The following is a 114,763-nucleotide window of genomic DNA, read 5'->3' on the forward strand; positions in this document are numbered from 1 at the left end:
GGAAGAGACTGCGCTGCATGCCATTCGACGGGTTCGGCCCGATATCGCGTACTCGTGCCAGCAGGGGTTCTGCGGTACCTGTCGGGTGCGAGTACTCAACGGAACACCGCAACACCGAGAGAATCGCCTCACGTCCGAGGAGCAGAAGAACGAGATGTTGATCTGTGTGTCGCGTTCGGACGGACAGCGGATCGTTCTCGATCTGTAGCCGAATCGCCGGTTTTACCCTTCATCTTTGCCGTCCGGTATCGAAAAAATGCGTCTGTGAAGCAATCAGGGGCCTTTTAGGGGTGTCATCGTGCCCATGCTGTCGCAGCCAACCAGTACTATGGACCGGTACGACATCAAGCCCGGAACAAACGCATGGAACGCGCACGGTCGAAAGACCGTGCCGACCCTCTGCGGTAGCACCTGGTACAGGTGTGAGCGGGGTAGTGGACGCGTAGAAGGAGAACCAGCTAACCGTGGCTGCCCAGAAGTCAGGTAACAGTGAGAACAGCAAGGATTACGGCGCGTCTTCCATCACGGTCCTCGAGGGCCTGGAAGCAGTTCGTAAGAGGCCCGGCATGTACATCGGTTCCACCGGTGAACGAGGCCTGCACCACCTGATCTGGGAGGTCGTCGACAACTCCGTCGACGAGGCCATGGCCGGTTATGCCTCCACCGTCGACGTCACCATCCACGAAGACGGCAGCGTCGAGGTCAAGGACGACGGCCGCGGTATCCCCGTCGCCATGCACTCCTCCGGTGTTCCCACCGTCGAGGTCGTCATGACCCAGCTCCACGCAGGCGGCAAGTTCGACTCCGACTCCTACGCCGTCTCCGGCGGACTGCACGGCGTCGGTATCTCCGTCGTCAACGCCTTGTCCACCAAGGTCGAATTGCAGATCGCGCGTGACGGGCACCGCTACAAGCAAACCTACGACTACGCAAAGCCCGGCCCTCTCGAGACTGTCGGAGACACCAGCGAGACCGGCACCACGGTTCGCTTCTGGGCCGATGGCAAGATCTTCGAGACCCTGGACTACAGCTTCGAGACCGTGCACCGTCGCCTGCAGGAGATGGCGTTCCTGAACAAGGGACTGACCATCAACTTCACCGACGAGCGTGTCGCAGCGACCGACGCGACCGAGGAAGAGCTCGGTGAGACCGCCGAGGCGCCCAAGACCGCAGAGGAAGAGCAGGCCGACGCGGCCAACGCGAAGCCGGCCAAGGTGCGCAAGCGGACGTACCACTACCCGGACGGCCTGGTCGACTTCGTCAAACACATCAACCGCACCAAGACTGCGATCCACAATTCTGTCGTCGGCTTCACCGGCAAGGGTGAGGGCCACGAGGTCGAGATCGCGATGCAGTGGAACGCCGGTTACTCCGAATCGGTGCACACCTTCGCCAACACGATCAACACGCACGAGGGCGGTACCCACGAAGAGGGCTTCCGCACCGCTCTGACGTCGACGGTGAACAAGTACGCGATCGAGAAGAAGCTGGTCAAGGAGAAGGACGTCAAGCTCACCGGTGACGACATCCGTGAGGGCTTGGCTGCCGTCATCTCGGTGCGGGTCGGCGAGCCGCAGTTCGAGGGACAGACCAAGACCAAGCTCGGTAACACCGAGATTCGCTCGTTCGTGCAGAAGGCCTGCAACGAGCATCTCTCGCACTGGTTCGAGTCCAACCCCGCCGACGCCAAGACCATCATCAACAAGGCCGTCTCGTCCGCACAGGCGCGGATGGCTGCCCGCAAGGCACGAGAGTTGGTGCGGCGCAAGAGCGCAACCGACATCGGCGGCCTGCCGGGCAAGCTGGCCGACTGCCGTTCCAACGATCCGAGCAAGTCCGAGATCTACATCGTGGAGGGCGACTCCGCAGGCGGCTCGGCAAAATCGGGCCGCGACTCGATGTTCCAGGCGATCCTGCCGTTGCGCGGAAAGATCATCAACGTCGAGAAGGCTCGCATCGACCGCGTCCTCAAGAACAACGAAGTCCAGTCGATCATCACCGCGTTCGGCACCGGCATCCACGACGAGTTCGACATCACCAAGCTGCGCTATCACAAGATCGTGCTGATGGCCGACGCCGACGTCGACGGCCAGCACATCTCGACGCTGTTGATGACCCTGCTGTTCCGGTTCATGCGTCCGCTGATCGAAAACGGTCACGTGTATCTCGCAATGCCGCCGCTGTACAAGCTCAAGTGGAGCCGCGGAGAGCCCGATTTCGCGTACTCCGATCGTGAGCGCGACGGACTGCTCGAAGCCGGTATCGCCAACAAGCGCAAGATCAACGTCGAAGACGGCGTCCAGCGGTACAAAGGCCTCGGCGAGATGAACGCCAAGGAACTGTGGGAAACCACCATGGACCCGGCAGTGCGAGTGCTGCGTCTGGTCACCCTCGACGACGCCGCTGCTGCAGACGAACTGTTCAGCGTGCTGATGGGCGAGGACGTGTCCGCACGCCGAAGCTTCATCGCCCGCAACGCGAAAGATGTTCGCTTTCTTGACGTTTAGTCCTTCCCTTCACGCGCCGACGAGTGCTCTCGGCGCGTGAAGGTGACCGTTTCTCGAGGAGATTTGCATGTCTGACATCACCGAACCGCCGGTAGGACCCCCGCCGGGTTCGACCACCAATGCCGAGGGTGGAGACCGGATCGATCCGGTCGACATCCAGCAGGAAATGCAGCGCAGTTACATCGATTACGCGATGAGCGTCATCGTCGGCCGTGCATTGCCCGAGGTCCGCGATGGTCTCAAGCCGGTGCACCGACGCGTGCTGTACGCGATGTACGACTCGGGCTTCCGTCCCGACCGCAGTTACGTGAAATCCGCACGCCCCGTTGCCGAAACGATGGGTAACTACCACCCCCACGGCGACACCTCGATCTACGACGCGCTCGTGCGTCTGGCTCAGCCGTGGTCGATGCGCTACCCGTTGGTCGACGGCCAGGGCAACTTCGGTTCGCGCGGCAACGACGGCGCCGCCGCCATGCGATACACCGAGGCGCGCCTGACCCCGCTCGCAATGGAGATGCTGCGCGACATCGACGAGGAAACCGTCGATTTCATCCCCAACTACGACGGCAAAACCCAAGAGCCGACGGTACTTCCGTCGCGTGTCCCCAACCTGTTGATGAACGGCTCCAACGGCATCGCCGTCGGTATGGCCACCAACATCCCCCCGCACAACCTGCGTGAACTCGGCGACGCGGTGTTCTGGGCCCTCGACAACTTCGAGGCCGACGAGGAAGCGACCCTCGCGGCCTGCATGGAGCGCGTCAAGGGTCCCGACTTCCCCACCCACGGCCTCATCGTCGGCGGTCAGGGTATTCAGGATGCGTACTCGACCGGACGCGGTTCGATCCGCATGCGCGGTGTCGTCGAGATCGAGGAAGACTCCAACGGTCGCACCACGATCGTCATCACCGAGCTGCCGTATCAGGTCAATCCGGACAACCTGATCACCTCGATCGCCGAGCAGGTCCGCGACGGCAAGCTGTCCGGTATCTCGAAGATCGACGACGAGTCGTCCGATCGCGTCGGTATGCGCATCGTGGTCACGATCAAGCGCGACGCCGTCGCGAAGGTCGTGCTCAACAACCTCTACAAGCACTCGCAGCTGCAGACCAGCTTCGGTGCCAACATGCTCTCGATCGTCGACGGCGTTCCGCGCACTCTGCGTCTGGACCAGATGATCCGCTTCTACGTCACTCATCAACTCGATGTGATCGTGCGGCGCACCCGGTACCGGCTGCGCAGAGCCGAGGAACGCGCCCACATTCTGCGCGGACTCGTCAAGGCGCTCGACGCGCTCGACGAGGTCATTGCCTTGATCCGCGCGTCGCAGACGGTGGATCTCGCCAAGCAGGGCTTGATCGATCTGCTCGATATCGACGAGATCCAGGCCCAGGCCATTCTCGACATGCAGTTGCGCCGCCTGGCGGCTCTCGAGCGCCAGAAGATCATCGACGAGTTGGCCGAACTCGAGCGGACCATCGCCGACTTGCAGGACATCCTGGCCAAGCCGGAGCGTCAGCGCCAGATCGTGCGCGACGAACTTGCCGAGATCGTCGAGAAGTTCGGTGACGACCGTCGAACGCGCATCATCGCCGCCGACGGCGACGTCAACGACGAGGATCTGATCGCCCGGGAGAACGTGGTCGTCACGATCACCGAGACCGGATACGCCAAGCGCACCCGAACCGATCTGTACCGCTCGCAGAAGCGCGGCGGCAAGGGCGTGCAGGGTGCCGGCCTCAAGCAGGACGACATCGTCAGCAAGTTCTTCGTCTGCTCGACGCACGACTGGATCCTGTTCTTCACCACCAAGGGCCGCGTCTACCGGGCCAAGGCGTACGAACTGCCCGAGGCGAACCGAACGGCTCGCGGACAGCACGTTGCCAACTTGCTCGCGTTCCAGCCCGACGAGCGCATCGCGCAGGTCATCCAGATCAAGACGTACGAGGATGCTCCCTACCTGGTGCTCGCCACCAAGGGCGGTCTGGTCAAGAAGTCACGGCTGACCGACTTCGACTCCAACCGCAGCGGCGGCATCGTGGCGGTCAACCTGCGCGGCGAGGACGAATTGGTCGGCGCAGTCCTGGCCTCTTCCGACGACGATCTGCTGCTCGTCTCGGCCCAGGGTCAGTCCATCCGGTTCTCCGCCACCGACGAGGTGCTGCGACCCATGGGCCGCGCGACGTCCGGTGTGCAGGGCATGCGATTCAACGGTGAGGACGAGCTGCTCTCGCTCAACGTCGTCAGCGAGAACAAGTTCCTGCTGGTCGCGACGTCGGGTGGCTACTCCAAGCGCACTGCGATGGAGGATTACCCGCAGCAGGGCCGCGGCGGAAAGGGAGTACTGACAATCCAGTACGACCCCAAGCGTGGCACGCTGGTGGGAGCTCTCATCGTCGACGACGAGGACGAGCTGTATGCCATCACGTCCAGTGGTGGCGTCATTCGGACTGCTGCCAAGCAGGTCCGGAAAGCCGGCCGACAGACCAAGGGCGTGCGGTTGATGAATCTCGGTGAAGGCGACACACTGCTCGCGATCGCGCGCAACGCCGACGAGATCGAACCGGATGCCGTGGGCACCGAAGACGATGCAGCGAAGGAGTCGTAAGTGAGCACTCCCAACCGGCCTGGTAGCAGGCCCGGCCCCAGCGGCGCACCGGACGGCCGCGAGGTGCCGCGGGCCGAACAGCCCGCGCGGCCTGCGCCGCCCGAGGGAGCTCGTCCGGGTAGCCGCCCGCAGCCTGCCGCTCGTCCGGCACCCGCTGCCGGCCGCGGACCGGCTCCCCAGGGGAACTCCCGGCCGCCGGTGCGTCCGGCACAGGGTGCTCCCAACGGCCCGGCACGACCGACACAGGGCCCGCCCCCGCAGCGGCCGCCTGCACCTCAGGGACCTGCTCCTCAAGGACCCCCTGCACCTCAGGGACCGCCGCCGCAGACTTCGCCGGGAGCGGCACAGCAGGGCCCCCCGTCGGCTCGGCCGGTTCAGCCCGGTTCCGGCCAGCCCACTGCGGATCGACCAGCAAACGGTCAGCCCCCACAGCGACAGGCGCCGCCGGCAGGACCGCCGTCTCGTCCGGCTCCGCCGCGGGGCCCGGCACCCACCGAGGTGTCGCGCGCACCGGAGGGGTCGGCCGAGGGCGGCGGTGACGCGACTCGCGCCAATCGATCGGTTCCCCCGGCTGCTCGCGAGCAAGACCACTCCGCACCGGCCGCCACCCAGGCAATGCCTGCTCAGCCGGTCGAGGGTCCGCAGGGCGGGTCGGGAACGCCGCCGTGGCAGCGTGGTGCCGGTCAGCGTCCGCCGCAGCAGGGCACGGAGGACCGTCAGCAGCCGCAGAACCAGCCGCAGACCAATCTCTCCGGTCGAGGCGCAGCCCTTCCACCGAATGCTGAATTCGACCGGTCTGCCCGCACGACGGCCGAGCCCGTTCAGCGTGAGTCCACCGAGGACAAGACCGAACGGCGCGAGGCCGCTCGGTCGAAGGCAGCGGTGATCGACGGGCCGACCCGTCATATCGAACGCAAGGATCTGGCAAAGGACATGCCCGATCTGTCCGCCGTCCGGCATCCCGAGCAGAGCCAGGCCGACCGCGCCGCGCCCGCCGCCATCACGGCAGTGCCCAGCGCGGACGGCAATCCTTTGCGCGCAACCATTCAGATCCGCAAGATCGATCCGTGGTCGACGCTCAAGATTGCGCTCGTCATCGCGGTGTCACTGTTCTTCGTCTGGATGGTGGCCGTCGGCCTGCTGTACGCCGTGCTGGACGGTATGGGCGTATGGGACCGGCTCAACAGTGCGTTCACCGAGATCGTCAACGAATCCGGTGACGGTGGACTCGTCAGCGCCGGACAGGTGTTCGGCTACGCAGCGGTGATCGGTGTGATCAATGTCGTACTCTTCACCGCTCTCACCACAATCGGCGCATTCATCTACAACCTGTCGTCGGACCTGGTCGGTGGCGTCGAGGTGACGCTGGCAGACCGCGACTGACCTGCACAACGAGTAGCCGTATCGGGCCGTTTTGGAAGACAGCGGCCCGATACGGTAATCTCATCCCTCGGTTCGAGGAGAGGAATTCTTCGGCCGAAAGCAGTGATGAGGGCCTATAGCTCAGGCGGTTAGAGCGCTTCCCTGATAAGGAAGAGGTCGGAGGTTCAAGTCCTCCTAGGCCCACACCGAACGAACGAAAAGAGGCAGGACGTGAAAATCCTTCTTCTCGTCGCATCGGTGGTGATCGCAGTGCTGACAGTATCGAAGGTGCGCTCGACGCGCAGCTCGGACGGTGTCTGGCACAGTATCTCCACCGGGTGACAATCGCTCGGATCGAACGTGTAATGTTCGTGCACGTTCAACCGCAACACCCGGGGCCTTAGCTCAGTTGGTAGAGCGCTGCCTTTGCAAGGCAGATGTCAGGAGTTCGAATCTCCTAGGCTCCACAACAAAAGGACGTCCACTTCGTGGGCGTCCTTTTTCGTGTTCGCACCCGCACTGGCGGCCCAAGTCCACTCGATGTGCCATTGACCCCCGAAAAGGCCACCACATGTGACATCGAGTGCCGAGGAAGCCCGGGGATCCGAGGCGGGCCGATCGCGAGGGTTGTGACCGCACCCAAGGGTGCTCGTCGCCGGCGCCCACATGTCCAGACCCTCGACTGTTTTGTTTCGCATTCGGAGCGTGGTCCTTAGCGTTGTCGGTGTGCAAGAACGTCGGTCGCACGACCGGCGTGAACGGTCGCGACGGCACACCGCAGGGGGGTGTGCCGTCGCTGCTGTCCTGGCGGACATTGTTCGCCCCTGTCTCGAATCGATTGTCGGTTCGGGCACCTCGATGTTCGAAGGAGCCCCGCAGATGACACGTGTTCTCGATCATGAAGAGCTGTTGACCGAACTCGACGGCACCCTGGAAGCCAACTTGAACCGCCATCTGTCGATGGCGAAAGAATGGCATCCGCATGACTACGTTCCGTGGGATCTGGGCCGGAATTTCGCGGCGATGGGTGGGGAGGACTGGTCTCTCGAGCAGTCGTCGTTGTCGGAACTGGCCCGCACGGCGATGATCACAAATCTGCTCACCGAGGACAATCTGCCGTCGTATCACCGGGGATTGGCAGACAATTTTTCGTTGGACGGTGCCTGGGGTACGTGGGTGGGGCGTTGGACCGCAGAAGAAAATCGCCACGGGATCGTGATGCGCGATTATTTGGTGGTGACGCGTGCAGTCGACCCGGTGGAGTTGGAGCGGGCTCGGATGCACCACATGACTGTTGGCGTGGATGCGCCGATGGACGGGGCAAACTTCCTGCATTCGGTTGCATATGTGACGTTCCAGGAGTTGGCGACTCGGGTGTCGCATCGTAATACGGGGTTGGCGTGTGGTGATCCGGTGGCGGATCGAATGTTGGCTCGAGTTGCTGCGGACGAGAATCTGCACATGATCTTCTATCGGAACCTCGGTGAGGCGTCGTTGGATCTTGTGCCCGATCAGATGGTTCGCGCCATCGCCGATGTCGCAATGGACTTCCAGATGCCCGGCCTGAACATGCCGAATTTCCGCAAGAACGCCATGATTCTGGCCAAGAATGGAATCTATGATCTCCGGCAGCATCTGGACGAAGTCCTGATGCCGGTGCTGCGCAAGTGGAAGATCTTCGAGCGCAACGATTTCACCGGTGAGGGCGAGCGGGATCGTGATCGGCTGGCTGCATTCGTCGAGGACTTGGAGTCCAAGGCGACCAAGTTCGAGGAGTCGAGGGATCGACTGCTCGCCAGGGAGGCTGCGCGCGCCGAGAAGGCGTCCTGACCTGCTGCGTCTTCCCCGCGCAGAGTCGTGGTCGCGCCTCGAAGGTGTTAGAGTCCGGGCATCGTTTGGGTCATGTGAGGCGATGGCCGTAGTGCGTGGGGAGGGCCGATGGTGCCTGGGGGGTATCAGGTGAGTGGTGTGGTCCGGTTCGGTGTGCGTTGCCGCGAGCACGAGCAGGCATTGCCCGACGCAACCGGCACCGACTGGTGAGCAGGCCGAGGTTCGACGAGTCCGGCCGCATGCTCGCGGTTTTCGCGGCTGTGACCACCGTCCTGTACGCCGCGAGCGCCGTCGCCTCGTGGTCCAATCTGTCCGGTCCCCAGCAGGTTCTGGCGGCGCTGGCCATGCTGATGGGCCCATTGGCGATCGTGGTTCTGGTGCGGGCGGGTGTGCCGAGCCCCAAACGAGCGGTGGGTTGTGCGACAGCGCTGTCGGTGGTGGGACTCGCGTGTGCGCTGGGTAGCAGCGACACCATGCCTGCCTTCTTGATCTGTGTGCAGGCCGCGATGTTCCTCGGAATGCACATCGGCGCCTTCTGGTCCGAGCGAAACGCCGGCATCTGGGTTGCGGTACTTGCTGTTTCAGCAGTGATCGGTGCCGCGATCGCGCCGTACGGAACACCGTTCATCTCCTACATTCTCGTCGCTCTCGGAATTGTCGGTGCCACCGAGGTGTTCGGTGTCTTCGCACGCCGGATGCGGTATTTCTCGACCCACGACGCATTGACCGGACTTCTCAACCGCTTCGGTTTCGAGTCCAAGATCGAGAAGATGCTTCCGGCCTGCGCTGCCCGCGGACTCTCGGTCAGCCTGGCGGTGCTCGATCTCGACAATTTCAAGGAGATCAACGACGAGTACGGCCACATCGCGGGTGACGTGCTCCTGACTCGGGTCTCGAAAGCGTGGAAGGGGCAGCTGACCAAACGAGATGTTCTCGGTCGCCTCGGTGGAGACGAGTTCGTGTTGTTCATGCCCGGGGTTCTCGAGAAAGAAGCCTTGCAGATCATCGATCGGTTGCGCCGTGCCCATCGGGCCGAATGGAGCGTCGGCCTGGCGTGCATGCCCGCCGGTCGTCGTTGGGGTGAGATCTATCGGGCAGCCGACGCAGATCTTTACCGGGCCAAGCGAAGCAGGCCGCCTCGGACCAGTCGCCCGACCGACCCGGGAGACGGCTTCAGCGGACCGGTTCACAGAATCGCGCGGTGACGTGCACAGGACTCCTCAGCTCGCGTTGATCCCCAGATTTCATCCACAGGCTGGGGATAGATTTCACGGCCGGGCTCGTCTGTCGCGTTGACTCGTCGGATACGACGACGCTGCGGGGGATTCACGATGGTCACACTCGACGAGTTCAGATCGTGGAACAGCCGTGAGTTGATCACGGCCTCCGACGGTCTGATGCGGCAGTGGCGCGAACTTGTCGTCGTACATGGTTCGTTCGTGGACGCCGTGTTCGGCGACGACTGGGTCGGTGCGGCCGCCGATGCTGCCCGAGAGGCGATGAGAGGCGTCCGATCCGATGTACGCGGTTCCTCCGACGAGCTGCTCCGGATCGCGAGCTGCGTCGCCGACGCCTCGATCGACATGGCGAGCCTGATCGCAGCTCTGCGCACGGTGGAGCAGGAGGCCGGCGAATCTCGGTTCGGAATCCACTCCGACGGTTCGGTGACCGACACGGTCGGGTCGTACTCGGTTGCGCTCTCGGACCTATGGTCGACGACGCGGGATCGTCGGCGTCTCCGTGAGGAGTTGGCGGCGCGCGTCTCTCAGTTGATCCGCACGGCAACGGCTTTCGACGAGACCCTTGCTCGACGCCTCGCCGGGGGAACCCCGGAGATACAGGTCGCGACCGCAGTTGCGGCCTCGGTGACCCCGGGCGCAACTCCGACTGCCAATTCTGCGTTCTGGAGCGCGCTCTCGCCTGCTGCGCGAACCAGGTTGATGGTGGAGCAGCCCGCGCTGATCGGCAGTCTCGACGGTCTGCCGGGGCGGGTGCGAGACAGTGCCAATCGGCGGGTTCTGGCCGCTGAGCGTGTTCGCCTCCTCGCTGTCGAGGCCGAGTTACGGAAGGAGTTGGACGACAACATGTTCGGAGGAATCTTCAGCGACGCAGATGCGGGGCTGGAACAGACGCGCAAGCGACTTCGGTCGCTCGATGCGATCGAATCTGTCCTTGCGCAGGGAGATCGGCAGCTTCTGGTGTTGGACAACTCCTCGTACGAGGAGACCACAGCGGCTGTTGCGGTGGGTGATGTCGACACAGCCACGCATGTGGCCGTGTTCGTACCCGGTCTCGGATCGACCGTGCACGGAGACCTCGAGAGCTACGACGGCGATATGGAAGGATTGCAATCGACTGTGCAGCAACTATTTACAGGAGATCAGGCTGAGAGTGCGGCGGTCGTGACGTGGATGGACTACCAGGCCCCCCAACTCGGCTGGGGACTGCTCGATCCTGACCGAACCGTGATGTCCCCGCTGGCAGCGGAAGCGGGGGCAGATCGGCTCGGTCCATTTCTGGACGGACTCGACGCAGCTCGTGCGAGCGATCCGCACCTGTCGGTGCTGGCCCACTCGTACGGATCGCTCACCGCGGCGTCGGCGCTTCGAGCCGACACCGGGGTCGACGACTTCGTGGCGCTCGGGTCCCCAGGACTGGGCACGCACACGGTCTCGGATCTTCGGCTACCCGACGGACACGTGTTCTCCGCCGAAGCCGGTGGCGATATCGTCGCCGACCTCGGTGCCTTCGGCCCAGACCCAGGCGCGATGGACGGGGTCACGCTGCTCTCGACCGATCACTCCGACGGCCGCAGCGGATCGATCGGTCACAGCGACTACTTTGCCGAGGGATCGACCAGTCGTCACAACGCCGCGCTTGTCGTGGCCGACCGCAGCGAGGACGCCGTGGTCAGAACCAGGCCGGCATTGTTCGACCTGCTGCAAAAGATTCTGTATCTATGACGAGCCCTCGTCGTAGTCGGCCAGGCTCGGCGGAACGTCGGCGGGCGGAGGTACCTCGTTTCGGCGACGGCCGAGGTAGAACACGACACCACCGATCACGGCAGCGGCAACCCCGAACACCAGAACGCGGCGCTTGTTTCCCGACTTCGGGTCGACCGTCAGAGCCGTCCTGGTGAGGTTGGCTTCGGCGATCCGTTCCGCAGTCGCGACGCGACGCTGTGCAGCCTGTTTGCGTGCCAGACCGTAGCCGCGCTTGGCGAACAGCAGACCCACTCCGGCAGGGCCCTTGCTCACGGCGGAAGCGGCGCCGAGCAGCGCCGATGCCGCCGTGCCGGTGGAGGAGTGAACCTGCTCGGTTTTCGTAGTGCTCGTCATACCCTCACTGTTCCACAACAGCACCCCGATCGACCCTCCCGATACACCACCTGTGAACTACCCGAACGCCCGAGATGGCACGATGGTGGGCGTGACTTCACCAAACAAGACCCAAACGGCAACGCTGCACACCAACCGCGGCGACATCGTCATCGAACTGTTCGGCAATCACGCCCCCAAGACCGTCGCGAACTTCGTCGGTCTCGCGGACGGGTCGAAGGAATACACGACGCAGAACGCGTCGGGTGCCAAGACCGGACCGTTCTACGACGGCGCAGTCTTCCACCGCGTCATCGACGGTTTCATGATCCAGGGCGGCGACCCGACCGGCACCGGCTCCGGTGGACCGGGCTACAAGTTCGAGGACGAGTTCCACCCCGAGCTCTCGTTCGATCGCCCGTACCTGCTGGCCATGGCGAACGCAGGCCCCGGCACCAACGGCTCGCAGTTCTTCATCACCACCGGCAAGACCCCGCACCTCAACCGCAAGCACTCCATCTTCGGTGAGGTCACCGACGAAACGTCCAAGAAGGTCGTCGACGCGATCTCGAGCACCCAGGTCGGCCGCGGCGATCGTCCGGTCGACGAGGTCGTCATCAACAGCGTCACGATTGCCTGATCTAGTTCCACAGAAAGATTCACGATGACGAACCCCGGCTGGGGTGGCCCGTACGGCGACCAACCCAACCCACCCCAGTCGGTGTGCGTCCGACATCCCGACCGCCCCACGGGCCTGGCATGCTCGCGCTGCGGTCGCCCGGCGTGCCCGCAGTGCTTGCAGGCCGCCGCTGTAGGTCAGCATTGCGTGGATTGCGTGCGGGAGGGCAACAAGAACGTCCGCACTGCGCAGACGGTCGCCGGAGCGCCGGTCACGCGATCTGCCAAGACCCCGTTGACCTACGCGTTGATCGCGATCAACGTCGTGGTCTTCGGCATCACTGCCGCTCAGTCCGGCAATGTCACCAGCAACTTCACCGGCTCTGCTCTGGCTCAGGCGTGGTCTCTTAACAGTTTGCTCGTGGCGAACGGTGATGTATTTCGCCTCATCGGCAGTGGATTCGTGCACATCGGGCCGATTCATCTGCTGGTCAACATGTTCGCGCTGTATCTCATCGGTCGCGACGTCGAACTGGTCCTGGGCCGCAGCAGGTATCTCGCCGTCTATTTCCTGTCGCTGCTCGGCGGTAGCGCGTCGGTCATGGTGTTCGAGAACCCGCTGTCTCTCACCGCCGGCGCTTCCGGTGCGGTGTTCGGGCTCCTGGGTGCCCAGGCCGTCATCCTGCTCAGGCTCAAGCGAAGCCCGGCGCCGGTTCTGATCGTCATCGCACTCAACATCTTCATCAGCATCTCGATCCCCAGCATCTCGCTGTGGGGTCATATGGGCGGACTCGTCGCCGGTGCCGCCGCCACCGCCGGTTTGGTGTTTCTCCCCAACCGACGCCGCGGACCGGAGAGTGGACGTACATCGGCCGGTGTGTCCATGGCCTGGATCTCGGTGATCGCTGTCGCTCTGGTGACCCTCGGCATCATCGCGGTACGAATGCTCGACCTCCGCGCGCAGATGGGCATCTGACCGCCCGCCCTGTGCCGACCCGAGTCCACTCGATGTGCCATTGACCCCCGAAAAGGCCACTGAACGTCACATCGAGTACCCCCGGGCCGCTCGGCGATCAGGAGTTGGGTGGCACCAAGCCGCGTGTGTTCAGGGCGTCGAACACATCCCGTGGGTCGGTGCCGAGGTCCCATCTGCCGAAGATGATCAGTCGGTCGTCGTCCTCGCCGGGTGGGCGGATGTCGAGTTCGAGCATCGGGACGCGTCGGCCGAGTCGTGGGTAGCGCACTATTTTGACGCGCACGATGTCGGCGCGGGAGAACGTGCGTATGCCGCCGAGGCGTTTCATCGTCAATGACCCGTCGCGCGTGATGGCCAGACGGGGACGCTGTGCGGCGGCGAGTGCCGCGATCACCCACATTCCGACGGCTGCCAGTCCGACGAGGAACGTTCCCGCGGCGTCGGTGGAGGACAACACGGCACCGATTCCGAGGGCAAAACCGCCCACGACCAGTGCTGCGATGGCGACGACGGGTGTTGCCCAGCGCTCTTCGTACACACCCTGTGGATCGTTCGAGAAGTTATCCACAGGGTTTATCCACATTGGGGATGAATGACATCGGTGTAACTCGCTCGCCTGTCAGCGCCACCGCATGGTCATGACGAGCCCGACGACCATGAAGCCGAAGCCGATCAGGAAGTTGTAGGCGCCGAGGTTTCCGATGAATGCGATGTCGTCCGCAGCGAGGTAGTAGACGATCAGCCACAGCAGGCCGACCAGCATGAATCCCAGCATCAGGACCACGTACCAGACCGGAGACGGTCCGGCGTTGACCTTCACCGGCGTGCGGTTCGCCGGGTTGATCGTGTAGTCGTTCTTCTTCCGTACCTTCGACTTCGGCATTGCTTCCTCTTCGCGTTCTTGACGGCTGTCGGTCCTGCGACCGACCTGTGGACAACTGACGACGGGAACCTGTGGATCGACGGGTGTCGCGCATCCCCAGGCTATTGTCTCCTCGAGGACCGTGACAGTGATCGACCCGGTTGCTGTACACGCTAACCCAGGTGAGCCCAGCACCGACCCACCGGACAAATTGCGAGCACCCGTGACACGACGATCGACCCGCGCCGACACCCGCTGGTGGGTTCTCGCCGTCGCGGTGTGTGCAGTCGTCGGCCTGCTGCTCGGTACCACCAGACATATCTCGGACGGCACCGAACTGCGCAGCGGGGACACCACCCGTCTGGCCGATCTCGTCGACGCGGCTCGTGGCAGCAGCGAGGATGCCCAACGCAGCAGGGACGCGCTCGAGCAACAGGTCGACACGATCCAGCAGCGCACCGCCTCCGGCGACACCGACGTCGCCGACGCGTTGGCCCGCATCGATTCCCTCGCCGACGCGGCGGGACGCGAGGCCGCGTCCGGTGCCGGACTGACCGTGACGATGGCCGACGCGTCCCGGGGCCCCGACGGCGCGTATGCATCCGACGCCTCGCCCAACGATCTGGTGGTCCATCAGGTCGACGTGCAGAGCGTGCTCAACGCGTTGTGGGCCGGCGGTGCCTCGGCGATCGCGATGCAGGATCAGCGGCTGGTGGCCTCGTCCGCTCCGCGCTGCATCGGCAACACCTTGTTGCTCGGCGGCCGGACGTACAGTCCGCCGTACGTGATGACCGCGATCGGCGACCAGGACCGGCTGCGCGCAGCGTTGAAGAACGAGCCCGGCGTGCGGTTGTACGAGCAGTACGCGCTGCGCTACGGCCTGCGCTACGACGTCGAGACCTCCGCGGACGTCTCGGTGCCCGCATACACCGAATCGGTGCGCATGCGGTATGCGCAGCCACGCTGAGTACGCTGTCGACATGCGCATTCTCGTCGTCGACAACTACGACAGCTTCGTCTTCAACCTCGTCCAGTACCTGGGCCAGCTGAACGTCGATGTCGAGGTCTGGCGCAACGACGACGAACGGCTCACCGATCGCGATGCGGTCGCGGCCCAGTTCGACGGAATTCTGCTCAGCCCCGGGCCGGGTACGCCGCAGCGCGCCGGTGCCACGATGGATCTGGTGTCGGCCGCCGCCCGCGCGAAGACGCCGCTGCTGGGAGTCTGTCTCGGACACCAGGCCATCGGAGCCGTGTTCGGTGCGACCGTCGAGAAGGCCCCGGAACTCCTGCACGGAAAAACGAGTCTCGTGCATCATTCGGGCGTCGGGGTGCTCGAAGGGATGAACGATCCCTTCACCGCCACTCGGTACCACTCACTGACCGTCCGTGCAGACACCATTCCGGCGGAACTCGAGGTCATCGGTCGCACCGAGTCGGGTCTCGTGATGGCCATGCGGCACACCGAGCTGCCGATTCACGGGGTTCAGTTCCACCCGGAATCCATCCTCACCGAGGGCGGGCACCGTATGCTGGCGAACTGGCTCGCCGTCTGCGGCATGCCCACCGACTCCGGCCTCGTCGCCAAGCTCGAAGCTCAGGTATCCGAAGCCTTCGCGTGAGTTAGCGATCAGCCGGTGGGAATCCCCAGCGCGCCGATGCTCACGGAGAGAGTGTCGGTCTTGCTGATCTCCGAGCCTGCGGGCTGAGTCTGGTTGACGATTCGCCCGACCATCAGCGGGTCGAGCGTCGACTGCCTCGACGTCGACAGGTTGGACGCGGTCCCGGTCCATCCCGCCGATTCCAGTGCCGTCAGGGCCTGAGCTTCGGTGAGTCCGGACAGGTCCGGCATCGGGATCTTGTCACCGTTCGAGACCCGCAGCGTGACGACGGTGTTCTCGGCGATGTTGGTTCCTCCGGCGGGATCGGTCGACACGACCTGACCCACCGGCTGCGAGGAATCGATGTTCTGGACCTGCACGCGGAGGCCGGCGCCCTCGACGTTCGGCTGTGCGACGTCGACGAGCTGGCCGACGACGTTGGGCATGCGTACCTGCGCCGGTCCGGATCCCAGGGTGATGCGCACCTGTGAGTTGGCGTTCATGCTCACGCCCGACGACGGATTCTGCTCGACGACCTTGTCCAGGTTCTCCGGCGTCGACGGTGCACGGGCGATCGTGGGATCGAGTTCGAGTCCCACCTCGTTCAACGCGTCGGACGCCTGCTGTTGCGTTCGACCGGTCAGTCGCGGAACCTGCACTTGCTGAGGTCCGGAGGACACGTCGAGCGAGATGGCTCCGGGTGACTCGGTCTGCGACCCGGCCGCCGGATTGGTACCGATCGCAGATCCTTCCGGCACCGACGCATCGGGCTTCTCCTGGATCGTGACCCGGAGTCCGACGTCTTCGAGCTGGCGTTGGGCTTCGTCCGCGGCCAGTCCGACGACGGTCGGCACCGTGACGGTCTTGGGGTCCGCACCGGGTCCGAGCGACCACAGGAAGGCACCGACGATGGCGACGACGATCACGGCCGCGACCGAGACGAGCCCGATCTTCAGGCCGCGTCGGCTCTGGCGCTCGTCGTCGGGTCCGGCGTGCCGCGAGGGGCGCGATGCTTCGGCGGCCGCAGCGGGCTTGTCCCGTCCGGAGAAGTCGGCCTGACGGGAGTCGACCGAACCCAGAATCGTGGTGCGGTCCTCGTCGTTCATGACCATCGGCGCGCTCGGCCGTTGACCACCGAGAACGCGAACCAGATCGGTACGCATCTCGGCAGCGCTCTGGTAGCGGTTGGCCGGATTCTTGGCCATCGCCTTGAGAATGATCGAGTCGAGTTCGCGCGGCACAGTGTCGTTGACGAGCGAAGGTAGCTGGGGATCCTCGCGCACGTGCTGGTAGGCGACGGCGACCGGTGAGTCTCCTTTGAACGGCGGTTCTCCGGTGAGGATCTCGAAGAGTACACAGCCGAGCGAGTAGACGTCCGATCGAGCGTCGACCTGTTCGCCGCGCGCCTGTTCGGGAGAGAGGTACTGCGCGGTTCCGATCACGGCGGCGGTCTGGGTCATCGGCGACGAGGAATCGGCGATGGCGCGCGCGATGCCGAAGTCCATCACCTTCACAGCGCCGGCGTTGTTGATCATGATGTTCGCGGGCTTGACGTCGCGGTGCACGATGCCGTTGCGGTGGCTGAAATCGAGCGCGGCACAGACGTCGGCGATGACCTCCATGGCCCGGCGCGGCGGCATGGGTCCTTCGGCGCGGACGATATCGCGCAGGGTGTCGCCGTCGACGTATTCCATGACGATGAACGGGAGCGGACCGGCTTCGGTCTCGGCTTCACCGGTGTCGTACACGGCGACGATGGCGGGGTGATTCAAGGCAGCAGCGTTCTGGGCCTCGCGTCGGAACCTCAGGTAGAACGTGGGGTCGCGGGCGAGATCGGCGCGCAGGACCTTGATGGCGACGTCACGGTCGAGTCGGGTGTCCCTGGCCAGATGGACCTCGGACATACCGCCGAAACCGAGTATCTCGCCCAGCTCGTAGCGAGAGGAGAGCGTACGGGGAGTCGTCATCGTTGTCCTTGTGGCTCTTGCTGAAACGGATTCTCGAATAGCGGCCGGGGGGTAGTGGTCGTCGTCTGCGTCGGCTCCTCCGACGTCGTGGTGGGGCTCGTCGTCGTGGTGGTGGGTTCGGTGGTCGTGGTGGTTGTTGTTGTGGTCGTCTCTTCGGTGGTCGTCTCTTCGGTGGTGGTCGTCGTGGGCTCGGTGGTCGTCCGAGTGGTCGTGACCGGCTGCGTCGTGGTGGTCGGCGGCACGAACGGCGTCTGCGTGTCGTCTCGGCCCCCGGTCAGCAGTACGTAACCGCCGATGAGGATGGCGAGCAACAGCAGGGCGCCGCCACCCCAGGCGAGTGCCTTCTGCGCCGAGGACATTCCGGTGGGCTCGGGCACAGCTGCAGCAGCCGTTCCGGTGGCCGGTCCGCGGTACTCGCGTTGGGACGTCGGCATCATCTGGGTGCTCGACGGCGGAGGCGGCTGCGGACTCGGCACGACGCCGGGCATCATCACCCGGCCGGTGCCCGAGCCGCGGGAGTTCCCGGGTGCAGGGGGTCGGCGACCCGCGCGGACCGCGGCGACCGCGTCGGCGAATTCGCCGCCGTTGGCATAGCGCGTGGCCGGGTCCTTGACCATCGTGATCTCGATGAGTTCGCGAACGGCAGGCGGCAGGTCGACCGGCATCGGTGCCGGCTGTTCACGGACGTGCTTCATCGCGACGGTGAGGGCACCGTCTCCGACGAACGGCCTCGTGCCTGCGAGCACTTCGTATCCGACGACGCCGAGCGAGTAGACGTCGGAGGCCGAGGTGGCCTCCTCGCCGAGTGCCTGCTCGGGCGCGATGTACTGCGCGGTGCCCATCACCATTCCGGTCTTGGTCACCGGGGACGCGTCGACGGCCTTGGCGATGCCGAAGTCGGTGATCTTGACCTGCCCGGTGGGGGTGATCAGGATGTTGCCGGGCTTGACGTCACGGTGCACGACGCCTGCCGTGTGTGCGATCTGCAGAGCGCGGCCGGTCTGCTCGAGCATGTCCAGGGCATGGCCGAGTGGCAACCTGGACATACGGCCCAGCACTGCGTTCAGCGGTTCACCGTTGACCAGTTCCATCACGAGGTAGGCCAGTGATTCGCCTGCGCCGTCGCGAGTCTCGCCGTAGTCGTAGACACCGGCGATCCCCGGGTAGTTCAGCTGCGCTGTGGTGCGAGCCTCGAACCTGAAGCGCTGCAAGAACTCCGGGTCTTCGGAGAACTCGGCCTTGAGTACCTTGACCGCCACTCGGCGATCGAGACGATTGTCCATCGCCTCCCACACCTGCCCCATACCGCCGGTGGCGATGAGGCGCAGCAGTCGATAGCGCTGGGCGATTACGGCTCCGTTGCTCAATGGCACCTTATGTCACCTCCCCTGCAATGCGGCTGCGATGACGGCGCGCCCGATGGGTGCGGCCACGGATCCACCGGTTGCAGCCAGGGCTCGGTCTCCGCCGTCTTCCACGATGACTGCGATGGCGACCTTGGGATCGTTCGCGGGCGCGAATCCGATGTACCAGGCATGGGGTGGGGTGTTGCGTGGATCGGAACCATGTTCTGCGGTACCGGTTTTCGAGGCGATCTGGACTCCGGGGATCTTTCCCTCGCCGCTGGTGTTGTTCTCGGAGCCGATCATCAGATCGGTCAGGGTCGCAGCGGTATCGGAGCTGATGGCCTCTCCCATGGACTTCGGCTGGTAGCTCGACAGGTCGGACAGGTCGGGAGATTGCAGCTGCTGCACCAGGTTCGGGGCCATCCGCACGCCGCCGTTGGCGACCGTGGCTGCGATGACGGCGTCCTGCAAGGGGGTCAGTGCAACGTCGCGCTGGCCGATGCTGGACTGGCCGAGGGCCGCGTCGTCGTCGATCGGGCCGATGGTGCTGTCGGCCACGGGGAGCGGAATGGAGGTGTCCTCTCCGATACCGAAAGCGGCCGCGGCGTCGCGCATCTTGTCCACTCCGGTGTCGATGCCGAGCTCGACGAAGGCGGTGTTGCACGACCGTGCGAACGCTTCGCGCAGGCTTGCCGTCTGGCCGCCGCCACACGTCGAACCGTTGTAGTTCTCGAGGGTCGTCGAGGTTCCCGGCAACGTGATGTTCGACGCGGCCGTGAGCTGAGTATCAGGCGTCGCGCCCGCCTCGAGTGCGGCGGCGGTGGTGATCACCTTGAAGGTGGATCCGGGGGGATAGGTCTGCGAGATCGCCCGGTTCACCATCGGCTTGTTCGGGTCGTTGCTCAGGTTCTCCCACGCCGTGGTCGTCGTGCTGCCGTCGTGGCTGGCCAACAGGTTGGGGTCGTAGCTGGGGGTGCTGGCCATGGCGAGGATGTTGCCGGTGGCGGGATCGAGTGCCACCACCGAACCGGTGTACCCCTTGGCCGTGAGCTGGTCGTATGCGACCTGTTGGACGACGGGGTCGATGGTGGTGACGACGTTGCCGCCCCGCGGATCTCGGCCGGAGATGAGGTCGAACAAACGCCCGCCGAAGAGGCGGTCGTCGGATCCGTTGAGCACGGGATCCTCGGCCCGCTCGAGGCCGTTGCTCGAGTACAGCATCGAGTAGTAGCCGGTGATCGGCGCGTTGGCCTGGGGGCTGGCCGGAGAGATCGAGTTCTGCGGGTAGGTCCGCAGGTACTTGTAGCGGTCGTCGGTCGCGACGGAGGACGCGAGAACCTGGCCGCCGGCCGAGATCTGACCGCGCTGGCGTGAGTACTCGTCGAGCAACACACGTGAGTTGCGTGGGTCGGTTCGCAGATCGTCGGCCTTGATGACCTGGAGGTAGGTGGCATTGGCGAGCAACGCGACCACCATGACCATCACGGCGATGGACACGCGGCGTAGGGGAGTGTTCATGGGCGCTTCACCATTTCGGTCGGAGCGTCCGCGATAGGTGCTGCAGGAGCGGGCTTCTTCTTGGGGGTTGCCGGCTCACGGGCCGCATCGGAGATCTTGATCAGCAATGCGAGCAGCAGGTAGTTGGCGAGAAGCGAAGATCCTCCGTAGGACAGATACGGCGTGGTGAGACCGGTGAGCGGAATGAGCTTGGTGACGCCGCCGACGACGACGAACAGTTGGATTGCAATGGTGAACGACAAGCCGGCGGCCAGCAGTTTGCCGAAACTGTCCCGGACGGCCAGCGCGGTGCGCATGCCGCGAATGATGAACAGTAGGTACAGGATCAGCACCGCGGTCAGGCCGATGAGGCCGAGCTCTTCGCCGACGGTCGCGATGATGAAGTCCGTCTTGGCGAACGGCACCTGGGACGGGCGTCCGCTTCCGAGGCCGGTGCCCGCCAATCCGCCCGTGGCGAAGCTGAACATCGACTGGACGATCTGATATCCGGTGTCGTTGTAGTCGTCGAACGGGTGCAGCCAGGTGTCGGTTCGGATCTTGACGTGGCCGAATACCTGATACGCGAACAGGAATCCGACGATCAGCAGGCCGAACCCGATGATCAACCAGCCGACGCGCTCGGTCGCGATGTAGATCATCACCAGCACGGTTCCGAAGATCAGCAGCGACGTGCCGAGGTCCTTCTCGAACACCAGGACTGCGACCGAGACGACCCAGACGACCAGGATCGGACCCAGATCGCGGGCTCGCGGGAAGTCCATGCCCAGTACGTGCTTGCCCGCGACGGTGAACAACTCGCGCTTGGCGACCAGCAGCGAAGCGAAGAAGATGAGCAGCAGAATTTTCGCGAACTCACCGGGCTGAATGCTGAAGCCGGGCAGCCGGATCCAGATCTTCGACCCGTTGACCTCCGAGAATGCGGACGGCAGCATCGCCGGGATTGCGAGAAGAATCAGGCCGGCGAGACCGACGGTGTAGCCGTAGCGGGCCAGGGTGCGGTAGTCGCGGAGCAGCACCAGCAACGCCACGAAACCGGCGATCGCCAGTGTCGTCCACAGCACCTGCTGGTTGGCGTCGGGTGAGGGGATCGGGTTACCGAGATACTGCGCCTGCTGCTGATCGGCGAGGTCGAGTCGATGAATGAGCACCAGACCGAGGCCGTTGAGGAGTGCCACGATCGGGAGCAGTAGCGGATCGGCATGAGGCGCGAAGCGTCGGACGGCCAAGTGCGCCACCGTCATCAGCGCGAGATACGCGAGCGCGTACTTCGCCAGATCCCAGGTGATGGTCTGCTCCTGGCTGGCCTCGACCAACACCAACGAGATCGTGGTGATCAGAACCGCCGCTCCGAGCAGAAGCAACTCGACACCGCGCCGGTTCGATTGGATCGGTGCAGGAGCGAAACCCCCGGGCGGACTCGGAAAGGACCCTCCGGCAGAGGTAGGGGAACTCATCGAGTACCGGTCCTGCAGTTCTGGCCGGGAACCTGCGGCACCGTCGGTGTCGGCACCGCGGTGGTCGTCGGCGCGGCCTCGGGAACGGGATCCGCAGTCGGCGGCAACGGCACCCCGGGCGGCGGGATGATCGTCGTCGTGGGGGTCGGTTCGGGGGTGGTGGTGGTGACCGCGGGCTCGGTCTCGCAGACCGGCAACAGGTCGCCCGAGGCCAGACGCTGCACCTGGCCACGCGCATCGTCGAGGGATCCCGACGGCAATCCGGCCGTGACCTGCTCGCGGGCGGCGGGCAGAAGGTCGTCGATCTCGAAAGGAACGCAGTCGGCAGGCTCGGCATCGGGAGCGGTCAGTGTGACGGCTCCGTCGCCATCGAGGCATCCGGTCAGTTCCACGCTCTGCAGCGAGTACCCCAGCACTGAGCCGGGCAGGCCCCGCAGCACCGTGACCTTGCTGTTGTCGGCACCCACGTAGTAGTTGCCTCTGATGATCGAATTGGCAACGAGCGCACCGATTGCGGCGAGGACCACCAGGGTGAGGGCAATCAGCGTCCAGCGCAGCTTGTGCGACTTCTTCTCCGGGGTGACCACCGGGGTGGTGACGCGCTTGGGTGTCGAGCGAGGTGGCCGCATCGCCGCGGCGCGTCCTGCTGCGGTGTTGGGGGGAGGAGCGTCCTCCTCGTCCTCGGTGCTGGCGGCGCCACCGAGGATGGGATGGCTCTGTCCGTAGTCGAGGTCGATGACATCGGCGACGACGACGGTCACGTTGTCGGGTCCACCGCTGCGCAGTGCGAGTTCGATGAGACGATCGGCGCAGGGACCGGTTTCGCCCTCGTTCATCGTGTTCTCGATGGTCTCGTCGCTGACGACATCGGACAGGCCGTCGGAGCACAGCAGGTAGCGGTCGCCTGCGCGCACCTCTCGGACGGTGAGCGTCGGCTCGATCTCGTTACCGGTGAGGGCACGCATGATCAGCGATCGCTGCGGGTGCGTGTGCGCCTGCTCGGCGGTGATGCGGCCCTCGTCGACGAGTGATTGGACGAAGGTGTCGTCGCGGGTGATCTGGGTGAGCGATCCGTCGCGCAGCATGTACGCACGTGAGTCGCCGATGTGAACGAGCCCGATTCGCTTGCCCGCGAACAGGATTGCTGTCAACGTGGTGCCCATACCGTCGAGCTCGGGCTCGTCCTCGACCTGATCGGCGATGGACGCGTTGCCTTCACGGGTGGCCGCTTCGAGCTTGCCCAGCAAATCCTCACCCGGCTCGTCGTCGTCGAGGTGGGCCAATGCGGCGATCATCAACTGGGAGGCCACTTCACCGGCAGCGTGACCGCCCATACCGTCTGCCAGTGCCAACAGTCGAGCTCCCGCGTACACGGAGTCCTCGTTGTTGGAGCGGACCAGACCGCGGTCGCTGCGGGCGGCGTAGCGGAGAACGAGGGTCACGGGCGCAACTCGATCACGGTCTTGCCGACACGAACCGGGGTTCCCAGGGGTACGCGCACTGCGGTGGTCACCTTGGCTCGGTCGAGGTAAGTCCCGTTGGTCGAGCCGAGGTCTTCGACGTACCAATCTCCGCCACGAGGTGAGAGACGGGCATGCCTGGTGGACGAATAGTCGTCTGTCAGAACGAGAGTCGAATCGTCTGCACGTCCGATGAGGACGGGCTGCGTACCGAGTGAGATGCGCGTTCCGGCGAGACCGCCCTGGGTCACCACGAGGTACTTGGCCACCTTCTGCTTGTTGAACGACGGAAGAACTTTGGAGCCACCGGTGTAGCGCGCTGGTACTCGCATGCCTGCGGCCGCGTAGATGTCACTGCGCAGGGTGCGAAGGACGGCCCAGACGAAGAACCACAGCAGAAGCAGGAAGCCCGCCCTGGTCAATTGCAGAATCAATCCCTGCACGACGATTCACCTCCTCCTTCGCGATCGGACCTGCTCCCCACACGCCTGAACGTTGCGGCGCGGCAGACATGGTTGTCTCGCAGCATCATAGGGTGAAGCCGCTCGGGTGGACGACATTCGGGTGGACGAGCACGAGAGTCGACCATCGCTCGTGCCTGGCAGCCCTTGTGTCAGACGATCCGGACCAGAATCTCGGAATGTCCGGCCCTGATGACGTCACCGTCGGCCAGCTGCCAGTCCTGAACCGGGGCGCCGTTGACGGTGGTGCCGTTGGTGGAGCCGAGGTCGGAGAGCATGGCCACTCGGCCGTCCCAGCGAATCTCGATGTGCCGCCGCGAGACACCGGTATCGGGCAGTCGGAACTGCGCGTCCTGGCCGCGGCCGATGATGTTCTGACCGTCACGGAGCTGGAAGTAACGGCCGCTGCCGTCCTCGAGCTGCAGTGTCGCTGCGAGCGCCTGAGCCTGACCGGCGTACGCGGCGGGCTGGTCGTAGCCGTACCCGTCGTTACGATCGCCCCCGCCTTGCGGGTAGCCGCGACCGTAGGCAGCCGGGGCAGGTGGGTAGTCGTATGCAGGCTGCTGGTAGCCGGGCTGCTGATATCCGGCGGCCTGGGGCTCGGCGTACTGCCCGGCCGGGTCGCTGTAGGCCTGCTCCTGGTACGGGGACTCGGAGTAGGCGCTGCCGTCGGCACCGTTGTACTGGTAGCCCTGGGCGTCGTACCCCTGCGCGTTGTACCCCTGTGCGTCATAGCCTTGCGAGTTGTAGCCCTGGGCGTCGTAGCCCTGGTCCTGACCGTTGGCATTGCCGTAGGCGTGCGGGTCGTAACCCTGGTCCTGGCCGCCTGCCGCGCTGTATGCCTGACCCTGCTCGGCGTACTGCTGCTCGTCGTAGCCCTGACCGTTGTACGGCTGCTGCTGGTCGTAGCGCGGATCGTAATCGGCAGGCGCGTAGGCCTGGGCGTCGTAGCCGTTCTGCTCACGCGCGGCGTAGCGGGGATCTTGGCCACCGGCGTAACCGTTGCGAGCGCGCGGATCGGGACGATGACCGTCCGCGGGGTCGCGCTGCGGGTCGTAGCCTGGGTTCTGCGTCATGTGGCCGGCTCCTGGTATCGACATCGGTGGGGCAGACGGTCGCTGCGTAGCTGAAGGGACGGGACTTCGTGCCGGCTTGGCCGATACGTTCTGCTGGGCCGATACGTTCTGCTCGGCCGACGCGCCGTGCTGCGCAGACGGGTTTCGGGCAGCAGTCGCCGATCGTCCCACATCGGGGTCGACCGAGCCACTGGCCCGAAACTGACCGGTGTGCAGAGTGGGCGACGGTTCGAAGCGAACCACCACGTCACCGTAGGTCTGCCACCCCTGATCGCGAATGTAATCGTCGAGGTGGCGGGAAAATGCTTTGACCGTGAGTTCTCGATCGCCTGCGAGCTCGTCGTGGTCCGAGCTGTTGATGGTGATCACGTAGCTGTTGGGTGCCAGGTAATGGCCGCCGTCGAGGGGCCGAACCAGATCCGACGCTTCTTGTTGGAGCGCCGCTTCCACCTCGGCCGGTACGACGCCACCGCCGAACACGCGGGCGAAGACGTCGCCGACAGCGCCCTGGAGCTTGCGCTCGAAACGTTGAACGATGCCCATCGTGACCCCTCCTCTCACTGTGTTCTTCCACCGTGTGGTGCCTGCAGGTGCGCAGGGTGCGACAGCCGCGTGTCATCACGAGGTCGCGCTTCAAGCATGATATACGGTGCCGCCGACGCAGACCGCCTGCCGCCGTTCGCTCCGAACGACGCGAGGCCGCGATTTTCGAGCGCGGCAGGGTGCGTGTTAGTGTTCTCGCCGTCACCCGGGCGGGTGGCGGAATGGCAGACGCGCTGGCTTCAGGTGCCAGTGTCCTTCGGGACGTGGGGGTTCAAGTCCCCCTCCGCCCACCACACTGGCCGCAGCTGATCTCGATCGCTGCGGCCAGTTTTTTTCGATGCTGTTGCGGCCCGATCGTCTTACACGCGTGTACTTTTCGGCCGTCGCGTCCCCGCCGTCTCGGGAAGGGGTCGATACGTCGACCGATGTCGGGAAATTCGCAGGTGAGAGCCCACAATAGGCTTACCTTATTTGCGGGGGTACCCAGGTGCTGACTTATCGTTCGTAGTTGGATCGGCCTCACCACGGCCGGATCCGTCGAGACCCTCACTTTTCTACCATGAGCTCACCCGCTCGTGCAGAGGAAAAGCGTCGACGATCGACAGGTGCTGCTTCAACGGCGAGGACGCACCGCAGGCCGTTCGAGCAGCCGGTTACACCACACCGTCGCCGACGAGTTTCAAGGCTGGACTTATCCGAAGGCTAGGTATGAAGCACACTCCGGGCCCGCAAGGCCTCTACGATCCCGTCAACGAGCACGACTCCTGTGGTGTCGCGTTCGTGGTGGACATGCACGGTCGCCGCAGTCGCGACATCGTCGAGAAGGCGATCACCGCACTGGTCAACCTCGAGCACCGCGGTGCCGCCGGCTCCGAACCGAACACCGGTGACGGTGCAGGCATTCTGATCCAGGTTCCGGACGCGTTCTTCCGCGCCGTCGTAGATTTCGAGCTCCCCGCTCCCGGTGCCTACGCAACCGGTGTCGCATTTCTGCCGCAGGGCCGCAGCGACGCGGCACGTGCCTGCGAGGGTGTCGAGCGCATCGTCGAGAGCGAGGGCCTGACGGTTCTCGGTTGGCGTGAGGTTCCCACCGACGACTCGTCGCTCGGCGCGCTCGCGCGCGACGCGATGCCGACCTTCCGTCAGCTGTTCCTCGCCGCTCCCGACGCATCGGTCACCGATCTCGACCTGGAGCGCCGCGCGTTCGTCATCCGCAAGCGCGTCGAGCACGAGCTGGGCGAAGAGGGTGCGGGCAAGGACGGCCCCGGTCGCGAGACCGTGTACTTCCCGTCGCTGTCCTCCCAGACCTTCGTCTACAAGGGCATGCTGACAACTCCTCAGCTCAAGGGCTTCTACCTCGACCTGCAGGACGAGCGCGTGGAAAGTGCACTCGGGCTTGTGCATTCGCGCTTCTCGACCAACACGTTCCCGTCGTGGCCGCTGGCGCATCCGTTCCGACGCGTCGCGCACAACGGCGAGATCAACACCGCCACCGGCAACGAGAACTGGATGCGCGCCCGCGAGGCGCTCATCACCTCCGACGTGTTCGGTGGCTCCGAGGCGCTCGAGAAGATCTTCCCCGTGGTCACCCACGGAGCAAGCGACACAGCACGTTTCGACGAGGTGCTCGAGTTGTTGCATCTCGGTGGACGAAGCCTGCCGCACGCCGTACTCATGATGATTCCCGAGGCGTGGGAGCGGCACGAGTCCATGGACCCCGCGCGTCGGGCGTTCTACAAGTACCACTCCTCGCTGATGGAGCCCTGGGACGGACCGGCGTCGGTGTGCTTCACCGACGGCACCGTCATCGGAGCGGTCCTCGACCGCAACGGCCTGCGCCCGAGCCGGCTGTGGGTCACCGACGACGGCTTGGTCGTCATGGCGTCCGAGGTCGGCGTTCTCGACATCGACCCATCCAAGGTCGTCCGCAAGGTTCGGCTGCAGCCGGGCCGGATGTTCCTGGTGGACACCGCACAGGGTCGCATCGTCTCCGACGACGAGATCAAGGACGAGCTCGCTGCCGAGCATCCGTACCAGCAGTGGCTCGACGAGGGTCTGACCTCGATCGACGATCTGCCCGAGCGCCCGCACGTGCACATGCCGCACGATCGCGTGCTCATCCGTCAGCAGATCTTCGGGTACACCACCGAGGAACTGAACGTGCTGGTCTCGCCGATGGCGAAGTCCGGTGCCGAGGCCATCGGGTCCATGGGTACCGATACCCCGATTGCCGTGCTGTCGGCTCGCCCGCGGATGTTGTTCGACTACTTCTCCCAGCTTTTCGCGCAGGTCACCAACCCGCCGCTCGACGCGATCCGCGAGGAGATCGTCACCAGCCTCGGCGGCACGATCGGCCCCGAGGGCGATCTGCTCAACCCGGATGCCGAGAGCTGCAAGCAGATCGTGCTGCCGCAGCCGATCCTGCACAACGACGATCTCGCCAAGCTCGTGCACATCAACGACGAAGGAACGCAGGAAGAACTTCGTTCGGTGGTCGTGCGCGGCCTCTACCCGGTTGCCGAGGGCGGCGAAGGTCTCCGAAAGTCGTTGGAGGCCATCCGAGCTCAGGTCTCCGCTGCGATCTCGGGCGGGGCACGGATCATCGTGCTCTCCGACCGTGAGTCGAGCGAGAAGCTCGCTCCGATTCCGTCGTTGCTGCTGACCTCCGCGGTGCACCATCACCTGGTGCGGGAGAAGACCCGTACCAAGGTCGGCCTGATCATCGAGTCCGGTGACGCCCGCGAGGTCCATCACATGGCTCTGCTCATCGGTTTCGGTGCCGCAGCGGTCAACCCGTACATGGCGTTCGAGTCGATCGAGGACATGATCGAGCGCGGCGCACTCACGGGCATCGAGTTCGACAAGGCCGTCGGCAACTACATCAAGGCCGCAGGCAAGGGCGTGCTGAAGGTGATGTCCAAGATGGGCATCTCGACGCTCGCGTCGTACACCGGAGCGCAGCTGTTCCAGGTCATCGGCCTCTCGCAGGAACTGGTCGACGAGTACTTCACCGGCCTCAACAGCCACCTCGGCGGCATCGATCTCGATCAGGTGGCCGACGACGTCGCGGCGCGACATGCCGTCGCATACCTCGACAACCGTCAGGAACGCGCGCACCGTGAGCTCGAGACGGGCGGCGAGTACCAGTGGCGCCGCGAGGGGGAGTACCACCTCTTCAACCCCGACACCGTGTTCAAGCTGCAGCACTCCACCCGCACCGGTCAGTACGACGTCTTCAAGGAATACACGAAGATGGTCGACGACCAGTCCGAGCGACTCGCGTCGCTGCGCGGTCTGTTCCGCTTCAAGACCGAAGAGCGACAGGCCATTTCGATCGACGAGGTCGAGCCGGCGAGCGAGATCGTCAAGCGTTTCTCCACGGGTGCGATGAGCTACGGCTCCATCTCGGCCGAGGCACACGAGACCCTCGCCATCGCGATGAACCGTCTCGGCGGACGCTCGAACTCCGGTGAGGGCGGCGAGGATGTCTCGCGGTTCACCCCCGACGAGAACGGGGACTGGCGACGGTCGGCCGTCAAGCAGGTCGCGTCGGGACGCTTCGGTGTCACCTCGCACTACCTGACCAACTGCACCGACATCCAGATCAAGATGGCGCAGGGAGCCAAGCCCGGTGAGGGCGGCCAGCTTCCGGCGCACAAGGTGTACCCGTGGGTCGCCGAGGTTCGGCATTCGACGCCCGGCGTCGGTCTGATCTCGCCGCCGCCGCACCACGACATCTACTCGATCGAGGATCTCGCGCAGCTGATCCACGATCTGAAGAACGCCAACCCAGAGGCCCGCATCCACGTGAAGCTGGTCTCCGAGGTCGGCGTCGGAACGGTCGCGGCCGGTGTGTCCAAGGCCCACGCCGACGTGGTGCTCATCTCGGGCCACGACGGCGGCACCGGCGCAACGCCGCTGACGTCGGTCAAGCACGCAGGTGGACCGTGGGAGCTCGGCTTGGCCGAGACCCAGCAGACGTTGCTGCTCAACGGTCTTCGTGACCGCATCGTCGTTCAGGTCGACGGCCAGCTCAAGACCGGCCGCGACGTGATGGTCGCCGCGCTGCTCGGTGGTGAGGAGTTCGGCTTCGCCACCGCTCCGCTCGTCGTCTCGGGCTGCATCATGATGCGTGTCTGCCACCTCGACACCTGCCCGGTCGGCGTTGCGACGCAGAACCCGTTGCTGCGCAAGCGTTTCGCGGGTAAGCCCGAGTTCGTCGAGAACTTCTTCATGTTCATCGCCGAGGAGGTTCGCGAGCTCATGGCCGAGCTCGGGTTCCGCACGCTCGACGAGGCCGTCGGTCAGGTCGGTCTGCTCGACACCACCGCTGCCAAGGAGCACTGGAAGGCGTCGAAGCTGGATCTGTCGCCGATCCTCGAAGAGGTCGAATCGGCCTTCATGAACCAGAACCTCTACAACACCGGGGTTCAGGATCACGGCCTCGACAAGGCTCTGGATCAGCAGCTCATCGCGGCCAGCCGCAACGCATTGGACAAGGGCGAGAAGGTCGTCTTCGAATCCAAGATCACCAACGTCAACCGCACCGTCGGAACGATGCTCGGACACGAGGTCACCAAGGCGTACGGCGGCGTCGGGCTCCCGGACGACACCATCGACATCACGTTCACCGGCTCGGCCGGCAACAGTTTCGGTGCGTTCGTCCCGTCGGGAATGACGCTCCGGCTGCAGGGTGATGCCAACGACTTCGTCGGCAAGGGACTGTCCGGTGGACATCTCGTGCTGCGTCCGTCGTTGAGTGCTCCCAAGGGATTCGTCGCCGAGGACAACATCATCGGCGGCAACGTCTTCCTGTTCGGTGCCACCAGCGGCGAGGCTCTCATCCGGGGTGTCGTCGGCGAGCGTTTCGCCGTACGTAATTCCGGCGCGGAGGCCGTCGTCGAAGGCGTCGGCGACCACGGGTGCGAGTACATGACCGGCGGCAAGGTGGTCATCCTCGGCACGACGGGCCGCAACTTCGGTGCCGGCATGTCCGGCGGCGTCGCGTTCATCTTCGATCCGAACAAGACGTTCGAGGCCAACCTCAACACCGAGCTGGTCGACATCGACGAGCTCGAGGGCGACGAGTTCACCTGGTTGAAGGACATCGTCACCCGTCACCAGGAGCAGACCGGCTCCGAGGTGGCCGAGCGGATCCTCGCGGACTGGTCACAGCAGGTGAACGATTTCGTGAAGGTCATGCCTCGCGACTACAAGAAGGTACTGCTGGCCATCTCCGAAGCCGAGAAGAACGGCGCGGACGTGGACGAAGCGATCATGGAGGCAGCTCGTGGGTGACCCACAGGGATTTTTGAAGAACACGGTTCGCGAAGTACCCAAGCGGCGGCCCGTCGATCTGCGCCTGATGGACTGGAAAGAGGTCTACGAGGACTTCTCGAAGGACACTCTGCGTACCCAGGCCAGCCGGTGCATGGATTGTGGTATTCCGTTCTGCCACAACGGTTGTCCGCTGGGGAACCTGATTCCCGAGTGGAACGACCTGGTGTTCAAGGATCGCTGGCGCGACAGCATCGATCGCCTGCACGCCACCAACAACTTTCCGGAATTCACCGGACGGCTGTGCCCGGCTCCGTGCGAGGCGTCGTGTGTCCTGGGCATCAACCAGGATCCGGTCACCATCAAGCAGGTCGAGGTCGAGATCATCGACAAGGCCTTCGAAGAGGGCTGGGTCACGCCGGTCTACCCGACACACCTGACCGGTAAGACCGTCGCCGTCGTCGGGTCCGGACCCGCGGGACTTGCTGCCGCGCAGCAGCTCACCCGCGCCGGCCACACCGTCACGGTGTTCGAGCGTGCCGATCGCATCGGCGGACTGCTGCGGTACGGCATTCCCGAGTTCAAGATGGAGAAGCGCCACATCGATCGACGGCTGGCGCAGATGGAGGCCGAGGGCACCGTCTTCCGCACCAACGTCGATGTGGGCGTGGACATCTCGGCCGACGAGCTGCGTGAGCAGTTCGACGCGGTCGTGCTGTCCGGCGGTGCCACCGCGTGGCGCGACCTGCCCATCGAGGGCCGCGAGCTCGACGGCATCTACCAGGCCATGGAGTTCCTGCCGCACGCCAACCGCGTCCAGCAGGGCGACTTCGCTGCGCCGCCCGTCAGTGCCGAGGGCAAGAAGGTCGTCATCATCGGCGGCGGCGACACCGGTGCCGACTGCCTGGGTACCTCGCACCGACAGGGCGCGGAGAGCGTGCACCAGTTCGAGATCATGGCGCGGCCGCCCGAGGAGCGGGCAACGTCCACCCCGTGGCCGACGTATCCGCTGATGTACCGCGTCGCGTCCGCACACGAGGAGGGCGGCGAGCGCGTCTTCTCCGTCAACACCGAGCGTTTCGTCGGCGAAGACGGCAAGGTCACCGCACTCGAAGCCTGCGAGGTCGAGTTCAAGGCCGGCAAGTTCGAGAAGGTCGAAGGCAGCGAGTTCACGCTCGAAGCCGATCTCGTTCTGCTCGCCATGGGATTCGTCGGACCCGACAAGGGCGGTCTGCTGACCGACCTGGGCGTCGACTTCAACCAGCGCGGCAACGTGGAGCGCACCAACGAGTGGGTCACCAACGTCCCCGGCGTCTTCGTTGCCGGAGACATGGGCCGCGGCCAGTCGCTCATCGTGTGGGCCATCGCCGAGGGCCGCTCCTGCGCGGCCGCCGTCGACACCTTCCTGCAGGGAGCAACGGCACTACCGTCGCCGATCGTGCCCACCCAGGCACCGCAGCGGTAGACAACACTCGACCGCCCCCCGGGGGATCAATGTCTCTTTGTTGCACTCTGAGCGACTGAATCTCACATTGATCCCCGGGTGGGTGCCGAGAATCCCCCATACGGTTACGTCCGTTAACCATGTAGGCATCTGATGGTCACAGGCCCCTGGCATTGTCGGTATCGAACAACGAAGCGTTCGATCACCCAGTGAGGCCCCCTCCCCATGAGTGTCAAGAAGATCTGCGCCGGTGTCGGCGTCGCTGCAGCGGTTGCATCCGGTCTGGTCGTCGGAGCATCGCCCGCCGCCGCTGATCCGGGCGATTGCCCGTCCATGTACGTCGTGGCCATTCCGGGAACGTGGGAGACCAGCTCGGGTGCCGCACCGAAGCCGGGGATGCTCACCGACGTCACCGATCGTCTCGGCGACGACATTCGCACCGACTACGTCTCGTATCCCGCCACCGCGTTCCCGTGGGAGGGCGAGGTCTACGGGCAGTCGCGCGCCGCTGCGGTCACCAATGCCGGCGGAATGTTGAAGGCGATGGCAGATCGTTGTGGGGCAACAAAACTCGGCATCATCGGATACAGCCAGGGAGCCGACGCGGCCGGTGATCTCGCCGCTGCGATCGGCACCGGGGTCGGCGTTGTGCCTGCCGACAAGGTGGTGGCGGTGGGTCTGATCTCGGATCCCAAGCGCTCCGACACCGACGCTCTGGTCGGTCCTGCCGTGGTGGGCACCGGGGTCGGTGGACCTCGCGTCGGAGGATTCGGTTACGTCAGCCCTGTGGTGCGGACGTTCTGCGCCGTCGGCGATCTGTACTGCTCGACGCCGAAGGACGACTACGTGGCGCGTCTGGCCGGCTTCCTCGCTGTCTCCTCCAACCCCGCGCCCGATGTAGCCGATCAGTACTCGCAGGAAGCGCAGTCGTTGATCGCGGACTTGGCGGCGGCCGGGGGCCTTCCGGTTCTGCAGGGTCAGCTGACCGACCAGGCGAACGAACAGCGCAGCCGGGAGATCGAAGCGTTCTACCGCTCGGGAATCCATCAGGAATACCAGAGCTACGACGTCGACAACGGCCAGTCCGCGACGCGCTGGTTGGCGCGCTATCTCTCCGACGCGGTCTGACGGCGAAGTAGCACGAAGACAGCCACCGCACTGACGGCCATCAAACCAGCGCTCCACCCGGCCGCCAGATTGAAGCCGTCGATGAACGACGAGTTGGCGACGGCAGTCAGTTGCGAGCCGAACGGCTCCGGTAGGTAGTCGGCGACGGCGATGGCACCGCCGATGGTTTCTCTGGCGGGATCGGCGATCTCGGCGGGCGTGCCGACCGGGATGACGTCTTCCATGCGGTGGCGGTAGACGGTGCTGCCGATCGTGCCGAGGATCGCGATGCCGACGGCCCCGCCCAATTCGGCTCCGGTTTCCGACAATGCCGATGCAGCACCGGCTTTCTCGGGTGCGGCGGCGGTGAGAACAATATCCGAATTGAGGGTCGACGCCGCTCCGATACCGAACGTCAACAGGGCCATCCCGGTGAGCAGTAACGGTAGGCCCGAGTCGGCAGCAACGAAGACCATTGCCGCGCAACCGAAGGCGATGAACAGCAGGCCACCGGCGATGATGGTGCCGGTCCTGATCACCTTGCTCAGTGTCGGCGCAAGGACGGCGCCGGCCGCCGCCGCAACGGCAGGTATCAGCAGCCACAGTCCGGCTTCGAGCGGTCCGAGGCCTACGACGAGTTGCAGGTACTGCGAAGCGAACAGGCTGAACCCGGTCATGGCGAAGATGACGAGGAACTGCACCACAACCGCTGCGCTGAAGGCTCGTTCGGCGAAGAGCGTCACGTCGATGAGCGGATTCGCTGCCTTTCGTTGCCGGATGACGAATACCGTGCCCAGCGCCAGCCCGAGCACGGCCGTGGTGATCGTTGCTGCGTCGATACCCTCCTGCGCGCCGTGTTTGATTGCATAGACGATCGAGAGCATCGAGGAGATTGCGAGTATCACGCTGATCGGATCGAATCGTCCGGGGTCCGAATCCTTGAACTCGGGGACCAGCAGCGGTGCCGCGACGAACAGCACCACCATGATCGGAATGTTGATCAGAAACACCGAACCCCACCAGAAATGTTCCAGCAGAACACCTCCGATGACGGGGCCTACTGCTGCTCCGCCGGCGAACCCTGCGGTCCACAGTCCGATTGCTTCCTTACGCTGAGCGGGGTCGTGAAACATGTTGCGTATCAACGACAGTGTGCTCGGCGCGATGGTCGCTCCGCCGATTCCCAGTAGGGCCCGTGCGACGAGAAGCATCTCGGGAGATGTGGAGAACGTTGCGGCGAGTGACGCCGCACCGAACACGACTGCACCGATCATCAGGAGGGTCCGCCTGCCGATGCGGTCACCGAGAGAACCCATGGTGATGAGCAGGCCGGCGAGGAGAAATCCGTAGATGTCGAGAATCCACAGCGTCTGATTGCTGGTGGGTTCGAGATCGGCCGTCATGAACGGCAGAGCCAGATAGAGCACCGACATGTCCATCGACACGACGAGAATGGGTACCACCAGTACTGCGAGGCCGAGCCAATCCTTCTTCGTGGCGCGCTGCTCGGTGGTCCTGTGGCTCACTGTGACTTCCCTTTCCGTACGGACACCCCAGCTTAGGGGTGTCGGGAGTACGTTCGGTGAGGAAAGTGGGACTCGCCGAAAGAAGGAAACATCACCTCATGAGCAACGATCTGCAGGTTGTCGCGACGATCATCGCCAAGCCCGACGCTATCGACGCGGTGCGCGACGGCTTGTCTGCCCTGGTGGCCGAAACCCGGAAGGAAGAGGGCAACATCTCGTACGAGCTGTTCGAGTCCGCAGTCGAGCCGGGGACCTTCGTCACCGTCGAGTTGTGGAAGTCGCAGGAGGACCTGGACGGTCACATGCAGACTCCACATCTGCAGCAGGCTCTAAGCGAGTTCGGTGCCCATCTCGCGGCCCCGCCCGCTATCCACCCGCTCCGGCCCGTCGGCTGAGTCACCCCGCGCGCTGACGTACACGAGTGCCGAGACAGCCAGCAGAGCAACCGTGGCACCGATCGCCAGCCACCCGGTCCCGCTCATCTCGCCCGACGCGATGATGCGGGCACCGGCGGCGGTGTAGCTCATCGGCATGAATGCGGCGAGGTCGCCCCAGATCGGTGCCGTCGATGCGTATGCAAAGCCGCAGACGACGACCTGCACCGCGAGGGCAACAACGTTGACGATCTGTCCGACGACGGCACCGAGTACGCGTTGAATTGCGCCCGCTGCAGCGAGATATGCCGCGGCGGAGACGATCAGGAATACGCCTGCTCCGATCACCGGTCCGATGGCGGCGTCGGTGGCGAAGGCGAACGCGAATGCGGCGCTGATGCCCACTGCGGCGACGGCCGCTCCGACGGCGAGCCAGCGCGGCTTGGTGTCCCTGCCCAGGACCCGCACGAGGCTGACGCAGCCGAGAGCTCCGAGGGCCACCAGGGCGGCGATCAGGTACGGGGTGGCACCGGTGCCGGTGCTCGTCGACGTGGCGGCGACGTTCTGATCGGCGGTGGCGCCGTCGGTGGCGGCTGCGGCTCCCTGTGGAAGTGCCGCGGAGGCGTCGCGCACGTTGGTCGCGATGCCGTTGACGATTCCCTCGACCGGCTTGACCGACGTCACGAGCTGATCGGTGCCGGCCTTGAGCTGCTGGCCACCGTCGTCGAGTTGACCGAGTCCGTTACGCAACTGCACCGTCGCGTCGCCGAGCTGCGCGGTGGCACCGAGGAACTGACTGTTCGGGTCGTTCAGTTCGGTCGAGAGCTGCTGAGCGCCACCCTTGAGGGTCTGCAGCTGCGCGAGCGTATCGGGACCGAAGGCTTGCGTGTTCAGGGTGTCGATGACGCCCCGGATTTCACCGGAGATGGCGTCTGATCCCGGGTGTGGAAAGCGATCGACCTGGTCCGCGGTGGCGGCGAGCTTTGCGGTGAAGTCGGCCTGCAGAGCGCCGAATCCGGCGAGCTGGTCGACCACCTGGTCGACGCCACCGCTGATCTGCGATGCGCCGTCACCGAGCTGGCCGATGCCGTCGCGGTACTGCCCGAACCCGTCGGCGAGCTGGATGGTTCCGTCGTGAGCCTGGGTGATGCCGTCGGCGAGCTGCCCGACGCCGTCGTTGAGCTGCGTTCCGCCGGCAGTCAGCTGACCGATGCCACTGGAGAGAAAGGTGATGGGAAGGGACGCGCTGTTGAGGCTGGTCCGCGCCGCAGCCAGGGGATCTGCCGACGCCTGCTCGGATGCCGGTGCCTGCTCGGTCTCGGCCGCGACGGTGGTCGTCTCGGTGGCGGACTCGCCGCCGAGGTCGTAGCCGGTGCCGAGTGCGAAAGCACCGACTGCCACCAGTGGAAACGCCAGTGCGGTGAGAGCAACGGCAGGACGTCGGAAGATACGCAATTCACCCATGATGAGTTCGAGGCTAACTGCCACAGACGGCGTTCTTGACCGACGCGTGTTCGCAGACGCCGTGTTCGGTGGTGCTGACCTGGGATTTTAAGAGGTCTCTGTGGATTGCCGATTGCGAGGTAGCAGGTCCCATACGTGCTCGGTTTCGTTCACCGAGGACACCGATCGCGCACCGCTCCGGGAGAACAGAATGCGCGTCACCGAGCAGTAGTCGATCGGAAATCCGAGGACCTTCGGGGTGTGCAGAATGTCCTGCAGCAGGATGTTGATGACGCCGCCGTGGGCGAAGAGTGCGACCGTGTCGTTGTGCCTGCCGGCCGACACGATGTCGGCTACTCCGGCCAGCACGCGCTGCCGAAACGCGTGCTCGTCGACCTGTTCGGGGAGATGCCCGGCCTTGATGCGATCGAAGGCCTCGCGGAATTCGGTCTTGGCCGTTTCGATCGGGACGTAGCCGCCGAAATCGCGATCGTATTCGGTCAAGCGCTCGTCGGGTTCGACGGTCAGACCGAGCCGATCGGCCAACGGCTGTGCCGTCTGAACGGCGCGGAGCTGGGAACTCGCGACGACTCGAGAAATCGGGAACCGGGCCACGGCATCCGGCACCCGCTGGGATTGTTCGACGCCGAGCTCGGCGAGAGCAGGATCGGCCGAGGTCTCCGAACGCTGCGGCAGCGCATGCCGCACCAGAACCAGTTGCATCGACTCACCTAATCACGAGTGTTCGACCGCTGCGTTGCACCATCGCCCGAAAACTGGCCACCTGGCGCGGAAGGTCGGCTCGGGGATTCCACACCATGCCGATGCGCCTGCGTGCCGCGGGTTGGGTGAGGCCGATGTCGACGGTCCCGCCCTCACCGCCGTGCGCACGGATTCGCGGCAAGATGGCTATCCCGAGACCGGCGCCGACCAGTCCGCGCACAGTGTGGGTGTCCTGGCCCTCGAATGCGATGCGCGGGCTGAAGCCGGCGTCGGCCCACAACTCGTCGCAGATCGATCGCATTCCGAAGCCGTGGCCCATCGCGATGTAGTTCTCGTCTGCAGTGTCGGCGAGATCGACGGTTCTTCTCGACGCAAAGCGGTGATCTGAGGGCACGACAAGCATCAGCCGCTCGTCGTAGAGCTGGAACGAATTGGCGTCGGTGTGCTCGGCGCTGAGAGATACGAACGCCAGGTCCGACACCCCATCGGCGAGCCGCTCCAGGCAGCGCGCGCGTGCGCCCTGGTCCAGATCGAACGTGACGGCCGGGTGGTCGACGCGGAACTGACGGATCAGTGCGGGTACGACGTCCTCGCCCAGAGTGTTCTGGAACGCCACGGCGATGCGGCCCCTGGCTCGGGCGTCGTGCTCGGTCATGGCGTCGATGCCGGCGTCGAGGTCGCTCAACGCTCGCTGCAGGTACGGGATCAACACGCGCCCGGCGCTGGTGAGCACGATGCCGCGGCCGCGTCGTTCCACGATGTCGACGCCGAGGATCGCCGACGCGCGAGCGACCTGACGGCTGACGGTGGGTTGTGGAACGCCGAGAACGTGGGCGGCGTCGGTGATGTGCTCGGTGTCGGCTACCGCGACGAGCGTCGGCAGTAGGGGCAACAGCTCGATCGTTTCGCGCCGCATGGTCGAATCATAGCTCTGCCGTATCGATTGGACACGTCTCATGCATTGGACGAATGTAGTGAGCACTTCTAACGTGATCGGTATGACTACGACGCGTACCGACGTCCTCGAATGGGAGGGACACCCCAGGGGATCGCGCGAGTACCGACGGTTGGTGCTGGCATTGCTGTTCGCCGGAGTCGCGACCTTCGCTCAGCTGTATTCGGTGCAGGGAATTCTGCCGCTGATCGCCGCGAACCTCGACATCACGCCGTCTCAGTCGTCGCTTGCCGTCGGTCTCGCGACGGTCGGGGTGGCAGTGTCGGTGATTCCCTGGTCCGTGGCCGCCGATCGCGTCGGCCGAGTGCGGGCGATGACCGCCTCGATCCTCGTTGCGACGACGCTGGGTCTGCTGGTTCCGTTGTCGCCCTCGCTCGAGGTGCTGCTTGTCGTTCGATTCTTCGAAGGTGCTGCGCTGGGAGGACTTCCGGCGATTGCGATCGCGTACCTCAGTGAGGAAGTCCACCGCAGTCACACCGCACTGGCCGCCGCCACCTATGTTTCGGGGACGACGCTGGGCGGATTGCTGGGCCGCATCGTCGCCGGACCCGTTGCGGAATACACCAACTGGCGCATCGGCACGCTGACCGTCTCGGTGATTGCTGCGCTGGCCGCCGCGCTCTTCGTGTGGCTGGCCCCGAAACCGCGAACGACACTGGCACACAGCGAAATCCGTGACCTGCCGGGTCGGCTGTGGGTGAACCTACGCGAACCGGGAATGCTGGCGCTGTACGGCCAGGGCTTCCTGCTGATGGGCGGGTTCGTCGCGATCTACAACTTCCTCGGATTCCGGCTCGAGGCCGTGCCTTTCGGGCTACCGCAATCGCTGATCAGCCTGATCTTCGTGGCGTATCTGAGCGGTACCGTCTCCTCCCGAGTGGGCGGGAAGCTGGCGACGAAGCACGGACGATCAGCAGTTCTCGCCGGAGCCACCGCCACGATGATCGTCGGAGTGGCGTTGACGATGGCGTCGAACCTCGCCGTGATCCTGATCGGCCTGGTGATCCTGACCATGGGCTTCTTCGCCGCCCACGCCATCGCGTCGGGTTGGACCGGGCAACGCGCAGTGCACGGCCGCGCTCAGGCGACCTCGCTGTACAACCTCTTCTACTACGGTGGCTCGTCCATCGTCGGCTGGCTCGGCGGCGTGGTCTTTCAGTCCCTGGGATGGAACGCGTTGGCGCTGTTCGTCATTGCGTTGGCCGTCGTCGCAGGAATCTGGGCTACGTGCCTGGGCGGTCGGCTGGCGCGGCCGGTCTCAGTAGGTCGATGAGGTCGACGCCGCCACCGCGAACAGAATGATGGCCCCCACCACGATGACGAACAGCGCGATCGATACGTACCCGACCACCAGCCCTGCCGTAGCGAACCCGGATCCGCCCTCGCCGGTGCGCTTGATCTGACCACGCGAAATGTGGCCGCAGACCACGGCGCACACCGACGCGATCAGCGGCAGAAACGTCAGACCCAGAATCGCCAACACTAGGGAGACGATCGCCAGCGTGTTGGTGGGTGCGGGCGTCTGATATCCCCCACCGGCATACGGTGCATTCCCGTACTGCGGGTTGGGATACTGGGGGTTTTGGTATTGGGTGTTGGCGTACGGGGGATTCTGGAACTCGGGATTTTGGTACTGGGGGTTCTGGTACGGCGGGTACTGCTGCTGGCCCGGGTACGGCTGATCCTTGTCGGATGCGTCGAACGGATCGCTGCCCTCGCCCTGCGGATTCACCATTGCGGGAGTTTGACACTTCGACACCGCCGCCGCAAGAGCGCACGCATTGGCTACGTCCCGAGCTTGCCCCAGCCCACATACGCGTCGACGGTCACGTATCCGGTCACCCGAGGCTGATCCCGAACCGGATACGGATTGCCGGTGTAATGCGTCGAAATGCGATCGATGTCCACCAGATTCGGGTCGTCCTGCAACTCGATCGAGCCGTGCACCGTCACATGCGTGTACCAACTGGCCTCGTCCAACACCGAAATGGAGACCTTCGGATTGGCCCTGATGTGCTCGAGACGCTTCCGAGACGCGTCGAAATTGAGCACGATCTTCCCGTCCTCCCACAAATACCAGGTGGGTGCGGTGATCGGCGTTCCATCGGCACGAACCACAGCCATGACTGCGGGATTCGGCTTCTTCAACAATTCCACAGCATCATCGGGCAACGGGGGCTTCGGCATACGACAACCTTACGACTCGACCCCCGCTCTGGTCTTGCTTCCGCCCACACCGACCCCCGAAGTCCACTCGATGTGCCATTGACTGCCAAAAAGGCCACTGAATGTCACATCGAGTGCACTGGGGGATCCGGGCGCGGTGGGAATCGAGTCGAGTCCAGGTGGGGGCGTCGACTACAGGTTGGGGAGTTTGACTACCTGTCCGGCGTAGGAGAGTCCGGCACCGAAAGCGAGCAGCAGTGCGGTATCTCCTGCTTTTGCTTTGCCGGTGCGCAGCAGTTCTTCCATGGCGAGGGGAATCGAGGCTGCCGAGGTGTTGCCGGTTTCCGCGATGTCGTTGGCGACGGGAGTGCTTTCGTCCAGGTTCAGGCTCTTGGCCAGCAGGTCGGTGATACGGCTGTTGGCCTGGTGCGGGATGAACGCGTGCAGTTCGTCGGTTTTGATGCCGGCGACGTCGAGTACCTTCTGCGCAGCTTTGCCCATTTCGAATGCGGCCCAGCGGAAGACGGAGATTCCGTTCATCCGGATCCAGGGTCTTTCGAGGTCGGCTTTGGTGATGTAGTCGTACCAGTCGGTGGTCTGGACGATGGCGTCGGATTGCGAGCCGTCGGATCCCCACACGGCCGGTCCGATTTCGGTTTCGTCGCTCTGTCCGACGACGACGGCACCCGCGCCGTCGGCGAAGATGAAACGCGTGGTGCGGTCGTAGGGGTCGGTGGTGACGCTGAGCTGCTCCGCGCCGATGACCAACACGTACTTCGATGTTCCGGCCTTGACCAGGTCGGATGCGACGGCCAGGGAGTAGCAGAATCCTGCACAGCCAGCGCAGATGTCGAAGGCGGCCGGTCCCTTGGTGCCGAGGCCGTGTGCCACCTTTGCGGCGGCCTGAGGGGTCAGCTCGAGATGAGTCGACGTGGCGACGATGACGGTGTCGACCTGGTCGGCCGTGATTCCACTTGCCTCGAGGGCCTTGCGCCCGGCCGAGATCGACATCTGGACGACGTTTTCTTCGGGTTCGGCGAATCGGCGGTTCTTGATGCCCGATCGCGTCTGAATCCACTCGTCACTGGAGTCGATGAACTCGCAGATCTCGTCGTTCGTGACTATCCGTTCGGGTCGGTGAACGCCCAGACCGAGAAGTTTCGACTGCCGGCCCTGCGTTGTGCTGATCGCACCCATCTTGAATTTCCTCTCGTGCTACCGCGCCATCGCCGAGCTTCGGCTCGGGTCTTGGGCTACGGGCTCGGTGACACACGTTACGTGCGCCGCCTCGAGAGGTTCACACCAGTTCGGCGATGATGGCTGCGACCTCGGCAGGTTTGTCGATCATGGCGTGGTGATGTGCGGGGATCAGCACCGTGAAATCGGCTTGCAGGTAGGCAGCGAGTTTGCGCTGCGTTCGTATCCATCTCTTGCCCCACGGGGACGGTCGTCCGGTATGTGCGGCTGCCACGATGACGGGCACGTCGAGTCGGAACTTCTTACGAATGCGATTCAGTTCGACAGCGAGATCTGGATACACGACGTCCTCGGTCAGGGCGGCAGCCAGATAGGTGGGCCGGCGGTAGATGTCGTCCACCCAGTCGAACGTTTCCTGCGGTATGCCGTCGGGTGGGGTTGCTTGATTGAGGACGCGTCGAACGCGGGGGCCGACCAGTTTCTGCAGGCCGGTTCCACTGAGCACCGCTGCGATCCTGCGTGCGGCCTCGATGCGTACGGCCGCCGGGATAATGCGTCGAGGGTCGGATTCGGCGCTGGAGTCGAGAAGCAGAACCCCGCGGATGCGCGACGGGTACAGCCGGGCGACAGCCTCGGCATAGAAGCCTGCGATCGAATGGCCGGCAACCACCGCCGGTTCGGTGACGCCGAGCGCGTCGAGAACTCCGAGGATGCGTTCGGCTTCACCCCGCACGGTGGGGGTGACACCGGCGGGAAGCGGATCACTGAGTCCGAAGCCGGGACGGTCGATCACCACGACGTGGTGCTTGTGGCCCAGAATGTCGACGGTGTCCTGCCAGTCGAACCAGTTGCTGCCGAGTCCGCCGCACAGGACGACCGTGGGGCCGGAGCCGCGCACGAGTACGTGGAGGCGCTGGCCGTCTACCTCGACGAACCGTCCCGGTGGATGTTTCACGGGAAACAACGCACTGGGCTCGATTCTGTCTCCACGGTCCATGTTCTCTCCAGGGCGATAGCGGTGACGCGTTTCCGGTTTTCGCCACTGTTTACAACCATATTCCCTGTTTTACGTCGTTCAGTCCAGTCGGAACTGTCAACACAGGCGTCACTGACGTGGCTTGGCCAGCGGGAAAGCCAACGTTTCACGGATGCTGCCTCCGGTGATCAACATGACCACCCGGTCGACACCCATTCCGAGACCGCCGGTCGGCGGCATTCCGTGTTCGAGCGCCTGCAGAAAATCCTCGTCCAAGCTCATCGCCTCCTCGTCGCCACCGGCCGCCAGCAGTGACTGCTCGGTGAGGCGCTGCCGTTGATCGACGGGGTCGGTCAGTTCGCTGTAGGCGGTACCCAGTTCCACACCCCACGCGACGAGATCCCACTTCTCTGCCACGCCCGGAATGCTCCGATGCGGTCTGGTCAACGGTGACATCGACGTCGGAAAGTCCTTGTAGAACGTGGGGAACTCCGTGTAGTCCTCGACGAGATGCTCGTACATACCCTGAGCGAGCGCCCCTGCGTCCCAGGACTTCTCGTACGGGATGTCGTTCTCGTCGCACAGTCGCTGCAGCTCCTCCAGTGGAGTTGCCGGTTCGACGGGTACCCCCAGCTTCTCGGCGACGGCACCGTGCAGTGTCTTGACGGGCCACTCGCCGGAGATGTCGATCTCGATCATCTCCCCGTTCGGGCCGTCGGGACGCAGGATGATCTCGCGACCGTGCGCCGCAACGGCTGCACGCTGAATCAGCTCGCGGCACAACACCATTGCGCGTTCGTAGTCACTGTGCGCCTCGTAGGCTTCGAGGATCGTGAACTCGGGATTGTGCTTGAAATCTGCGCCCTCGTTGCGGAACACCCGGCCGATCTCGAACACCTTCTCCATACCGCCCACGCACAGGCGCTTGAGATACAGCTCCGGGGCGATCCGCAGATACAGATCCAGGTTGTAGGCGTTGATATGAGTGACGAACGGTGCCGCGTTCGCACCGCCGTGCACCTGCTGCAGGATCGGGGTCTCGACTTCCATGTAGCCGCGCTCTCCCAACGAATCACGCAGGGATTTCACAACATTGGACCGTGCGATGAGTAGGGAGCGAGCATCGCGATTGATCGCCAGATCGACGTAGCGTTGCCGCACCCGCGCCTCCGGGTCGGTCAGACCGCGGTACTTGTCGGGCAAGGGATGTAGGCATTTGGCGTTCATCCGCCACTCGGTGGCCAGCAGCGACAGCTCACCACGCCTGCTGTACCCGATGGTTCCGCTGACCTCGATGAGGTCACCCAGGTCGAAGTCGGCATCGAATTCTTCGATTCTGTCGCCGACGCGTTCGCGATCGAACAGCACCTGGATATCGGACGACCAGTCCCGGATGACGGCGAAGGACACGCTGCCGTAGTCGCGGATACGCAGTATTCGGCCCGCGATCCGGACCGTTGTTCCCTGAGGCGATGCCGCCGCGTCGCCGACCGTGTGGGTCGGGGGATAAGCGACGGGATATCCCTCGATACCCTCGTTCCGGAGGCGTTCGAGTTTCGACATGCGGACGCGCACCTGGTCCGGACGTTTGCGGCCGGGCACGGGTTCGTCTGCGAGAGTGTTCGGTCCGCTGCCGTCGGGATGGATGTCCTCGGCGTCGGCCAGAGCGGCGGGCACCGCGACATGAGACCCGGTGTGCTTCGATGCACGCCGGAACGTCGGGAGCGTGAGGAAGCCCTCGGCGATGGCCGACGCGATGCCGACCTTGGGCAACACTCGATTGTCGGCGAAGCACAGGTAGCGCGGCTCCCACTCCGGTAGATACTTCACGTTCGATCGATACAGCGCCTCGAGCTGCCACCACCGAGAGAAGAAGACCAGCATGCTGCGCCAGATCCGCAGCACCGGACCGGCACCGATTCGGCTGCCCTCCTCGAATGCAGCGCGGAACACCGCGAAGTTCAGCGAAATCTTGCTGACACCGAAATGATCTGCACCGGTGGCCAATTCGGTCACCATCAGTTCGATCACTCCGTTCGGTGACGCTGGATCGCGGCGCATCAGATCCAACGACGCGCCGGTTCGACCCCACGGCACCAGGGAGAGAACACCCACCACCTTCTCGCCCTGAACCGCCTGCACCAGAAGACAATCGCCGTCGAGCGGATCACCCAACCGGCCCAACGCCATCGAAAATCCGCGCTCGGTCTCGGTATCGCGCCACGCATCCGCGCAGGAAATGATCTCTGTCATCTCCTGCGAGGAGATATCGCGATGACGACGCACCGTGACCACGACACCCGCCTTGCGAGCCCGGTTGACCGCCTGACGCACGGGGCGCATCTCGCGTCCATTGAGGTTGAAGTCCTTGGTCTTCAGGATTGCTTCGTCGCCGAGTTCGAGGACGCTGAGCCCGGCGCGCTTGTAGGCGGTAGCTCCGATCTCGCTGGCCCCCATGACAGCTGGGGTCCAGCCGTACTTCTCGGCCAGGTCGAGCCATTCCGAAATGGCATGCGGCCAGGCCTCGGGGTTGCCGATCGGGTCACCGCTCGCCAGACACACTCCCACCTCGACGCGATACGTCACCGCCGCCTTGCCGCTGGTGGCGAAGATGACGCCCTTGTCGCGGCGCGTCGCGAAGTAGCCGAGGGAATCGTCGGCACCCCATTTGTCGAGCAGGCCACGCAGCGCCGATTCGTCGCGACCGGTGAGCGCGTTGCTGGACCGCTGCGATCGGAACAGCGTGACCACGGCCCCCAACAGCGCCAATGCGCCGAACAATCCCAACGCCGTGTTGACGAAGCCGTTGGGCCTGCCGTCGAACTGCTCGTTGTCCACGGTCGCCAACGCCGTGACCCGGTTGAAGGCCCACAGAAATGTCTGACTTTCCGGCAGCGATCCAGGGAACAGCGCCACCAACGCCCACCCGATGATGGTCCCGACGGTTGCCCCGAGAACGAGTACGCCGAGCGCCTTCCACACCGCACCGCGACGGACACGGGTGTAGAACTCCTTGCGCGCCGCGATCAGCAACCCAGCCGCTACGACGTGGACCGCCAGCGCGATCCATGAATTGACATCCTTGTCCTGGATACCTTCGACGACATTGGTGATCGCCAACAACACCACATAGATGGTCAGCAACCACCACGCAATTCGCTTGCGACTCGCCAACGCCGCCGCCAGCAGCCCGACAACGAGCGCCCAGGACAAACTCGTATCCGGCGCATCGAAGTAGTACCTGTCGACGTATTCGCGAGGGGCATGAACGAGATAGCGAAGAGTCGGCGACAGACTCCACAGAAACAACGCCGCCGCGAACACCCCGAGCACCAGCCCCGCGATGTGCGGAACCTCGCGCAAACGACCGCGCTCGGGTGGCGAAAACGACCGGGGAACCGAGGATCCGGACCGCTCCGAGGGAACTGCTGTCGCCGTCATATCTCACTCCCGAAGTCAGAATGCACCTATGCAAGGTAGACGGTATCCCCGTCAGCCCCGAGTCAGGCGACGGATTCCCACCCCGCTCGCCACTCAATGTGACCGACGGTGGCCTTTTCGACGGTCAATGTCACATCGAGTGGCCCCTGACTCCCGACTGGACGCCGATTGTGGGATCACCATCGCCCGGTGCGGCATCGGAGGGTCAGGCGTTTGTCCACAGGGTGTGAGTTATCCACAGCCCAGCACGTTCACTGTCGTTTTGTGAGATTGCGCCCGTGCGGGCAGAGCACCATCAGGGGTATGAAGCGGGGCGGCGCAAAGATCGATGCGAAGGTGATCGCGGCTGCGTCGGACCGTGGATTGGTGCGGACGGCGCATCTGCTGGAGCTCGGGGTGGCGTCGAAGACAATTGTTCGACGCACCCTGCCCGACGGCATCTGGTCTCGGGCGCTGCCCGGACTGGTGTTCTTGAAGAACCGGTCGTTGACGCCGATGGAACGAGCGACTGCGGTGTCGATCTACTGCGGCCGCGATGCCGTGATCAGCGGTCGGGCGGGGTTGGCGTTGCATGGATTGGGGTCGGCCGGGTCGTTCGAAGAAACGTTTGCACTCATTCCCGAGTCGCAGCATCGTAAGTCCGTGGGTTTCGCAGCGGTGGAGCGTACGTGGCGGATGCCGACCCCGGAGATCAAGTCGGGGCTGCGCGTCGCACCGGTTGTTCGGTGCCTGTGCGATGCGGTACGGCGGATGAGGAATACCGAACAGTGCATGGGTCTGATTGCGAGCGTCGTTCAGCGGGGAGCAGCCACCGTGGACGCGATCATGAAGGAACTCGACGCCGGCAGCACCCGAGGGACTGCGATGCCTCGGCGAGTGTTGCGGGAATTGGCTGCGGGCGCACATTCTGTGGCCGAAGCCCAAGCCCAGAAGCTGTATCGACGCAGCGGACTTCCGGCGATGCAACACAACGTGGCTGTGTACGACGCGCAGGGAAAGTTCCTCCTGATCGCTGACAATTGGCTCGATGACGTTGCATTGGACTGGGAGATCGACTCGCTCGAGTACCACCTGTCGCCAGTGGCCCACAGAGCGACTGTGGAGAGACGCGAGCGAGCGCAGAACGCCGGCCTCATCGTGGTGACACACCTTCCGAGCGACATACGCGACGATCCGGAACGGGTGCTGTCGGACCTGCGGTCACGTTACGAGCAGGCCAAAGCACGGGAGCGTCCCGACGTCAGGGCGCGCCCGACACCGGACCGGACCTACCGACGATCCGGCTGATACACCCACACCATGTGTCGGCCGGTTTCGGACGCCGCCGCAATCGATCGATGCTCGATGCGGTCCAGGGCGAAGCCGAGCCTCTCGGGTACGGCCCGGCTCCTCGAATTTGCTGCATCGCAATGGATTTCGACCCGTGTGATGCCGTCGAGTTCGAGTGCCTGCCGCACGAGCGCCGCTGTCGCCTCCGTCATCACTCCACGTCCTTCGGCCTCGGCGTCGAGCCAGTACCCCAATTCGATACCGTGCGGGCCGATTCTGCGATGCATACCGATCTTGCCCATGAAGGACCCGTCGACCAGGTCGAAGATCCCGTAGTCGAACATCTCGCCGGCGTCCCATTGCTCACGCGCGTCTGCGATACGAGCAACCTGCGTAGCGACCTGGGCAGATTCATCCGTCACCCACCCCATCCACGGAAGTAGCCGCGTGTGATTGCGAGCGATCGCATCGGCAACGGCGACGGAATCGTGCGCCGACTCACGACGAATCACGAGGCGTTCGGTCTCGATCCAATCGGGAGGTGCGACGGCCATAGTGATCAGTCTGACGACCGTGCCGCATGTCGGCGAACGATTTTTGTTGGACGTTCGCCCGCTGTCATGTCCACTCGATGTGTCATCGACGGTCGAAAAGGCCACCGGATGTCACATTGAGTGGATGGGCCGATCGCGTGTCAGGAAGCGGACCAGGATCGCCAGGACAGTTTTTCGATGATGATCACCGGGCCCTCAGGTCTGTTGTTTTTGTATTGACTGTATTTCGCGACCAGGGCGTCTATGGCCGCTGTGCCGTCGGTGCTGGAGGATTCGGCGATGTGGGCGTTTCCGTCGGCGCGGATCCACCAGAGTTGGGACCAGTCGTCGGTGTAGTGGTCGACGATGAGGCTGACGGCGGAGTCGGCGCGGATGTTGTCGAGTCGCTGGAGTTTCTGGGTGGTTTTGGGTTTCCAGTCGATGGCGGTGACGATGCGGTCGCCGGTGTCCGCGACGGCGAAGACGATCGGTACCAGGTGTGGTGTGCCGTCGGGGTTGATGGTGGAGAGCTGAGCTCGGGGTGCGTCGGTGAAGCGTTGAACTTCGTTGTCGATCTTCACGTTCGGTTCCTCGGGTTATGCGGATTCGCTGTGGGTGCTGTGTCGGGCGATGAATTGTTCGAGTGCCGCACTGGACATGGGGCGCCCAAGCAGGTGTCCTTGGCCGAACGTTACGCCCATGTCGGTGCAGATCTGGAGTTGTTCCGCGGTCTCGATTCCCTCGATGACGGTGTCTTTGCCGAGGGTGGAAGTGACGTCGACGAGGGCGGTACACAGCGTCGTCATGGCGCGGCGCCGGTGCAGGTTGTCGCTGTCGAGGTGTTGGGTGAGGGATTTGTCGATCTTGAGGATGTCGACGGGAAGGGTGGCGAGTCGCTCGAGGGAGGAGAACCCGCTGCCGAAATCGTCGATGGCGATGAGAACGCCGTGGCGTTGAACGTCGCGAAGTTGGTAGTGCACGGCATCGAGGTCGTGCAGTGTCTGCGATTCGGCAAGTTCGAGCGCAAGCCGTCCGGGTTCGATGCGATAGGTGTCGACAATGTCGATGACGTCCGTGGCGAGGGTTCCGGTGGCGAAGTGTGCGGGGCTGACGTTCACCCCGATCTGGAGGTGGATGTCGCGGGCCTGCCAATCGGCGATCGTGCCTGCGACCTCGGTGATGATCCATATGCTCAGTGGGACGATGAGGTCGGCGTCTTCGGCGAGGGGTATGAAGGTATCGGGCATCAGCAGGCCGAGTTCGGGGTGGTTCCATCGGATGAGCGCTTCCGCGCCCACAACGGTTCCCGTCGCCAGTTCGACGATGGGCTGATAGGCCATCGTCAGTTCACGCTCGACCATGGCGACGCCGCGGAGCCGTTCGATGAGTTCCAGTCGGGTGCGGTTGGTGTTGTGCAACTCGTCGGTGAAGACGTGATGCTTGTTCCGCCCGACGGCCTTCGCGGCGTGCATCGCTGCGGTGGCATTGTGAACCAATTGCGTTGCGCTGATGTCTGTGTCGGTGCTGGAGGCGACTCCGACGCTGGCCGTGAGGGTCAGTTGCCGATTGCCGAGCTCGAAGGCGGGTTCGAAGATGCTCGCGAATCCTGCGGCCATTGCCCGGGCGGCGATGGAGTGGCATCGGCGTGCGATGACGACGAATTCGTCGCCGGCGAGTCGGCCGATGGTGTCGCCGGGGCGCAGAGACGCGGTGAGTCGGTCGGCGATCATGCACAGCAGTTCGTCACCTTTGGCGGGCCCGAGTGCGTCGTTGAATTCTCGGAATCCATCGATGTCGACCAGCAGGACGCTGAAGTGTCGGTCCGAGCTCTGGCAATCGAATTCTGCGGTGATGAGGGTAAGAATCTCGTCACGGCTCGCAAGTCCGGTCAGCGCATCGTGGCGGGCGGCGACATGACGGGGCGGCGCGTCGTGCTCTCGGCTCACTGTTCCCCCTCATGGCCGGATAGCCACAACGGATACTAGCTGAGAGTTTGCTTTAACGCTATAAACCGGGGACATCCCCTTTTTATGACTTATTAGATCACGCTGTTCACGGTTTGTGGCCCGTTTCGGCTCCTGTCGAGCCTCGTTCTTCGACCCTCCAGGCCGCGGGGTCCACGGAGTCGTCGAGCCCTAGTACCCACCGAGCCGCCGAGCGTCCCTGGTCGAACAAGGACTGCGCCACCGTGGTCAACCCCGCAGCCGCTGCAGCGGTGGAGTCGTCCCATCCAGTGACGGCCAGCCGTGATGGAATCTCGACACCGGACGCCGCTGCAGCGTCGAGAGCTCCGAGAGCGAGTTCGTCGCTCATCACGAGCAAGGTGTCGATCACGTTCTCCTGTAGCAACAGTCGCACAGCGCGATCGCCCTCTGCGCGCGCGTTGTGGGTAGTGAACAGAGTCGGCACCGTCGACCAGTCGATACCCACGCGCAGGCATGCGTCGCGATAACCGTCCAATCGAGCGCGCGTCACCGGCATCGAGACGTCCGACGGGTCCGCGCCGCGCACCACGGTCGACGTGCGTAGGGAATCGGGTCGAAGGGCCACGATCGCCGGGTGTAGTCGGTCCTTCAGCGCAACAGTGGCCACGGCGTCGGCCGCTGTGCGGTCGTCGATGGTGATCCACTCCAGACCCGGATGGTCGGGCCCACCCTGGATGCACGTCGGACGGCCGGTGTCGACGAGTACGTCGAGGAGGGGGTCGGCGATCTCGGTGGTCCACACCACGTATCCGTCGACCTGGGCGTCACGGATTCGATCGATGTCATTGTCGCGATGCAGGTTCGGAAGCATCACGAGCGCGGTGTCGGCGTCGAGACACGCGTCGGCGATACCCGACAGGAAGCGTCGAGCCTGCGGATCCTCGAAGGCGTAGGTCAGCTTTTCTCCGAGTACGACGCCGATGCTGTTGTGCTTGCCGCTCCGCAACGAGCGGGCCGCGCGGTTGGGACCGGTGTAACCGAGATGCGCCGCTGCTGCGTGGACGCGGTCCTTGGTGGTCTCCGAAACGCGGTTCGGTTGGTTGTAGGTATACGACACGCTCATGGTGGAGACGCCTGCCGCCGCGGCGACGTCCGCCATGGTCACCCGAGTGTTCACCGGGCAACTGTAGCGCGATACCGCCACGTTGTGTAACGATACACAGCATGTCGTCACCACTACCGAAGCTTCTCGTGCTCGCCGCGGCCGCCTTCATCTACGTCACGGCGGAAACCCTGCCCGTGGGCTTGCTCCCGGAGATATCCGGCGATCTCGGTGTCAGCGAAGCGGCCGTCGGGCTCCTGCTGACCTTCTACGCCTACGGCGTCGCTGTGATGACGATGCCGCTGATCAGGTTCGTGCGCGAGTGGCCACGTCGCCGAGTCGTCGTGATCACCGTTGCCGCGCTGGCACTCTCGCAACTGCTCTCCGCAGTGTCCGTCGGCTATCCGATGTTGGTGATATCGCGAATGCTCTGTGCCGCAACGCACGGCATATTCTGGGCCGTCGTTGCGCCCGTTGCGGCGTCACTGGCGCTGCCCGGCAAGCAGGGCAAGGCAATCGCCACCGTATACGCGGGCACGTCGTTAGCATTGGTTGCCGGCAATCCGCTCACCGCTGCCCTGGGTCAATGGCTCGGATGGCGCACCGCGGCAACAATTCTCGGAATAGTCGCGGCAGCCATCGCGGTGGCGCTGTATTTCGTACTTCCGCCCCTACCGGTCAGCCGAACTGTTTCGGACAAGAAAACGACACCGCGGGTTCTCGACGGCACCCTGGCGATTCTGTGTGGTGTGACGTTTCTGGCCGTCCTCGGTCATTTCGCCGCGTACACCTATTTCGCTCTGATCGTCGATCGGGCAATCGGTTCGGCCGGAACCACACTGACGCTGATGTTGATGCTGTACGGCCTGTTCGGAGTGGTCGGGATCTGGGTGATCGGCAGAACGTACGACCGTTGGCCCCGTCACTCCACCATCGCGGCCCTCGGTGCAGTTGCCGTCGCGGTGGCGATTCTGTGGTGCACGCTCAGTGGAGCACCGGGGAGCTTCGCCGTGTTCGCCGTCGTGGCCATCGCGTTGTGGGGGCTGGCATTCACCACGCTCCCGGTGTGCATTCAATCTGCGGTTGTGCGGGCGGCACCGGGCGACGCGGACAAGGCGTCGGCGATCTACGTGGTCGCGTTCCAACTGGCGATCGCCACAGGCGCCCTGGTGGGCGGTGTCGTCGTCGATGCCAGTGGCATCGTGGCCGTCACCGCTGCTGCAACGGTTCTGGTTGCTGGTGCCCTCGCGGTGGTTCTACTGGCGCGCAACACTTTCCCGCGAACCCACGCACAGGAGCCGGTGAGAGCTGCGGCACGCTGACCGTTGCGGTACCCCGCACGATAGGGTCAGCACGCGACGAACGAGGGAATCCGGTGCAATTCCGGAGCTGGCGCGCAACGGTGACGGGTGAGAGCTCGAAGTCCGAATGCTCGGACGTCGTGATTCAACCCCACCCGCGGCTCCGCGACACGAGCCCCAAGCAGGAAGCCCTTCGATGCGCACCACTCTCGCCGCATTCGGCGCTGTCTCCATCCTCCTCGTTTCTGCCTGTTCGACGGCACCGACGCCCGAAGCGTCCACCGACCCGACCGGCAGTTATCCGCTGACCATCGAGAATTGCGGCCGCGAGGTCGTCGTCGACACACCGCCGCAACGCGCAGTGTCGCTGAATCAGAGCTCGACGGAAATCCTCCTCTCCCTGGGACTCGCCGACCGCATGGTGGGCACTGCCACGTGGACGGACCCGGTTCGGTCCGATCTCGAACCGGACAACGCCAAGGTTCCGAGGCTGGCGGACAACAAGCCGTCACTCGAGGTCGTGCTGGACACCGAGCCCGATTTCGTGTCGGCGTCGTTCGGCGGGACCCTCGGTCCGGGGGGTGTGGCCGACCGAAGCCAGTTCGATCAACTCGGTGTACCGAACTACCTCTCACCGACCGACTGCAACGGAAAGACCGACGAGAGCGTCAATTCCGACGGTGCTCGCACTCAGCCGCTCGAGATCGAGACCGTCTATCAGGAGATCCGAGACCTGGCGGCGATCTTCGACGTGCGCGACCGCGGTGAGCGCTTTGTCAGCGAGCTGCAGGACCGCTTCGCGAAGGCTTCCGGTGCGGTCGACGCCTCGGGTACGACGTTGGCCTACTGGTTCGCCGACACCGATACCCCCTACATGGCGGGGTGCTGCGGGTCGTCGGGCATCATCACCAATTCTGTCGGCGCCGAGAACATCTACGCCGACACCACCGACGAATGGCCCCAGGTCAATTGGGAGAGTGTTCTCGACCGAAATCCGACCGCGCTCGTCCTCACGGATCTGAGCCGCCGCAGCATTGCCGGAGATGCCCTCGACAGCAAGATCGAGTTCCTCGAGTCGAATGCCGTCACGAGCCGCCTGACGGCCGTCGAGAACAAGCGCTACATCGTCGTCAACGGTGCCGATCTCAACCCGTCGATTCGTACTGTCGACGGAGTCGAGAAAGTGGCTGCTGCTCTGGAGAATTGGGGACTGAACACCCGATGATCCGAACCGATCGCGGGTTGTTGATCCCGCTTCTGCTCGGTGGTTGTGCGGTGTTGGTGCTGTCGATCGGGGTGGCCGTGACGATCGGCCCGGCGTCGGTGTCGGTATCCGATGTGTATCGAGTGATACTGGGGCACATCGGGATCGGGACGGCAGAGGTCAGTCGCATCGAGGACGGTATCGTCTGGGAGCTGCGGCTGCCCAGGACGTTGCTCGCCGCCGTGTGTGGTGCCGGGCTGGCGCTGTGCGGCGCAATCATGCAGTCGCTGCTGCGCAATCCCCTGGCCGACCCGTTCGTCTTGGGAATTTCGTCGGGAGCATCCACCGGCGCCGTCGTCGTAGCTGTGCTCGGAGTCGGCGGCGGCGCACTGTCGCTGTCGACCGGAGCGTTCGCGGGTGCGCTGCTGTCCTTCGTCCTGGTGATGCTGCTCGCCGTCGGAGCGGGCGGCGGGAACGACCGGGTCGTACTGGCGGGAGTGGCTGGTACGCAACTGTTCTCGGCCCTGACGTCGTTCATCGTCATCTCCTCGGCCGATGCCGAGCAAACCCGTGGGGTGCTGTTCTGGCTACTCGGCTCCCTGAGCGGTGCCGACTGGACGGACGTGGCACTGTGCGGTGCGGTCACGCTGTTGGGAATGACGGTGTGCCTGTTCAACACCTCTGCCCTCGACGCCTTCACGTTCGGGCACGACGCGGCCGCATCTCTCGGCGTTCCGGTGAAATGGGTGCGAATCCTGTTGCTGATCATCACTGCATTGATCACCGCTGCGCTCGTCAGCGCGGCAGGGGCAATCGGCTTCGTGGGGCTGGTCCTGCCGCATGCCGCCCGCTTTCTCGTCGGGGCGCGGCACCGCCGACTGCTGCCGACGACGGTGGTCATCGGCGCCATCTTCATGGTCTGGGTCGACACCATTGCCCGAACAGTGTTCGCACCCCAGGAAATTCCCGTGGGAGTGGTCACTGCACTGATCGGAGTGCCAGCCTTCGCCCTCATTCTGTTCCGGCTCAGGAGATCCCGATGACACTGCACGCCAGAGATATTCGCTGGACACGCAGCGGACACCCCATTCTCGACGGAATCAGCTTCGAGCCGGAGCCAGGGGAGACCATCGGTCTGATCGGCCCCAACGGATCGGGCAAGTCGTCCCTGCTACGAATCCTTGCGGGCATCGTCGCCCCCGACAGTGGCGACGTGCTGCTCGACGGAGACAGCCTTCGTACGTTGCGTCGACGGCGCGTCGCCCGGCGCGTGGCGATGGTCGACCAACACTCCGACACCGACGTCGACATCAGCGTCCGCGATGTCGTGCGTCTCGGGCGAATACCGCACCACGGAATCCTCGGCGGAGACGCGGCGGACGACGACATCGCAATAGCCCGAGCATTGACCGACACCGCCATGGCGTCGAAAGCCACCCGGCGCTGGCACACACTCTCCGGCGGCGAGCGCCAACGCGTCCAGATCGCGCGCGCCCTGGCTCAACAGCCCACCGAACTACTGCTCGACGAGCCGACCAATCACCTCGACATCCAACATCAACTCGACATCCTCACCCTCGTCGCCGGCCTACCTCTGAGCAGTTACATCGCCCTGCACGACCTCAACCTCGCCGCGATGTTCTGCGACCGCATCGTCGTCCTGAACAACGGCACCATCGTGGCGTCGGGAACCCCGGAAAACGTGATCACCGAGCACCTGGTCCGCACGGTATACAACGTGCACGCCAGCGTCACGAATGCCGACAACTATCCACAGGTGACCTATCGACGTCCCTGATTCCTCCCGCTACCGGGCCCCATGAGTCCACTCGATGTGCCATGGACCCCCGAAAGGGCCACCAAATGTCACATCGAGTGCAGGCGGAAATGGTGCACCGGAGGAATCGGCGGGCGATTTCAGAGTTGGCGGAGTTTCTTTTCGAATGCGTCTATGCGTGTGGTGTCCTCGAAGAAGTCTTCCTGCGAGACGATTTTCCCCCAGCTCGTACGGACCAGTAGCACCGTGCGGTTGCTGTAGAGCTCGGCACCTTCGGCTGTGTGGGCGTGGTCGTCGAAGCGCACGAGCAGGGTCATTCGCCAGGGTGCCCCGCCGCTGTAGATTTCGGTGATCTGCCCCTTGATGCCGGCGGCGACGAAGTCCTGGAAGAATTTTTCGATGGCCGGGCGGCCGCGGTGGGTACCAGACCAGCGGCTGTCACCGTCGGCGAATTTGAGTACCGCATCCCGGTGGAACGACGACAGCAGGGGTCGGTAGTCGCCGTTGTTGAGTGCCGCGATGTCTCGCTGCAGCTTGAGTGTCAGCGCTCGCATCACCAGGAGCTTGACTGCAAAGGCCGTAGAGACGCCGGCCAGAAATCTCAGTTGCATACCCATACGTTTGCCTACCGTTCACCGACGTGTCAATCGAGATGGCGGTACGTTCGTTCGATGATTCACCATGTGCAGGTCGCATGTCCGGCGGGCGGCGAGGACCGCGAGCGTGAGTTCTACGTGGGCGCTCTGGGCTGGCAGGAGATCGCGAAGCCGCCGCTGTTGGCTGTTCGCGGGGGCTGTTGGTTTCGTGTGCCTGGGGTGGGCGGTCCGGACGGTGAGGTCCATGTCGGCATCGAGGACGACTTCCGGCCGGCACGGAAGGCTCATCCGGCCTTCGTCGTCGATGTCGATGCGACTGCTACGGCGTTGTTGTCTGCCGGCTATCCGGTGGACTGGGCCGACTCGGACGAGATCCAGGGGCGAAGACGGTTCCATACCAGCGACGGGGTAGGCAATCGCATCGAATTCGTAGCAGCACAATAGATCACAGACCCACCGAGATGGCTCCGGTCAGTATCGCGAAGACGATGTACATCAGCGACGCGGCCAGAACCCACAGGAATGCGAAGCGCTGGAAGTCGCCCAATGACGCGCGGACCAGGCCGAGCAGAACCCACAACGGTGCCGACGCGGGCCCGATCGAGTGAGCCATCTGTCCGATCACTGCGGCGCGCGCCATCTCTTCGGGTGGGATGGCGTACTGCGCAGCCGATTCCGCGAGGACCGGCACGATCCCGAAGAAGTAGGCGTCGTTGGCCATGAAGAAGCTCAACGGTATGCCGATCAGTGCGGCGGCGGCAGGGATCATGCCCTCGGCACCGTCAGGAATCAGCGAGATCAGCGCGTCGGCCATGGCGGTGGTCATACCGGTCTCGGTGAGGATTCCTGTGAACACGCCGGCACCGAGGACCAATATGACGACGGGGACGGCGTTGGCAGCATGCGATCGGATCACGTCGCCCTGATCGGAGGGCTTGGGGTGATTCACGATCAGTACGATGATGAACCCGAGCATGAACAGCACCAGTAGGTCTGCAACTCCCAGTACCAGCAGTGCCAGCAGTGTGACCGTGAGTGCTGCGTTCACCCACGTTCGCCAGGTTGCCTTCGTCAGAAGTGTTCCCTCCGGGCCTCTTTCGTGCCTACCGGAAGACACGTGTGCGGTGGCTTCGGCAATGCGTTCCGGGGAAATCTTCTTTCGTGCACTGCGGCCCAACAGGTATGCGAGTCCGATGATCGCCGCAGACATCAGCAGCATGGCCGGCAGCATGTGCACGAAGTAGTCGGTGGCGTCGATCTGCAGCACACTGATCGCTCGGGTCGCTGCCCCACCCCACGGTGTGGTGCCGGATATCGTCCCGAGAGCCATCGTGGCGATTGTGGCAATCACCAGGGGGTTGATTCCGAGCTTGCGATAGATGGGGAGAAATGCGGAGCAAATGATCATGTACGACGTCGTGCCGTCACCGTCGAGTGCGACCAATAGTGCCAGAACCGCTGTGCCGACGCAGATTTTGACGGGGTCGCCGCCGGATAATCGGATGATGCCACGTGAGATGGGGTCGAAGAGTTTGGCGTCCATCATGATTCCGAAGTACAGAACGGCAAAGAGAAGAAGAATCGCTGTGGGGGCGACGGTTTCGATACCCTCCGCCACCATGTCGGGCAGCGCTGCGCCCTGACCGCTGATCAGCAGAACGGCGATGGGGATGGTGACGACGGCTACGAGCGCCGTCGCCCATTTCTTGATGACGACCAGCATGAAGGATGCAAGAGACAAGAATCCGAGTACTGCCAACATGATTCAGTTCTCCGAATCGAGATGCTCGATCACCGCGCGCGTGAAGTGCTCGGTGGTCGCGGTTCCGTGGAGGTCCGCGGTGCGCGTCTCGGGCCTGCCCACGCCTGCGTCGATGGCACGATGAATCGATCGTCCGGCTGCAGAGAGTCTTTCGTCGCCCCGCTGCTGACCGATCCAGTCCAGGAGCATGGCTGCAGAACCGATCAAGGATGCCGGGTTGGCGATTCCTCGCCCGGCGATATCGGGCGCCGATCCGTGCTGGGCTTGCGCAACGGCATGACTGTCGCCGACATTGAGCGACGCTGCCAGCCCCAAGCTGCCCGAGAGTTCGGTCGCCTCGTCGGACAGGATGTCCCCGAACATGTTGGTGGTGGCGATGACGTCGAACGACTCCGGTCGACGGATGAGCAATGCGGCGGCTGCGTCCACCAACAGCTCCTCGTAGTCGACGTCGGGAAAGTCCTGCCGGACGGCCCTGGCCGCCTCGAGGAAGAGCCCGTCGCTCAGCCTGAGAACGTTGGCCTTGTGTACCACTGTGACCTTCGATCGACGCGTCTGTGCAAGCTCGAAGGCGCGGCGAACGATCCGTTCGGAACCGTGTCGAGTCACTTTTCGGACGGCGAGGGCAAGGTCCTCTGTCGGCATGAATTCGCCTCCACCTGCGAACATGGTGCGATCGGCGTAGAAGCCCTCGGTGTTCTCTCGGGCGATCACGAGGTTGAAACTCTTGTTGAGCGGATTCGGCAGAGCCGAAACGGTCCTGGCCGGACGGATGTTGGCGTACAGGTCCAACTTTCGCCGCAGAATTCCCGACGGGTTGACGCCACCCTCCGAGGTCGGGGGATAGTCCAGATGGGACACCGGGCCCAGGACGACGCCGTCGGCTGCGCGTGCGAGGTCGACGATTGCGTCGGGCATCGTCGTCCCTGATGCGCGAAGTGCGTCGAATCCGATGGTGCCGTCGGTGAACGTAGCGCTGATGCCGTTGCGTGCGAGCGCGGCCTCGACGACCGAGACCGTCGAGACGCTGATCTCGGGACCGATGCCGTCCCCGGCGAGTATCACCAGGTCGACGGTGTTGGTAGCGGTGTCTGCGGAATGTCCGGATGTCACGATGTCTCCAGGTGTTCACGTCCGCACCGTTGCGGACTCGGTCATCGTTGTGACCTGTGGCATACCTTGCCGGGCCGCGAGCGTGAAGACCAGAGACTGTTTCTTACATCTGACTTAAGCCGAATTCATAGCTTGGAACAATGCGACCAAAACCGATCGCATGGCCTGTGCGGCGGGTGACGGCGTTCGTTGATCGAGCCGGCACAGCAGGATTCGACGCCTCGACAGGTCGTCCAGGGCGATGGAGTCGACGCCGTCGCGCAGATAGCGAGTGGTCATGGCGGGTGCCACGGTGAGTCCCAGCCCGGCGGCCACCATTGCCTGAGACTCCATGTAGTCGTTGGACTCGACCAGGACCCTCGGCTCGAAACCCGCTTTGCGACAGGATGATCGGAATATCGAGGTGATGGGGTGCTGCGATGCGCGGACGATCCACTGCTCGTCTGCGAGCGATTCGAGCAGAACCGGACCTCCGCGCGACCAACCCGCTGGAACGAGAAGGACCGTGGCGTCGTCGGCGATGACTTCGGTCTCGACGTCGTCGACCACCATCGGCAATTCCGGGTAGTCCCATGCCAAGGACAGATCTACTTCACGTCCCAGCAGCATGGCGTGCAGGTCGCGCAGTCGTGACGACCGTATGCCCAGTTCGATCCCCGGGTGCGCCGAGCGAAATGCGCCCATGACATCAGGCAGAAGAGATGCAGCGAAGGAAGGGAAGACGCCCAGGGTGACGTGGCCGCTGCGGGCGTCGAGCAGATCGTCGAGGTCGGCGCGCAGGGCAGACAGTTGCGTGTCGATCGCGGACGCTCTCCCGGCTACGAGCCGACCAGCCTCGGTGAGGCGCACTCCGCGCGCGTGTCGCTCGAGGACGGGGGTTCCGACAACGGCTTCGAGCCTCTTGACCTGCTGCGACACCGCTGAAGGGGTGAACATGAGCCGTTCGGCAGCGGCCGTCATCGACCCACTGCGGTCGATTTCCACCAGCAACTTGAGAAGGGACAGTTCCACATCCATCTGTCGAGACTAGGCGGTGTCTGCGACGATGGAGCACGTGACGACAGGAGGAGACAACGTGGACCCGGTAGCGGCGTTCTGGCGCGACGCAGACGACGCCGACCCCGTCCGGATGCGAGTCGAGATGGAGCACTTGTTCTCGGCCACAGCGTATTCGGATGCTCGAGTGCTGTTCGAGCGTGCATCGCTCGCAGACTTCTTGGGCGACGAAGCGGGTGCGGTCCCGTTGTACGAAGCCTCCCTGTCAGCTGGTCTCGACGGCGACCGGGAGAATGAAGCCCGGATCCAATTAGCGAGCTCATTGCGCAACGTGGGGCGATTGCACGAAGCGCTTCAGGTGCTGCGAGATTTCGAGTTCTCGAACGAATACATCTCTGCACGTGACGCATTCGTGGCGCTGACCCTCTGGGATCTCGGGGATGCGGCGCAGGCGCTACGAAGTGCACTTCAGGCCGCAAACCCGGCGACGGGGAAATATCGTCGAGCAATCGGGGCATACGCGGCCGAGTTGTCCACACGACCTGAGGGGAATCAATGACCGACAGCGCATTCGATCCACACGATCTTCTCGAGCAGAGCCGAATCGGCGTGCTGGCCACCATCAAGTCCAGCGGACTTCCGCAGCTGTCGCCGGTGACGCCGTTCTACGATCGCGCCGCCGACACCATCCGGATCTCGGTGACCGAAGGACGAGCGAAGACGGCCAACTTGCGCCGAGATCCACGTGCCGCTCTCGAAGTGACCAACGCCGACGGCACGGCATGGGCAACGGCGGAAGGAACTGTCACCCTCACCGGCCCGGGTACGTCACCGAACAGCCCCGAAATCGACGCTCTGGTCGACTACTACCGCGCCGCGGCCGGCGAGCATCCCGACTGGAACGAATACCGAGCAGTCATGGTCGCCGACCGACGAGTGTTGGTGACGATCTCCGTGACCCACGTCTACGGGCAGTCCCTCACCTGACCGCCCTCGAGTCCACTGGATGTGACATCGACCGTCGAAAAGGCCACCGAAGGTGACATCGACCGTCGAAAAGGCCACCGAAGGTGACATCGAGTGCACCCCACCGCACCGCTCAGGTGACCTGATACACGTCCAGCTCCACGGAGTTCGGCAATCGCTGGCCGGATCCGATAAACAGTCGTTCGTTCATCCATCCGAGGCGGCTCGCGGCGGTGGACAGGCGTGGTTGGCTTCGGAAGTAGATGCGCTCGGGGGGCACATATTCACCGCGGACAAGTGCATCGATGTCCTCTTCGGCACCACTTCGCATGCCGATGTTGTGTACGGCGATTCGTTCGCCCGCATCGGTCTCGAGCGCGTATCGGGCGTCCAGTTCTGTGAGTGTGGGGGTGCGGAGAATCTGGTGATCCGCTCCGCCGGGCAGGACTCGGCCGCGCAGTCGAGGGCCCTCGACAGTACCGCCGAGGATCGGCACGAGGCGACGGTGACCGTCGACCACCTCGCCCACGTCGATCGGTTCGCCCACGGTGACCGACAGATGTGCGACGAAGATCAGCTCGGGGCCCACGTCAGTTCGTTCGGTCGGCGAATCCGTCGGGCAGATCGCTGGGCGCGACCGAGACGATCGTCTCGTCGTCGATGCCGACGTGCTCGAACAGAGTGATTCGGGCGAATTCGGGGACCACGTAAATGGGGTAGGTCGGTCCGGCATCACGGTAGGCGCGCATCTCGTCAAGATGATCATTCTGGTACAGAACGGTTTTCGTACCGTCCAGCTCGATCCACTGAGGGAAGAAGATCGTGCCGTGCAGACGACGCTTACCGGGTATGACGTTGACGACGACGGATGTTCCCGTGGGTTCGTTCCAGGAGATCTTGTAGACATCGTCGTCGAGTTGGACGAGATCGACCTCCTGGTTCTTGACCCATCGTCCGCCGACCATGCCGGTGTGGATGCGGTAGTCGATGGTGGTCGCGTTCTTGACGTACATCTCGTACTGCCAGTTGTTCGCATAGGTGTAGATGAAGCGGTGTCCGACTATGCCGCTGAGGTCTTGAGCCGGAACAGGGTTGTGGACGGTGGTGTCTGCGCTCATGAAGCCATTTTGTCACAAAACTATGTTTGCGGCAAAACTAATTGTGGGACCATCGAACGATGCACTCCACCGCGATCGAACTCGGTCGACAACTGGGACCGCTGCGACGGTCGCTGCTTCGTGCGACGCGAGAAGCTGCCCAACTACCCGACATCCCCGATTCGCACATCGAGGTCATGAGAGCCCTCGCCGCTGAGCCGTATATGAGCCCGGGGAGCCTCGCCGCACACCTGAACCTGGCTCGATCCACCGTGAGCAATTTGATCAAGGCAATGGTTGACGCCGAACTCGTCGAAAGATCCGTCTCGTCGGATGACCTGCGCGGAGCGGCCCTCACGGCGTCACCGAAAGCAGTGCACCTCTTGGCCGAATACGACGCGGTCAGCTCTCAGGTGCTCTCCGAGGCGCTCGACGAACTGACCCCGGACGGCCGTCGAGCACTGTCTGCGGCAACTTCAGCCCTGGCCGACCTGACGACGATCTTGGCTCGCCGGTCTTCTTGATTTCAACGGCCGGGATCGTGCAGTCCACTCGATGTGCCATTGACCCCTAGAAAGGCCACCGAATGTCACATCGAGTGCCGAGGGAAGGGGGTGTGCGAGAAGAACGGACGCAATGGCTAGTGGCTTCGTCGAATCGGGATCCACAGTTCTCCCGCACCCGAGGACCAGTCGGGGGAGTTTTCGGTGACCGTGAGAATTTCCGGTCCAGGGATTGCTTCGTAGGGGTTGGAGGGGAACGATTCGCCGAAGGCGTCGGCCCAGAGTTGTTGGAGGGCGGGGGCGAGTGCGGTATCGCTGCGTGTTTCGAATACCGCCCAGGTCGATGCGGGGACGGCGAGGGTGTTCCATTCGGGTGGTGCGGGCGATGTGGTGGCGACGGCGAAGTAGTAGTCGAAGAGGCTGCCGTCCTCGCGGTGGGGTTCGAAGCCGTCGCTGACGAACAGGATCTGGGGGAGTTCGGGCAGGTCGGCGAGTTCACACAGTCGGTCGCCGGTTCCCGGGGCCAGGCTTCGGTGGAATTCGGTCATTGCGGTGTTCTCGCCGCTGAACCGAAGTGGGATTCGGGTGCTTTTGCCGACGATGTGGAATGGCGGCAGGTCGGTGATGCGGTATCGCATGGTGCTTCGTCCTTCGATGGTCAGGTGGAATGCCACTGCTTGTCGGGAACGAAGGATGGTTCCGGGTCGGCGTGCCTGAGACGGTGTGACGCCGTGCAGATCTCGGAAGGCGCGGGTGAATGCATCTGCCGAGTAACCGTATTTGGTCGCAACGTCGAGTACGCCCTGTCCGTCGAGGATCTCCGCTGCTGCCAATGTCATTCGGCGTTGTCGGATGTACAGCGACAGCGGGATCCCGGCGAGAGCCGAGAACACGCGCCGGAAGTGGTATTCCGATGTCAGCGCGATGCGGGCGAGCTCGGTCGTTTCGATCTCGTGGTCGAGATTGTCCTCGATGTAGTCGAGTGCTGCGTTCCATCGTTCGAGCATGTGCCGCCAGACCTTCCCTCGTTCTGAGGGAAACGATAGGGAAAAACGGGAGCGCACACCCGACTTTCTGTGCCCGGCACAGTCGGATTCAGATGGTGTGCAGGTGCCGCTGCGATCGCTGCGTGCGCAGACGCCCGAGTTCGTCCAACGCAGAACGGGATTGCGCGTCTGCCGGACGGTAGACGATGAGCCGCAGGTCCGGGTCGCCGAGTGGGGTGAGGACATCGAATGTCACGGTGATCTGCCCGACAAGTGGATGCCGCATCGGTTTGTCACCTCGGTTCCGCACGGACACTTCCCGGGACTGCCAGTAGCGGGAGAATTCCGTGCTCCCTCGTTCGAGCTCCTCGATCAACGCTGCCAACTTCGCGTCGTGTGAGTGGTTCACCCAGGCAGCGCGAAGGTCGGCCACTGCACCCCGAACGACATCATCACGAGCCTCGTAGAATCCATCGAATCGGGTGTCCAGGAAACACATTCGAAGAACGTTGCGGTCCACGACGGGTCGTCGGTCGATGTCGAGCAGCAATGCGGCCATCATGTCGTTCGTGGCCAGGATGTCGAGCCGGTGATCGAGCACCATCGCCGGCAACGGGGCGACGTCGTCGATCAGCTGCTGAATGCCGTCGGGCACCTCGTGGGCGGAGGCCCGCTCCGGTGCGCGATGGCCGGCGAGCGAGAACAGGTAGCCGGTCTGATCGGGAGACAGTCTGAGCGCATTCGACAGGGACTGAACCACCTGGGCGGATGGCCGAACGTCCCGCGCCTGTTCGAGCCGAACGAGGTAGTCCACGCTCACTCCAGCCAACGCAGCGACCTCCTCACGCCGCAAACCGGGTGTCCGGGAGGCACCTATCCGTGGTGGTAGACCGACATCCGACGGATTGAGCGCCTCACGCCTGGCACGCAGAAATGCTGCCAGTTCGTTTCGACCCAACCGAGTACTCACCCGATCCACGGTATGCCACTTCGGTGCGATCAGCCTGGTATCGCCCTTCCCAGGATGATCTTGTCCTTCCCGTTTCCCGACGGGGCAAGGACGGTGAGTAGGACCGCACACGAAGGAGACATGATCGATGACACGCATGGACGAGTACAGATTGCTGGGCCGCTCCGGTCTTCGAGTATCACCACTCTCGCTGGGAGCGATGACATTCGGAGCCGCCTGGGGCTGGGGTGCAGACGAGGGTGACTCGAGAAGAATATTCGACGTCTACCTCGATGCCGGCGGAAATATGGTCGACACCGCCAATATCTACACCGACGGCCAGTCCGAGCAGTACCTGGGGCGATTTCTCCGGGGCCGCCGTGATTCGGTCGTCGTCGCCACGAAATATGCCGCGACGCGTGATCCGTCGGATCCGAATGCGGGTGGGGGCAGTAGAAAGAGTCTGCGCGGGTCCGTCGAAGCAAGCCTGCGGAATCTCGGCACCGACTACATAGACCTGCTGTACCTGCACGCCTGGGACGGCATGACGCCCGGTGACGAGATCATCGCCTCGCTCGGTGAGCTGGTCCGTTCGGGAAAGGTTCTGTACATCGGCATTTCGGATACACCGGCATGGGAAGTCGCGCGCATGCAGACCACAGCGGAGCTACGCGGTTGGCCGCCGTTTGCGGCACTCCAGGTGGAGTACAGCTTGATCGAACGGACGACCGAGCGGGAATTGCTGCCGATGGCAGCGAGTCTGGGCATCGGCGTCGTTCCGTGGGCCCCACTGGGCGGTGGGGTGCTGACGGGGAAATACACTGCCGCAGACCTTGTGGCGGTCGGTTCCGCGAGTCCAGCAGGGACTCGTCGCGATCACGCGAAGGCCAACGGAACGTTGACCGTGCGTGGGCTCGAGATTGCGGATACCGTCGTCGACGTCGCGAACGAACTCGGAGTCACCGCTGCCCAGGTGGCGTTGGCATGGACCCTTCGGCATCCGTCGGTCGTCAGTTCGCTGATCGGGGCGCGGACGTTGGAACAGTTGCAGCAGAACATCTCTGCTCTCGATGTCGTATTCGACCGATCGCAACTCGACCAACTGCATGCAGTCAGCGCTGTCGATCCCGGGTTTCCCCACGAATTTCTGATGCGCCCGATGGTGCGTGGCGTCACGACCGGCCGCACCACCGTTCGTCCCCGGCCTGTCAGGACGTGGTGAGTCAGGGCACCGGATTACGCCGGTAGGTGAGGGGATCTCCATCGTCGACGAGTGCGAACCCGGCCCGCTCGAGAACGCGACGAGATGCTCCGTTCTCCCGATACACCTGCGCTGCCAACGGTAGACCGGACGCATGCTCCTGCGCGTGAACGAGAAGCTTGCCTGCGTAGCCGAGACCCCAATGGTCCGGATGTACCCAATAGCCGACCTCCAGGTGGTCGGATCGACGAATGGTGCTGAGCAACCCAACACGCGCCGGCTCCTCGGTAGTCCCGATGAACCACTTCTGCACGTCCGGCTCGTGGCTGCCCGTCGCGTTCAGTGCCAGCGCAAGTCGATGGTCGAAATACTCTCTACTCCATGGGTTTCCGTCGCCAACCCATCGAACTACCTCGACGTCCGACGCCATGGAGAACAGAAACTCGGCGTCGGACCGAACAGCCGGACGCAGCAGAACTGCCGTCACAACTCTTTGACCTGCGAGGTCCTGTCGCCGCCTGCATCGCCGGTATTGACGGTGCCCGATCGCTCGAACAGCAGAGCCGACACCTCTTCGGCTGCCATGGGGCAGTGCTCGAAGCCTGCCGGGACAACAAATACATCACCGGGCCCGAGTACAACGTCGCGGTCACGCAGTTGGATGGTGAGTTCTCCGCTGTGGACGAAGAACATCTCGTCGGTGTCCGGGTGCGTGTGCCAGACGAATTCGCCGAGAAGTTTGACCACCTTGACGTCGTAGTCGTTGATGCTGACGAGTCGGTGCGGTTGCCAGGGCTTGTCGATCTTGCTCAGGGCGTCGTCGACGTTGCGCTTGTGGTTGCCGGTACTGCCGCTGTCGATGCTCATGGGCTGCCTTCGTTGTCCGTCGAGTCGACTCGGTGAAACTCTACTCGGTTCGTGGCCGCCGGCCCGGCGCAATCGCTGCGACACTGTTCGCTTGTCGGACATCTTCGGATAGGACTACCACGCTCCGACTCATATACGTTGTAGCGCAACAGGTTTGCGTCCAGATCGGTCAGTGTCCGATCTGGCGATAGCAGCGCCAGTCGGACGGTCGAGAACCGGTGAAGGGCAGTACGATGCTCATGACCTGCAGACGGTATCGGCACGACTCGTCGTCCGCCATTGATTTTCGCTAGGAGCGCTGCCACATGAATCTCGCCGACTACGACGTGCTGAGCTTCGACTGTTACGGGACGTTGATCGACTGGGAAGCCGGCATTCTCGAGGTGCTCAGAGCGTGGGCGCAGGAGGCCGGCTCGGAGCTGTCGGACGACGAGTTGCTCACGGCCTATGGCCCCAACGAAGCTGGGGCGCAGCGAGATTCTCCCGCCGCCCTCTATCCCCGAATTCTCGCCGAGGCCTTCGTGAGGACCGGTGACACACTGGGGATTTCTGTCTCGGCCGACTGGGCGGACAAGCTCGGAGCATCCGTCCCGGATTGGCCGGCTTTCGCGGACTCGGCCGACGCGCTGGCGTCGCTCGCCCAGCGGTACAAGCTGGTCATACTGTCCAACGTTCACCGCGACGGTTTTGCGGGTAGCAACCGCCGTCTCGGCGTTCAGTTCGACGCCATCGTCACGGCCGAGGATGTCGGGGCGTACAAGCCTGCCGACAACCACTTCGACGCAATCGATGGAGTTCTCGATCGCCTGGGCGTGCCCCGGTCGCGTCTACTGCACGTTGCGCAAAGTCTGTTCCACGATCACGTACCGGCGAAACGTCATGGCCTCGCGTCGGTGTGGATCGATCGGCGGCACGATCGCCCCGGATGGGGTGCGACGCCGGAACCGTCCGAGGAATACAGCTTCGACATGAGGTTCCCGAGTATGGCCGCATTCGCAACAGCTGCCCGAGAGGCGCACCCGGATGCGTAAGTTGTTCACGCTGATCGGTTTTTCGGTCGGTCTCGTCGGTGCGGTCGGCTATCTGTTGTGGGAGCCCCAGCCGCAGCGGGTGAACTACGCATTCGTCGGCGACGAGCAGTACCAGGGTGCGCCCGATTGGATGCTCCTGGTCTTCGGCCTGCCTGTTCTCGGCGGACTTCTGGGACTGGCGATTGCGGTATCGGTCGGCTGCATTCGACGCAGCTGATCTCACCAATGCCAGGCGTCGCCCCCGACGTTCTGGATTGTTCTCTGCAACACCTGAATTGCGGTGACGAACTCGTCCTGACCGATGCCCTGCATACGTTCGTCCTGCAGCATCTGCTGAACGTTCGCCCCACGTCGGAATTGTTCCTTGCCGTCCGGGGTGAATGTCACGCGTGAATTGGACTCCGTGATCCAGCCCTTCGCACGTGCGGAGTCGAGTGCCTCGACGATTGCCTCCGGGGTATCGTTGTGGCCGATCTTCTCGATCGTCGCTTCCCTGTCGGCCCCTGTGGGGTGCAGCGAGATCTGATGCAGGAGCCACCATTCGGGTTGGGTGATACCGATGTCGTGGAGGGCGCCGCGGGTACGTGCTCGGATGGCCTCGCCGGCGCGGGCGGTCCAGAATCCGATCGGCTGTCGCTCGGGCGGCTGCATCGGTCGTGGTTGTCGGTGTGCTTGTGAGTTCATGAAAACGACAGTAGAACCTCAACCACGCTTCAGGTCAACAGGACAGATGCCACAAGAGCTGTACCCACCAAGACTGCGCTGGCGGCTGGTGGCCCGATCGGTCCGAGTGCCGAGCTGTAGACCACTCCGCCGAGAGCAGGCCCGGCGGCAGCACCGATGTTCAAGCTCGCTGTTGCGAACGAGCCCGCCATCGTCGGCGCACCGACCGCGTTGCGCATCACTCGGCTCACCAGTGTGCTGCCGAGGGCGAACGACAGCCCTCCCTGCACGAAGCTGAAGAACAGCACAGTAGCCGGACACTGCGACGCAAACGCGAACAGACACCAACCGACGAGAAGCGCTGTGCCACCGAACGACACGACTCTCCTCGCGTGCCGGTCACCGCACCTGCCTGCGGTCCAGACTCCACCCAGAGCGCCGAGCCCGAACAACGCAAGCACTACCGGCACCATCGCTGTCTGCAATTCCGCTCGTTCCGTGACGACGGGAGCCAAGTAGGTGAACGAACAGAAGGTGGCACCGTTGACGAGAACGCAGAGAACGAGGACCCGGAGCACTGAGCGTCGTTGCAGGACAGCCAATTCGGTGGTCAGCCAACCCATGGCTCGCACGTCCTGGGTGGCGGGTGCAGTCAAGGCCACGGCGACGAGCGCAGGAACCGACAGCAACGCCACAGCCCACAGTGCCCCACGCCAACCCAGAAGTGTTCCTACGAGTGTGCCCAACGGAACGCCGACAACGAGGGCGAGAGTGGTGCCGGCAAGGATCGTGGCGACGGCGCGAGAGAGGCGATCGGGTGTGACCAACGCCGAGACCATTGCCAAGGTGAGTGCCAGGAAACCGGCGTTGGCGAATGCGGCCACTACCCGCGAGACGAACAGGAGTGCGTAGCTGTTGGTCGATGCGCCGAGTACGTGCATCGCGATGAAGGTCGCCAGGAATGAGCACAGGGCCAGGCGCGGTGGACACTGCCGTGTCGCTACGGCCATGACCGGTGCCCCGACAATCATGCCGATGGCGAATGCCGAGGTCAGCAATCCAGCGCGGGGGACCGTTGTGTGGAGATCGGTGGCGATGTCGGTCAGCAGTCCGGCCAGCATGAACTCTGACGTTCCCTGCGCGAAAACAGCTGTGGACAGCAAGAATACGAGCGGTGGCATGGAAGGTTCTCCGAATGTGAGACGGGTCCAGGACAAATGGACCGGCACACGGGTGCTCACCGAACGTGTCGTGATCGAGTGCTTCGGTTTGTCGAGCTACCGGGGTGCCGGTAGCTCGAATCTGGATGCCTCGGGTGAACTCACGGCCTCACGGTAGCGCGCCCTCGTGCTCGATGCCACCGAGTTTCCGTCGTGGGTAGAGTCCCGATCGTGGACAGGCCATCCGGTAAAGCGCTCGTCGCGGTGCTTGCCGCCGTCGGCGCGGCGGTCGGAGCTTCGGCGGCGGTCGTATGGCATGTCGCTGTCGCCGGGCCGTCCGACGGTGCGCCAGGTATCGGTGTTCAGTACATCCGCCCGAGCTGGTTTCCCGTCACCTTCTATCTCGTCGGTGCCGGACTGGCAATCGGCTTGGTGGCGGCGTCGTTCCTCGTCGACACGGGTCTGCGTCTCGTCCAGGATCGCCAGCGCAGTCGCATCGATTTGTTCGCGTTGTTGGTCGTGATCGGTGCGACGCTCGGAGCCGGCAGTGCACTCGCCTGGACGCATTGGCCGCCGCAACCAACCGAAGCGGCGTCGAATTGGTCGTGGGAGCATCCGTTCAGCATCGAGATCAACTCGCCTCCTGCAGCTGACTTCGGCTGGACGTCAATCGGTAGTTCAGTTTCGGACACCTACGTGGCCGAAACGTATGAGACAGACGCAGTGTTTGTGCCGTATCTCGGTGATGAAGAGGTCCCGTCGACCTTCACCCCCACCATCGGCGATCCGTGGTTGGTGTTTCCGGTCGGCGGCGTTTTCGTTGCAGCGTTGGCGGCACTCACTCTGTCGCTGCGAGACTTCCGGCTGACCGTGGTGTCGCGCTCGGACCCCGACGCTGTGTAGCGAGGCCGGAACTATTCGTCGGTGCGCAGTTCGTCGACCAATGAGAAGAGGCGTTCCAGGTAGTCGCTGTGAAAGACCTCCGTCGCGCGGATCTTGGCATCTCCGTCGAGGCCGAATTGTAGGTTGACGAGCTCGACCCCGATGGCGACGCGTCGAGCATCGAGTTGTTCGAGTTCGGCGGCGAGAGCATCGACCTTGGCCACCGGAGACAGTTCGTCGGTCATATCGGAATCGTAGAGGTCAGCCGACAGCGGCGAGGAATTCGCTGTAGAACAACCCGAGCCCCAATGCCGATGCGATCGCGGCGAAGAGCCAGAACCGGATGATGACCGTCGTCTCCGCCCAGCCGCCCAACTCGAAGTGGTGGTGAATCGGCGCTATTCGGAACGGCCGCTTGCCGGTGCTCTTGAACGAGGCGACCTGAATGACAACCGACGCAGCTTCGGCTACGAACAGAGCTCCGAAGACGACGGCGATCAGCTCGGTTTTGCTCACGATCGACAGGCCTGCGAGCAGTCCACCGAGGGCGAGCGAACCGGTGTCGCCCATGAAGATCTTGGCCGGGGCGGCGTTCCACCACAGGAAGCCGATACAGGCACCTGCAGCGGCGGCGCAGACGACGGCGAGGTCGAGTGGATCGCGCACCTGGTAGCACCCGGCAACGGAGTTGGTCGCGCACGACTGCCGGTACTGCCAGAACGTCATCACGGTGTACGCGCCGAGGACGAGGGTCATCGATCCTGCCGCCAAACCGTCGAGCCCGTCGGTGAGGTTGACCGCGTTGGACCACGCGACGATGAGGAATACACAGAACAGCACAAAAACGATCGGGGCCATCGTGAAGAACGTCGATTGGCGCACCAGCGAGAGTTCGACGTTGCCCGGCGTCAGCCCGTTCCCATTGCGGAACTGCAGCGCCAGTACTGCGAAGATCACCGCTGCACTGATCTGCCCGACGTACTTGCCGGTTGCCTTGAGGCCGAGGCTTCGTTTCATGCGGACCTTGATGTAGTCGTCGAGAAAACCGACGACGCCGAGAGCAGTCGTGAGACCGAGGATCAACAGGGCAGACGCCGACGGGCCGTCGCCGCCCATCGCCACGAGGTGGGAGCCGAGATAGCCGGCCCACAGACCGACGATGATCGCGACGCCGCCCATCGTCGGCGTCCCTCGCTTGGCTTGGTGACTTGCCGGGCCCTCGACGCGAATCTCCTGGCCGAAGCCCTGTCGGGTGAACAGCGCGATGAGAAACGGCGTCAACAGAATCGAGACCGCCAACGCGATACCACCGGCAACAAGAATGTTGATCATGCGTTGGAGCCCACTCTTCCTCTGTGCTGCTGTTCCCCGCCCGGTACTACCGAGCACCGCGGGATACTGTGCCAAACGAACCGGCAAAAGTCCCAATGCGTGACGAAGGCGTTACTCACAGTTGATACGAACTCGGTGGCATTCCCACCAGTTCGGTGAACTCACGGGTGAAGTGCGCCTGGTCGAACCAGCCGTATCGCGCCGCGAGGTCTGCCAGGGGACCTGAGTAGCCGTTGTCGAGCTCACTGAGAGCATCGTGGATGCGATAGCGGCCGAGAACCCACTTGGGCGTCGCTCCGACATAACGCTCGAACAGTCGCTGGAGTCGCCGAGTGCCTATCCCGCACCGCTCTTCCACCTGGGCGACACGAATCAGCGTCCGATCGCCCAGCATGGTCCCGATGATGGCCAGAACGACCTCGAACTCCGGCTCGACGTCCGGTGCATAGGGCGCGAGAACCGCATCGACGACGGTTCGGCAGTGGTCGGCATCCAGATGTCCGCCCAGTTCCGCCAATGCGTCGACGGTGTCGGCTCGGAACGGAGTGGGCGGGGCCACCTGGACGTCGCGCAGGCTTCGAGCCACCGTTCCCGTGAAGGCCGCGTAGCCGCCCGGCCGGAACTTGACGCCGAAGACCCAACCGGATTCGGCGAGCACGACGTCGAAGCGGCGTGTGAGCACTCCCGTCACCACCACCGGGTCGACGACGCCTTCTCTGGTCCAGCCGTGTTCGACGCTGAGCGTGCAGGCCGGGTGCGGGAGCGTCGAACTGCAGTACGAGGTGCCGGGTGGCAGATTCCACTGAAGCTGCCAGTAATTCTCGACCCACGGTTCCAACGCCGCCGCACACGGCAGCCGTACCAGGTCGACGTACTGTGCCAGCTGATCCGGCCGCAGGACGCCGGACTGGGTGGCTGTCGCGTTTTTCCTATCCGGCACGGGCGTCAGTGTAGGAGTCTGGTCCGACATTCGTTGTGAAGGAGGATCACCATGACCGAGATACCCGTGGCCACGCTGAAGATGGTCACCCTGGACTGCGCAGACCCTGCGGCCAGCGCGAGATTCTGGTCGTCGTTGTTGGGCTGGAGCGTCGTACATTCGGAGCAGGAGTACGCGATGCTGCAGGGTCCGAGCAGTGCGCTCGGATTCGGTCGCGTCGACGACTATCAGCCACCGCCGTGGCCGAATGCCAATGGCAGCAAGCAGTTTCACTTCGATCTTGCCGTCGAAAATCTCGACGCCGCGGCGGCGGCCGCCGTGAAACTCGGGGCGACGCTGCCCGACGACCAGCCGGGTGAGACCTGGCGCGTACTGCTCGACCCGGCAGGGCATCCCTTCTGCCTGACAAAAGCCGCGAACTGGGGCTGACGCGGCTAGCCTTGTCGTCGTGAAACCACGTCTGGCAGGAATCGAAATAGTCGTCGCCGATATGGCTGCCGCACTGGCGTTCTATCGCGTTCTGGGACTGGATATTCCGGCCGACGCCGATGCCGAGCAACATGTCGAGGTAGATCTCGGCGGCGTTCGGTTGTTGTTCGACCTGCCCTCCACGATCACCTCCTTCGACCCGACGTGGACGCCGCCCAGCGGCGGTCATCGCGTAGCGCTCGCCTTCGATTGCGGTTCCGCCGCCGGAGTGGACGCGGCGTGGGCAGCGGTGACCGAGGCGGGGTACACCGGCCACCTGCAGCCGTGGGATGCGTTCTGGGGGCAGCGTTATGCCGTCGTGCACGATCCCGACGGCACCACCGTCGATCTGTACGCGAACGTCTGAGTTGTCAGCTCGCCGGAGCGATGATCTGAATCAGGTTTCCACAGGTGTCGTCGAACACCGCAGTGATCACCGGGCCCATCTCGGTGGGCTGCTGAGTGAACCGAACGCCGAGGCCGATGAGCCGATCGTATTCTGCTGCAACACTGTCCACCGCGAACTGCGTGAACGGGATGCCGTCTGCGAAGAGTGCATCCTTGAACGGTGCGGTTGCAGGATGACCGCTGGGCTCGAGCAGCAACTCGGTGCCTTCCGGATCCTGCGGTGAGACGACCGTGAGCCAACGATCGGGGCCACCCATGGCTACATCGTGTTTGACGACGAAGCCCAGTACCTCGGTGTAGAACGTCAGCGCCTTGCTCTGATCGTCGACGAAGACGCTGGTGATGTTGATTCTCATGCCGGTCCCTCACCTCTCGGCCCGCCGGCCAGTTCGACAGCGACGTCGAGGTGGCCGAGATGACGGGCGTATTCCTGGAGTACATGGAAGCAGATCCAGATCAGAGTCGGCCTCTCATCGGTGAATCGCCCACCGAGCGTGGCCAATTCGTCCATCCGGTGTGTGCTCAGTACTTCCTCGGTGAGACTGGCACCGACCTCGAGCCTGGTCAGCAGGGTCTCGGCGTCCACATCGGCCGGCACATGCCATGAGCCGTCCTTCTCGTCACCCCACGGCGCGTCGACTGCCCTGCCGAGAAATCCCCAGACGAACCAGCGCTGCTCCATGTGCACCAGATGGGTCAGCATCTGCAGCGGGGTCCACTCCGAGGGAACGGCTGTGGTGGTCAGGGAATCGCCGCTCAGGGCAGTGATTCGCCGAATCAACTCGCTGCGATAGAAGCGTAGGTACTCGCGAAACAGGTCGGCGGGATCGGACAGGGCGGAACTCGGTTCGGGAAACGTCGTCAGCTTGGCCATGGTGTTATTCCGCGTGCACTGTGGGCCGCTGGCTCATTCGCTCTTGCGCTGTTCGCGGGCGATGCGACGCTGTTCCTCGGCGCGGGCGCGGCAGCGGCGGAGGAACTCCTCGTCGCTTTCCTGCGACTGGGCGACGGCCCGGCCGGGTTTGGCGTCGTACTCGGGGTATGCCGACGCGGTGCGCGGTGCACCACTGCCACCCCAGATGCCGCCGCCTTCGGGTCTTCCCACGACGAGCCATGCGATCGAGCCGGCCAACGGCAGGACGATGACGAGTAGTAGCCACACCATTTTGGGGAGGTGGCGGATGCCGGAGTCGTCGGCGGTGATGACGTCGATCAGACAGAAGATTGCCATCAGCATGATCAACAGGCCGAGGTACGGCACGGGAGTCCTCCAGGGTTTTCGAGACCGTGCGGTCGGTCTACCGCGACTATCAGATCACTCGTTGTACCGCGGATCAAGTGTCGGGAGTGGAGGTTACAGAGGGCGGTTCAGCCGAACACCAGCAGCGCTGCCAGGGTGAGCATCATGATCCCGATCCCGAGGTCGAGGATTCGCCAGGCCAACGGCCGCGCGAACAGCGGACTGAGCACACGGGAGCCGTAGCCGAGCGCGGTGAACCACAGCACGCTGCCCAGCATCGCGCCGACGGCGAACCACCAACGCAGGTCTCCTGGCTGACGGTTGCCGATGGAACCGAGGAACACCACGGTGTCGAGATAGACGTGTGGGTTGAGCCAGGTCAGCGCCAGGCAGGTCGCGACCGCCGCGATCAGTGAACCGCCACCGGTCGTCTCGGTCGTCATCGTCGAGGGAGTGCGCGCTCGATTGAGTGCCATCAGTCCGTAGACGAGGAGGAACAAGGCACCGAGGACGGTCACGACGCGCAGGGCGACGGGAAAGCGGTCGACGAGAACTCCGATGCCGGCCACCCCGGCGAGAATGAGCACCGCGTCGGACAGGGCGCATACCGCCACTACCGGCAACACGTGGGTGCGCTGCAGGCCCTTGCGCAGCACGAACGCGTTCTGCGCGCCGATGGCGACGATGAGAGAGAGCCCGACGCCCAATCCGGTGAGGGTCGATTGTGCGGCGGCAAGCGATGTCATGACTGCAACGCTAGGAGGGCCACATGATTAGGTCCAGCGAATGTTTCTCAGTGGTGATTAGCGTACCTTCATGCGATGGAGATCGAGCAGCTCAGAGCCCTCAGAGCAGTGGTCGACGGCGGAACGTTCGAGGCCGCTGCTCGCACGCTGCACGTGACCCCGTCGGCGGTGAGCCAGCGAATCAAGTCGCTCGAGCAGTCGTTGGGGCGAACGCTGGTGCAGCGAAGCAAACCGGTGGTGACCACTCAATCCGGCATTGCAGTGCTGCGTCTGGCGCGCCAGATCGATACCTTGACCGACCAGACTCGGGCCGAACTGAACGACGACGGAATCGCCGCTCCTGTCTCCATTGCCGTCAATGCGGATTCGATGGCGACCTGGGTACTGCCTGTGCTCGCGCCACTGGCGTCCCACACGACCTTCGACTTGCATCGGCAAGATCAGGATCGTACCGCTCAACTGCTGCACGACGGGATCGTTTCCGCCGCAATAACATCGGTAGCCGATCCGGTTCGTGGGTGCACCGTTCGACGCCTCGGTGCGATGCGCTACCGGCCGTCGGCTACGCCTGAATTCGTCGAACGATGGTTCTCTGCAGGGGTCACGGCCGTGGCGCTACGTGCCGCCCCGGTGGTGGTCTTCGACGCCGACGACCGGTTGCAGGACAACTACTTACAGCGTTTCGGTGTCGGACCGCACGAGCCGCCGCGTCATCTGGTGCCGGCGTCCGCGGACTATGCGCGGGCCGTCGACCTCGGCTTCGGATGGGGCATGATCCCCGACCTTCAGGCCCGTGACTCGCTGAAGTGCTTCGACGACAACGGAATCGACGACGTGCTGCTGTACTGGCAGCAGTGGTCGCTGTCTTCGCCCGCACTCCAGCGAGCAGCAGACGCCGTGGCAGCAGGTGCTGCGAGGATGCTGCTGTAGCTCAGGTCGGGTCGTCGTTCGGCACGATCTCGGGCAGTCCGTCGCCGACGGGATCGAGAACGGCCGCCGATCGGGCACCCCACCGCTCGTGCGCGGACTGCCGCGACATGCCGACAGCAGTGCCGATGGTCGCCCACGTTGCACCCTGAACCCGCAGCACCACAACGGTTTCGAGGCCATCGAGTCCTGCCGCCAGTTGGACACGAAGGCTCAACAGATGCCACGCGAGGCTGCGTCGCGCGGGCAGGTCGGTCGATTGCTCGGCATCCCATTCCGGTGTTCCAGGCAGGGGACCTGTGCCGATGATCTCGTCGGCAACCCGTCCGGCCTCGATGGCCGCTGCTGTCACGACTGCCCGCGATGCAGCAGAGATATCCGCCTCGATGGCGAGGGTGATGGGATCCATGATCGACCTCCTGTGTCAGGTACAGCCTGACGCTGGGCGGTCATATTGTCAAGGGAAGCCTGACACGGGCCCGCCCCTCGTCCCCAAACCCCCCTGGAGGAGGCTTTGATTGCACGTCGCCCCACTGGGCGTCTCCCGATTGCTCAGACGCAAGGTGCGCCAATACAACCAACTGAATGACTTGACATGGGTCGGCATCGACTGCGGGCGCTCACCTGGTCTGATCCACACGTACAGTCAGCCACCATGCCGGATCGCTGCCCCCCACATAGCCGATCCATTGTCATCGAATGTGTGCGGGAGGCCTACGTAATTTGCTAGCCGTGAGTTGGTCGCAGCTACCTCTTGATAAGCCCATTCAGCTATCTGGCAACAGTTTTGATGCTCTGGAGCGGGCGCTTGACCCCCTGCCTGAAGATTGTCCGCTGGTGTTCGGCTACAAATCAGACGTCGATGTGGGGTTTCGCAATCTGGTGGGCAACGTCATTGGCCTGCTGGAACAAACCGCTATCGATATGTTTCCAGCCTGGTTGCCTGGGGCCGCCGAACTAGGCGATCTCACTGCTCAGTCACTCTTGGCTGCCGATGATCTGGCGCGTCGTGAATCGACTCGCACGGGTGCCTTTGCGCCTTACCTGTGTGCACTCACTCGGACTGCATTGGGCTCACCTTCGTCCACCGCTGGCTTCTCACGTGAGATCCAGACCGAGCAGCTTTCCCGGATCCTAAAGCGAGGATCAGACCGGCCCGGTCTGGCCTTGCTAGTGCACGTCGAGGGTGAAGGACCTGCGGGTCGCGACCTCGAACTTGCAGCCGATTGGCTTTCACGCCACGGCCGTATGGGTGTGTGGATGACCGACAGTGTGGTCGAGCGATTTACTCAGTGGGAGTTGAGGATTCCTGAATCAACGACGACAGCAAGGCCGCCGCAGCCCCCGGGACGGTCTGTCCCGAAGTCTGGTTCGCCGCGCGCCGACAGTGATGTCGAGTGCATCTTGGAAGAAGCACTGTCCAAGGAGCTGTGGGCCTACGACCGGGAGTGGAACAAAACCCTGAGAGTGGGGACACAGCTCACTTCACCCATTCGGGTCGACCTGGTGTGGCAGGACAGTGCCTTGGTCATCGAGATCGACGGGGACGAGCATCGTGCAGTGGGCAAGTACGCTTCAGACCGCAAACGTGACAACATGCTCCAACTCCGCGGATACGTGACACTGCGTTACACCAACGGCCAAGTCTTGCATGACCTGACTGCGGTTCTCGACCAGATCCGTACTGCAGTCGCTTTACTCCGCAACCCGCGAACAGTGAGGAATTACACCGGATGAGTACCGCCGACCTGACTCAAAACGAAATCCTGGTCTTGCTTGTTCTGATGTCGGAAGATCGGGTAGTCAAGAATGCCGATCTGAAGAACTTCGGTCCAGTACTCGACGCTGGCAGCAGGACAAAACTGGTAAAGCTCGGACTGATCGAATCTGCGAAACCGAATCGGTTCATCGAGTTAACGCTGACGGCCAAAGGCTGGGAGTACTGCACCAACCTCTTCGTCGCGGATGCTCCCGATGGTTCGAACCCGGCAACCCGTGTCTTGTTTACCGTGCTCCGAGGTGTCGAGCGCTTTTTGGAGCCGAGAGGGCTCGTTGCGGCACAGCTGTTCGGTCGAACTTCGATCGAGAAAGGAATTCGAGCAGCATACGAGGCGCTCGCATCCCGCCCCGGCGCTTGGGTTGGTTTGCGAGCACTCCGCGAAGCTCTGTCTGATGTGGACCGAGAGAGCCTCGATACAGCACTTGTCGAGTTGCAGCAGCATGAAGGAGTCAGCCTGATCCCCGAAGAGAACCAAAAAACGTTGACTGACGAAGACCGCCTTGCCGCCGTTCTTGTTGGCACTCAGCTCACCCATCTTCTCGCGATCGAGCCAACGCGATGAACCGTGACCAGCGGCGTGCTCTTGAGTCCATCCGGCTCGACTGGGCAACGACGCCCGATGATATTTGGGAGTCGCAGTCCGACGTGCATGTCGGCGGTCTGCACGAGCATGCCTATCGCGAGGTCATGGCGGCTTTCGGCGATACCGAACTCACCCGTACAAAGAGCCCTCTGGGGGTAGTGATTCCAGGTCCCGCAGGTGCGGGCAAGACACACCTGCTCGGCGAGATCCGTGCGAGTGTGCAAGAACAGCGTGGGTATTTCTTCCTCGTGGACATGCTCAGCGGAGAGCGGTTTTGGTCGACGATCTTGAACACGGTCCTCGAGGACTTCAGTCGCCCCGTTGTGCAGACCCAGCGATCGCAGCTCCAGGAAATGCTGTGGCGTCTTTCGGAACAGGCAGCAATACCGGAGGGTGAGCGGGCACCCATTGTCGGTCAAGCGCCGTTGGACAAAGAACAACTCGACACATTCATTGCAGCAGTCTTCAAGGTGCATGCAAAGTATCGTCGGCGAGCGCAGAACACCCTTCGTGCGCTTGTGCTGGCAGCCGCGGAGGACCAGGACGTCAACGATCTCGGCTACATCCTTCTACAGCCTCACGAGACCGACAGTTCAGTTCTCGAATCATTGAAGCCGTGGGGCATACAGCGGGTAACCATGACGGATCAAGATGTGGTGGAAAGCATCTCGCAATTGCTGGCGCTCACAGGTCCTTCGGTCATGGCGGTAGATCAGATCGATACGGTTATCGGCAGTTCGACCAAGTCGACCGGACAGGATGGAGGGGGTTCGGACGACCACGCGCTCGAAGGGTTCGCGCACGGACTGATGTCGATGCGACAGAACCTTCACAGGACGGTCACTGTGGTTGCATGCCTACCAGCAGCCTGGACACAGATCGAGAATCGAGCGACCGCGACAGTACGCGATAGATTTCGAGAGGCGGCACCTCTACAGAGAATCCCAAACTCGGACTTTGCCCGAACGATGGTCGAGCACCGATTCCAAACGTGCTTCCGCCAGGTTGGTTACGACGCTCCGTCCGCGACATGGCCGGTGGCAGATGTGGCGTTTGGTGAGGCGAAGAACTACACACCTCGTTCGCTGCTGCAGAACATCGATAAGCACATTCGGCATTGTCTCAACACCGACACAGTGACGGACATGAAGACTCTGGCCTTCCAGAACACGTCTGTCGAGGATCCGACTCCGGCAACGCGTAAGTCGGATCCGACAGATTCGGCACTTACTAAACTCGATGACGAATTCGATGCTTTGAAGGCCACGGCCGACATTGCGGATGTACTGGACGGCAAGAAGCAAGACTCGGCATTTCCGACACTTCTGTTGTCCGGGTTCCGGGTCTTGGTGCAGCAGTCGACACGTTCGGATCAGACGTGGAGCCCGGACGCCGTCCCTAGTAGTAAGCCTTCGGTGCACGGTCGGATCAGCCGCACCGATGACGCGGATCAGGAGACGTACCAGTGGTACTTCCGCATCGTGACGACAGCAAGCCCGACGAGTGCAACCAGTAAGATTCAGAAGGCCAGTGACTACGCAAACCTCGATCAGCAGTTGCCCAACCGCACCGTGATGCTATTGAGAAATGATCCGTGGCCATCGGGTCCGCAGACGGCACAGACAGTTCTAAAATTTCACAACGCCGGAGGACAGACTCGTCCATTTACCGAGGGCGACATCAGAATTCTTGTCGCACTTCGCGCTCTCCTAACCGGTAAGAACGCCGACCTTGGCCGATGGATCTCGTCTCGGAAGCCCGCGTCCGAAATCAGCTTCTTCCGCGACATGATCTCGACGGCGGAGTCGACGGCCGTTTCGAGTGGTCCCAACCCTGCGAGGGCCGCGGCAGTCGCAGAGGACACCCAGGGGGAGGCTCAGATAACGCTGGGTCTTACGTCGTCGGGTATGCCAATCGAATTGCCACTCAGTGCACTCCGGAAGCACACTGCGATCTTTGCAGGCTCGGGGTCGGGGAAGACCGTTCTGATCCGTCGCATCGTGGAAGAGTGTGCGCTTCAGGGCGTGTCGTCCATCATTATTGATTCGAATAATGATCTTGCGCGTCTCAGCCAACCTTGGCCATCGGACTCGACAGTCCACCACGACGATGACATCATCAAGAGGAAGCTGTTCTTCGAGACCACAGATGTGAAAGTTTGGACTCCGAACCGGTCTTCAGGCCGACCGTTGATGTTTCATCCGCTACCGGACTTCGCCGCGATCAGAGATGACAACGAACTCTTCGAAAGTGCGGTGGACTCTGCGTACTCCGCACTCTCACCACGCGCTGTTACCGGAACCTCGAACAAGGCAATGCACGGTCGCGCGGTACTCAAGGAAGCGCTCCGTTGGTTTGGACGCGGCAATTCGGGCGGCCTCAATGACTTCATTAATCTGCTGTCAGATTTGCCGGATGATGTCAGCGATCTGGACGATGCAGGAACTTTAGCCCGAGGTCTGGCTCAGAATCTGAAGGCGCAGATCTCCATCGATCCCATGTTCGGTGAGTCCGGTACAGCCGCTGATCCCGGCGAACTCCTCAGGCCGGCTAGCGGCTTCAAGGCCAGGGTCTCGATAGTAAACCTTTCTGGACTGCAGTCGGATCTCCAGAGAGAAGGATTCGTAAACCAGTTAGAAATGGCTTTGTTCTCCTGGTTGAGGAAGAACCCCTCTGACAAGCCACTTGGCGGGTTGCTTGTTATCGACGAAGCCCAGAATTTCGTACCTGCTGGTAAGCAAAGAGTCTCCTCGGAAAGCACGATCGCCTTGGTATCGCAGGCGAGGAAGTACGGCCTCGGCATGATCTTTGCGACCCAGGCCCCCAAAGGGTTGGACAACAAAATTCCAGGCAATGCATCCACTCAATTCTTCGGTAAATTGACCGCTCCCGCCCAGACACAGGCTGCCGAGGAAGTTGCCAAGTCGAGGCAGAGTTCGATGGAGGGAATCGGTAGGCTCCCGGCGGGCACATTCTTCGCATCTTTAGAGGGTGTAGACAACGGACGGTTCAAGAAGATAAAGACACCGATGTGTCTGACCCTCCACACTTCGAGTGCGCCCACTGAAGATGACGTCGTCGAGATGGCTCGTCAGTAAAATGACGGCTGTCGTCCCCGGATGGGCGGTGCGGTGTCCGCGAAGGAGGTGTTGTGGCCTCCTATGTGTCAATAATCGCTGTACCCCATCGTGTCCCGTTGTTAGCTTGTGCCGATGACCATTCGCTATCACGTGACCTCGGTACTCAACCGTGAGTCGATTCGACGGCACGGACTCGACTGGCGTCGAATGGGTGCCGCTCGCGGTATCGCCGGTAGCTATCAGCCCGAGCAGGAAGGTTGCTTTCTCGCAGCCGATGCGTGGGAACGTGATTGGTTCGTGGGCATGAACAACACCGGTGGACCGGTCGATGTCTGGGAAGTCAGTGGCGTCGAAGACGGTGATCTCGTGCAGTCGCCGGAGAACTTCTACTTCCGTCCCGGTGTCATTCCGACGTCCCAGATTCGGTTGGTGCAGAAAGACATCGAGCCCGAGCGCTAGAGCATGCTCAGCACCCGATCGATGGACTGGACGGCCTGGGTCAGCTCGGCTTCGGTGATCGTCAGTGCGGGGCGGAATCGCACCGCGGTGTCGCCGCAGCCGAGGGCGAGGACGTGTTCCTCGGTACGCAACAGCTCGATCACTCGGTCGCGAGTGGCGGCGTCGGGCAGGGAGAAGGCGCACATCAGACCGCGTCCGCGGACCTCGGAGACCACGTTGTGTCGTGTTGCCAACTCCTCCAGCATGGTCAGCAGCACTACCCCGAGCTTGCCGGCGCGGTCGATGAGCTTCTCGGACTCGACCACTTCCAGGATTCGACGCGACCGCACCATGTCGGTGAGATTGCCACCCCACGTCGAATTGATGCGAGAGCTGACGGCGAAGACGTTGTCGTCGATGTCGTCGACACGGCCGCCGGCCATGACGCCGCAGACCTGCACCTTCTTGCCGAAGGCGACGATATCCGGAACGACGTCGAGCTGCTGGAAAGCCCATGCTGTACCGGTCATTCCGGCACCGGTCTGAACTTCGTCCATGACGAACAAGGCGTCGAACTCGTGGCAGAGGTCTCGCAACTTCTGCAGGAAGCGGGGCCGGAAGTGGTGATCTCCGCCCTCGCCCTGGATGGGTTCGATGATGGCGCAGGCAATGTCGTGCGGGTTGGCCTCGAAGGCCAGGCGGGCTGCCGCCAACGACGCGTTCTCGAGTTCGTCCATGTTCGCGTCGGATCTGATGAACGGGGACGGGATTCGCGGCCAGTCGAACTTCGGGAAGCGAGCGACCTTGTTCGGATCGGTGTTGGTGAGCGACATCGTGTAACCCGAGCGGCCGTGGAACGCGTGCTCGAAGTGCATCACTTGCGAGCCCAGCGAAGGATCGATGCCGTGCCCCTCGTTCCAGCGTGACTTCCAGTCGAACGCCACCTTCAACGCGTTCTCCACCGCCAGTGCACCGCCTTCGACGAAGAACAGGTGTGGCAATCGATCGTCACCGAGAACACGAGCGAACGTGTCGACGAATCGGGCCATGGGCACGGTGTAGATGTCGGAGTTGCTGGGCTTGTTCATCGCCGCCTGCATCAGATCCGCCCGGAACTCGGGGTCGTCGATCAGGGCCGGATGGTTCATGCCCAGGGCGTTGGACGCGAAGAACGTGAACAGGTCCAGGTAGCGGGTGCCGTCCCTGGCGTCGACCAGGGTGGAACCGGTCGAGGCATCGAGGTCGAGAACCAGCTCGAAACCGTCGGCCAGTAGGTGTTCACCGATCACGTCGCGAACGTTGGAGGCGTCGATCGTCACTCCGGTGCGCTGTAATACTTGCGTCATGACGTCGAAGATACGCGTTAATATTCCGTAAGCAAGCCCAATACGCAGGAAATTATACGGTTGTGACCCTCATCGGTAGGCTGATCTCCGACGGTTCGGTTCTCTCCACGGAAGGTGTACGCGCATGTCTGCATCCATCACCCACGACGAGTTGAGTGTGCGCACTCGCGCCATCCTCGACCGGCTGGGTGCGACGATCGCGCTCGACGCTCCCGCTGGACCCGACGCGATCGTCGCGCGCTCGCCCATCACCGGCGGAAACCTGGCGTCGCTGGCATCCGCATCCGCAGCCGACGTCGAGAGCGTCATCGCCGACGCGCACACCGCGTTCGTGTCGTGGTCGCAGGTGCCTGCCCCGGTACGGGGTCAGGTGATCCGCGAACTGGGCGAACTACTGCGGGTGCACAAGGAAGATCTGGGCGCGCTGGTGTCGATCGAGGCCGGAAAGATCGTCTCCGAGGGCCTCGGTGAGGTGCAGGAGATGATCGACATCTGCGACTTCGCCGTCGGACTCTCACGTCAGCTCTACGGCAACACCATTGCCACCGAGCGGCCCGGGCACCGCATGATGGAACAGTGGCACCCGCTCGGAGTCGTCGGCGTCATCACCGCCTTCAATTTCCCTGTTGCGGTGTGGAGTTGGAATACCGCCCTCGCGCTCGTCGCGGGCGATACCGTCATCTGGAAGCCGTCGGAGAAGACTCCGTTGACTGCCGTCGGAGTGCAGGCACTGTTCGAGCGTGCTGCCGCTGCGGCAGGCGTGGACCCCAAGATCGCGCAGTTGGTGGTCGGTGGCCGCGCATCCGGCGAAGCGCTGGTGGACGATTCACGCGTCGCACTGGTGTCGGCTACCGGTTCGACGAGAATGGGCCGGGCCGTGGCCCCGCGGGTTGCCGAACGATTCGGCCGGGTGTTGCTCGAACTCGGCGGCAACAACGCGGCGATCGTGACGCCGTCGGCCGATCTCGATCTGACGACGCGCGGACTGGTGTTCTCGGCCGCCGGCACGGCAGGTCAGCGCTGCACCTCGCTTCGACGCGTCATCGTGCACGCCTCGGTCGCGGACGAACTGGTCGGCAAGCTGGTTGCGGCGTACGAGACGCTGTCGATCGGATCTCCTTTGGCCAGTGACACTTTGGTGGGCCCCCTCATCGATGCTGGTGCCTTCTCGGGTTATCGGAAGGCCCTCGAGACCGCAGTGTCCGACGGCGGAACCGTGGTGGTCGGCGGCGAGCGGGTGAACGTGGTCGACGAGTACTCGTTCTATGTTCAGCCCGCGATCGTGACGATGCCCGCGCAGACCGACATCGTCAAGCACGAGACCTTCGCGCCCATCCTGTACGTCATGACGTACGAGACCCTCGACGAGGCGATCGCCTTGCACAACGATGTGCCGCAGGGACTTTCGTCGTCGATCTTCACCACCGACCTGCGTGAAGCGGAGCGCTTCCTGTCTGCCGCCGGCTCCGACTGCGGCATCGCCAACGTCAACATCGGACCCTCCGGTGCGGAGATCGGCGGAGCCTTCGGTGGTGAGAAGGAAACCGGCGGCGGACGCGAATCCGGTTCGGACGCATGGAAGGCCTACATGCGCCGTGCAACCAACACCGTCAACTACTCCAACGAACTGCCCCTGGCGCAGGGAGTGAAATTCGGCTGACGGCATGATCGGCAGTATGAAAGTACTGTCGATGCTCCTGGCCGGTTTTGTCGTCGGCTATGCCATCAGTGACATCGGCCCGCTCGATTCCCTGTTGAGCAGCACCGCGGAATTCCATTCGTTCTGGGCAATTGTCAACGGGCTGACCGTCGTTGCGATCTCTGCCTGCGTGGCCTCGGTCGGGCTGGCACGTGCGAGCGCACACACCTCGATCGTCGTGGCGATCGCAGCGGTGCTCGTCATCGTGTTCCAGACCGTCGGAATGGTGACCGGATTGCTCGGCCACTGGGCCGGCGCACTGGCCACCGGTGCATTACTCGCCGCGGCTGCAGTGTTGGCGGGGCGGCAACGCGCTGCACAGGCCGCGTTGGCAGTTGCCGTCCTCGGTGCCGGTCTGCTCGGTGGTGCACTGGATGCGCTGTTGGAGGCGAACGACGGTCCCGTGTTCATCTGGGATGTGGTCGGTGCCGAGGACGACGTGAGCCCGCAGCGGGCGATAGTGATGGTGATCGTCGCGTCGGGCACGGCTGTTGCTCTGTTCCTGGCGCACCGCCGCGAGGAGCTACAGCCGTACGAGACCCGGCGAATTCTGCTGGTCGGCATTCCACTGCCCGTCGCAGCGGGAGTCCTGAGTTGGATTGCTGCAGGTCACTACAGCCGGAGCGTCGAGTGGCTCGGCGCACTCTTCGGTATGACAGTTATCGCGATGCTGGCGTCGTTCCTCCTCCCTGGTCGCGACGGTCGTCTGCTGCTGGTGCTGTTCGGGGTGTCCGCGACTGCCCTCGGGACCTTCGGGTTTGCCGCGGGAGACGTCGCTCAGTTGTGTCTGAGCGCAGCACTGTTAATCGCCGGTGCGGGGATCGGCTACCGGTGGCCGCAGTTGTATGTCGGGCTGGGCGTGCTGCTCCTGATCGCTGTTGCGGGAGTTGTCGAGGGCTACTTCGAGGTGCCGACAGGAACGGAATTCATTCTGCCGTTCGTCGCCGCGTACGTGGTGGTGTCCGCTCTGACGACCTCACCGGGTTCACTGGCACTCTCGCTGCCCGCGCTGTTCACCATGACTCTGCCGGTGGTGGTGTATGCCGCAACCTCTCAGGTGGCCTCGACCTACGACCGCGCAGTCGCCACGCGCACAAGCGAGCCCGACCACCTGGTGTTGTCGGTGGCCGGGCTCGTGGTTGTTGCGGTGATGACGGGTGCCTGCGCGCTGTTGATGCGCAGACCCACCGTCGTGAGCGGAACTTCGTAGCGGACTACGAGTTTCCGTCCACCTACGGTGCAGGAACCGCCGCCGTCGTGGTCGGAACCGCAGTCTCGGGAGCTACTGCAGCGGGTGTCTCGGTCGTGGTGACGCAGACCGGCGGCGCTCCCTCGACGGGGGTCTCACCCTCGACGGGGACGGTGCACTCGGGGGTTGTGACCGGCTCGGACGCCGGTGCCGGTGCCGGTGCTTCTGCGGCGGGTGCAGGCGCAACCGGAACCGTGGTGGTCACTGCGGGACTGGTGGTGACCGGTGCGGTCGTCGTGGCCGTCGGAGTCGGCGTTGCCGAGGTGGTCGCGGGTGCCACGATCGTTTCGATCGCTGCCCGTCCGGCCTTCTCCTGAACCTCTTTGGTCTTCACCGGCTCGCCCTTGTTGGCCTGCTCTGCCAGCTGTGTCAGCCATGCCGCGGCGTACTGCACCGAGGTCAAGGGCTTGCCGTTGGCGGCATCGGCGTCACGCCAGTAATCGAAGTGGTGTCCCGATCCGGGCCCCAACGTCAGGCCGTAAGGATCGTTCATGATCACCGGAACGGTGTTCTGGTTGGACGAGATGAAGCCGGTGATCTCGCGGAAGATCTTCTGCGGCAGGTACACGAGGTCGACCATCTGACCGGTTTCGATCGGCTCCTGCTCGCCGTCGACCTTGGCCGAGACGGGAGTGGTGACGGTACCGGGCTTGTAGTTGGGCTCGGACACCTTGATCAGCACGTCGAGGAACGTCTCGTCGCTCTGCATCCAGTTGGGCTGCGAGGCGATGTCGTTGAAGGCGTTGACTGCGATGCGCCCCAGGGCCAGTGCGAGATCTGCACCGGTGGCGGGGGTGAGCTGCTCGTTCTGCAGCGCGTCGGCATTGACCTGGCGACCGACGTTGGCGGCCAAGTGAATCAGTGACGTGTTCTCCGGCAGTGCGCAGGTGAGGTCGCCGTCGGAGCAGAAGGACGCCACTCGGCCGTCGAGCGCTCCGAATCCGCCGGACGTGCCGGGCAGTGCGCCCTGTCCGGGAATTGCGGTGTTGCCGTTCTGGTACTTGGTGTCGAAGCCGTCGGGGTTGCTGAACGGGTTCTCGGCACCGGGGAAGGGGCCTTCTCCCGAGACGCGGCCGGCGTCGGCGAAGATGACGACACCAACGACCTGCGAGGGATCGACGATTCCGTACGTGCCGTCGGCCGCGGCGACCTGGTTGCCGACCTCCATGGCGGTGCGGCGGGCGACGTCGGCACCCTCGCTGTAGCCGACGATGGCGAACCGCGTCTTGGGGCAGGACGCCGTGATGGACTTCATGATGGTCTGCGAGTTGGTGACACCGGTCTGTACAGCGTTCTCGTAGCTCGACAGATCGGCGGGGTATTCGACGTACACCGCGGCGTACGAATCCGGAACAACGTTGCCGTTGTTGGGCGCGCGTACGGCCTGGTCGATCCAGTCGCTGGAGTAGTCGCCGGACATCGCGGCAGGCAGTCGTTCGCCGTCGGGTGTGGTGAGCCACTTGACGCCCTCGCGGGGCGTGTCGCCGCGGCCGCCGATGGCGATGCTGACCATGTCGTAGCACGTTGCCGTCGACACCAGTTCGATGGACGCTTCGGTAGTCGTCGACGACGTGGACCACGGTGCGGCGATGACCACTCCGGCACCGAGTGCTCCGATTGCGAACGCGCTCAAGGCAACGCGCACTCGCTTCGACTTGCCAACAATCATGTTTTCGATCCCCATCGCTCACGGCCCGACACCGAATTTCCCGACTGCAGTTGCCAGTGGGTTACCCGGCATTTCGTCCTCGGGGTCATTCGCGTTACAAAGCGGATGATTTACCGTCGTGCGCATGACAATTCACCCCCGAATGACACCGACGGAATTCGACATGACCGACGGGTCGACGTGCGTCGTGCGTGAGGCGGTTGCGTCGGACCTGGAGTCGATCGTGGCATTGCTGGTCGACGACCCGCTGGGTGTCACGCGGGAGTCCGCCGACAACATGGATGGGTATCGCGCCGCTCTCGATGACATCTCGTCGGATCCACGGAACCTCCAGGTCGTGGTGGTGGACGGTGACGAGGTGGTGGCAACACTGCAGTTGACGATCATTCCGGGGCTGGCGCGCGGGGGAGCGCTGCGGGCGCAGATCGAAGCGGTGCGAGTGGACGCTCGGTGGCGCAACCGGGGACTGGGCGGTGCGCTGATCAGGTGGGCGATAGACGAGGCCGACCGGCGGGGATGCGCTCTGGTCCAGCTGACCTCCGATGTCCGTCGCACGGACGCGCATCGCTTCTACACCCGTCTCGGCTTCGTCGACTCCCACGTCGGCTACAAGATGCACCTCGGAACTACCGCTTAGATACCCTGGGGGGGTAGGGTAGTGCCATGAACTTCGGACGGCAGGAACTCGACGCCCCCACCAAACTCGTCGGATTCTTCGTGGGGATTGCATTTCTGTTTCTCGCGGCACTGTTCGTCGGCGACACGATCGGACCAGCGGCCCCGGCAACGGCGGCCGAGTCACACACCGGTCACGACGAGCACAACGAGGAGACATCGATTCCGGCCGGGCTCCAGGCCACCCAGGACGGCTACACCCTCGAGCTCGATGGATCCGTCGTCGAGTCCGGCCCGGCCGTACCGGTTGCCTTCACCATCCGGGGACCGGACGGGGCTGCTCTGGCCGACTACGACGACATGCACACCAAGGAACTGCACCTCATTGTCGTGCGACGCGATCTGACGGACTTCCAACACGTACATCCGATGCGTGACGCGTCGGGAACATGGTCGACGGCTCTCGATCTCACTACGCCCGGCCCGTACCGACTGTTCGCTGATTTCACGCCGGCCGGCGGTGAGAACATCACCCTCGGAGCCGAGCTGACCGTTCCTGGCGACTATCGGCCGCAGCCCCTGAGTCCACCGAATGTGACATCGAGTGTCGACGGTTACAACGTGACGCTCGCCGGTGCAGTCACCGCGGGCACGAACTCCACCGTTTCCATGACGATCGAGCAGAACCGACGCGAGGTCACCGATCTCGAGCCGTACCTCGGTGCCTACGGACATCTGGTGGCACTGCGGGCCGACGACCTGGCGTACCTGCACGTACACCCCGAAGAAGGGCCGCCGGGCCCGACGGTCGACTTCACCGTCGACGCGCCCACGGCGGGAACATATGCGCTCTATCTGGACTTCCAGCACGGGGGCATCGTGCACACAGCCGAATTCACCATCGAGGTACAGGAGGGGCAGGCATGAGTCAGGAAACAGAGCTGATCCTCGGCGGCATGACCTGTGCGTCGTGCGCCAATCGCATCGAACGCAAGCTCAACAAGCTCGACGGGGTATCGGCGACGGTCAACTATGCGACCGAGAAGGCGCGAGTCACCAGTGACGGCGTGGCCACCGAGGATCTGATCGCCGCCGTCGAAGCCGCCGGTTACACCGCCACGCTGCCTGCCGCCGAGCCCGCGGACGAACTCCCTACCGATCCGCTGAAACAGCGGTTGATCGTCTCGGCAGTGCTCAGCCTTCCGGTCATCGCGATGGCGATGATCCCGGCCTTCCAGTTCACCAACTGGCAGTGGCTGTCGCTGACGCTCGCTGCTCCCGTCGTCGTGTGGGGGGCTCTACCGTTCCACCGTGCCGCGTGGACCAACCTGCGGCACGGTACCTCGACCATGGACACCCTCGTCAGCATGGGAACCCTTGCGGCGCTGGGGTGGTCGCTCTACGCACTGTTCTTCGGCACCGCGGGCACACCTGGTATGACGCATCCGTTCGAGTTCACGATCGCGCGGACGGATGGCGCAGGCAATATCTACCTCGAAGCCGCGGCGGGGGTGACCACGTTCATTCTGGCGGGTCGCTGGTTCGAGAGTCGATCGAAGCGGCAGGCCGGGGCGGCGCTGCGCGCCCTCATGGACCTCGGTGCCAAGACGGTCTCCGTCCTGAAAGGTGATAAAGAACAACAGATTCCGATCGATCAGTTGGCCGTCGGAGATCTGTTTGTCGTTCGTCCGGGTGAGAAGGTAGCCACCGACGGCACCGTCGAGAGTGGGTCCTCGGCCGTCGACCGGTCGATGCTGACGGGTGAATCCGTGCCCGTGGAGGTCGGCATCGGCGACGCCGTGGTCGGTGCGACGGTCAACGTCGGTGGCCGAATCGTCGTGCGCGCAAGCCGAATCGGATCGGATACCCAGCTGGCGCAGATGGCGAAGGCAGTCGAGGATGCGCAGACGGGTAAGGCTCAGGCACAGCGCTTGGCCGATCGCATCTCCGGCATCTTCGTACCGATCGTCATCGCGATCTCGGTCGCCACGCTCGGGTTCTGGCTCGGTGCAGGCAGTTCCGCAGCCGGAGCGTTCACCGCTGCGGTGGCAGTGCTCATCATCGCGTGCCCCTGCGCGCTCGGATTGGCCACCCCCACCGCGCTCATGGTCGGCACCGGCCGGGCTGCGCAACTCGGGATTCTGATCAAGGGCCCGGAGATTCTCGAATCCACCCGACGCGTGGACACCGTCGTACTGGACAAGACCGGCACCGTCACCACCGGCGAGATGACACTGCATTCGGTGCACGTGGCCGACGGTGAGGACGAGGACGTTGTCCGTGCCGTGGCGGCAGCGTTGGAATCGGGTTCGGAGCATCCCATCGCCCGGGCCATCGCGGGTTCGACCCAGTCCACGGCTGTCGAGGAGTTCACCAGCCTCGAGGGCCTGGGGGTGCAGGGCGTCGTGGATGGGCGCGCTGCCGTCATCGGCCGTCGCACATTGCTGGCCGACTGGTCGATGCCCCTGCCGGCAGAGTTGGCCGACGCCTTCGAGACCGCCGAACACCAGGGCCGGACAGCCGTCGCGCTCGGGTGGGACGGCAAAGCCCGCGGGGTGCTGGTGGTCTCCGACTCGGTCAAGCCGACCTCGAAGCAGGCCGCCGCCGAACTGCGGGCACTCGGCCTGACTCCGGTGATGCTGACCGGAGACAACGAGGCCGCCGCCCGGACCATCGCTGCCGAGGTGGGAATCGACCAGGTCATCGCAGGCGTGTTGCCGTCGGGCAAGGTCGACGCCGTTCGAGAGTTGCAGGCGTCGGGCAAAGTCGTCGCGATGGTCGGCGACGGCATCAACGACGCGGCCGCGCTGGCCACGGCCGACCTGGGCCTCGCGATGGGGACCGGCACCGATGTGGCGATCGAGGCCAGTGACCTCACCTTGGTGCGAGGAGATCTGCGGGCCGTCGGCGATGCCATCCGGCTCTCACGTCGCACGCTGAGCACCATCAAGGGCAACCTGTTCTGGGCCTTCGCCTACAACGTCGCTGCCGTTCCGCTGGCCGCTGCGGGCCTGCTCAACCCCATGCTCGCCGGTGCCGCGATGGCGTTGTCCTCGGTGTTCGTGGTGAGCAACAGCCTGCGATTGCGGAGGTTCCGTTCGTCGATGTGACTCGTTGGTAGCAGCGAACGGCGCGCTAGTACAGGATGGAGCCATGTCCGACACACACGATGTCCCCATTCGCGACGAATCGATCAGATTGGGTCAGTTCCTCAAGCTCGCCAACCTCATCGAATCCGGTGCCGAGGCGAAGGGCGTCATCGCCGACGGTCTGGTGAGCGTCAACGGCGACGTCGATGTGCGGCGCGGACGGCAGTTGCAGCACGGTGATGTCGTAACGGTCCAGGGTGGGCCCTCTGCCCGCGTGAGCAAGGAAGAGGCACTGTGAAGGTCGGTAAGAGCGGACTGCCGCGTAACGAAGTTCCCGGAGCATTCGACGTCGGCGCGAAGGCGTACGACCGACTGGTCGGAGCGAACCCCGGCTATCACGAACACCTGCTCAAGTCAGCTCAGCGCCTTCGGATCCCCGATCTCGGCGCGGGCCTGCGTCTGCTCGACATCGGTTGCGGCACGGGTGCATCCACTGCCGCGCTGCTCGAAGCCGCTCCGCACGCGGAGATCGTCGCTGCCGACGCGTCTGCCGAAATGCTCGAGGTGGCCCGTAGCAAGGACTGGCCGGCGAACGTGACGTTCGTGCACTCGCGTGTCGAGGACCTGGCGGTCAACGGGGTCGACGGCCCGTTCGACGCAATCCTGGCCGCGTATCTCATCAGGAATGTCGACGAACCCGACACCGAGCTCAAATCGCTTCTGTCGCTGCTCCGCCCGGGCGCGACCATCGCATTCCACGAGTACTCGGTACACGATTCGCTGCGAGCCAGGATCTCCTGGAACGTGGTCAGTTGGGGCATCATCATTCCGCTCGGTTGGCTGGCGACGCGCGACGCGACCCTGTACCGGCACCTGTGGCGCAGTGTCGTGACCTTCGACGGTGCCTCTGCCTTCATGCGGCGAATGCAGCGCGCGGGTTACACCGGCGTCGCCAGAGAGACGATGACCGGATGGCAGAACGGTGTGGTGCACACGTTCCTCGGCTCCCGGCCCGCGGAGGAAGAGCGTTGACCGATTCCAAGAAGGTCACCCATGCTGCGCCGCAAGGGTATTCCGATGCCGGTCAGTTGGCCGACGTTCCACATGTGGTGGTGGTCGGCGGCGGTATCGCCGGACTGAGCGCCGCAACCGCCCTGGCCGAGCGCGGCGTGAAGGTGCACGTGGTCGAGCGCGAGAGCTACCTCGGTGGCCGCGTCGGCGGGTGGGATACGACACTCGAGGACGGTTCGCCCGCGACCATGAGCCGCGGCTTCCACGCGTTCTTCCGTCAGTACTACAACCTCCGAAACCTGTTGCGCCGCACAGATCCGGGGTTGGCTCGGTTGCGTCCGGTGGACGATTACCCGTTGATCGACGGCGACGGCCGGATCGACGGTTTCAAAGGCCTGCCCGATACGCCGCCGCTCAACGCCTTCGCGTTTGTCAAGCGTAGTCCGACGTTCCGGTGGAAGGACCTCACCGACCTCAACGGTATTGCGGCACTGCCGCTGATGACGGTGAGCGTGCCGAAGACCTTCGACGAGCTGGACACCACTCCGGCCGCAGAATTTTTGCGCAACATCAACTTTCCCGAGGCAGCGCGTCATCTGGCGTTCGGGGTGTTCTCGCGTAGCTTCTTCGCCGATCCCGAGAAGATGTCGGCTGCCGAGCTGGCGATGATGTTCCACATCTACTTCCTGGGTTCTTCCGAGGGGCTGATCTTCGACGTTCCCCGTGACCCGTATCCACAGGCGCTGTGGAATCCGTTGGGTGAGTACCTCACCGGGCTCGGTGTCGAGATCAGAACGTCGACACCGTGTGGCGAGATCACCCGCGGCGGCCTCCGCAAGTTCCGCGTCGACGCCGGCGGAATCATCGATGCCGACGCCGTCGTCCTCGCAACCGACATCGCCGGGTTGCAGCGAGTGCTCGCGCAATCAACCGAACTCGGGACGTCCGCCTGGCGGGAACAGATTGCCGCGCTGCAGAACACACCGCCGTTCCTGGTGCACCGAGTGTGGCTGAGCAAGCCGGTCAACGCAGATCGCCCAGCCTTCATCGGCACCGGCGGAATGCCGCCGATCGACAACATCAGTGTGCTCGAACGTTTCGAGGACGAGGCCGCGCAGTGGGCTGCCCGCACCGGCGGCTCCGTCGTCGAACTGCACGCCTACGCCGCCGAGGAATCCGAGGAAGTCACCCGCGCGCAACTGATGGATCGGATGCACGAGATCTATCCGGAAACGGCTGCGGCAGAAGTGATTGCCGAGCGGTCCGAATGGCGAGACGACTGCCCCATGTTCGGACTCGGAGCGTTCGCCGAGCGGCCTACGGTCCGCACTCCCGAACCTGCGCTGGTCCTCGCGGGCGACGGCATCCGCATCGATCTGCCCGTGGCGTTGATGGAGCGCGCAGCCACCACAGGGTTGCAGGCTGCCAACACCCTTCTGTCGAGTTGGGGTATCGCGGGACATGACATCGAAACAGTGCCCACGAGTGGAAGATTCAAGATGTTCGACGCCATCGAAAAGCTCATGAATCGGTGACGTCGGAGATGCGGATCGAGGTCGACGATCTGTCGCGTCCAAAAGTCCGTGCACTGCTCACCGAGCATCTCACGGACATGCACGCCACCTCGCCTGCCGAGAGTGTGCACGCCCTCGATCTGTCCGGCCTGAGCGGACCGGACGTCACTGTGTGGACTGCCTGGGCGGTGGACGCACTGCTGGGAATCGTTGCTGTGAAGGAGCTTTCACCCGATCACGGCGAGCTGAAGTCGATGCGCACGTCGGCGGCGGCGCGAGGTCGCGGAGTGGCGTCGAGTCTGCTCGTTCACGTGCTCGACTATGCGCGTCGACGCGGGTACGGCCGGGTGAGCCTGGAAACGGGAACTCAAGACTACTTCGCTGCGGCCCGCAGGCTGTATGTGCGCCACGGATTCGTCGAGTGTCCGCCCTTCGGGGGCTACGTGCTGGATCCGTCGAGCACGTTCTACTCGTTGTCGCTGTAAGTGTTCCGACGAAGAGGGCCGGCACCGAGTGTTCGGTGCCGGCCCCTCTCGTCACGCTGCTTGCTGCGTATGCGGGTAGAGATCGTCGTCGAGGGGCTCGGCTCGACACTGATCGAGCGCATCAGCCGTCGAGCATTCCCTCATGCTCGTCTCGACGCCTATCACCGTGCGCCACCAGCGCTCACGATCTGTCGATTCCGCCCACACCACTGCATCGGATTCCATGCGCATCACCCCCACTGCCGTGTCGTGGTCGGTTCGATTCAGGCCGGCTCGTGTTCGATGGACTTCTGCTCGCTGGTCGACTCGGTGCGAGCAATGTCGATCTTTCGAGGTTTCGCACGCTCTGCGAGCGGAATCGTCACCGACAGGACGCCGTTGTCGTAGGACGCAGCGATACGCTCGGTGTCGACGCCATCACCGAGTGAGACCTGGCGACGGTAGGTTCCGGCGAAGCGCTCCGAGGAAATCCACTGCACACCAGAGCTTTCCGGTACCGAACGATGAGCGGTGAGCGTCAAGGTGCCGCGATCGACGTCGACGTCGATGGATCCGGGGTCGATGCCTGGCAGATCGGCACTGAGTACGTAGTGATCATCGACCTTGTAGAGATCCATCGGCATGAATCGTGGGGCGCGGTCCGAACCGGAAGAGACACCCAGCATCGCCGAAGCCAGTGAATCGACGTCACGGAACGGATCGAATCGAAGCACAGCAACCACCTCCTGTACGCAGATGCGCTCACCCCTGTGGCGAGTCGCTCCTCAACTGTGCAGAACAGAAATTAGCACTCTCACCCTTGGAGTGCCAAGAGTCTGCGGGCAGTTTCTCGAGAAATTTTCAGCTCCAATAGTGCTGCGGAGCAGCGGGGGTCGAGTTCCTACGTGACCTCTCGGATACTTAGCCCTTGCGCTAAGTATGAATGCGGCGATAGTGTGCCTCATGGCTCAGTATCCGGAAGTTCTCGACGATGTCTTCCAAGCCTTGGCCGATCCGACGCGGCGCGCGGTTCTGGGTCGGCTCGGGTCGGGACCGGCAACTGTGGGCGAACTTGCCGAACCGTTCGACATGACCCTGCCGTCCTTCATGAAGCACATTCGTGTGCTCGAGCGAAGTGGCTGGATAAGCACGCGCAAGGTCGGTCGAGTGCGCGCATGCACGATCGAGCGAGCCAACTTGGACGTCGCCGGTCACTGGCTACAAGAACAGCGGGCCGTCTGGGAATCCCGCACCGATCGCCTCGAACACTTCGTCACCGACACCTCGAAAGAAAGTGAAGCGCAATGACATCGATCGATCCTGCTCTGGACCTGACCATCTCCCGCGTCATCAAGGCACCACGCGCAGCAGTCTGGAGTGCGTGGACGGACCCGTCGAAATTCGAGAAGTGGTGGATTCCCGCTCCCGCGCTGTGCCGCGTCGATGCCTGGGATCCGAAGCCCGGTGGCGCATTCCGCACACTGATCAGTGAGTCCGGGGGGCCTTACGAGCCTCATATCGACGGTTGTTTCCTCGCCGTCGACGACGGTGAGCGCATCGTGTTCACGAATTCACTCGTCGAGGGATGGCGGCCCGCACCGCAGTTGTTCATGACCGCGGTGATCACGTTCGCTGATCATCCCGACGGAACGGATTACCGCGCCCACGTGATGCACCGCAACGAAGAGGATCGAAAGATGCACGAGGAGTACGGTTTCTACGACGGTTGGGGAACCGTCATCGGTCAACTGGCCGAGTTCGTCGAGGGTCAGGTGGTCAAAGATCCCACGTAGTGCGGAAGCCCGGTTCGGCTGAGCGGTCGACCAGTTCGATGTTTGCTCCGATGCTGTCGATCCGGTGATAGCTGAACGGCCGGCCGAGTGGGCAGGCATCGAACACGGTTTGTCCGACGCCGTCCAGGGCCGTGCGGTCCAAGTCCATGCTGTCGGACCAGAAGCCGAGGTGGTGGAATCGAGGGCCCGTCGTGCAGTCCCATGGACTACCGGCTGGGCCCTCGATCAACTCGAAATGTGAAGCGGCGATGGAGAATACGATGCGATAGGTCCACTCGCCCAGCGTTCCTGTACGAGGCGCTCGCCACCGTGCACCGGTGGTCGCCGACAGGTCCGACATTGCCGCGTCGAGATTCTGCACGGCGAAGCACACGTGGTAGAGCTCCATTCAGGCGCGGCCCGTCGAGCGCAGCTCGTAGCGGCGTTCGGCGTAGTCGAGATCGTCCTTCCACAAGCGTGCGGCGGTGAAGTTCATCGCCGGTCGCAGGAGTCCGGATACCTTGCGCGCCATCTGGAAGCCCGGGCGATCGGAGCTGGCGATCGTGGCTTCGATGACGGCGGTGCGCGGCGTGCCGTCGGCTGCTGGGGCCAGTGGCGTCGCATGCGTTTCGACGACGCTGCCCGCGCCTTCGCCGTCGAGGATGCGCATGACGATGGTGCGGGGACCGGGGCAGACGAACTCGGCCCGTACCGGAACTCCGACGCCGCGACTGACTCTGAAGGTCACGTCGACGAGGAAGCGATCTTCCTCGTCGGGCACGTCGATCTCGGTGGGCGCGCTGACCACCTTCAGGCGTGCGAACGAGTACGGGTGGAACCACGCGCCGTGCCAGGGATCGAGACGATTGGCGATGATGTCGTCGGGCTCGCACTTGCCGACAAGAGTGACCACGCCGGCGATGGCGGTCGAAGCGGGCGGGCGGATCGGGACCACGGGGACGGGCGTCGGCTCCTCACCGCCGAGCTCGTCGAGTCGCACCCAGACCAGAACTCCATCGTCGAATGCGGGAACCGGACGCCAACCCGCCTTGCCCTTCGGGCCGAGCGCCAGACCGTGCCAGCGACAGACCAGCGCGTCGCACTCGATCTTCGCGGTGTCCAGCGCCGCACCGAGATGCGGACACGCGCCGGGGCCGATGTGCACTTTGCCCGCCGAGTCACGCCAGGCAACGAGTTCGGTGGTGCCCACGTAACGACCGAACGGCTTGTCGGCCTTGATGTCGCGACTGGCGGCGAACACGAACCAGTTGCCCGAGGTCCGCGTCTTTGCGCGCTTGAGAGCGGACTCGATGACCTGGGGATTCGCGCCTTTCCAGGTGGGCTCCTGCTTGGCCCACGACTCCGACGGCAACGGCTGCAGAGGCATCGTCTTCGGCCACCGTCGTCGTACTGCATCCAGCGCGGTCATTGCTGCTCCCAAAGTCGACAGTCGTTTTCCCGTGTTCCTCCTCCATTGTTCCCGTTCCCCGGTACTCGATGTGACATCTGGTGGCCTTTTCGGGGGTCAATGTCACATCGAGTGGACTTGGGGCGTCGGTGAACGGGGAATGGGGGCAGTACGGGAGATGGTGACCCCATGGGACGGGTGGGTCCGCGCATGCGTCGGCGGTATCGGGCTGCTCGAGTCGACTGCTGTCAGTGTCCACAATTTGGCTCGAGGAGCGGGATTCCGTGGTTGCAGGGAAATAGTGGACGCTCAGGTCAGTTGGCTCCAGGTATCGATGACCTGGCGAAGCCGTGTCGATGGCACCCAGCAGGGGAGATCGCTGATGCGGCGCAATCGGGTGGTTGCCGTATCGGGAGTGCACGACAGGTTCGATGGCTAGGTCGCAATTGTTCCCGTTCCGCTGCACTCGATGTGACATCTGGTGGCCTTTTCGGGGGTCAATGTCACATCGAGTGGACTTGGGTGTCGGTGTCGGCGAGCGCGCGGGACGGATTTGGGTGCGTCGGCGGATGTAGTTTGTGTGCGGATGGTCAGTTGACGCCGATCCAGCGCAGCCCCGCAGTGGTTGCTGCTGCGGCGATCACGATGACGACGAAGGGTGCTTTTCGCCAGGCGAGTATTCCCGCGACGGTGACGCCGATCGGGGCAGCAAAGCCCGCGAAGTCTTTGCCCACGAGCAGGGTGGAGGTGGCGACCAACGCGACGAACACCACGGCAACGGACGTGTTCATGACCCTGTCGATGCGCGGCGAGATGGTGATGCGTGTCCGCAGTGCCGGCCCAGCGATGCGGAGTGCGTAGGTGCCGACGATCAGTGCAATCAGCGGGATCGTGAGGTTCATGCGGGTTCCTTCTGGGGGCCAGGAGCAGTGGAGAGCATGGCCGGAACGACGGCGATCAACGAGAGGAGCACTGGGAGTCCACTGGGCAGGAACATCGAGGCGACCAGGGCGATCACTGCGCCGACGAGGGCGGCATTGCGGGTAGCTCGGTCTCGGAGGGCAGGCATGATCAGTCCCAGCAGGATGGCCGGAAACGCCGCGTCGAGTCCGAGTGCCGCCGTATCGGTGATCGCGCCACCGGCGAGCGTGCCGATCAGCACCCCGATGTTCCAGGTGACGAACAGTCCGATTCCGCACAGCCAGAACGCTGATCGACGGTCGCCCTCGTCCTCTTCTACGACGGTGAAGGCGACTGCCTCGTCGGTGATGAGGTGCGTGCCCAGAAGCCGCTTCAGCGGTGACACGTTCTCGAACACAGCTCCGATGGAGAAGCCGAGTGGAACCAGACGGACGTTGGCGAGCAGAGCGCTCGCGACTGCGGCGACGGGGTTGCCGCCTACGGCCAGTACGCCGACGAAGATGAATTGTGAGGAGCCCGCGAAGACCACCAGTGACATCACCACCGGTAGCCACAGCGGCAGGTCGGCGGCCACGGAGATCGCACCGAACGAGGCTCCGACGAGGGCGTCGGCCAGACAGACCAACGCGATGTCGCGGATGTTGACCCCCTGCAGGGTTCGCCATGTCGAACGCATGATCGTTATAGTGGACGATGTTAGGGTGTTCGTCAAATCAAACGTACGTACCGATGGAGTGAACGAATGGCGGATACCGGTCCACCGATAGCAGCTATCGCTGCAGCCCTCCAACAGGAACGACGACGCGTCGGCCTCTCTCTTGCTGAGGTGGCCCGCCGCGCAGGAATCGCGAAATCGACACTGTCGCAACTGGAATCGGGCACCGGCAATCCAAGTCTCGAAACGCTCTGGGCGCTCAGCGTCACACTGGGCGTGCCGTTCTCCAGACTGGTCGAGCCCGCGAAGCAGTCGGTCCGCCTGATCCGTGCGGGAGAAGGGCCGAGATTCGCGTCGGACAGAGCGGACTACACAGCAACGCTGCTGGCGTCGTCACCGCCGAACGCCCGACGGGACATCTACCTGATCAGCGCGGACGTCGGCGAGCCGAGGCGCTCGGACCCGCACTCGCCGAATGTCGTCGAGCATGTGGTGCTCAGTGCAGGACGAGCCCTGGTGGGGCCGACGGGAGAGGCCGTCGAACTGGCCCCGGGCGACTACGTCGCCTACCCCGGCGATGTGCCACACATCTTCGAGGCGTTGGAGCCGAACACGATGGCGGTGATGATCACCGAACACAGCTGACGGGTGGGGAATAGTCGGCGGGGGTGCCTCGTTGGAACCCCTGACGGCGTTCGCTTGGCAAGCCCCGGGCCTCACCCCATTTGTCGCTACGAGCGACCACTCGCCGAGAGGCGTTTGCAGCGGACGTCGTCCCTACTTTTGTCCGTGTAGCGAAGGGACGAGTTTCATGGCAGCGAAGACTTGGTTCATCACCGGTACATCCAAGGGGTTCGGACGCGAGTGGGCGATCGCAGCCCTCGAGCGCGGCGACCGCGTGGCGGCAACCGCCCGCAACACAGACACCTTGAAGGATCTCGTCGCGCAGTACGGCGATGCGATTCTGCCGATCGAACTGGATGTGAACGACCGTGCCGCCGACTTCGCGGCAGTCCAGCAGGCCTACGACACGTTCGGCTCACTCGACATCGTCATCAACAACGCCGGCTACGGCCAGTTCGGCATGATCGAGGAGATCTCCGAGGAGGACGCCCGCGCGCAGATCGAGACCAACGTCTTCGGAGCGCTGTGGGTCACGCAGGCGGCGCTGCCGTTCATGCGTGAACAGGGGAGTGGCCACATCTTGCAGGTGTCGTCCATCGGCGGCATCTCCGCGTTCCCGAATGTCGGTGCGTACCACGCCTCCAAGTGGGCCCTCGAGGGCTTCAGTCAGGCGTTGGCCCAGGAGGTCGAAGACTTCGGTATCCACGTGACGCTGATCGAGCCGGGTGGGTTCTCCACCGACTGGTCCGGCCCGTCTGCCAAGAAGTCCACCGACATCGCCGCGTACGACACGATTCGCGACAAGGCTGCAAAACTGCGCAGTGCCCGGCAAGCGACGCCTGGCGATCCGAGCGCAACACGGTCGGCACTGCTGAAGGTTATCGATGCCGAAAAGCCGCCACTGCGAGTCTTTTTCGGCGATGCACCGCTCCAGATCGCGACAAAGGACTACGAGTCGCGTCTGGCGAACTGGCGCGAATGGCAGCCCGTGGCCGTCGAGGCACACGGAAGCTGAGTCTTGAGCGGACCTGAAGGTTCACGATCGCATCCGGTCGGCGGCTTCCCGCGCACGAGCGACGGTCGTGAACGACCAGGTCCGCTACAGCCACCCGTTTTCGCGTGCGGTGCGGATGGCCTCGAGTCGACTGTTCGAGCCCAGCTTGGTGATGGCACTGGAAAGGTAGTTGCGCACGGTTCCGGGGCTGAGGAACAGGCGCTCTGCGATGGACTTGGTCGACAATCCCGCGTCGACCAATCGAAGCACGTCCAATTCACGGTCGCGCAGCGGATTCGGTCCGGCGCGCAGTGCCTCGGCGGCCAGCGCCGGATCGATCACAGTGTGCTTGGAAACGACAGCCTTGATGCCGTCGAGCAGATGCAGTGCATCGGTGGACTTGAGCAGATAGCCGTTCGCGCCGGCAGCGAGAGCGTCGTGCACATGTCCGCTGCCGGGTAGCGCGGTCAGCAGCAGAACAGGAATCGCGACCCCTGCTCCACGCAGATCGGCGGTGGCCTCGATGCCCGTCATCCCCGGCATGTCGATGTCCATGAGGATGATGTCGGGATTCAGCTCGGCAGCGGCACCGCGTACTTCGTCTCCACGGGCCACTCGCCCGACGACCTCGATATCGGGGTCGGTGGAGAGCAATACCTCGAAGGCCTCGGCGAGCAGTGCCACGTCCTCGGCCAGCAACAGCCTGATTGTCACTTACTCTCCCTTGCTCAACGGTATTCGAGCCAGCACGACGAATTCTCCGTCAGTGCTGCACTCAGCAGTGAGCTGCCCCCCGATTCGAGCCACCTGGCCCGTCAGGTCAGTGATACCGGTACCTGAAACACCGATCCGTTCGGCGACGTCCCTGGTGATGCCATCGTTGGTGAATTCCAGGATGTGCGACGCGGACTCCACCGCCACTCGCACCGAGCAACGACGCGGATGCGCATGCTTGAGCATGTTGGTCGACGCTTCCCGCACGATCGCCGCGAACACCCGATCGACGTTCTCGTCCTCCGGCGGCTCGACCTCCGCATGGCAGACGATGTCGAGTCGGGCGCACATGGCTTCGACCGTCGCGAGTTCGGAGGCCAGGTCGGCCAGGATGGGCCCGGTCGTCAACCGTCGGAGATCTGCCTGACCGGCACTGAGAACCTGATGGACGTGATCGAGCTGCTCCCGTGCTCGCTCCGGATCGACCGTGAACAGCTGAATTGCGGCCTGGTTTCGCAACAGGGCCGTCACGAGAGTGCGACCGATGACGTCGTGCAGATCCCGCGAAATTCGATGCCGTTCGGCGTCCACCTGCAATCTGGCCACCTCCTCTCGTGAGGCATGAAGTGCGATGAGTGATCGAGCGAGTTCGGAGAAGGCAATCAGGACCACGGCCAATCCGACGGTCCCCAACAAGATTCCGAAGGCCTCCAGCTCGTCGTCGCGATCGGCGTACACGGTGGCTGCCGTGACGAGCGCGAATACGCCTCCGATGGCGAGCCCTGCCCACCGCCCTCGGACCAGAGTTGCGGCGACAGCAACGGAAATGCAGCAGGTTTCCCACGTTTCCGACAGCGGGATGTTGACGATCCCGAGCGGAATTGCGACCCACCCTGCAATCCTCAGCCTCGGCCCGATGTAGTTGTGAGCGAGTGCGTACTGGGCCAGGGCCAGGACGGTGCCGACGAACACGACGATCGCAGCCGCCACCAGAGCGACCGGCCCCCCGGTGTCGACGCGACGCTCGAAGATGTTGGTGAGCCCGAGGAATGAAATGAGGCCCACGACGAGCCACGTCGCAGCGAAAGCGACGGACTCGCTGGGGTATCTGTCGCGGGAACGGGTACTGCCGATCTGCGCTGTCACGGTGGCTGCTTTCTCGGGAATCGACTCGCACTATCGATCACCGGGCCAACCCTATCGGCGCAGGAGAGCAGATCGGTCAGACGCACCAGCCGTTGACCGAAACCCCGCTCATGGCGGCGACGATGTCGATGGAGTCGGCGGACTTGTCGACGGTGAGCTCGTGCAGTTCGGCGATGTTCATGATCGGACCCCTCGTTCGTGTGAATGTGACACCGAAAATATTGCCGAAGTGAACCCCCCGAGCGGCAGTACCTGCCATCACGTGTTCCGTATGACGCGGTGCGCACCGCGAACATGACACCCGTCATGTCGAGAACCCGCAGCTCGACGCGAATGCGGCTACCGGATCCTGTGCGAGTGCTATCAGTGCGCCGGCGGCTCCGGTCGCGAGATCCGTTGTGTACCGGGCATTCTGGTCACCCATGAACATGGTATTGCCGTCGACGTTGCCTACGGACCAGCAGAGCCGCCGAGTGAGCTCGGGCAAGTACGGGTGCTCACCCGTCGATATCGCGTGTGCGGCGACGGCCAATCCTGCTCGGCCCTCGTACAGTCCGCCGAACGCCACGATCGGGGTCGCCGCTGCTGCCGAGAGTCCGGCCACCGTGTCGGCATCAATCTCGATGCCGCACATTCGGGCGGCCACCGCCGCACCTCCGCTGCCGCGTCCCAGGTACGGCAGCAGCACGCTGTCCTGTCGACCGTACAAACCGCTGGCTCGCTGTTCGCACGAGCGCAGGTCCCAGTCCAGCGCTGCCGCAGAGACGGCTCCGGTATCCCCGTCCAGCAATCTACCGAGAGTGTCTGCTGCACAGGCGACTCCCGCGCCGCCGAACCCGATTCCCGGGATGTGATCGACGGGTCGACTGCTCGACGTCGGTAGGGACTCGGTGAGCTCGAGCGCTCTGTCTCGGAGATCGTCGCGTCCGGTCGCCCGGGCGATGTGGGCGTAGGCGAGAGCGATGCCGGCGTTTCCGTTTCGCCACCACGGGCACGAGGGGTCGGGTCGGCCGTCGTCCAGGCGAGTGAGTACCTGCTCGGCCGACGAAATATCGCCCAGTTCGCTGAGCGCCCAGGCAATTCCGTGTCCACCGTCCCCGAATCCGGAGGCCAGCTGCGGCACCGCGTGTGCCGCTTTCGCCAACCACTCCACGCCGGCACCGAGAAACGCGCGGTCCGCTCCGCAACGCTGCAGTTCGACGAGTACCCCTGCCGTCCCCCACAGCAGAGACAAGCCCGCACCGAGTACGTGAAATCGACGATGGTCGACGGGAAACAGTGAATCCGACGCGTCGAGCGTTGCTGAACGGCATATTCCGTCCACCAGTGCGCCGGCGGTCGGTGCCGGGAGTCGCTCCACGTGCGGGGCCAACTCGAGATCGGCCCGCGCAGCGGCGAGCATGTCGGCGCGCACCGCTGTCGATGTAGCGTTCGCCGCAGCAGGATGCACCAGGGCGTCGGCGATGTTTGCTACGGCTGCGAGATCGCCCTGCGGAGTGGGAGGTCCTCCGGTCGAGTAGCCGGCCGCCGCGATCCCGCGCGAGCACGAGACTCCGTCGACCGCACACGACTCGAAATCGATCAGCGTCGCCCAACCATCCTCCTGCATCACCACATTGGCCGGATGCACGTCTCCGTGCGCGACACCTGCGGCGTGCATGATGTCGAGCGCCCGGCGCACGGCGGCGAGGACGTCGTCGGTCCACGCGACGTACCCCGAGTCCTCGACGTCGAGGCCGGGAATGACGGCGGGATGACGGCGTGCTTCGTGATGAACCAGTGTTCCGATCCCTACGTCCTGCATCACGAGGAAGTCGCTGGGGCCGATGGTTCCGAACCAGATCGGCTCGGGCGCAACTCCGCTCCCGGAGAGTCGTTGTAGCGCAGTGTGTTCCTGAGCGAGTCGAACGGGTGAAGCAATGCCGTCGAGATCGAGGCCGGCGCGATGACGAGCTTCCTTGACGACGACGGCGCGTCCGTCGTCCCACGTACCGCGGTAGACGCCACCCGCATTGGTGCGATGAATCAGCCGCGCGTCCCGCAGCGGCAGCGTTGCCGCGGTCAGCGTCCGGCGATGCTCGGCCGCCACGGCATCGGCGAACGGGTGCGCGGGCGACTCGCCGGCCGAGCCCCGACGGTCGTGCTCGAGCTCCCCACCGCGACGGATGGCCGGTACCACGCCGTCCGCGGTAGCCAGCCACTCGCCGACGAACGCGCCGAAGCGCAGGTGCACCGATGAGGTCCCGATTCTGGGTTCACCGACGATGTCCGGCCCCTCGACACCGTCGAGCGCGTCCACCAGTGCCAGGCACAGATCCTCCAGTGCGTCCGGCTCGGGGTAACACACCACGACCTTGCCGCTGTGGGCCGTGGGCGCGAACTTCATCTGCAGCGCGTGCACGAGTCCGGACGAGCGGAGGTGCTTGAACGCGACACCGTGATCGACACACACGCGGGCGGTGTCCTGCACCGACCTCGCCGCGTGATCAGGATGCGCGGAGATGTGTACCTTCCACCCGGAGTGCGAGAGCGGGGCGGCAGGACTGTGCGACCGCCACGGCCCGCTGTCGCTCGAAATCCACTGCGGGGGCAGCGCGGGATCGGGAAAAAGACCCCGCAACCAGGGCGAGGCCTCCGCCCAGGGCGGCGCGAAGAAGTGCTCGTGCCCCAGTGCGAAGAACCCCCAGTCGACGCCCATGCGGTCATCGTTACTCGTGCAGACGAGTTTCGCAACAGCAACAGGGCCAGGTGGTCGGTATCAGGACTCGGTGCGGACCTCGGCCCTGGCCAGCGCGATGGCGGGCAGGAGCGTCACTGCAGCGGCACCGACGAGCCACCAGCTGGTGTGCGCGAACGCCTCGGGGACCAAACCGCCGTGCACGGTCGCGGCCCTGGAGAGCACGAGCGAGACGATCGCGGCCGCCAGAGCGCCGCCGATCCGCTGCAGCAAATTGAGCTGAGCTGCGGCGTCGGCGATCGACTCGGCGGGGCTCGACTGGTACGCCCGGGTCATCACCGCGACCACCGCAAGGCCGATGCCCGCCCCTCGGACGACGAGCAGTCCACACAGCAGCGGATAGGACGTATCGTCGGACAGGGTGACGAGCGGGACGGTCGCGACAAAGGTGGCGACGATACCCACGATCATCGTGCGGCCCGCGCCCCACCGCCGCATCAGGCGCGGGCAGAGACTCCCGGAAATCACCACGCCGAGACCCGCGGTGGAGAGCAACAGTCCGGTGGTGACACTGGATTCACCGCGGGCGGCCGAGAAATACAGCGGAATGACGACCATCGGGGCGTAGAGCAGGAAGCCGAGGAGAAAGACGTTCACGGAGGCACGAGCGAAGATGCGATGACGCATCAGGCTCAGATCGAGCAACGGGTGTTCTATTCGGTTCTCGCGCAACACGAACAGCATCAACGCCACTGCACTGATCGACGCGAGCCCGGCAACCCGGATCCAACGCAACGAATCATCCTGCGACAGAGCGGAGATGGCGGAGACAGCACAAACCGTCGCGGTGGCACCGGTCACCAACCCGAGGACATCGAGTGGTCGAGGGCGTCCAGTGGGCCTAGGTCCTACGACGAAGGCTCCGATGCAGGCGATGCCGATGCATACCGGAACGTTGAGCCAGAACACGGCGGGCCAGCCGCCGACCTCGATGAGCAAGCCGCCCACCGTCGGTCCCAACAAAGGACCGATGAGTTGGATGCTGCCGTTGAGAGCCTGCACACGAGCGAATTGCTCACGGGAGACATCCCGCGCGACCAGAACGGTGGCCAGGGGGATGATGATTCCTGCCGCAGCACCGGAAAGTACACGCGAAGCGACGAGTAGTTCGAGGGACGGACTGAGAGCGCAGAGCGCAGAGCCGAGGCCGAACAACGTGATTGCGCCGAGATATGCCCGTCCTGCACCGATCCGGGCGGCGAGCCAGCCGGCCAGCGGCATCGCGGCGACCAAGGCCAGGAGATACCCGGTGACGATCCATTGCACCTTGTCGATGGTGCCGAACCGTTCGGTCACCGAATGCAGCGCGACGTTGACGACGGTGGTGTCCAGGGTCGCCAGCAAGGTTCCGGCCAGGGCGCAGGCGATGGTCACGCGGGCTCTGCGCGAGGGTGCGGTCTCGGTGGGCGCGGCTGCGGCCGTGTCGGATTCCAGTTCGACGGTACGGATGGTCATCGGATACTTCCTCGGTCGGCGGGGTCGCCGCCCGGCAGCGCCGCGGCGTTCGCAGCACCGCCGAGGGCAACGGAGGCGTAGTTGAGCAGGGCCAGGCACAGCTCTGGGTCGTCGTCGCGCCGGCAGCCGAGGGTCAGTACCGTCGACCTCGACGTCGTGACGGCACTGACGAACATCGATGCGTGCGGCACGACCATCGGCAGTGTACTGATCGTCATCGGGTCGAAAGATGCTGTACGGAACAGACTCTCGTCGATGCTGCCGTGGTCGGAGATGATTGCAGTGACGGGATGCCCACCGGGGGAGTCGGTGCCAAGAGCGGAGTCGAGAGTTCTGGCGAAGCCGTTGGAGGCGCGATAGTCGCTGCGGTACGGGTCGAGTTCTCGGCCGCGCATCAGGGCCATCAACACTGCGCCCTGGGCGGCCCGAGCGTCCGTGTCGCCGGTGATCGGGATCGCGATGGGCGAGGACAGATTGGCGGTGGATCGGACGCCGGGGCTGTGCCGTCGCAGATCGACGGGAATCGACACGGTGCCTGCATCCGATCGCAGTGACTTCGCCACTGCTGCCACGATGTGTCCGACTACCGGTTCGGTGACCGGCGGAAGTTCGGCTCGATACCAGCACGCTGTCGTCTCCTCGCTGTTGCCGCTACGACGAAGCGGTGAGGGACGTGTCTGCGGTGCCGGCGACGGCGCGCTGCGCTTGCCGAATGTCGGTGCTCGGCGTGCGACGTCGATATCGGCGTCCTCCGACGGAAAGCCCAGGGCCGCTTCCCCTCGAAGCTCGCGGAACACGTCGGCGAGCCAGGCGGTGAAGCCGTGTCCGTCGGTGACCGCATGATCGACCACGGCTGCGATGCGGGTGCGCGCGTCGGTGGCCACAGCCGGATCGGAATGCCCGACGGCGATCCGCACCACCGGGCCCTCGGTGATGTCGATCGGATCGTGAAAGAACGCTGCGCCGGAGTGCAATCGGTCGATCGGCAGATGGGCGACCACCGGTAGAGGACCGCCGCCGTGCCAGGTGGCACCGCGCCGACGCACCGACAGTCCGGGGGCGAGGGCGAACGCCGCCGCGACGGCCGCGTCGAATTCCGCCGGGTCGATCGATCCGGTGCCGTCCACCACCAGGCGAATGAGGGTGTTCGCGCCGAGGGTGCGGGCGTTGACGTAGGTGCGTTCCACCCGCGAGAGCCGTCGACGATACCGGTGGTCGAGTACTGGTGCGGCGCTCATGCTGCCTCCTCGAATCTGGGCGAACCGTCGATCACGCTGCAGCGCAGCGGTAGTGGTTCGGTGGTGACAACTGCCACGGCACTGCCGTCGGGCCTGACGTCGGTGTGGACCCAGTAGCCGTCGTGCATGGGCCGCCAGCCGGGGGCTGCGTCGGGCAGGCGCACTCCGTGGAACGTCTCCTTTGTCAGATGCGAGGCCTTGATGAGCGCCTCGCATTCGGCGAACTGGGCGATGGTGCACGGACCGGGTAGTCCGACCAGCTCGCCCAACCACGCCAACGCCAACGGCCGAGGGCGCGAATCCTGCAGGTCCACCCCCACCGGGGCGCTCGGGTGCAATGCCACGACCGCATCGGCACCACAGTGCGCCACCGAGGCATGCAGGCCATGATCGGCAACGGTCCAGCGCCGCAGTGCATCCGCGCGTATAGACCGCCGGTCCGGTGCGACGCCGGCACGGCACTGCACGGCCGTAGCGATCAGACCACGACCGTGCAGTCGTACCGGATAGCCTGCGCGATCGCGTGGAAGAGAGCGTCGGCGAGAGGAGATCACGTCGATGACGGCAGAGGTCCTCACGAGAGCCTCCGGGCGACCAACGCGGCGTAGCTGCCGCCGTACGCCTGAGCCGACACCAGTACTCGGGACGGGCCCTCGGGCGTCGACAGTGCGGTCACCAGACCGATGGCGGACGAGGAGCCGAACGTCTCGCCCGTGCTGTTCTTGAACAGATGCCGAGCCGAGTCGGCGAGTCCCGTTGCCGCAAAGGCAGAGTGCTCCGCACGGGAGAGTAGATCACTTCCGACCGCCGAGGGAACTACGGCATCGACATCTGTGGCGTCGATGCCGGCCTGCTGCAACGCGGTCGTTATCGCCGAGCTCCAGTGGGCACCGTTCGGATCTATTCGTCCGACGCCGTCGGTGTCGCCAGCGGATCCGAATCCCTCGAGTGCCGCCACCGGAGTCACTCCGCGCGCCGTCGCGGCATCCTCGGACTCGACGAGGAATGCGGCGCATCCCTCGCTGAGCACCATGCCGTCGCCGGTCTCGGCCTCCTCGACGCCGCGATATCCGGGGAACCCGGCCACGGTGCGAGCAGCCATCTCGGGGAATTCGTCCGCGATGACAACCAGGATGCGCTTGGCGGCCCCGCGTTCGATGACTCGGTTGGCCAGGTGCAGGGCCGCGATCGCACTGGTTCCACCCGTCGAAATGGTGGCCGTGTAACCGCGAAAGCGATTGAGCATGGCCAGATGTCCGGCTGCGGCGTTGACGACGGTGTTGGGAAACACCAGAGCATTCGCTCCGGCCGCGCCGTGTTCGACGATGCCGCGGTGGAAATCCGACACGGCCGTCGTCGGGCCGTAGCCGGTCGCGAAGATCACGCCGGTCTCTTCGGCCTCGGCGCGCGTGAGCTTGCCGAACTTTTTCAGTAGGTCGTTGGTGGCGGCGGCGGCCAAGATGCTGAGGGGATCCATCCGACGAAGCTTTGCGGGATTGATGCCCTTCGACAGACCGCGAGTATTCGCCTTGCCGAACAACATCGACTTCTCCGACGGTTCGATTGTCTCGACCCCGAACAACGGCGTTCCCGACGCCACCGCGGCCACGGTCTCCTCGGTGGACGTGGCGGTACCAGCGATGGCGGACATCCCCGTGATGACCGCGGTGGTGCGGACGCGGCGCGGGGCGATGTGCTCGTCACGTGTCTGTCCGGCGCGGGTGATGACGAGCGAGGCGTTGTTGCCGCCGAAGGCGAACGAATTGGACAGCACCACATCGGTCTTCGCGGACCGTCCGATATCGGGGACGATATCGAGGCCCGTCGCTCCCTCGAGGCCGCGGGTGTTGACGGTGGGTGGTTGAAGGTCGGTGGCAATGGCGAGGATGCAGCACACCGCCTCGACGGCTCCGGCTGCGCCGAGGGTGTGTCCGATCATCGACTTCGTCGTGCTGGCGGGTGGCGCATCCTTGCCGAACACGGCCCGAATCGCTTTGGGCTCCACCACGTCGTTGGTCGGTGTACCGGTGCCGTGCAGGTTGACGTAGTCGATGTCGTCGGCGTGGAGCCCCGCTGTGCGGAGCGCCTCGGTGATCGACCGCGCTGCGCCCTCGCCGGTGGGGTCGGGCGCCGTCTGGTGGTAACCGTCGAGTGTCAGGCCGTAGCCGGCGACCTCGGCGATGACCCGAGCCCCGCGGTCACGGGCCTCGTCGGTGCGTTCGAGAATCATGAACCCTGCGCCCTCGCCGAGCGAGATTCCGGTGGACGCAGCCATCGGAGAGCACGGCTGCGGATCCAGAGCACCCAGGCACGTGAACCCGTGGGCCGACAGGGACGCGAGAGGGTCGACGCCGCCGCAGAGCACCACGTCCACCTCGTCGTTCCACAACAGTTCGGCGGCGTAGCCGACGGCAACGGCACTGGCAGCGCAGGCATTGGACGTCACGATGCGGGGGCCCGAGATGCCGAACTCTCCCGCGATCCAGTCGGCGACGCAGTGCAGCTGCGAATTCGCTACGGCCACATGATCGAAACCGGACGTCTCCACGAAACGTCGGTGCTCGGCCTCGAGGGTAGGCATGGCCCCCAGACTGCTGCCGACGACCACGGCGACGCGTCGATCCGACCGCGCCGGGTCGAAGTCGGCACCGGCGAACGCCTCGCGGATCGCGCGTTCGGCCAGGGCGTAGCACCGGTCCAGGTCCTCGCGCAACGGCGCTTCGACCATGCCGGCCCATTCGGTACGTAGTTGAGATGTGTCGAACAGGGTGTTGATGCGGATGCCGGACCGGCCGTTGGAGATGGCATCCCAGCATTCCTCGGTGGTGGCACCTGCGGCCGTGATGAGCCCGACGCCGGTGACGGCGATCTCCTGATGTGTCATGTCATCTCCTGAAATAGGTTCGGCGATCTCGGTGATCAGGCCGATGCGCCCGCGCTGGAGCGCGAGAGCACCCGGGGCAGGGTGACGGTGACTGCGGTGACCTCGTCGATCGTCACGTCCAGCGCCGGAACGACGAACGGGTCGTCGAGTAGTGCGAACGCGAGCTCCTCGGTGTCGTTGCCTGCCGCTGCAGTCCAGACGATCGTGCCGATACGCTCGCCGTCGGCGATGACCGGCGCTCCTGCGGCGATCCGGGTGCCGGGGGCGGTGACGACCGGCGTCAGTTTGGGCGAGTCGGCCGCGGGGCGAACGAGCTCGTCCGAACCGAGGAATTCGCCGATGCGCTCCCAGTCGACGATCCACGACAGATCTGCTTCGGCAACGCTCAGGGTCGCGAATCCGTGGTCGTAGTAGGGCATTCCGGCCTCGGCACGCACTCGTGCCAGTCCATCGGGACCGACCGCGCCGCCGTCGACCGCCGTGGCCAGTTCCACGAACTGTGCCAGATCGGCCTCGCCGTCGGTGGTGAGTAGCAGGTAGCCGTACTCGCCCGTCGTACCGACTCGGGCGAGCCGGCCCTGCCCGTCACCGGACTCACGCTCGACGTCGACCACCGAGTGCAAGAGCAAGTCCTCGATGTCGCCGTCGACGAAGTTCTCGGCGACGCGGGGTGCGAGCGGGCCCTCGACCGCGATGGCCGACCAGCCTTCGGGGGCCACGGTGACGTTGACGCCCTCGGGGATCTCGAGTGCGCCGACGTACTCGGTCACCTCGGCGTCGGTGATGGGGGTGCGCGGAATCAGCCACGTGTCCTCGTCGCCCTCCACCTGCAGGACGAGGGCGAACGGTGACCCGTCGGCCCGCAGGGCGAGTGCTTCGCGAGTGGTGTCCGGATCGGCGAAGTCGGAGGACTTGGACAGGAAGGTGTCGAGCAGGGCGAGACGCTCGTCGCCTTCGAGGTGAATCAACGGAGCGGCGATCGGGTACACGCCGGCAGCTTCGCGGACGATGCGGTAGTCGTTGGTGCTCATGGTCGTAGGCCTTTCGTTGCTGTGAATGGGTTCGGTAGTGCGGTCTAGCCGGCGAGCGAGAGGGTCGAGGCTGTTGCTGTGCAGTCGAATTCCCACAATGCGGGTACGTCCGACGCAGCGGTGACGCATCCGACGAGGAGTCCGGACGAGGTGGCACGAACGAGAATTTCCGGGTCGTGGCCGGTGATGTTCCTGATTCGCAGAGTGACGCCTGCTGCGGTGGGAACCGAGAGCTCGTCGGTCCAGATTTCGAACCGACGGTCGAGATCGAGCAGGTTCTCGGGGCCCGATCCGTCGCGGACTCCGATGCGCGCTCCACGAGCGACGGTCGGTGTCGACCAGACGACAACGTCTCCCGATCCGTGAGCGTCGGCTTCGACTGCGAGAAGATCGTGACTGGTGTCGGTGTGGTGGCGAGCAGACCATCGGAGCAAGCCTTCGTGGCCTTCGAGCCACTGTCCGCACAGACTCCACCGAGTGGATTGTGCTGCACCCCAGCCTATTCCATGATCTCGATCTGTGCGACCCGGTTCGACGGTAACCCAGAGGCCACCCGAACGGGCAGGATTGGGTCCGATCGCCGACGTGCGTGGCCACGGGGTGGACAACACTCGGCTGCCGTCCCGCCGCCATCGTGCCAGTACGCCACGTTCGGCGTCCAGTGCGATCGTCGTGTTCGGAACCGCCTCGACCGGCGACGCGGCCTCGACGAGTGGCGAGGCAGGAAGCAGCGCCGTGGGCCTCGGTACCGAGGCCTCCACTGTGACGGCGATTGTCTGCGTGCCCGGTTCCACTCGATGGGCGAGCAGCGTGCCGGTCACCAATCCGCCGCCGCGGATTCCGTTGTAGCGCAATACGACCCCACGGGAAGAGTCGTGCCAGATCGGGTCCACGTCCGGAACGAGTTGTACTGCAGCCGAGGGAATCTCGGAGGAATCTCGCAGCTCCACACCGGATGCGATCAGGGCCGGACCGTCGCCGACATCTACGGTGCCGTGCCGGAGGCCGATGGTATCGAACAGATCTGCCTGCCACTCGGACCGAGAATCGCCGACGCAGTCCAGCGCGTACGTGCGGCGCACTCCGTCGGGAGAGACCTCGAATCGTGCCCGTAGCGTGATGTTCTCGCTGCGTTCCTGTACCAGGATGGTGTGCCCGAGAGCCTGCACATCGAGGGTGCGTGGCTGAGAGTCACGCCACCCGGAGAGATGATCGGCGTGCAGGTTCGGCAGGGTCGAGGTCAGCAGTGGGCCGGTGATGCCGGCGCGGTCGTCGAACATCCGCAGTAGCCCGTCGCGGGTATCGACCGTTGCCCTGATCGACCCGGCCGTCACCTCGACCGACGTTGACGCGATCATCCTCGGCCGCGGCACGATCGGCAGGCTCAGAACGTGTTCGGACCCGCCCGGGTCGGTCACGACCGCTCGATCGACCAGGTTGTGGAGCGGATCCACGAGTGCGTCGACTGCATACCCGCCGAATCGCAGCCGGTATCGCACGAAGGACAGTCCGTCGACCGTCTCGAGATCCTCACCGAGATCGGTGCCGCGCGGGGCAGTCACCGATCCGAACGAGGTGATCGCTCGCAGCGCCGCCCGCGCCGTGTCGTCGAGATGGGGAGCGACGGTACGCAGGACGAGCGGAACGTGGTTGACGAGTTCGACGTTTCCGTCGGCCCCGGCGACACTGTGCCGCAGGCAGACGCTGCCGACGCGGCGGTAGAGCGAGAACGCGGTTGCATTGGCGGGATCGACCGTCAGACGTAGGACGTCGTAGCCGGCGTCGAACACCGACTCGAGGGCGGCGGCGAAGAGTCGGCCGGTGGCAGTCCCGCCGCGCCGACCCGGTGCGAGATAGAACATGTCGGCGATGACCTCGCGGGGTGCGGTGGTGCGTCGACCCGACGTGCGAAACAGGCCGAGGGTGCCGTATAGCTCGGTAGTATCACCCGAGGTGTCCTCCGCCACGAAAAACGCTACCGTTCGACGTAATTCGAGTTCTCGGAGGACATCTGCGCCGGCGATTCCCCCGGTGACGCGATTGGGTGAATCCGCTCGCGCGGTGAGCAGAGTGGCAACGCGATCCGCGTCGTCGGGGGTGAACGGTCTGATGGAGGTGTGCGAACCGGTGCTCATGTCACCCCCGCCCCTCGGTCACCACGAGCGAGCCTGCCGCCACTGGCTTGCCGTCCACCGACGCCGTGACATCGACGGAACGCAACCCACCGAGCTTGGCACCGAGGCGAGCACCGAGCTCGAGCATGTCGCCCGGCACAACCAGGCGATTGAACTTCATGGCCCGGATCGAACCGAGGTAGCCGACGCCGTCGGCCGGGTTCTCGTCGCCGATGGACTTCTCCAGACTCTCGGCCACGTACACGACGGCCACCAGCTGGGCCATGGCCTCGACGATCATGACGCCCGGCATGATCGAGTGGCCGGGGTAGTGGCCGGCGAAGTAGGGCTCGTTGACCGAGACGGCCTTGATGCCGCGGCCGGACTTCCCCGGTACGACGTCGTAGGCCCGATCGATCATCAACATCGGCCACCGATGCGGCAGCATTCG

At 64.1% G+C, this 114,763-nt stretch carries 110 protein-coding genes, 3 tRNA genes and 1 riboswitch (2 of these 114 cut by a window edge); of the genes, 52 read left to right on the forward strand and 61 right to left on the reverse strand.

The window, feature by feature from the left end; all coding sequences use genetic code 11:
• The 9 genes from CH286_RS08470 to CH286_RS08510 form a co-directional block, all read left to right on the forward strand.
• Positions 1–208, forward strand: the end of a protein-coding gene (locus CH286_RS08470; RefSeq protein ID WP_441347114.1) for a PDR/VanB family oxidoreductase. Its footprint begins 890 nt before the window's first position; the window shows 208 of its 1,098 coding nt (coding positions 891–1,098); its start codon lies off the left edge, out of view; it ends in the stop codon at positions 206–208.
• Positions 209–464: 256 nt separating this feature from the next.
• The gene (gyrB, locus tag CH286_RS08475; protein WP_032401659.1) at positions 465–2,507 is read left to right on the forward strand and encodes a DNA topoisomerase (ATP-hydrolyzing) subunit B; all 2,043 of its coding nucleotides are present in this window, start codon (positions 465–467) and stop codon (positions 2,505–2,507) included.
• A gap of 67 nt (positions 2,508–2,574) precedes the next feature.
• Complete coding sequence (gyrA, locus tag CH286_RS08480) at positions 2,575–5,118, forward strand: DNA gyrase subunit A (protein ID WP_037152149.1); 2,544 nt, start codon at positions 2,575–2,577, stop codon at positions 5,116–5,118.
• The gene (locus CH286_RS28145) at positions 5,119–6,501 is read left to right on the forward strand and encodes a DUF3566 domain-containing protein (RefSeq protein WP_255182613.1); all 1,383 of its coding nucleotides are present in this window, start codon (positions 5,119–5,121) and stop codon (positions 6,499–6,501) included.
• A 109-nt stretch (positions 6,502–6,610) separates the two neighbouring features.
• Positions 6,611–6,684 (forward strand) — tRNA-Ile (locus CH286_RS08490).
• A gap of 190 nt (positions 6,685–6,874) precedes the next feature.
• A tRNA-Ala gene (locus tag CH286_RS08495) sits at positions 6,875–6,947 on the forward strand.
• A gap of 412 nt (positions 6,948–7,359) precedes the next feature.
• Positions 7,360–8,310, forward strand: a complete 951-nt coding sequence (locus tag CH286_RS08500) for an acyl-ACP desaturase (RefSeq protein ID WP_094609094.1) — start codon at positions 7,360–7,362, stop codon at positions 8,308–8,310.
• Between the two features lie 239 nt (positions 8,311–8,549).
• Positions 8,550–9,515, forward strand: coding sequence for a GGDEF domain-containing protein (locus CH286_RS08505; protein ID WP_032401656.1), 966 nt, complete (start codon positions 8,550–8,552; stop codon positions 9,513–9,515).
• A gap of 126 nt (positions 9,516–9,641) precedes the next feature.
• Positions 9,642–11,273, forward strand: coding sequence for an alpha/beta hydrolase (locus tag CH286_RS08510; RefSeq protein ID WP_094608935.1), 1,632 nt, complete (start codon positions 9,642–9,644; stop codon positions 11,271–11,273).
• On the opposite strand, the gene CH286_RS08515 is transcribed toward CH286_RS08510, so the two are convergent.
• Entirely contained in the window at positions 11,268–11,648 is a 381-nt protein-coding gene (locus CH286_RS08515) for a hypothetical protein (protein ID WP_094608936.1), read from the reverse strand. The two genes, CH286_RS08510 and CH286_RS08515, sit on opposite strands and share 6 nt — an antisense overlap.
• An 82-nt stretch (positions 11,649–11,730) precedes the next feature.
• On the opposite strand from CH286_RS08515, the gene CH286_RS08520 reads away from it, so the two are divergent.
• A complete protein-coding gene (locus tag CH286_RS08520; RefSeq protein ID WP_094609095.1) occupies positions 11,731–12,267 on the forward strand; it encodes a peptidylprolyl isomerase in 537 nt (178 codons plus the stop codon).
• A gap of 24 nt (positions 12,268–12,291) precedes the next feature.
• Positions 12,292–13,221 carry a rhomboid family intramembrane serine protease gene (locus CH286_RS08525; protein WP_037152154.1) on the forward strand — a complete coding sequence of 310 codons (930 nt, stop codon included), beginning with the start codon at positions 12,292–12,294 and terminating at the stop codon, positions 13,219–13,221.
• Positions 13,222–13,318: 97 nt separating this feature from the next.
• Here the strand turns inward: CH286_RS08525 and CH286_RS08530 are convergent, their stop codons facing one another.
• Positions 13,319–13,804: a PH domain-containing protein gene (locus tag CH286_RS08530; protein WP_094608937.1), complete on the reverse strand. Its 486-nt coding sequence runs from the start codon at positions 13,802–13,804 to the stop codon at positions 13,319–13,321.
• Positions 13,805–13,840: 36 nt separating this feature from the next.
• Positions 13,841–14,104: a cell division protein CrgA gene (crgA, locus tag CH286_RS08535; RefSeq protein WP_032378768.1), complete on the reverse strand. Its 264-nt coding sequence runs from the start codon at positions 14,102–14,104 to the stop codon at positions 13,841–13,843.
• A 202-nt stretch (positions 14,105–14,306) separates the two neighbouring features.
• Between crgA and CH286_RS08540 the strand changes: the two genes are divergently transcribed.
• Together CH286_RS08540 and CH286_RS08545 are read left to right on the forward strand one after the other, a co-directional pair.
• Positions 14,307–15,050 (forward strand): DUF881 domain-containing protein, encoded by a 744-nt coding sequence (locus tag CH286_RS08540; RefSeq protein WP_032401654.1) that lies wholly within the window; start codon positions 14,307–14,309, stop codon positions 15,048–15,050.
• Between the two features lie 13 nt (positions 15,051–15,063).
• On the forward strand, positions 15,064–15,705 hold the full coding sequence (locus tag CH286_RS08545) for an aminodeoxychorismate/anthranilate synthase component II (RefSeq protein ID WP_032402037.1): 642 nt from the start codon (positions 15,064–15,066) through the stop codon (positions 15,703–15,705).
• Positions 15,706–15,713: 8 nt separating this feature from the next.
• Here CH286_RS08545 and pknB read toward each other — a convergent pair whose 3' ends face one another.
• From pknB to CH286_RS08580, 7 genes are all read right to left on the reverse strand, one after another.
• Entirely contained in the window at positions 15,714–17,651 is a 1,938-nt protein-coding gene (gene pknB, locus CH286_RS08550; RefSeq protein ID WP_032401653.1) for a Stk1 family PASTA domain-containing Ser/Thr kinase, read from the reverse strand.
• Entirely contained in the window at positions 17,648–19,024 is a 1,377-nt protein-coding gene (locus tag CH286_RS08555; RefSeq protein WP_032378771.1) for a serine/threonine-protein kinase, read from the reverse strand. Before CH286_RS08555 ends, pknB begins: the two co-directional genes overlap by 4 nt.
• Before the next feature lie 6 nt (positions 19,025–19,030).
• Positions 19,031–20,515, reverse strand: coding sequence for a peptidoglycan D,D-transpeptidase FtsI family protein (locus CH286_RS08560; protein ID WP_032378772.1), 1,485 nt, complete (start codon positions 20,513–20,515; stop codon positions 19,031–19,033).
• The gene (locus tag CH286_RS08565; RefSeq protein ID WP_032378773.1) at positions 20,512–21,969 is read right to left on the reverse strand and encodes an FtsW/RodA/SpoVE family cell cycle protein; all 1,458 of its coding nucleotides are present in this window, start codon (positions 21,967–21,969) and stop codon (positions 20,512–20,514) included. Before CH286_RS08565 ends, CH286_RS08560 begins: the two co-directional genes overlap by 4 nt.
• Positions 21,966–23,411 carry a PP2C family protein-serine/threonine phosphatase gene (locus tag CH286_RS08570; RefSeq protein ID WP_094608938.1) on the reverse strand — a complete coding sequence of 482 codons (1,446 nt, stop codon included), beginning with the start codon at positions 23,409–23,411 and terminating at the stop codon, positions 21,966–21,968. The genes CH286_RS08565 and CH286_RS08570 overlap by 4 nt, the downstream gene beginning before the upstream one ends.
• Entirely contained in the window at positions 23,408–23,872 is a 465-nt protein-coding gene (locus tag CH286_RS08575) for an FHA domain-containing protein FhaB/FipA (RefSeq protein WP_032378775.1), read from the reverse strand. Before CH286_RS08575 ends, CH286_RS08570 begins: the two co-directional genes overlap by 4 nt.
• Positions 23,873–24,042: 170 nt before the next feature.
• Positions 24,043–25,509, reverse strand: coding sequence for a DUF3662 and FHA domain-containing protein (locus CH286_RS08580; RefSeq protein ID WP_094608939.1), 1,467 nt, complete (start codon positions 25,507–25,509; stop codon positions 24,043–24,045).
• Between the two features lie 207 nt (positions 25,510–25,716).
• Here CH286_RS08580 and CH286_RS08585 point away from each other — a divergent pair.
• From CH286_RS08585 to CH286_RS08600, 4 genes are all read left to right on the forward strand, one after another.
• Positions 25,717–25,802, forward strand: a tRNA-Leu gene (locus CH286_RS08585).
• Positions 25,803–26,217: 415 nt separating this feature from the next.
• Positions 26,218–30,807 carry a glutamate synthase large subunit gene (gene gltB / locus CH286_RS08590; RefSeq protein ID WP_094608940.1) on the forward strand — a complete coding sequence of 1,530 codons (4,590 nt, stop codon included), beginning with the start codon at positions 26,218–26,220 and terminating at the stop codon, positions 30,805–30,807.
• Positions 30,800–32,251 carry a glutamate synthase subunit beta gene (locus tag CH286_RS08595; RefSeq protein ID WP_032401649.1) on the forward strand — a complete coding sequence of 484 codons (1,452 nt, stop codon included), beginning with the start codon at positions 30,800–30,802 and terminating at the stop codon, positions 32,249–32,251. Before gltB ends, CH286_RS08595 begins: the two co-directional genes overlap by 8 nt.
• Positions 32,252–32,455: 204 nt before the next feature.
• Positions 32,456–33,358: a cutinase family protein gene (locus CH286_RS08600; protein WP_032378779.1), complete on the forward strand. Its 903-nt coding sequence runs from the start codon at positions 32,456–32,458 to the stop codon at positions 33,356–33,358.
• On the opposite strand, the gene CH286_RS08605 is transcribed toward CH286_RS08600, so the two are convergent.
• The gene (locus tag CH286_RS08605; RefSeq protein WP_032378780.1) at positions 33,337–34,863 is read right to left on the reverse strand and encodes an MFS transporter; all 1,527 of its coding nucleotides are present in this window, start codon (positions 34,861–34,863) and stop codon (positions 33,337–33,339) included. The genes CH286_RS08600 and CH286_RS08605 overlap by 22 nt on opposite strands.
• A gap of 98 nt (positions 34,864–34,961) precedes the next feature.
• Between CH286_RS08605 and CH286_RS08610 the strand changes: the two genes are divergently transcribed.
• Positions 34,962–35,258 (forward strand): putative quinol monooxygenase, encoded by a 297-nt coding sequence (locus CH286_RS08610; RefSeq protein ID WP_032378781.1) that lies wholly within the window; start codon positions 34,962–34,964, stop codon positions 35,256–35,258.
• On the opposite strand, the gene CH286_RS08615 is transcribed toward CH286_RS08610, so the two are convergent.
• The 3 genes from CH286_RS08615 to CH286_RS08625 all read right to left on the reverse strand — a co-directional run bounded on the left by CH286_RS08615 (position 35,193) and on the right by CH286_RS08625 (position 38,319).
• Positions 35,193–36,701: a phage infection protein gene (locus CH286_RS08615; protein ID WP_094608941.1), complete on the reverse strand. Its 1,509-nt coding sequence runs from the start codon at positions 36,699–36,701 to the stop codon at positions 35,193–35,195. The two genes, CH286_RS08610 and CH286_RS08615, sit on opposite strands and share 66 nt — an antisense overlap.
• 87 nt (positions 36,702–36,788) lie before the next feature.
• Positions 36,789–37,403, reverse strand: a complete 615-nt coding sequence (locus CH286_RS08620; protein ID WP_094608942.1) for a histidine phosphatase family protein — start codon at positions 37,401–37,403, stop codon at positions 36,789–36,791.
• A gap of 4 nt (positions 37,404–37,407) precedes the next feature.
• Positions 37,408–38,319: a LysR family transcriptional regulator gene (locus CH286_RS08625; RefSeq protein WP_094608943.1), complete on the reverse strand. Its 912-nt coding sequence runs from the start codon at positions 38,317–38,319 to the stop codon at positions 37,408–37,410.
• 82 nt (positions 38,320–38,401) lie between these two features.
• Between CH286_RS08625 and CH286_RS08630 the strand changes: the two genes are divergently transcribed.
• Positions 38,402–39,631, forward strand: a complete 1,230-nt coding sequence (locus CH286_RS08630) for an MFS transporter (RefSeq protein ID WP_094608944.1) — start codon at positions 38,402–38,404, stop codon at positions 39,629–39,631.
• Here the strand turns inward: CH286_RS08630 and CH286_RS08635 are convergent.
• The 5 genes from CH286_RS08635 to lysX all read right to left on the reverse strand — a co-directional run bounded on the left by CH286_RS08635 (position 39,617) and on the right by lysX (position 46,138).
• Positions 39,617–40,093 carry a DUF4190 domain-containing protein gene (locus tag CH286_RS08635; RefSeq protein ID WP_094608945.1) on the reverse strand — a complete coding sequence of 159 codons (477 nt, stop codon included), beginning with the start codon at positions 40,091–40,093 and terminating at the stop codon, positions 39,617–39,619. The genes CH286_RS08630 and CH286_RS08635 overlap by 15 nt on opposite strands.
• Before the next feature lie 50 nt (positions 40,094–40,143).
• The gene (locus tag CH286_RS08640) at positions 40,144–40,545 is read right to left on the reverse strand and encodes a PPOX class F420-dependent oxidoreductase (protein ID WP_032401644.1); all 402 of its coding nucleotides are present in this window, start codon (positions 40,543–40,545) and stop codon (positions 40,144–40,146) included.
• A gap of 171 nt (positions 40,546–40,716) precedes the next feature.
• The gene (locus CH286_RS08645; RefSeq protein ID WP_032401643.1) at positions 40,717–41,721 is read right to left on the reverse strand and encodes a beta-ketoacyl-ACP synthase III; all 1,005 of its coding nucleotides are present in this window, start codon (positions 41,719–41,721) and stop codon (positions 40,717–40,719) included.
• 100 nt (positions 41,722–41,821) lie between these two features.
• Positions 41,822–42,718, reverse strand: coding sequence for an alpha/beta fold hydrolase (locus CH286_RS08650; RefSeq protein ID WP_176457398.1), 897 nt, complete (start codon positions 42,716–42,718; stop codon positions 41,822–41,824).
• A gap of 108 nt (positions 42,719–42,826) precedes the next feature.
• Entirely contained in the window at positions 42,827–46,138 is a 3,312-nt protein-coding gene (lysX, locus tag CH286_RS08655) for a bifunctional lysylphosphatidylglycerol synthetase/lysine--tRNA ligase LysX (protein WP_094608946.1), read from the reverse strand.
• Between the two features lie 303 nt (positions 46,139–46,441).
• Between lysX and CH286_RS08660 the strand changes: the two genes are divergently transcribed.
• The gene (locus CH286_RS08660) at positions 46,442–47,425 is read left to right on the forward strand and encodes a hypothetical protein (protein ID WP_094608947.1); all 984 of its coding nucleotides are present in this window, start codon (positions 46,442–46,444) and stop codon (positions 47,423–47,425) included.
• Here the strand turns inward: CH286_RS08660 and CH286_RS08665 are convergent.
• The 4 genes from CH286_RS08665 to CH286_RS08680 all read right to left on the reverse strand — a co-directional run bounded on the left by CH286_RS08665 (position 47,407) and on the right by CH286_RS08680 (position 51,042).
• Positions 47,407–47,961 (reverse strand): GNAT family N-acetyltransferase, encoded by a 555-nt coding sequence (locus tag CH286_RS08665; protein ID WP_094608948.1) that lies wholly within the window; start codon positions 47,959–47,961, stop codon positions 47,407–47,409. The genes CH286_RS08660 and CH286_RS08665 overlap by 19 nt on opposite strands.
• A 140-nt stretch (positions 47,962–48,101) precedes the next feature.
• Positions 48,102–48,521, reverse strand: coding sequence for a TIGR03668 family PPOX class F420-dependent oxidoreductase (locus CH286_RS08670; protein ID WP_032401639.1), 420 nt, complete (start codon positions 48,519–48,521; stop codon positions 48,102–48,104).
• A 15-nt stretch (positions 48,522–48,536) separates the two neighbouring features.
• Complete coding sequence (locus CH286_RS08675; RefSeq protein WP_052077385.1) at positions 48,537–49,886, reverse strand: putative bifunctional diguanylate cyclase/phosphodiesterase; 1,350 nt, start codon at positions 49,884–49,886, stop codon at positions 48,537–48,539.
• Between the two features lie 106 nt (positions 49,887–49,992).
• A complete protein-coding gene (locus CH286_RS08680) occupies positions 49,993–51,042 on the reverse strand; it encodes a LacI family DNA-binding transcriptional regulator (protein WP_032401638.1) in 1,050 nt (349 codons plus the stop codon).
• Positions 51,043–51,089: 47 nt separating this feature from the next.
• Between CH286_RS08680 and CH286_RS08685 the strand changes: the two genes are divergently transcribed.
• From CH286_RS08685 to CH286_RS08700, 4 genes are all read left to right on the forward strand, one after another.
• Positions 51,090–52,289: an MFS transporter gene (locus CH286_RS08685; RefSeq protein ID WP_032401637.1), complete on the forward strand. Its 1,200-nt coding sequence runs from the start codon at positions 51,090–51,092 to the stop codon at positions 52,287–52,289.
• Positions 52,290–52,333: 44 nt separating this feature from the next.
• Positions 52,334–52,459: riboswitch (cobalamin riboswitch) on the forward strand.
• Between the two features lie 5 nt (positions 52,460–52,464).
• Positions 52,465–53,493 (forward strand): ABC transporter substrate-binding protein, encoded by a 1,029-nt coding sequence (locus tag CH286_RS08690; protein WP_032401636.1) that lies wholly within the window; start codon positions 52,465–52,467, stop codon positions 53,491–53,493.
• On the forward strand, positions 53,490–54,515 hold the full coding sequence (locus CH286_RS08695) for a FecCD family ABC transporter permease (RefSeq protein WP_032401635.1): 1,026 nt from the start codon (positions 53,490–53,492) through the stop codon (positions 54,513–54,515). Before CH286_RS08690 ends, CH286_RS08695 begins: the two co-directional genes overlap by 4 nt.
• Positions 54,512–55,270 (forward strand): ABC transporter ATP-binding protein, encoded by a 759-nt coding sequence (locus tag CH286_RS08700; RefSeq protein WP_032378793.1) that lies wholly within the window; start codon positions 54,512–54,514, stop codon positions 55,268–55,270. Before CH286_RS08695 ends, CH286_RS08700 begins: the two co-directional genes overlap by 4 nt.
• Positions 55,271–55,389: 119 nt before the next feature.
• Here CH286_RS08700 and CH286_RS08705 read toward each other — a convergent pair whose 3' ends face one another.
• Positions 55,390–55,860, reverse strand: a complete 471-nt coding sequence (locus tag CH286_RS08705; protein ID WP_176458185.1) for a nuclear transport factor 2 family protein — start codon at positions 55,858–55,860, stop codon at positions 55,390–55,392.
• A 60-nt stretch (positions 55,861–55,920) separates the two neighbouring features.
• Between CH286_RS08705 and CH286_RS08710 the strand changes: the two genes are divergently transcribed.
• Complete coding sequence (locus tag CH286_RS08710; protein WP_032401633.1) at positions 55,921–56,289, forward strand: glyoxalase; 369 nt, start codon at positions 55,921–55,923, stop codon at positions 56,287–56,289.
• A gap of 1 nt (position 56,290) precedes the next feature.
• Here CH286_RS08710 and CH286_RS08715 read toward each other — a convergent pair whose 3' ends face one another.
• The 3 genes from CH286_RS08715 to CH286_RS08725 all read right to left on the reverse strand — a co-directional run bounded on the left by CH286_RS08715 (position 56,291) and on the right by CH286_RS08725 (position 59,737).
• Positions 56,291–57,607: a CitMHS family transporter gene (locus CH286_RS08715; RefSeq protein ID WP_094608949.1), complete on the reverse strand. Its 1,317-nt coding sequence runs from the start codon at positions 57,605–57,607 to the stop codon at positions 56,291–56,293.
• A gap of 3 nt (positions 57,608–57,610) precedes the next feature.
• The gene (locus CH286_RS08720; protein ID WP_094608950.1) at positions 57,611–58,720 is read right to left on the reverse strand and encodes an isocitrate/isopropylmalate dehydrogenase family protein; all 1,110 of its coding nucleotides are present in this window, start codon (positions 58,718–58,720) and stop codon (positions 57,611–57,613) included.
• A gap of 114 nt (positions 58,721–58,834) precedes the next feature.
• On the reverse strand, positions 58,835–59,737 hold the full coding sequence (locus CH286_RS08725; protein WP_094608951.1) for a LysR family transcriptional regulator: 903 nt from the start codon (positions 59,735–59,737) through the stop codon (positions 58,835–58,837).
• Between the two features lie 37 nt (positions 59,738–59,774).
• Between CH286_RS08725 and CH286_RS08730 the strand changes: the two genes are divergently transcribed.
• On the forward strand, positions 59,775–60,275 hold the full coding sequence (locus CH286_RS08730) for a tetratricopeptide repeat protein (RefSeq protein WP_207309274.1): 501 nt from the start codon (positions 59,775–59,777) through the stop codon (positions 60,273–60,275).
• A complete protein-coding gene (locus CH286_RS08735; protein ID WP_037152194.1) occupies positions 60,272–60,703 on the forward strand; it encodes a PPOX class F420-dependent oxidoreductase in 432 nt (143 codons plus the stop codon). The genes CH286_RS08730 and CH286_RS08735 overlap by 4 nt, the downstream gene beginning before the upstream one ends.
• A 112-nt stretch (positions 60,704–60,815) precedes the next feature.
• Here CH286_RS08735 and CH286_RS08740 read toward each other — a convergent pair whose 3' ends face one another.
• Entirely contained in the window at positions 60,816–61,271 is a 456-nt protein-coding gene (locus CH286_RS08740; RefSeq protein ID WP_094608952.1) for a DUF3237 domain-containing protein, read from the reverse strand.
• A 1-nt stretch (position 61,272) separates the two neighbouring features.
• Complete coding sequence (locus CH286_RS08745) at positions 61,273–61,800, reverse strand: phenolic acid decarboxylase (RefSeq protein WP_094608953.1); 528 nt, start codon at positions 61,798–61,800, stop codon at positions 61,273–61,275.
• A gap of 59 nt (positions 61,801–61,859) precedes the next feature.
• Between CH286_RS08745 and CH286_RS08750 the strand changes: the two genes are divergently transcribed.
• Positions 61,860–62,303 carry a MarR family winged helix-turn-helix transcriptional regulator gene (locus tag CH286_RS08750; protein ID WP_094608954.1) on the forward strand — a complete coding sequence of 148 codons (444 nt, stop codon included), beginning with the start codon at positions 61,860–61,862 and terminating at the stop codon, positions 62,301–62,303.
• Positions 62,304–62,419: 116 nt separating this feature from the next.
• Here CH286_RS08750 and CH286_RS08755 read toward each other — a convergent pair whose 3' ends face one another.
• A complete protein-coding gene (locus tag CH286_RS08755; RefSeq protein WP_094608955.1) occupies positions 62,420–63,289 on the reverse strand; it encodes an AraC family transcriptional regulator in 870 nt (289 codons plus the stop codon).
• Between the two features lie 88 nt (positions 63,290–63,377).
• Positions 63,378–64,238, reverse strand: a complete 861-nt coding sequence (locus CH286_RS08760) for a helix-turn-helix transcriptional regulator (protein WP_217902912.1) — start codon at positions 64,236–64,238, stop codon at positions 63,378–63,380.
• 127 nt (positions 64,239–64,365) lie between these two features.
• Here CH286_RS08760 and CH286_RS08765 point away from each other — a divergent pair, with 127 nt between their 5' ends.
• Positions 64,366–65,439, forward strand: a complete 1,074-nt coding sequence (locus CH286_RS08765) for an aldo/keto reductase (protein ID WP_094608956.1) — start codon at positions 64,366–64,368, stop codon at positions 65,437–65,439.
• 1 nt (position 65,440) lies between these two features.
• Here CH286_RS08765 and CH286_RS08770 read toward each other — a convergent pair whose 3' ends face one another.
• Together CH286_RS08770 and CH286_RS08775 are read right to left on the reverse strand one after the other, a co-directional pair.
• A complete protein-coding gene (locus CH286_RS08770) occupies positions 65,441–65,905 on the reverse strand; it encodes a GNAT family N-acetyltransferase (RefSeq protein ID WP_037152207.1) in 465 nt (154 codons plus the stop codon).
• Positions 65,902–66,285: a cupin domain-containing protein gene (locus CH286_RS08775; protein ID WP_094608958.1), complete on the reverse strand. Its 384-nt coding sequence runs from the start codon at positions 66,283–66,285 to the stop codon at positions 65,902–65,904. The genes CH286_RS08770 and CH286_RS08775 overlap by 4 nt, the downstream gene beginning before the upstream one ends.
• A 305-nt stretch (positions 66,286–66,590) precedes the next feature.
• Here CH286_RS08775 and CH286_RS08780 point away from each other — a divergent pair, with 305 nt between their 5' ends.
• Together CH286_RS08780 and CH286_RS08785 are read left to right on the forward strand one after the other, a co-directional pair.
• Positions 66,591–67,316: a haloacid dehalogenase type II gene (locus CH286_RS08780; protein ID WP_037152210.1), complete on the forward strand. Its 726-nt coding sequence runs from the start codon at positions 66,591–66,593 to the stop codon at positions 67,314–67,316.
• Positions 67,309–67,533: a hypothetical protein gene (locus CH286_RS08785; protein WP_094608959.1), complete on the forward strand. Its 225-nt coding sequence runs from the start codon at positions 67,309–67,311 to the stop codon at positions 67,531–67,533. Before CH286_RS08780 ends, CH286_RS08785 begins: the two co-directional genes overlap by 8 nt.
• A 2-nt stretch (positions 67,534–67,535) precedes the next feature.
• Here the strand turns inward: CH286_RS08785 and CH286_RS08790 are convergent, their stop codons facing one another.
• Both CH286_RS08790 and CH286_RS08795 read right to left on the reverse strand, forming a co-directional pair.
• Positions 67,536–68,000, reverse strand: coding sequence for a MarR family winged helix-turn-helix transcriptional regulator (locus tag CH286_RS08790; RefSeq protein ID WP_037152215.1), 465 nt, complete (start codon positions 67,998–68,000; stop codon positions 67,536–67,538).
• A gap of 29 nt (positions 68,001–68,029) precedes the next feature.
• A complete protein-coding gene (locus tag CH286_RS08795; RefSeq protein ID WP_094608960.1) occupies positions 68,030–69,160 on the reverse strand; it encodes a Cmx/CmrA family chloramphenicol efflux MFS transporter in 1,131 nt (376 codons plus the stop codon).
• A 210-nt stretch (positions 69,161–69,370) separates the two neighbouring features.
• Between CH286_RS08795 and CH286_RS08800 the strand changes: the two genes are divergently transcribed.
• Complete coding sequence (locus CH286_RS08800) at positions 69,371–70,042, forward strand: hypothetical protein (protein WP_141215817.1); 672 nt, start codon at positions 69,371–69,373, stop codon at positions 70,040–70,042.
• 11 nt (positions 70,043–70,053) lie between these two features.
• Here the strand turns inward: CH286_RS08800 and CH286_RS08805 are convergent, their stop codons facing one another.
• The 3 genes from CH286_RS08805 to CH286_RS08815 all read right to left on the reverse strand — a co-directional run bounded on the left by CH286_RS08805 (position 70,054) and on the right by CH286_RS08815 (position 72,293).
• Positions 70,054–70,266: a hypothetical protein gene (locus tag CH286_RS08805; RefSeq protein WP_032378810.1), complete on the reverse strand. Its 213-nt coding sequence runs from the start codon at positions 70,264–70,266 to the stop codon at positions 70,054–70,056.
• Between the two features lie 16 nt (positions 70,267–70,282).
• On the reverse strand, positions 70,283–71,353 hold the full coding sequence (gene mraY / locus CH286_RS08810) for a phospho-N-acetylmuramoyl-pentapeptide-transferase (RefSeq protein ID WP_032379473.1): 1,071 nt from the start codon (positions 71,351–71,353) through the stop codon (positions 70,283–70,285).
• A gap of 115 nt (positions 71,354–71,468) precedes the next feature.
• The gene (locus CH286_RS08815; RefSeq protein ID WP_255182614.1) at positions 71,469–72,293 is read right to left on the reverse strand and encodes a helix-turn-helix transcriptional regulator; all 825 of its coding nucleotides are present in this window, start codon (positions 72,291–72,293) and stop codon (positions 71,469–71,471) included.
• A 51-nt stretch (positions 72,294–72,344) separates the two neighbouring features.
• On the opposite strand from CH286_RS08815, the gene CH286_RS08820 reads away from it, so the two are divergent.
• Positions 72,345–72,722 (forward strand): VOC family protein, encoded by a 378-nt coding sequence (locus CH286_RS08820; RefSeq protein WP_094608962.1) that lies wholly within the window; start codon positions 72,345–72,347, stop codon positions 72,720–72,722.
• 19 nt (positions 72,723–72,741) lie between these two features.
• On the forward strand, positions 72,742–73,128 hold the full coding sequence (locus CH286_RS08825; RefSeq protein WP_032401617.1) for a VOC family protein: 387 nt from the start codon (positions 72,742–72,744) through the stop codon (positions 73,126–73,128).
• 4 nt (positions 73,129–73,132) lie between these two features.
• Here CH286_RS08825 and CH286_RS08830 read toward each other — a convergent pair whose 3' ends face one another.
• From CH286_RS08830 to CH286_RS08845, 4 genes are all read right to left on the reverse strand, one after another.
• On the reverse strand, positions 73,133–73,525 hold the full coding sequence (locus CH286_RS08830; protein WP_032401616.1) for a VOC family protein: 393 nt from the start codon (positions 73,523–73,525) through the stop codon (positions 73,133–73,135).
• Positions 73,522–74,043 (reverse strand): mycothiol transferase, encoded by a 522-nt coding sequence (locus CH286_RS08835; RefSeq protein ID WP_094608963.1) that lies wholly within the window; start codon positions 74,041–74,043, stop codon positions 73,522–73,524. Before CH286_RS08835 ends, CH286_RS08830 begins: the two co-directional genes overlap by 4 nt.
• 33 nt (positions 74,044–74,076) lie before the next feature.
• On the reverse strand, positions 74,077–74,430 hold the full coding sequence (locus tag CH286_RS08840; RefSeq protein ID WP_032401614.1) for a PLD nuclease N-terminal domain-containing protein: 354 nt from the start codon (positions 74,428–74,430) through the stop codon (positions 74,077–74,079).
• Between the two features lie 107 nt (positions 74,431–74,537).
• Positions 74,538–75,155 carry a LysE/ArgO family amino acid transporter gene (locus tag CH286_RS08845; protein ID WP_094608964.1) on the reverse strand — a complete coding sequence of 206 codons (618 nt, stop codon included), beginning with the start codon at positions 75,153–75,155 and terminating at the stop codon, positions 74,538–74,540.
• Positions 75,156–75,230: 75 nt separating this feature from the next.
• Between CH286_RS08845 and CH286_RS08850 the strand changes: the two genes are divergently transcribed.
• Positions 75,231–76,085 carry a LysR family transcriptional regulator ArgP gene (locus CH286_RS08850; RefSeq protein WP_094608965.1) on the forward strand — a complete coding sequence of 285 codons (855 nt, stop codon included), beginning with the start codon at positions 75,231–75,233 and terminating at the stop codon, positions 76,083–76,085.
• Position 76,086: 1 nt separating this feature from the next.
• Here CH286_RS08850 and CH286_RS08855 read toward each other — a convergent pair whose 3' ends face one another.
• Positions 76,087–76,491 (reverse strand): hypothetical protein, encoded by a 405-nt coding sequence (locus tag CH286_RS08855; protein WP_094608966.1) that lies wholly within the window; start codon positions 76,489–76,491, stop codon positions 76,087–76,089.
• Between the two features lie 323 nt (positions 76,492–76,814).
• Between CH286_RS08855 and CH286_RS08860 the strand changes: the two genes are divergently transcribed.
• The 4 genes from CH286_RS08860 (at position 76,815) to CH286_RS08875 (ending at position 81,984) form a co-directional block, all read left to right on the forward strand.
• The gene (locus CH286_RS08860; protein ID WP_176458186.1) at positions 76,815–77,819 is read left to right on the forward strand and encodes an endonuclease domain-containing protein; all 1,005 of its coding nucleotides are present in this window, start codon (positions 76,815–76,817) and stop codon (positions 77,817–77,819) included.
• Positions 77,816–78,424: a hypothetical protein gene (locus tag CH286_RS08865; RefSeq protein WP_094608968.1), complete on the forward strand. Its 609-nt coding sequence runs from the start codon at positions 77,816–77,818 to the stop codon at positions 78,422–78,424. The genes CH286_RS08860 and CH286_RS08865 overlap by 4 nt, the downstream gene beginning before the upstream one ends.
• On the forward strand, positions 78,421–81,543 hold the full coding sequence (locus tag CH286_RS08870) for an ATP-binding protein (RefSeq protein WP_094608969.1): 3,123 nt from the start codon (positions 78,421–78,423) through the stop codon (positions 81,541–81,543). The genes CH286_RS08865 and CH286_RS08870 overlap by 4 nt, the downstream gene beginning before the upstream one ends.
• 114 nt (positions 81,544–81,657) lie before the next feature.
• Positions 81,658–81,984 (forward strand): hypothetical protein, encoded by a 327-nt coding sequence (locus CH286_RS08875; protein WP_094608970.1) that lies wholly within the window; start codon positions 81,658–81,660, stop codon positions 81,982–81,984.
• Here CH286_RS08875 and lat read toward each other — a convergent pair.
• The gene (gene lat, locus CH286_RS08880; protein ID WP_094608971.1) at positions 81,981–83,309 is read right to left on the reverse strand and encodes an L-lysine 6-transaminase; all 1,329 of its coding nucleotides are present in this window, start codon (positions 83,307–83,309) and stop codon (positions 81,981–81,983) included. The two genes, CH286_RS08875 and lat, sit on opposite strands and share 4 nt — an antisense overlap.
• Positions 83,310–83,433: 124 nt before the next feature.
• Here lat and amaB point away from each other — a divergent pair, with 124 nt between their 5' ends.
• The gene (gene amaB, locus CH286_RS08885; RefSeq protein WP_032401609.1) at positions 83,434–84,969 is read left to right on the forward strand and encodes an L-piperidine-6-carboxylate dehydrogenase; all 1,536 of its coding nucleotides are present in this window, start codon (positions 83,434–83,436) and stop codon (positions 84,967–84,969) included.
• A gap of 16 nt (positions 84,970–84,985) precedes the next feature.
• Positions 84,986–86,218 carry a hypothetical protein gene (locus tag CH286_RS08890; RefSeq protein WP_141215818.1) on the forward strand — a complete coding sequence of 411 codons (1,233 nt, stop codon included), beginning with the start codon at positions 84,986–84,988 and terminating at the stop codon, positions 86,216–86,218.
• 22 nt (positions 86,219–86,240) lie between these two features.
• Here the strand turns inward: CH286_RS08890 and CH286_RS08895 are convergent, their stop codons facing one another.
• Entirely contained in the window at positions 86,241–87,926 is a 1,686-nt protein-coding gene (locus CH286_RS08895) for a cutinase family protein (protein WP_242640235.1), read from the reverse strand.
• Between the two features lie 124 nt (positions 87,927–88,050).
• On the opposite strand from CH286_RS08895, the gene CH286_RS08900 reads away from it, so the two are divergent.
• Genes CH286_RS08900 through CH286_RS08930 form a run of 7 tightly spaced genes read left to right on the forward strand, consistent with a single transcriptional unit; the run spans position 88,051 to position 94,640 of the window.
• Entirely contained in the window at positions 88,051–88,563 is a 513-nt protein-coding gene (locus CH286_RS08900) for a GNAT family N-acetyltransferase (protein ID WP_255182615.1), read from the forward strand.
• A gap of 26 nt (positions 88,564–88,589) precedes the next feature.
• A complete protein-coding gene (locus tag CH286_RS08905) occupies positions 88,590–89,468 on the forward strand; it encodes a hypothetical protein (RefSeq protein WP_094608973.1) in 879 nt (292 codons plus the stop codon).
• Positions 89,465–91,651, forward strand: coding sequence for a heavy metal translocating P-type ATPase (locus tag CH286_RS08910; protein WP_032401605.1), 2,187 nt, complete (start codon positions 89,465–89,467; stop codon positions 91,649–91,651). The genes CH286_RS08905 and CH286_RS08910 overlap by 4 nt, the downstream gene beginning before the upstream one ends.
• Positions 91,652–91,694: 43 nt before the next feature.
• Positions 91,695–91,928: an RNA-binding S4 domain-containing protein gene (locus CH286_RS08915; RefSeq protein ID WP_094608974.1), complete on the forward strand. Its 234-nt coding sequence runs from the start codon at positions 91,695–91,697 to the stop codon at positions 91,926–91,928.
• Positions 91,925–92,662 carry a class I SAM-dependent methyltransferase gene (locus tag CH286_RS08920; RefSeq protein ID WP_094608975.1) on the forward strand — a complete coding sequence of 246 codons (738 nt, stop codon included), beginning with the start codon at positions 91,925–91,927 and terminating at the stop codon, positions 92,660–92,662. The genes CH286_RS08915 and CH286_RS08920 overlap by 4 nt, the downstream gene beginning before the upstream one ends.
• Positions 92,659–94,176, forward strand: coding sequence for an NAD(P)/FAD-dependent oxidoreductase (locus CH286_RS08925; protein ID WP_094608976.1), 1,518 nt, complete (start codon positions 92,659–92,661; stop codon positions 94,174–94,176). The genes CH286_RS08920 and CH286_RS08925 overlap by 4 nt, the downstream gene beginning before the upstream one ends.
• Positions 94,177–94,184: 8 nt before the next feature.
• Complete coding sequence (locus CH286_RS08930; protein ID WP_094609100.1) at positions 94,185–94,640, forward strand: GNAT family N-acetyltransferase; 456 nt, start codon at positions 94,185–94,187, stop codon at positions 94,638–94,640.
• A 51-nt stretch (positions 94,641–94,691) separates the two neighbouring features.
• On the opposite strand, the gene CH286_RS27825 is transcribed toward CH286_RS08930, so the two are convergent.
• A complete protein-coding gene (locus CH286_RS27825; RefSeq protein WP_176458187.1) occupies positions 94,692–94,865 on the reverse strand; it encodes a hypothetical protein in 174 nt (57 codons plus the stop codon).
• 38 nt (positions 94,866–94,903) lie between these two features.
• Positions 94,904–95,353, reverse strand: a complete 450-nt coding sequence (locus CH286_RS08935) for an Hsp20/alpha crystallin family protein (protein ID WP_170944665.1) — start codon at positions 95,351–95,353, stop codon at positions 94,904–94,906.
• Between the two features lie 229 nt (positions 95,354–95,582).
• Here CH286_RS08935 and CH286_RS08940 point away from each other — a divergent pair, with 229 nt between their 5' ends.
• Together CH286_RS08940 and CH286_RS08945 are read left to right on the forward strand one after the other, a co-directional pair.
• Positions 95,583–95,927, forward strand: a complete 345-nt coding sequence (locus CH286_RS08940) for an ArsR/SmtB family transcription factor (RefSeq protein WP_094608977.1) — start codon at positions 95,583–95,585, stop codon at positions 95,925–95,927.
• Positions 95,924–96,412 carry an SRPBCC family protein gene (locus CH286_RS08945; RefSeq protein WP_094608978.1) on the forward strand — a complete coding sequence of 163 codons (489 nt, stop codon included), beginning with the start codon at positions 95,924–95,926 and terminating at the stop codon, positions 96,410–96,412. Before CH286_RS08940 ends, CH286_RS08945 begins: the two co-directional genes overlap by 4 nt.
• Here the strand turns inward: CH286_RS08945 and CH286_RS08950 are convergent.
• The 4 genes from CH286_RS08950 to CH286_RS08970 form a co-directional block, all read right to left on the reverse strand.
• A complete protein-coding gene (locus CH286_RS08950) occupies positions 96,396–96,800 on the reverse strand; it encodes a VOC family protein (RefSeq protein WP_094608979.1) in 405 nt (134 codons plus the stop codon). The genes CH286_RS08945 and CH286_RS08950 overlap by 17 nt on opposite strands.
• A complete protein-coding gene (locus tag CH286_RS08955) occupies positions 96,801–97,820 on the reverse strand; it encodes a DUF5914 domain-containing protein (protein WP_032401598.1) in 1,020 nt (339 codons plus the stop codon).
• A gap of 569 nt (positions 97,821–98,389) precedes the next feature.
• Positions 98,390–98,701, reverse strand: coding sequence for an AzlD domain-containing protein (locus CH286_RS08965; RefSeq protein ID WP_037152258.1), 312 nt, complete (start codon positions 98,699–98,701; stop codon positions 98,390–98,392).
• Positions 98,698–99,396, reverse strand: coding sequence for an AzlC family ABC transporter permease (locus CH286_RS08970; RefSeq protein ID WP_094608981.1), 699 nt, complete (start codon positions 99,394–99,396; stop codon positions 98,698–98,700). The genes CH286_RS08965 and CH286_RS08970 overlap by 4 nt, the downstream gene beginning before the upstream one ends.
• 66 nt (positions 99,397–99,462) lie before the next feature.
• Between CH286_RS08970 and CH286_RS08975 the strand changes: the two genes are divergently transcribed.
• Both CH286_RS08975 and CH286_RS08980 read left to right on the forward strand, forming a co-directional pair.
• The gene (locus tag CH286_RS08975) at positions 99,463–100,020 is read left to right on the forward strand and encodes a helix-turn-helix domain-containing protein (protein ID WP_032378835.1); all 558 of its coding nucleotides are present in this window, start codon (positions 99,463–99,465) and stop codon (positions 100,018–100,020) included.
• Positions 100,021–100,186: 166 nt separating this feature from the next.
• On the forward strand, positions 100,187–101,014 hold the full coding sequence (locus CH286_RS08980; protein WP_094608982.1) for an SDR family oxidoreductase: 828 nt from the start codon (positions 100,187–100,189) through the stop codon (positions 101,012–101,014).
• 84 nt (positions 101,015–101,098) lie between these two features.
• On the opposite strand, the gene CH286_RS08985 is transcribed toward CH286_RS08980, so the two are convergent.
• The 10 genes from CH286_RS08985 to fabZ all read right to left on the reverse strand — a co-directional run.
• Positions 101,099–101,707, reverse strand: coding sequence for a response regulator (locus CH286_RS08985; RefSeq protein ID WP_032401593.1), 609 nt, complete (start codon positions 101,705–101,707; stop codon positions 101,099–101,101).
• Positions 101,708–102,853 (reverse strand): sensor histidine kinase, encoded by a 1,146-nt coding sequence (locus tag CH286_RS08990; RefSeq protein ID WP_176458188.1) that lies wholly within the window; start codon positions 102,851–102,853, stop codon positions 101,708–101,710. It abuts the gene before it with no gap.
• 304 nt (positions 102,854–103,157) lie between these two features.
• Positions 103,158–105,551 carry a phosphotransferase gene (locus CH286_RS08995; RefSeq protein WP_094608984.1) on the reverse strand — a complete coding sequence of 798 codons (2,394 nt, stop codon included), beginning with the start codon at positions 105,549–105,551 and terminating at the stop codon, positions 103,158–103,160.
• A gap of 60 nt (positions 105,552–105,611) precedes the next feature.
• Positions 105,612–107,045 carry a DHA2 family efflux MFS transporter permease subunit gene (locus tag CH286_RS09000; protein ID WP_094608985.1) on the reverse strand — a complete coding sequence of 478 codons (1,434 nt, stop codon included), beginning with the start codon at positions 107,043–107,045 and terminating at the stop codon, positions 105,612–105,614.
• On the reverse strand, positions 107,042–108,283 hold the full coding sequence (locus CH286_RS09005) for a hypothetical protein (RefSeq protein WP_094608986.1): 1,242 nt from the start codon (positions 108,281–108,283) through the stop codon (positions 107,042–107,044). Before CH286_RS09005 ends, CH286_RS09000 begins: the two co-directional genes overlap by 4 nt.
• Positions 108,280–108,861 (reverse strand): 4'-phosphopantetheinyl transferase family protein, encoded by a 582-nt coding sequence (locus CH286_RS09010; RefSeq protein ID WP_141215819.1) that lies wholly within the window; start codon positions 108,859–108,861, stop codon positions 108,280–108,282. The genes CH286_RS09005 and CH286_RS09010 overlap by 4 nt, the downstream gene beginning before the upstream one ends.
• Positions 108,858–111,167 carry a beta-ketoacyl-[acyl-carrier-protein] synthase family protein gene (locus CH286_RS09015; protein ID WP_032401588.1) on the reverse strand — a complete coding sequence of 770 codons (2,310 nt, stop codon included), beginning with the start codon at positions 111,165–111,167 and terminating at the stop codon, positions 108,858–108,860. The genes CH286_RS09010 and CH286_RS09015 overlap by 4 nt, the downstream gene beginning before the upstream one ends.
• 35 nt (positions 111,168–111,202) lie before the next feature.
• Positions 111,203–112,327, reverse strand: a complete 1,125-nt coding sequence (locus CH286_RS09020; RefSeq protein WP_255182616.1) for a hypothetical protein — start codon at positions 112,325–112,327, stop codon at positions 111,203–111,205.
• Entirely contained in the window at positions 112,243–114,333 is a 2,091-nt protein-coding gene (locus tag CH286_RS09025; protein ID WP_094608987.1) for a GNAT family N-acetyltransferase, read from the reverse strand. The genes CH286_RS09020 and CH286_RS09025 overlap by 85 nt, the downstream gene beginning before the upstream one ends.
• A gap of 1 nt (position 114,334) precedes the next feature.
• A protein-coding gene (gene fabZ / locus CH286_RS09030) for a 3-hydroxyacyl-ACP dehydratase FabZ (RefSeq protein ID WP_094608988.1) crosses the window boundary here: on the reverse strand, positions 114,335–114,763 show its 3' portion. Its footprint extends 87 nt past the window's final position; 429 of the gene's 516 nt are visible here — the last part of the coding sequence; its start codon lies off the right edge, out of view; its stop codon occupies positions 114,335–114,337.

The organism is Rhodococcus sp. WWJCD1, assembly GCF_002258735.1.
Lineage (GTDB): Bacteria > Actinomycetota > Actinomycetes > Mycobacteriales > Mycobacteriaceae > Rhodococcoides.

Coding starts and splice junctions, on each gene's coding strand:
- gyrA (WP_037152149.1), top strand. CDS start 2,575: ATGTCTGACATCACCGAACCGCCGGTAGGACCCCCGCCGGGTTCGACC.
- CH286_RS08500 (WP_094609094.1), top strand. CDS start 7,360: ATGACACGTGTTCTCGATCATGAAGAGCTGTTGACCGAACTCGACGGC.
- CH286_RS08505 (WP_032401656.1), top strand. CDS start 8,550: ATGCTCGCGGTTTTCGCGGCTGTGACCACCGTCCTGTACGCCGCGAGC.
- CH286_RS08510 (WP_094608935.1), top strand. CDS start 9,642: ATGGTCACACTCGACGAGTTCAGATCGTGGAACAGCCGTGAGTTGATC.
- CH286_RS08515 (WP_094608936.1), bottom strand. CDS start 11,648: ATGACGAGCACTACGAAAACCGAGCAGGTTCACTCCTCCACCGGCACG.
- CH286_RS08520 (WP_094609095.1), top strand. CDS start 11,731: ATGGTGGGCGTGACTTCACCAAACAAGACCCAAACGGCAACGCTGCAC.
- CH286_RS08525 (WP_037152154.1), top strand. CDS start 12,292: ATGACGAACCCCGGCTGGGGTGGCCCGTACGGCGACCAACCCAACCCA.
- CH286_RS08530 (WP_094608937.1), bottom strand. CDS start 13,804: ATGTGGATAAACCCTGTGGATAACTTCTCGAACGATCCACAGGGTGTG.
- crgA (WP_032378768.1), bottom strand. CDS start 14,104: ATGCCGAAGTCGAAGGTACGGAAGAAGAACGACTACACGATCAACCCG.
- CH286_RS08545 (WP_032402037.1), top strand. CDS start 15,064: ATGCGCATTCTCGTCGTCGACAACTACGACAGCTTCGTCTTCAACCTC.
- pknB (WP_032401653.1), bottom strand. CDS start 17,651: ATGACGACTCCCCGTACGCTCTCCTCTCGCTACGAGCTGGGCGAGATA.
- CH286_RS08560 (WP_032378772.1), bottom strand. CDS start 20,515: ATGAACACTCCCCTACGCCGCGTGTCCATCGCCGTGATGGTCATGGTG.
- CH286_RS08565 (WP_032378773.1), bottom strand. CDS start 21,969: ATGAGTTCCCCTACCTCTGCCGGAGGGTCCTTTCCGAGTCCGCCCGGG.
- CH286_RS08580 (WP_094608939.1), bottom strand. CDS start 25,509: ATGGGCATCGTTCAACGTTTCGAGCGCAAGCTCCAGGGCGCTGTCGGC.
- gltB (WP_094608940.1), top strand. CDS start 26,218: ATGAAGCACACTCCGGGCCCGCAAGGCCTCTACGATCCCGTCAACGAG.
- CH286_RS08600 (WP_032378779.1), top strand. CDS start 32,456: ATGAGTGTCAAGAAGATCTGCGCCGGTGTCGGCGTCGCTGCAGCGGTT.
- CH286_RS08610 (WP_032378781.1), top strand. CDS start 34,962: ATGAGCAACGATCTGCAGGTTGTCGCGACGATCATCGCCAAGCCCGAC.
- CH286_RS08615 (WP_094608941.1), bottom strand. CDS start 36,701: ATGGGTGAATTGCGTATCTTCCGACGTCCTGCCGTTGCTCTCACCGCA.
- CH286_RS08620 (WP_094608942.1), bottom strand. CDS start 37,403: ATGCAACTGGTTCTGGTGCGGCATGCGCTGCCGCAGCGTTCGGAGACC.
- CH286_RS08625 (WP_094608943.1), bottom strand. CDS start 38,319: ATGCGGCGCGAAACGATCGAGCTGTTGCCCCTACTGCCGACGCTCGTC.
- CH286_RS08630 (WP_094608944.1), top strand. CDS start 38,402: ATGACTACGACGCGTACCGACGTCCTCGAATGGGAGGGACACCCCAGG.
- CH286_RS08635 (WP_094608945.1), bottom strand. CDS start 40,093: ATGGTGAATCCGCAGGGCGAGGGCAGCGATCCGTTCGACGCATCCGAC.
- CH286_RS08640 (WP_032401644.1), bottom strand. CDS start 40,545: ATGCCGAAGCCCCCGTTGCCCGATGATGCTGTGGAATTGTTGAAGAAG.
- CH286_RS08645 (WP_032401643.1), bottom strand. CDS start 41,721: ATGGGTGCGATCAGCACAACGCAGGGCCGGCAGTCGAAACTTCTCGGT.
- CH286_RS08650 (WP_176457398.1), bottom strand. CDS start 42,718: ATGGACCGTGGAGACAGAATCGAGCCCAGTGCGTTGTTTCCCGTGAAA.
- lysX (WP_094608946.1), bottom strand. CDS start 46,138: ATGACGGCGACAGCAGTTCCCTCGGAGCGGTCCGGATCCTCGGTTCCC.
- CH286_RS08660 (WP_094608947.1), top strand. CDS start 46,442: ATGAAGCGGGGCGGCGCAAAGATCGATGCGAAGGTGATCGCGGCTGCG.
- CH286_RS08665 (WP_094608948.1), bottom strand. CDS start 47,961: ATGGCCGTCGCACCTCCCGATTGGATCGAGACCGAACGCCTCGTGATT.
- CH286_RS08685 (WP_032401637.1), top strand. CDS start 51,090: ATGTCGTCACCACTACCGAAGCTTCTCGTGCTCGCCGCGGCCGCCTTC.
- CH286_RS08690 (WP_032401636.1), top strand. CDS start 52,465: ATGCGCACCACTCTCGCCGCATTCGGCGCTGTCTCCATCCTCCTCGTT.
- CH286_RS08695 (WP_032401635.1), top strand. CDS start 53,490: ATGATCCGAACCGATCGCGGGTTGTTGATCCCGCTTCTGCTCGGTGGT.
- CH286_RS08700 (WP_032378793.1), top strand. CDS start 54,512: ATGACACTGCACGCCAGAGATATTCGCTGGACACGCAGCGGACACCCC.
- CH286_RS08705 (WP_176458185.1), bottom strand. CDS start 55,860: ATGCAACTGAGATTTCTGGCCGGCGTCTCTACGGCCTTTGCAGTCAAG.
- CH286_RS08710 (WP_032401633.1), top strand. CDS start 55,921: ATGATTCACCATGTGCAGGTCGCATGTCCGGCGGGCGGCGAGGACCGC.
- CH286_RS08715 (WP_094608949.1), bottom strand. CDS start 57,607: ATGTTGGCAGTACTCGGATTCTTGTCTCTTGCATCCTTCATGCTGGTC.
- CH286_RS08725 (WP_094608951.1), bottom strand. CDS start 59,737: ATGGATGTGGAACTGTCCCTTCTCAAGTTGCTGGTGGAAATCGACCGC.
- CH286_RS08735 (WP_037152194.1), top strand. CDS start 60,272: ATGACCGACAGCGCATTCGATCCACACGATCTTCTCGAGCAGAGCCGA.
- CH286_RS08745 (WP_094608953.1), bottom strand. CDS start 61,800: ATGAGCGCAGACACCACCGTCCACAACCCTGTTCCGGCTCAAGACCTC.
- CH286_RS08750 (WP_094608954.1), top strand. CDS start 61,860: ATGCACTCCACCGCGATCGAACTCGGTCGACAACTGGGACCGCTGCGA.
- CH286_RS08755 (WP_094608955.1), bottom strand. CDS start 63,289: ATGCTCGAACGATGGAACGCAGCACTCGACTACATCGAGGACAATCTC.
- CH286_RS08765 (WP_094608956.1), top strand. CDS start 64,366: ATGACACGCATGGACGAGTACAGATTGCTGGGCCGCTCCGGTCTTCGA.
- CH286_RS08775 (WP_094608958.1), bottom strand. CDS start 66,285: ATGAGCATCGACAGCGGCAGTACCGGCAACCACAAGCGCAACGTCGAC.
- CH286_RS08780 (WP_037152210.1), top strand. CDS start 66,591: ATGAATCTCGCCGACTACGACGTGCTGAGCTTCGACTGTTACGGGACG.
- CH286_RS08785 (WP_094608959.1), top strand. CDS start 67,309: ATGCGTAAGTTGTTCACGCTGATCGGTTTTTCGGTCGGTCTCGTCGGT.
- CH286_RS08790 (WP_037152215.1), bottom strand. CDS start 68,000: ATGAACTCACAAGCACACCGACAACCACGACCGATGCAGCCGCCCGAG.
- CH286_RS08795 (WP_094608960.1), bottom strand. CDS start 69,160: ATGCCACCGCTCGTATTCTTGCTGTCCACAGCTGTTTTCGCGCAGGGA.
- CH286_RS08805 (WP_032378810.1), bottom strand. CDS start 70,266: ATGACCGACGAACTGTCTCCGGTGGCCAAGGTCGATGCTCTCGCCGCC.
- mraY (WP_032379473.1), bottom strand. CDS start 71,353: ATGATCAACATTCTTGTTGCCGGTGGTATCGCGTTGGCGGTCTCGATT.
- CH286_RS08820 (WP_094608962.1), top strand. CDS start 72,345: ATGACCGAGATACCCGTGGCCACGCTGAAGATGGTCACCCTGGACTGC.
- CH286_RS08830 (WP_032401616.1), bottom strand. CDS start 73,525: ATGAGAATCAACATCACCAGCGTCTTCGTCGACGATCAGAGCAAGGCG.
- CH286_RS08835 (WP_094608963.1), bottom strand. CDS start 74,043: ATGGCCAAGCTGACGACGTTTCCCGAACCGAGTTCCGCCCTGTCCGAT.
- CH286_RS08845 (WP_094608964.1), bottom strand. CDS start 75,155: ATGACATCGCTTGCCGCCGCACAATCGACCCTCACCGGATTGGGCGTC.
- CH286_RS08850 (WP_094608965.1), top strand. CDS start 75,231: ATGGAGATCGAGCAGCTCAGAGCCCTCAGAGCAGTGGTCGACGGCGGA.
- CH286_RS08855 (WP_094608966.1), bottom strand. CDS start 76,491: ATGGATCCCATCACCCTCGCCATCGAGGCGGATATCTCTGCTGCATCG.
- CH286_RS08865 (WP_094608968.1), top strand. CDS start 77,816: ATGAGTACCGCCGACCTGACTCAAAACGAAATCCTGGTCTTGCTTGTT.
- CH286_RS08870 (WP_094608969.1), top strand. CDS start 78,421: ATGAACCGTGACCAGCGGCGTGCTCTTGAGTCCATCCGGCTCGACTGG.
- CH286_RS08875 (WP_094608970.1), top strand. CDS start 81,658: ATGACCATTCGCTATCACGTGACCTCGGTACTCAACCGTGAGTCGATT.
- lat (WP_094608971.1), bottom strand. CDS start 83,309: ATGACGCAAGTATTACAGCGCACCGGAGTGACGATCGACGCCTCCAAC.
- amaB (WP_032401609.1), top strand. CDS start 83,434: ATGTCTGCATCCATCACCCACGACGAGTTGAGTGTGCGCACTCGCGCC.
- CH286_RS08890 (WP_141215818.1), top strand. CDS start 84,986: ATGAAAGTACTGTCGATGCTCCTGGCCGGTTTTGTCGTCGGCTATGCC.
- CH286_RS08895 (WP_242640235.1), bottom strand. CDS start 87,926: ATGATTGTTGGCAAGTCGAAGCGAGTGCGCGTTGCCTTGAGCGCGTTC.
- CH286_RS08900 (WP_255182615.1), top strand. CDS start 88,051: ATGACAATTCACCCCCGAATGACACCGACGGAATTCGACATGACCGAC.
- CH286_RS08905 (WP_094608973.1), top strand. CDS start 88,590: ATGAACTTCGGACGGCAGGAACTCGACGCCCCCACCAAACTCGTCGGA.
- CH286_RS08910 (WP_032401605.1), top strand. CDS start 89,465: ATGAGTCAGGAAACAGAGCTGATCCTCGGCGGCATGACCTGTGCGTCG.
- CH286_RS08915 (WP_094608974.1), top strand. CDS start 91,695: ATGTCCGACACACACGATGTCCCCATTCGCGACGAATCGATCAGATTG.
- CH286_RS08930 (WP_094609100.1), top strand. CDS start 94,185: ATGCGGATCGAGGTCGACGATCTGTCGCGTCCAAAAGTCCGTGCACTG.
- CH286_RS27825 (WP_176458187.1), bottom strand. CDS start 94,865: ATGGAATCCGATGCAGTGGTGTGGGCGGAATCGACAGATCGTGAGCGC.
- CH286_RS08940 (WP_094608977.1), top strand. CDS start 95,583: ATGGCTCAGTATCCGGAAGTTCTCGACGATGTCTTCCAAGCCTTGGCC.
- CH286_RS08945 (WP_094608978.1), top strand. CDS start 95,924: ATGACATCGATCGATCCTGCTCTGGACCTGACCATCTCCCGCGTCATC.
- CH286_RS08950 (WP_094608979.1), bottom strand. CDS start 96,800: ATGGAGCTCTACCACGTGTGCTTCGCCGTGCAGAATCTCGACGCGGCA.
- CH286_RS08955 (WP_032401598.1), bottom strand. CDS start 97,820: ATGACCGCGCTGGATGCAGTACGACGACGGTGGCCGAAGACGATGCCT.
- CH286_RS08965 (WP_037152258.1), bottom strand. CDS start 98,701: ATGAACCTCACGATCCCGCTGATTGCACTGATCGTCGGCACCTACGCA.
- CH286_RS08970 (WP_094608981.1), bottom strand. CDS start 99,396: ATGCGTTCGACATGGCGAACCCTGCAGGGGGTCAACATCCGCGACATC.
- CH286_RS08975 (WP_032378835.1), top strand. CDS start 99,463: ATGGCGGATACCGGTCCACCGATAGCAGCTATCGCTGCAGCCCTCCAA.
- CH286_RS08980 (WP_094608982.1), top strand. CDS start 100,187: ATGGCAGCGAAGACTTGGTTCATCACCGGTACATCCAAGGGGTTCGGA.
- CH286_RS08995 (WP_094608984.1), bottom strand. CDS start 105,551: ATGGGCGTCGACTGGGGGTTCTTCGCACTGGGGCACGAGCACTTCTTC.
- CH286_RS09000 (WP_094608985.1), bottom strand. CDS start 107,045: ATGACCATCCGTACCGTCGAACTGGAATCCGACACGGCCGCAGCCGCG.
- CH286_RS09005 (WP_094608986.1), bottom strand. CDS start 108,283: ATGAGCGCCGCACCAGTACTCGACCACCGGTATCGTCGACGGCTCTCG.
- CH286_RS09015 (WP_032401588.1), bottom strand. CDS start 111,167: ATGACACATCAGGAGATCGCCGTCACCGGCGTCGGGCTCATCACGGCC.
- CH286_RS09020 (WP_255182616.1), bottom strand. CDS start 112,327: ATGCGTCACCGCTGCGTCGGACGTACCCGCATTGTGGGAATTCGACTG.
- CH286_RS09025 (WP_094608987.1), bottom strand. CDS start 114,333: ATGAGCACCGGTTCGCACACCTCCATCAGACCGTTCACCCCCGACGAC.